The sequence below is a fragment of the Paenibacillus sp. Root444D2 genome (genome assembly GCF_001426375.1).
In the GTDB taxonomy this organism is placed as follows: Bacteria; Bacillota; Bacilli; order Paenibacillales; family NBRC-103111; genus Paenibacillus_E.
Genome location: NZ_LMEO01000014.1, coordinates 1 through 81,103 on the forward strand (window position 1 = coordinate 1; position 81,103 = coordinate 81,103).

Genomic DNA, 81,103 nt, shown 5'->3' on the forward strand with positions numbered 1-81,103 from the left:
CCTTATTTACAGCATGCGCGTATGGCGGAATTGGCAGACGCACTAGACTTAGGATCTAGCGGGTGACCGTGGGGGTTCAAGTCCCTCTACGCGCATCAATCATCCCCAAGTCGTACTATACGGCTTGGGGATCCCTATGCGGAAGTGGCTCAGCGGTAGAGCATCGCCTTGCCAAGGCGAGGGTCGCGGGTTCGATCCCCGTCTTCCGCTCCATTTATTAAGCGCCCTTAGCTCAGCTGGATAGAGTATTTGACTACGAATCAAAAGGTCGGGAGTTCGAATCTCTCAGGGCGCGCCATTTTTTTTAGAAATACATATTACTTTCGGGACGTAGCTCAGCTTGGTAGAGCACCTGCTTTGGGAGCAGGGGGTCGCATGTTCAAATCGTGTCGTCCCGATCATAGTAAAGCATAATCTAGTAGTGAATTCACTGCTAGATTATGCTTTTTTTTGTATTAAACGATAACGGTTAATTGCATTGTTGAAGGTTAGTGGCGTTAAGGAAGCGAAGCAGACATTAACCTCTTTCCCAGTTGTGCGTTAACTGAGAAAGAGGTTATTTTTACCTATAAAATAGAGGAAAATGTCATATCATGTCGAATGAAATATGAACAGATTATTGGTCTAAGGGGAGAGTTTGATGAAAGTAAGTCATTCAAAATGGATTGCGGCTTTGATCGTTACAATCATATTGTTGGTAACGTTACCTCATCTTGATAAAGCTACTGCCGCGGTTTTGCCTAGTGGCTCAGATGTTTCAGTTGCTTCTATTGAAGTCACCGTGAAAAATACTGAGTCACAACCAATTAGCTCAGCTAAGGTTGTTGTTATCTCAGAGATCTTACCGTTTCCATTACGAATTCAGTTAGACGGAGTCGGTCATGGTAAACTAGAAAATTTACCAGTTGCAAATTATAGCATCTATATCTCTGCTCCTGGATACTTCAATGATACGTATATCGGCGGTCAAGTGAGTGGTAACTATTCGCATAATGTGACGTTAGAACATAGAGGCGGTTATACCGCTTTTGAGAGTAAATTCAAGGAACGGTAACATGGAATACGTATGGAACGGTTCCAGCCAATAGCCAAATAAATATAAAATTTTTAGACAGCTATAATTCGGTAGTTGGTAACGTGTATTCAAATATTAGTACGACGCTTAATCAATTTACTTTGCCAACGGCAATACCCATTCCAGCGGGAGCGACAAGAATAGGCTTGGAGTTGAAGTCAGAATCATCTGTCTTGGCTCAAGTGACAAGTCCAATATGGAAATCGTCCATGTATTCGCCTGGTCAATTACTCTTCAAAGATACCAATCCAAACGGTGGAGTTATTGATGGAGTGCTGAATTGGACTGGTTCTACGAATGAATCTCAAGTTACAGGGTACCGTGTATACTATCGTACAAAGAATGCATTAAATGTTTACCATCATTTGGGCATTGTCGGAAAAAGGGCAGATAAAGCATATCAGTTTACTCTGCCGACGCTGCCATTAGATGTCGTAGAAATCGGGATAGTAGTAAATAACAGCAATGGAGAAGAACCTGGAAGTTGGCCCATTGTATTCATGTATGATAATCGTTTATCGGATCCCTTAACATCTGTCTCTACAACATCGAATTTACCTGTGCCAAGTAATTTCGAAGGGCAACTGTATTACCCGCAAGCGGGGAAAATAGCTGGTTGGCTAAGATGGGAAGTATCGTCAGATCGTAATATTCTCCTTCAACTAGCTGGTCAAACGATTTACTTTACCGATGCAAATGGAACGAAATTACAGTTGATCGGTTCTGCCTTGGAACCTCCTATCATAGATAACCATATGAATTACAACGGTTTAAATATTAACGAGCCTATCATAATCCCGAATGGCGCAACGCAGATTGCAATATACTCTGTGCTAGAAAGTGGCAAAGAGAATGACATACCTGCCTATTATCCGCTTCCCCCAACGATTCAATTCACAGATTGGGACGAGCACTCTCGTAGTATCCGTGGACATATCACATGGAATCAGGACAACAATGAGTCGAACATTAAGGCATACTATGCTTATTTTACAGGGTATAATGTGAGTCCTGTTGAAATAGGTCATGTAGCCAAAGGAGCACCATGGAGGCTTTCCATTCCGACGTCTATCATGATTCCTCAAGGAGCAAATTTTATTTCCATCTATACAATGGACTATAATAATCACTTGTCACTTTATGGCTCAGCGGTCTATATTCAAGACAATTATTCTTCTTACCAGGTACAATATGCGCTTAAGCAAAAATGCTTTACGGGAATTACAGCAATCGACATTAAGCAGATTCTATTAACTCTCAACAATCCGTCCAACCCTTTCTCCCAAATTAGTAAAGAGGACACACAGGTCTTGTTATCACTCATTAAGCCGATTATGACAGCTAACTAGAACTTTATGACTATTTAAGGTCAGTCTATTTCATTAGAAATAGGCTGGCCTTTTTCCTTTTGTTTCGGGATATACGCAAGTTATCTGACAGCAATCGAGATAATAATCCAAGAAATTAACAAAAAGTGAGTAATTATATCAACAAATGAGTAAAAAAATATTAAAATAATGGAAATTTTTATTTATAATAGAGGAGAATCTCCTTATTAAGAAGAACTAGTACTAATTAAATAGTTGGGGAAGTTTATTTGAGAAGAATAAGAGGTACATCTATGCAGAATTCATTGTTTTTTAAAAATGTGATAAATTCTGATTCCATCTTCGAATCGATCGGACAATTGAGTGATATCGCCAAGAAAACAATTGGCTGCGAACATATCTCTCTCTTTCTTATAGACGAGAAACATCAGAGCACCCCAGCATCTTATTCGGTTAATATTAGTACGGCAGTCATGGACCAGTTACAGCAAATAGTGCTGCAAACACAGTTTTTTTTCCGAAATCCCGATGGTATACGTTTATCTGTACATAATGCAGAAAGTCATTTGAAAAATTATCTTATCATGAGTAAATACGAGTGCATATACGGTTTTCATATAAAGCATGGTCCTTCTTACGGGGCTTTATTATTCTCATTTCCTACAGATATTCAACTTACGGAGGATCAATTGCATCTGTGCAACCTCATTAAACTGCATATGGAGCAATTGATTAAAAAGATTCAATTCCGGAGACAAGTACTGAAACAGAAAGCCTACGAGAATCTTTTTAATACGTTGAGGGTTAAAGATAGCTTCACGGTCGATCACTGTTACAATGTCGCTTTCTACTCTACTTTGCTTGGGGCGAAAGCGGGGGTAAGTGAGGCCGAACTGGAACGATTGAAGTTAGGGGCTCTTTTGCATGACATTGGTAAAATAGCAATTCCCGATCATATTCTGATGAAACCTGGGCGGTTATCAGATGAAGAATTTAACGTTATTCGCCAGCATCCTGTAATTGGCTATGAGCTGTTAAAGGATTTGCCGGATGTTGAGCATCTTCTGCCTATTGTAAAATGGCATCATGAACGCATGGATGGGAGAGGATATCCAGACAATCTGCAGGGTGAAGAGATTCCCTTGCTTGTCCGCATTGTAAGTATTGCAGATGCATTTGATGCGATGACTTCTACGAGAGTATACCGAGATTCGCTGCACGTGCATGAAGTCAGGGAACAACTTCTTATTCACGCAGGCAAGCAGTTTGATGAGGAATTGGTACGAATTTTCTTAAGTATCATCGATGAGCAGATGCAGATGAATGGATAATAACTTATCAACATGCAATTATTTTAGGAATGAAAGCTGGGATAGATTAATGAAATGTCGCATTCTTATCGTCGATGACGAACCCCATAATTTAAATATACTGCGTATATTTTTAAATTCGTTACACTATGAAATCATCACGGTTGAGGATGGCAAAGAGGCTTTCTCTATGGTCAAAGAGATAGCACCTGATCTTATTTTACTTGATGTGATGATGCCTGAAGTGACTGGATTTGAAATATGCAAACAATTAACAGCTGAAAGCGATTTTGATATTCCGATTATTTTCTTATCTGCAAATGCGCAGAAGGAAGACATTTTACAAGGACTACGCTTAGGAGCCATTGATTATTTGACCAAGCCATTCGATCTGGATGTGCTGGAACGAAAGGTTGAAATTGCCCTCCACCAAAAAGCGAAGGTTAAAAACTTGAAGAAAGACAATAAACAATTAGCTAAATTGGTGTATGTGGATGCGTTAACTGGTTTATATAATCGAGCATACTTGGATATTACCATTCGGATGATCAAAGAGGGAACCAAGAAGTTTCAAGCCGCTATGATGGTCGATATGGATTATTTTAAGGACATTAATGATAACTATGGTCATTTGGTTGGAGATCAAGTATTGAGAGAAGTAGCAACCATCATATCGTCGAAAATCTCTTGCGAGCATGATCTAGCCTTTCGGTATGGCGGGGACGAGTACTTGGTCTTACTCCAAAATGAGGCAAATTGTGTAGAGATTGCAGACAGCATTATTAAGGCTGTCGATGGTTTAAAGGTTAGCCTAGCACCGCATAAATCACAGGAATTTTCAGTGAGCATCGGGTTGACGAATAATTTCGACCCTACCTCGTTCGATCAAATCATTATGCAAGCTGATTCTGCACTTCTTGGGGCCAAGAATAATGGAAGACATCAAATAAAGATTCGATAATAAAAGGGGAATGGGTGGGGCATGGTCATGGAATTGAAAAGTTTTCAAAAGTTATTTCAAATGACGAAGGTCATTAATTCTCAGTTTGAAATGTCTGAAATCCTGCAGGTCTTCGTTGACGCGATAGCAGGAGAGATTACGCAAGCAGATCTTGTTGGTTTTTTCCTGAAACAGCCGGATGGTACTTTTCAAGGATATAAAGGCAATAAATTGCCTGTGGATATAACGGAGCTGCTAATTGATCCTAGAGAAGATGAGTTTGTTAGGGATATTTTACGCAACCAAGCTAGCGACTATATCTCGGATACGAGTATCGATCTGAGGTTGGATCAATCCAAGAGACAATTGTTAAAAATTAAATCAATCCTCGGGATTCCCGTCATTGTAGAAAATGACGTGTTTGGGCTTGTCTTCGTCCACGATTTCGGAAAACCGATGAATATTACCCAAGAGCAGATGGAAGTTACTGAAGCTTTTGTTAACATGGCCAGTGTGGCGATTCGTAATATCCGTATGTTCGAGCAAAGGCAGCTTCTGATGGAGAAGCAGCAGCTTCTTCTTGACGCGACGAAAGCTTTATCGGAGTCATTGTCGGTCAAAGATGTTTTGAACACTTTTTTCCATTACATGCGTAAAGCCAGTGGATCTAAGGATATCGGTATTCATCTATATAATGAAAAAGAGCATACGATTGAACCTTACCAATTGTCTTCTGAGAATGTAACGGTTGACGAATGGAAGGTTAAGCATAGAGAAGTCAAGTTAACCATTGAAAATGACCGCCTTTTGTATGAAGTCATTACTCAGAAGAAATCAGCGGCAATTGAGGATGTGTACGCGGATCCGCGGCCTAATCATAAAGCATTCGTCTCTTTTGATATTCGAAGCATTATGGTATTCCCGCTCGTGGCCAAAGGTTCCGTTTACGGTGTTGTTGCGATTCCCTCTATCGGAAAGCCAAGGAAGTATGAAGCGAGCATATTGGAATTCTGCCAATCGATTTCTGATGCTACAGCTACAGCACTTTCGAATGCTCAGCATACGGAGACATTGGATCATTCCGTCAATGAGCGTTCTATAGAACTGCAGCATGCAAACTTCAAGTTAGAGGGTCTAGTACGTGAACTAGAGCATCTGAATGAGTTGAAGAGCGATTTCATCGCGACACTTTCGCATGAGCTGCGTACGCCGATTACAGCGGTTAAAGGATCTGTAGACATTCTTAGCAAAGGGATTCTCGGGGGTCTCAACGATTCGCAGAAGGATTTACTAGATATAGCGTCCAAGTCGATCGAGCGTTTGCTGGATCAAGTGAATGAATTGCTGGATTTCGCTAAAATGGAAAACGGTAAATTTGAACTGGTGTATACCGAAGCTGATTTCAAAGAAATCATCAAGGAATCAGTTACTATCGTACAGTCACTGATCAATAAGAAGAAACTGATTCTGGTTGTTGAATCAGATGCAGAAACGGATACGATTGTAAGCGTCGATAAACAACGCATTCTACAGATTCTATTGAATTTACTCTCCAATGCGATTAAGTTTACGCCTCCTATGGGTGTGATTACCATAAAAACGATATTCGAAGAAACGGTACTTACGGTTGAAGTGCATGATAGTGGCATAGGCATCCCTTACGAGAAGCAAAAAAATATTTTCACGAAATTCTACCAAGCCAATAATCAAATTAATGGGACAGGCCTAGGTCTTGCGATTTCAAAACAGCTTATCGAACTGCATGGCGGTCGAATTTGGTTTGAAAGCACGGAAGGTCAAGGTTCGGTATTCAAATTTACTTTACCTAAAGGAAGGGAGTAACCAATATGCGGGCGATTGAAGTAGGATTGAGATTTTTAGTGCAGCAAGGTGTGCGATATGTGTTCGGTATTCCAGCAGGCTCAATCAATGCAATCTATGACGCCCTTTTGGACATTCCTGAGCTTAAGCCTATTGTAGCTAAGCATGAGAACAGCTCAGGTTACATGGCAGGTGCTTATACGAGAATTACTGGGCTCCCATCGATTTGCGTGGCATCTAGCGGACCGGGGGCGACGAACCTCGTGACGCCGGCTGCGAATGCTTGGAAGCAGAAGCTTCCTGTTATATTCATCACAGGCTCGGTGCCATCTGGTAAAATGGGCAAGGGCGGCGCGCAAGAGCTGTATGCAGAGCCGATCTTTGCATCGATTACGAAGATGAGCCGAACGGTTCTAGACCCTAATCAACTGCCAGAGATTCTGGCAGAGGCCTATCACACAGCGATTAGCGGCGTGCCAGGTCCTGTGCATTTGGCAATTCCCATTGATATTCAAATGACGGATATTGGCGATAGAGAGCTTCCGGTGTTACCTCCAGTTCAACAGCCAACGATGGATTTGGCGGCAGCTGAGGCGGCTGCTAAGCGGATCAAAGCAGCAGGTCTACGTGGAGCGATTCTGCTAGGTAATGGCGCTAAAGCATCCTCTGACAGTATCGTACAGCTGGCTGAAACACTTGAGTGGAGAGTGGCAACAACGCCACGCGGTAAAGGGGCCTTTCCCGAAAATCATCCGCTTTCCTTAGGGATATATGGCTTATCAGCGAATATCAAAGCGAGTGAGTACTTGAACGGTAACGATCATGAGGTGCTGCTGATCATCGGTTCAAGCTTAGGCGAGCTTGCCACAAGCAACTGGGAACCGCGATTGGTTGCGGGTAGAGAGCTCATTCACATCGATTACGATCAAGGTGAGTTAGGAAAGTGCTACGAAACCCAGTATCCTGTACATGGTGAAATCAAGCTTGTCATTGCGGAATTATTAGATCAACTTTCGGCCGATGGACAAGATAGATCATATGCAAATGAGGCATTTCAAGGGCTAGGGGAAGCAGCAGCAGCTTCCGAACAGGTCGAAGAGAAATGGAATACGTTGTCGGCGATCCGTCGTCTCAGTGCGACAGCACCGAGGAATGCTCGATTCTTCCTAGATATCGGTGAATTCATGACCTATTCGATCCAAAACTTATTGATTGAGAGCGGACAAGAATTCGATATTGATATCAATTTCGGAGGCATGGGCTCTGGAATCGGGGGTTCATTAGGAGCACAATTAGCAGAACCGACTCGACCAACAATTTGTATAACAGGCGATGGCTGTTTCTTCATGCATGGTCTCGAAGTGCTAACCGCTAAGGAATACAATCTTCCGATTCTTTTTGTTGTCATTAACAATGCCCGGCTTGGGATGGTTTATCATGGTCACATGTTGCAGTACAAAAGATGTCTGGAAGACTTCTCGCAAGAGAGAGTTAGTATTGCAGGTGTTGCCCAATCACTTGGCTTGCGTCATGCCGAGGTTAGATCTTTGGATCAACTGCAGGGAGAGCATGTTCAAGAGTGGCTTTCTCATGGAGGGCCTGTGGTTGTTGAAGTTATTGTTGATGGCAACGAAATTCCGCCAATGGGTGAACGAGTTAAGTTCTTGCAAGGGGCAACGTATTAATTGGCATACAATGATGTAAGAGTAAAAGTTTTTGGATGTTTGTATCCAAAAGCTTTTTTTTGCATCTAGTTCAGCGAAGAACTGTATTCTTGGCCAAGTAAATGATATGGTGGAGAAGAGTAAGAACAATAAGGAAGGGGCACTTCATTCATGTTGAAACGAACAATAGGTCGTTTGAATTACGAAAGCTCAGTCGTTATGTTTGGTGCAGCAAGTCTCGGGAATGTGACGCAAGAGGAAGCGGATGCATCCATCTCTTTTGCCTTGCAGCATGGGGTTAACCATTTTGATACCGCTGCCAGTTATGGGGATGCCGAAGTACGTATGGGTCCTATGATCAGTCAAATTCGCAAGGATATTTTCCTAGCTACGAAAACAGGGCAAAGAACGAAGAAGGAAGCGAAAGAAGAAATTTATCGCTCTCTGGAGCGGATGCGGGTGGATTCTGTAGACTTACTTCAACTGCATGCGGTAGGCTCTATGGAGGAGTTAGACCGGTGCACAGAAAAAGGCGGAGCTTTGGAAGCAGCCTTGGAAGCGCAAGCGGAAGGTATTGTTAAGGAGATTGGCATAACTGGACATGGGCATGATGCTCCGAGTGTACATTTGGAAGCGTTACATCGTTTTCCTTTCGCAACCGTGCTCCTGCCGCTCAATTATTATATGTATAGTTTGCCGGAGTATCGGGAAGCTTTCGATGCACTCATGGAAGAAGCCAACAAGCAAAATGCAGCTGTCAGGGTCATCAAAGCGATTGCTAAGGCTCCATGGGGAGAGGGGGAAAAGCGCCCTTATGCGACATGGTATGAACCTTTTGACCAGCAGCAGATGATAGATGCTTGTGTGCATTTTGTGTTATCTTTCCCTAGTGTTTGCGGATTCGCAAGCGCGGGAGACATTCATTTGTTTCCTAAAATCGTCGATGCCGTGGAGCGATATGGCTCCATGAACGATGAGGAAGCGGAGCGTATCCTGGGCAGTATCAGCGGATACACCAGTATTTTCGGAGCGCCGACCTCAATCGCTTAATATTTTAAATTAGGGGCCCTTCAGTTGTTTTTATATGCTGGGGGCTTTATTCGTCGTTTAAATTGGTAAGAGTTCCTTTCCCTCGTGCGTCGCTAACTGCAGGAATCCTGCGAATATATATAAGCGTACGTAAGGAGGAAGGTAAGATGTTTAAATCATTTTGGAAGAAAAAAAGGTTTTGGCAAATTTTTAGCGTTGTTGTACTGATGGGGTGTGTGATTGTATTCGTGGCTTGTTATTCCTACATTCGTGGACTCGATGTATCGAAGTTAAGCCAGCCGCTGCCAGAGTCAACACTTGTGCTGGATAAGAACGGTAAACCAGCTTCACAGTTATCTGCTTCAAAAATTGAGCCTGTCCAGTTCTCACAATTGCCGAAGGCACTGACAGATGCGGTTGTATCTGTAGAAGATAGAAGATTCTATGAGCATACGGGTATTGATATGAGATCCATCTTCCGTGCAGTCGCTCGCGATGTGCTGCGAGGCAGCTATTCGGAAGGAGCCAGTACGATCACACAACAGCTGGCTCGTAATCTGTTTCTCAATGCGGACAAAACACTTGGTCGAAAGCTGAGAGAAGCTGCTTATGCGATTAAAATAGATACAACTTACAGTAAAAATGAAATTCTAGAGATGTACTTAAACAGCATTTATTTCGGGGAAGGGAGCTGGGGGGTACAGGGAGCAGCTAGAACGTATTTCAACAAAAATGTGAAGGATTTAACCTTGCCTGAGGCAGCCGTTCTTGCCGCTCTCCCTAAGGCTCCTAGTCGGTACTCACCGTTTAATGATGAAGGTCAGGCACTAGAGCGAAGGAATACTGTGCTTGTATTGATGCGTGATGAAGGTAAAATCACCGCGCAAGACTATGAGAAAGCCAAATCTTCACCGTTAGGTGTCGTTAAGTCCGATAAAGGCAACGAGTTGAAGGGACGCTATCCGGCTTACGTTGACGCGGTCATTAATGAAGCTGTTCATGAGTATGGGTTTACAGAAGAACAGCTGTTGACGGGTGGCTTGCGAATCACGACGGAACTAGATCCCTCGGTGCAGAACGCAGTTGCGGATGTTTTTAAAGACGAGAGTCTATTTCCGGAAAGCAAGCCAGATCAGCTCATTCAAAGCGGCGCTGCAATTATAGATCAGCGAACCGGCGGGATTCGCGCCTTAGCTGGAGGACGAGGAGAAGGAGTCTTCCGTGGGTTTAGCCGTGCCACGCAGTTAAAGAGACAGCCAGGGTCATCTTTTAAGCCGATTGTTGTCTATGGACCCGCGTTGGAGAAAGGCTATATGCCATCTTCCCTCTTATTTGACGGTCCATTAAACATCGAAGGCTACCAGCCACAAGATTGGGATCACCAAACGAGAGGACAGGTGACGATGCAAGAGGCTGTTGTTTCTTCTTGGAACGTGCCAGCCGTGTGGCTGCTTCACGAGATAGGGATTGATCGTGGACTCCAATTTGCTAAGTCCCTGGGCATTACTTTACCAGCTCAGGATCGTCAGCTTGGCATCGCACTTGGCGGGCTCTCAGAAGGGGTGTCGCCGCTTCAGATGGCGCAAGCATTCAGCGCCTTCGCCGCCAAAGGTGTTCTGCATCAAGCGCATACGATCACGAAGATCGAGACGAGCAGCGGTCATTTGCTCGTTGGGGCAAGTCCGAAGGGGACTCCCGTGATGCAGGCGGAAACAGCGTATGCGATGACAACGATGCTGCAAGTGGCTGTTGCGCAGGGAACAGGCAAGAACGCAGCTATGAATCGCCCTGTTGCAGGTAAATCTGGCACAACGCAGCTGCCGCAGACGAAGGAATTCGAAGGCTTAGGCAGCGGAAGCGCTAAAGATGCGTGGTTCGTTGGTTACACACCGGAGCTAACGGCTGCGGTGTGGGTTGGTTATGATCGTACGGATAAAGCGCACTACTTAACGACATCCGGCGGAGCTGTTCCTGCTGTTTTATTTCGCGAGATGATGAGTAGGGCCTTGGCCCAAACACCTATTGTTCCTTTTGATATGCCGATTGTGGGGGCAGAGACTCAAACTGCTAAGGATTCGAACTCATCGTCCTCATCTGGAGACTCAGACCAGGACAATAAGGAAGATAAAAAAGAAAGTCAGCACGGACATGGCAAGGGGAAGAAAAAATAGATATACAGCAAAAAGCCGTCGACATTCCTTAATGGATATCGGCGGCTTTTATTGTGATGATGGGCCAGTTTTATGAGTTAGTCATCATTGTGGCTGCTGCGATTCTACTTTTCACTCTTTTTGTGATCATCGTTTTTTCCTGAATGTTCATTGTTACCGTGTACTTTGGATTTAGTGTTGTTATTTTCTTTGTCTTTATTCTTGTCTTTATTCTTGTCTTTATCCTCATCTTCGTCATCATCTTTTTGCGCGTTCTTAACTTCGTGGGAATCCTGCTTCTTTAGCGTATTGGGCGCTTGTTCTTGTTCCCATTTCGTTTTCATATGGATATTTAGTTTACTTGCATCCAAGTTATAGTGCTCAGCAAGCAGCTGTTTTAATGCCTGCTCAGCATTTGAAGATTTGAGGTCAACGGAAGCAAGCAGCATTTTGATCCATGCAGCGGCTTGGTCCCCTTTGAGATGAATCGTACCGCTATTTTCAGGCTTCATATTCAGATCGTACAAGATGCCATTCGCACCCTTGGTTTGTGTAATATGCAGTTTAAAATGCTTCCCATCCACCTTCAGGTCTATATCCTCCAAGTTAGGATAAACTTCATTGTTCTTCTTGGAAGGGGGTTGTGTGCTGGATAAAGGTTCAATTGGCACAGTTGCTGCAGGTTGCCCGCTTGTTGCTGACGGTGCTGGTGTCGATGTTGGCTCAGGGCTCGCTGGTGTCGCAGGAACGGCCTCAGTCACGGGTGCCCCGGCACCAGTTGAGGTCGCTTTCACATAGGCAGCCTGCTGCTTGCTATTGACGATTAATTCGATCTGATCCCCAGGCTTTAAATCAGCCAGTTGGGCTTTTTGATCATTTCGGTAAACCCATACGGATTTGGCTAATGGAATTATTTGATCACCGGTATTTGTGTTTATAGTGACAGCATCCGAAGCGATGGATTTAAATGTCCCCAGGACGGAAGTCGAAATCGTTGTGTTAGGTGAAGTTGCCGCATAGGCCGTCCACCCACAAAGCATCAAAACGACTAGGGTAATAGATAATATCGTGATTGTTAATCTTTTGCGCATAAGAAGCACCTCCACTAACAGCTTTCGATTCGAAAGGTTGTTTTGGGACGGTACCCCGCATCGCCGAAAAGCCAAAAACAGAGCTGACCGAGCCTAAACCATGCATAAGATGGACGCAATCAGGCAATGGTAAAATCAACTAAACGGCAGGGGAGGTTGTCAACATACTCAATAAATTGCTGCTTTGGTCAGGATTTGTGCTGCCCTGGTTATCTTTATTTTTGATGAAGAAGAAAAGTATTTATAGGTATATGCCTGTCTGTATTTTCTCGGTACTTTTGGTCACGATCGTGTATGAGATTGGCTATACATATAAGTTGTGGATATTAAAAGATGCCATCGTTCCATGGGGCTATGTGACAAATACAGCCTTTGCCTATGGGATTTTTCTTGTCGGAACTTTGTGGGTTTTTCACTTTACATTTGGGCGGTTTTGGTTATATGTCGTTGCTAATCTGTTGTTGGATGCCTTTTATGCCTTTGTGTTTCATCGGATTGAGGAAAAGCTAGGCATAGCGGATCTTGTCAGTGTGAAGCACTATCACATCTTACTCATCATGGTGGGGCTTTCATTAATCCTGTATCCGTATCAGCTGTGGCAAGAGAGGGGCTGGAAAAGTATGGATCACGGTGACCGCGATGATATCACGGTAAGGATCAGTACCCCGACTTGGTTAACGAAAAGAGAAAAAGCTAAATAAGTAAGCCGCCTCATCCTAGGATGGGCGGCTTCTTTTAATCGGTGTCATTTTGCAGACGCTGCATGAATTCCTCAGCAGCGCGGTACCCTTGCTGACGCAAATACCAGTTGTTGGCTGCGGCTTCAACGAGTCCGGCAACATCTCGTCCAGGCTGTAGTTGGATTTCGATATGTGGAATTTTAATATCCATATACTCGGTGAAACAGGGTTCAAGCTCCAAATCGTTGTTGAGCGCGTGCTCCTGCCACTTCGTAAGCTCAATATCGAGTACGATTCGTGTTTCGTCTTGGAAAGCTTTGCGGCCGTAAAGCCGCGAGACGTTAATCAGTCCGATGCTGCGAAGCGCCAAGAATTCCTTCGTCTTCCCATTATGGGTACCGAGCAGGGTCTCGGGGCTAATCTTCTTCAGTACGACAATATCATCGGCTACGAGGCGATGTCCTCTGCGAATTAAGGTGTGGGCGGTTTCACTCTTGCCAACCCCAGACTTACCGCGAAGCAGAATGCCAATCCCCGAGACATTGACGCAAACACCGTGAATGGCAATCTCCTGAGCGAGCGATTTGCTCAAATACAAATCAACTAAGTCCTGAAACTTACTCGTGGGGGAAGCCGTACGGAGGAGCGGGATTTTCTCTTCTTCGCAATATTTGGTTAAATATTTCAAGCCTTCTTGGTTTCTCGTCACGACAAAACAAGGCGGGTGATATTTGACAATATTACCGATATGAAGATTTCTTTCGTTCTCGCTGAGACTGTGCAAATAGGTAATTTCTTTCCTGCCTAACAGCTGAACGTGCGCTTGCGGGAAGTATTCAAAATAGCCGACAAATTCAAGTCCAGGGCGATGTGCCTTTGTTTTGGTAATCGGACGGTGCAGTTCCGAATGTCCGGCAAGTATTTCGAGCGAGAAACGCTCAACCAAATCTTTCACTGTGACGGGCTTCACAACAGTCCTCCTTAACGTTTTACTTTTACTACTCTAATTGATATTGACAATCTATCTCTAGTAGATTCGCTTGCGAGTGGCTACTATCCTGCTATGAAAGCGCTTGAATAGATAATAGTCAGCTTTTCGTTACAATTGAATGCTTTGTTGGTATGATAATAGGAGAAGCTTTTAGGAGGAGTAAAAAAATTGGACACTTATAAAAACTGTCAAAGCTGCGGGATGCCGCTCGCTCGTGATGAGCAAGGCGGAGGAACAGAGAAGTCTGGCAGGAAGAGCAAGGTATACTGCAGTCATTGCTACCAAAACGGTGAATTCACTTTGCCTGATTTAACCGTAGAGCAGATGAAGGATCGGGTGAAGCAGAAGCTGGTTGAGTTTGGTTTTCCGCGGTTTCTTACAGGCCTTTTTACTCGAAATATCCCTAAGCTAAAAAGATGGTCACCAAACAAGTAATTGAGTTTGACTGCCGTGACGACAAAAAAGGCTCTATGCAAAGGATTGCACAGAGCGAATGCCAACAGTGACTTTCGTATGTTATGTAAAAGAAAGCAGCTTATCTGTTGAAGCCGCATTTTTTAGCAAGTGTTGGCCATGTTGAGAGAAACATGCTTTCCCACCTGTCTTCAGGTAATACCATGATCCATTTTGCGATTTGGTCCAAGCCCATTTCACATAATGTGTGAACAACTTCTTCTTTTTCACAACCGGTTTTTAATGCTAACATCTCAAAACCACCTCAGTCGAATGTATTCAAACAATTATGTATATGCAGCCGTGTGCAAAAGTGTGACTGATTTTTTTGAATGTGAATGCTGGGATGCGGATTGGGTTGGCGAAGAAGCGGATAAATCGTCATTAGCGGTGTTAAGAAGAGAAGAGGCTGAGCAGTTGTTTGCTGCGCAGCCTCTTTGTTGTGCAGATGAGGGGTTTGGGTGAGTAATCCAGCCCCTTATTTGTGCTAGCGGGGCGGAGATTTTGTCCGGAAAATTCCGATGGTGAAAGGCAGAGCTTGTTAATCTGATACGATGTTTATCATCGTTAAGTATAGGGATTGCTCGGATTCATCACGTTAGAGATGAAAAACATGCTTACAGGAAGGGAATAGGGCGATTCCCACGAAAAAAGCGTCTGGAACGATGAATTTCATCGTTAGAGTGTTGAGATTGCTTGAATTCATCACGTTAGTGATGAAAAACATGTTTACAGCTATGGAATAGGGTGTTCATTTCAATTCATTGAGAATGTGAGGATCAAGAGTTTGCAGTACTTGATCAAGCTCTAAATCAGATACATCGTCATCTCTATATCTCGCTTGGTTATATGCTGATGTGATGGCATGAACGGCTTGGCTGGACAGCTGATATTGGTTTGATAGCTCCAATTCTGTTTCATTTGGGGTATGGGCTTTATTGTAAGTATAGCCTTCCTCAGCAGCTTGCTGGATCAAAACACGATAAAGGAAACGGATGCGCTCCCGATTGTTCGGCAAATGTGACCATTTTGGTTCATTTGCTTTCCCCTTCGACCAACTCTTCATCGTTTGCTGCCACCACATGCGCGGTAGTTCTTTCCAAGCTAGAAGATTCTCTTTTTCATCCGTGAAACCTTCAGTTCCTTCGCCTTTGTTGCTTCTAAATGAACGGTTCATCATGCGTCGGATAAGCGAGACCAGAGCAGGTGTCAGCTTGGCAATGATGATATAGATGGCGCAAAGGATAAGAGCGATAACTATGAGATAGCCGAAAATGACCTGGGCATAGTGAAGCAGCATGTCAAACCAGCTTGGTTCCCTAGTGGGAGCAGGAGGTGGAAGCGGCAATGGTTGTGCTGAAGGACTTGGCTCTAGCGGCTGATCAGGCGACGGATCGGACAGCAAAAGACGCAGCAGCCAAGCGATCGAAGCACGAAGAAGAGAGCCGATTCCTTGCTGCAATTGCTGAAAGTAGGCAACAGCTGCGATACAAGCAATTAATGTAATTAACCAAATGCGGCTTGAACGCTTCACTGACTCAGATAGTGACGATGCTGCAGCGCGTTCATTGCCTGCTAACGTGGCGCTAAGGAGCTGAGAGCGATTCGTAGCTAAGAAAAAAATGACCAGCGAACAGAACCCGAATCCATTCATCCAACCTATATACGGATGGAAAAGATCCAACCGTGCCATAATGGGGACTCCTACGAAATAAACCAATCCTGCGGTAACAAATATGCTCGCAGGGAAGAGCGAGAGCCATCCATCCTTGATGCAGCGAATTCCGCGATAAGCAAGTAATAACCCAATGGCTGCGCAGGTCCAGCTATGCCAGTTGTTGCCTTGCAGGAGGTAGGCTATCATTAAACCTGCTCCCGCACAGAGCATTAACTCGTAGAGAGTGCGAGTTAGCCATTTTATACGTCCAAAAAAGCAGCCAAACACATAACAGAGTAAGAATTGTAAGCAAGTTATCCAGAGTAAGGTCTCAGACACATAGACCTGGATAAGAACTATAATCGGAAAGAAAATAATGAGTTCGAGTAAACCATACAAGATAGCTAGATAGAATTCTCTCACAAGAAAATTAGTTCGTTGAGAAGGCGTTTGAATAGGCGTTAACATTGGAAACACCTACCTCCTCTCCATTCAGCTCAAGAAGGCCATGCTGCAACGGGATGATAAAAACAGAATGTCCTAACGATTCAAGTCGCACAATACTTTCTTCGATCCCCTTAGACACGAAGGAAGTCAGCAGGATGATGTCCATCGCGTTCCCTTCTTGCTCGATTCCATGATCCAGGAAGTCTTCGAAGGAGCGAGAGCAGGAGATGGCAAGCTTGGCCATCGTTTCAAAAAGGTGCTCCAAATGTGGCCAACCACCCTCGGGGGCAAGGTACACGGGAACTCCAGGTTGACCCTGGAGAGAGCCGTTGTAGCCAAAACCAACAGGAATACCTTGACTCACGGCATATTCAGCAAGTGTAGCTGCGTACGAGAGAGCTTTCTCAACAAGCTCGGGATCGGTCACAGCATCCCACATCGTTTCCGTTATTTGCGTATTTACGGCTAAGAGCAGTCTAGGGTCAGCGGTGAAATCTCGATTATATACTTGGAGTTTCTGGCTGCGTGCAGTCGCCTTCCAGTGGATGCTGTTCATCGTATCCCCAAAACGATATTCCCGTGCGCCGGAAACGAGGAACGGATCCGGCATGATCCAGCGTTTGACGGTGATATCGCCTTGCCATCGGCTGGAGAGGAGCGGGATGTCATCTCTGCTTACCAAGCGAGGGTAAACAAGGAGCTCCAACTGCATGCGGTGGATCGAAGAAGCTGCTTGCACACCAACCAAATCTCCCATCGAAGCGGCCACCGTTTCGAGCTTATACCAACCTCGCTTCGCACAGTGTACCCCGTGGCGTCGAACTATTTTTGTATAAGGCATAAGGCTGAACAGACTGCGATGATTCTGGAAAAGAGCTCCGCTGCTCACTGCGAGATTGCTCATCTTCGCGAAGTGAAGCCCCGCGTGAATTGTTGATTCCAAGCGAAGCCAAGGAATTGGAGCCAGCTTGCGATTGACGATCGTTTCGATCATGACAATGTCGTCCCCGGCATGGCAATGCGTCGTACTGAAGGCTCGCTCAATGCGAAGCCCGCGAAACCCCCAGCGGGCAAATAGCTGATGCTGAAGGAGGAACAGAGCGACAGTGATGATGAGAATCCAGCTAATGCTCATCGGCTACCCCAGCTTTACTTCCGTAGGAACGGGGGTAGCTGCAAGGATGCTGACCAGCAGCGCATGCACCTGCTGGTCTTGTTGGCGCGATCGCGTACGCAACAGGATGCGATGCGCCCAGACGGGCCCCACCAGCGCCTTGATGTCGTCCGGCAGCACGTAGTCGCGGCCGCGAAGCGCCGCGTACACCTGCGCCGACTTCATCAAGGCGCGAACGCCGCGCGGGCTGACGCCAAGCGCGGCATCCGCATGCACGCGCGTCGCTTCCGCGAGCTGCACGATGTACTGCAGCAGCTCGTCGCTGACGCGCACCTGCGTGAACAAGTGCTGAGCTTCGAGCAGCTCAGCACGGCCCACAACCGGCAGCAGCTGATCGAGTGGATCATGCTGCTGGTAGCGCTTCAAGATCTGGACCTGCTCGGCTGCGGACGGATAGCCCAGTGAGAGCTTCATCAGGAAGCGGTCGAGCTGAGCTTCCGGGAGGGGGAACGTCCCCTGATTCTCGACAGGGTTCTGCGTGGCAATGACGAGGAACGGGGCATCGAGCATGCGCGTTTCACCGTCGATGCTCACTTGGCGTTCCTCCATGCTTTCCAGCAAGCTGGACTGCGTGCGCGGGGTCGCGCGGTTAATCTCATCGGCAAGCACGATGTGAGCGAATAACGGACCTGGGCGGAATTCGAATTCGCCCAGCTTCTGGTTGAAGAAATTGATGCCGCTTACATCTGACGGCAGCAAGTCGGGCGTGAACTGGATGCGCTTCATTGTGCCATCGAGGGAACGGGCCAGAGCTTTAGCAAGCTGCGTTTTCCCTGTACCGGGAACATCCTCTAGCAGCACATGCCCGGAAGCAATGAGTGCAATGACCATAAGCTCGACGGTATCGTCCTTGCCAACAATGACTTTACCTACGTTTGCTTTAATAAGTGAAGCGATTCGTCCTATTTGTGCGAAATCCAATGGGTTTTCCTCCTTGTTTGTGTGAGCAGTTTTATTGTAATCCGTGTCTTGTAAGCAGTTTTACTACAATTCCTGTCCAATGAGGGAACGTCGATTCGTTATTTCTTTCGTTTAGCTGTTTTCAGGAGCTTAAGCGGAACCTCGTTCCGCTATTCCTTGAAAATTGCCAAGAATTGCTCAATTTTGACAAAATAACGCATCGTAGTTCCCTTTGGGGAACGGAAACGAGCATTTTGCAAGAAATAGCGTACTCAGGTTCCCTTCATCATCGCGATGACCCAGTCCAGCGACGGCCGAATGGAGCTTGATCGCAAAGTCCAAGTCCAGCGACGGCAGAGTGGAGTTTGTTTCCAAAGTCCAAGTCCAGCGACGGCCGAATGGAGCTTGATCGCAAAGGACCAATTCAGCTGTGGCTGAATTAATGTTTAATTCCTTAAGACTGCACCATGCTAAGCAGGAGATTGTCCCAGATTGATGTCCTTATTAGTGGGTTTTCTTTCTCTCACTTAATTTTAACAGACAAAAGGTGATTTTTGCCATTACTTCCTCATTAGAGCATCAACCAGTTGTGTATTCCATAGGCAGTTAGTACAATGATGTTTATTAAGAATACGCTTACGAGAAGTGTTTATGAAGTAAGCTTTTTATACGAAAAGCTTTAGGAGGAAGAGCATGTACAAGCTGCTACTAGTGGATGACGAAGAGGACGTTCGAGAAGGTGTCGTCCGTGAGATAAATTGGGAAGCTATTGGCTTTGAAGTGGTAGAGAAGGCGGAGAACGGCAGGGAAGCGCTGGAAATGGTTGAGCGGCTGCAGCCGGATGTGGTTGTGACGGATATTCAGATGCCGTTCATGAATGGGCTCCAACTAGCTGAAGCGGTCCGTGAGCGTTTTCCGACGATTAAGCTCATCATTCTTACGGGGCATGATGAGTTCGAATATGCCCAAAGGGCTATTAAGCTTCATATTGATGAATATGTGCTTAAGCCTTTTTCCGCGCAAGAGCTTATCAATGCTTTGCTGAAGGTGAAGGAGCAGATTCAGGAGGAAGTGTCCCATCGGGAAAATGTACAGCTGCTGAAGGAGCATTACCGCAAGAGCATGCCTGTGCTTAAGGAAAATTTCTTGGCGACCCTGATGAACCGGAAACTCCCGCGAGATGAAGTATACGAGAAGGCCGCGAACTACGGGATTGAGATTACTGGGAATAGCTATGTTGTAGCGGTGCTTAGCATCGATGGGGTGCTCATTCATGAAGAGGATTTGGAGAATCGCAGCGAGCTGGCGCAGTCCGTTTCTTTGAAATACTCCGAGGATCAGGCGCTGAAATATTTTGCCCTGCTGAATATTACGGAAGAGATCGCCGATAAACGGCGTCTTGGTCTTGTTTTCATGCATAACGATCAAGTGGTTGTGCTCGCCGCGAGGGAAAGTACAGATAGAGAAGCTGCGCTTCAAGAAACGATGAAGGTGCTGGAAGAAGTGCGCCAGAACGTTGAGAAATATTTGAAGTTTACACTTACCGTTGGGATTGGAACTGTTATGAAAGACGTAACCAAGATTAGCTATTCGTATGAAGACGCCGTGTTGGCGCTGGATTACCGGCTTATCTTAGGCAACAACCGCATGATCTACATCGATGATGTGGAGAAGCGGAACGTGGAGAAGATTCGTTTTGACGATGTGAAGGAGCATGCCTTGACGCGCTGCATTAAGGTCGGGACGAGTCAGGAGATTCGGGAGACGATGGATGAGCTTTTTCAAGGGATAGAAGGCGGTGTTTCCGTTAAGGACTACCAAATCTATTTACTCGAAATATTGACTTGTATTCTGAAAGCGGCTAAGGACTCGAATCTTAACGTCGATGAGGTATTTGGCGATCATTTTATTCCTTTTACAGAGATTAATAAATTCACATCCTTGGAAGAAGCCAAGCATTGGCTTGCCGAATTATGTGCCAGCATGATGAATCACATCGCGACGGATCGTCAATATACGTACAAAAACCTGGTCGAAATGGCCAAGGATTATACGAAGAGCCACTATCACGAAGGAGATATCACGATTAATAAGGTGTGCAGCCACCTGCATATTAGCGCGGGTTATTTCAGCAGTATTTTCAAAAAAGAGACGAAAATGACTTTCGTGAACTATTTGAACCATATTCGTATGGAAGCAGCCAAGGAGCTCTTGCGTTCTACAGATATGAAGGCATTAGAGGTCGCGGAGAAGGTTGGTTATGCCGATGCCAATTATTTCAGTTTTTCGTTCCGTAAAAATGTCGGTGTTTCCCCCAAAGAGTACCGAAATAACAGTTCCAAAGGGCTTTAGTGGTAAAGGAGCGGGTGGTAGAGCTTGAAACGTAAAGTAAGAACACTATTCGAGGCCTTATATAACGTACTACTGGACACGATGAGGGTGAAAAGCATTCAATTTACGATTACAATGTCGTTTATTTTGATTACGGTGATCGTCATGCTGATCGTTTCGCTGGTGCTTTATAATAAATTTTCTAGAACAGCGGAAGAGAGTGCTTTTCTGAATACGCAGCAGGTCATTGAACAGGTTCAATTTAACTTGGAACACTATATTAAAGGGATGGCAGACACCTTCGAGGTGGTCGATGCGAAAATTGCCAAGAGCCGCGGCATTCCTACGGATAAGCTGCTCGAGCAGTTGGAAACGATTGCGAGTACACGCGAGGATATCGTCTCTATTCACCTTTTTACAGCAGATGGTGGATTAGTAACCGGCATTCCCACGACCGAGATGCGCAAAAATACGCGGCTGCTTGAGCAGTCGTGGTTTAAGTCTGCGCTGGATAATCCGAACCATCTCACTTTTTCCCTACCGCATATTCAGAATTTGTTCAAGGATCCATACAAATGGGTCGTATCCATGAGCAAAGGTGTTTCCATTGAAAAGGATGGGAAATGGGTGGAGGCTGTGCTGCTTGTAGATGTTAATTTCAAGACGCTGGACGACGTGTTTCGTACGGTTTCTCTTGGTAAAAAGGGCTATGTTTACATCATTGATGACTCTGCCGGTAACATCGTCTATCACCCACAGCAGCAGCTTATTTATATTGGCTTGAAGTATGAAAATGTGGAGCAAGCGCTCAAATTTTCGTATGGAAAATACATGGATGTCAGCGATGGCGAGTCGCGGCTCAATGTGGTCAGGACGGTTAATAACATCGGTTGGAAAATTATTGGCGTCTCCTACATGGATGAAATGGTTACAACACGGAAGGAAATCAGTACGTTCATGATTTGGCTTCTCGTCATTGTCCTTGTTTTCATTTTGTTGATCTCATCCTTCATGTCTGCGCGTATTTCACAACCCATTAAGCGACTAAAGAAGTCGATGGAAATGGTTGAAAAGGGCCATTTTGACACCTATATTCATGTCCGGGGCGCTGATGAAGTGGAGCAGCTTTCGCGGAGATTCAATCTGATGGTCTCACGGGTTCGTGAGCTGATGGATCAAAGTATCCATGAGCAGGAGACGAAGAGGAAGAATGAGCTGGAGGTCCTGCAGTCTCAGATTAATCCGCATTTTTTGTACAATACACTCAATTCCGTTGTTCGCATGGTGGGTAATGGGAAGAAAGAAGACGTCGTCAAAACCATCACGTCCTTGTCTAAGTTTTTTCGGATATCGCTGAGCAAGGGCAAGAATATCATTACAATCGGGGAAGAGATCGAGCACATTCGGAATTATTTGATTATCCAGAAGATGCGGTATAAAGATAAGTTCGATTACGAGATTCAGGTGGATGAAGAGGTACTCACTTATAAGACACTGAAGCTGATTTTACAACCTTTTGTGGAAAACGCGCTTTATCATGGCATTGAATATATGGTAGACGAAGGCCTCATTCACATCTCGGTTGGCAAGGACAGTGAGAAGATTTTATTTGAGATTAGAGATAACGGTGTTGGTATGTCGGAAGAAACGCTCAAAAACATCATGACCGGTCATGTGAAAAGTGAAAAAGGGTCAGGGGTAGGGCTGCGAAATGTACATGAGCGGATCCAGTTATATTTCGGTTCGGAGTATGGGGTCAAGGTTGAAAGTGAGCTGGAAGAAGGGACGACAGTCAAGGTTTGGATTCCAGTAGTTTTGGAAGATGAATAGGAAGGAGAAGCCATGGATAAAACAATGAAAGTAAGACCCCTACTATTTGCCGTCCTGGTAGCCGTCATCTCCATGTCCTCCTGTTCCAAACAAACGGAGGAGACCACACCAACGGAGCAGAAAAAACATTTTGAGGTTGTACTCCGAAGTCAAAACGGTGACTACTGGAAGACGGTGAAGATCGGCGCCGAGGTGGCCGCGAAAGAATTTGATGTAGCGCTGGATTTCCGTGCTCCAGGCGACGAAGCGGATGTGAAGGGGCAAATCGCTCTAATGGAGCAATCAATAGGCAGCGGACCGGACGCCATTGTGCTCGCTCCCAACAGTTATAAGCAATTATCTGGGGTTGTAGATGATGCGTCAATGCGGGGAATTCCTGTTATCACGATCGATTCTGAAGTAGAGTCACGCAAAGCCAAGAGCTTCATCGGAGCTAATAATTATGAGGCTGGGCAATTGGCTGGCAAACAGCTCATCGAGTTGGCTGGGACAAGCGGTGATATTGCTATTGTTAGCTTTATGCAAGGAGAGCGCAATACAGAGCTTCGGGAACAGGGTCTTTTAGAAGAATTATCTAAATATCCGGATGTTAAGGTGATTGATAAGGTTTACAGTATGACGGACTATGAGCTTGCTGCGCAGCTAACCCGTAACATGATGGAGAAGTATCCCCAATTAGACGGAATTGTTGCTCTGAATGAAATCTCGTCCATTGGCGTTGCGCATGCGATTCAAAGTATGGACCTTCAGGATAAAGTGAAAATCATTACGTTTGATAGTACCTCCGAAGAGCTGGAGCTCCTTCAAGAAGGAGTCATCCAAGCGACCATTATTCAAAATCCATTCAGTATCGGATATTTAGGTGTGAAGAACGCGGTTGCAGCTTCGAATGGGAAGAAGGTTCCCAGCCGCGTGGATACAGGGATTAAAGCCATTGATCTAGGTAATATGTTTTGGTCAGACAATCAAAAGCTGTTATTCCCATTTATAAAGTGATGAGAATTTCGATAGAACATATGAGGATATTGCATTTGTTTTGCTGTTTTGATCCAGTATAGTAAGGAATGTAAATAATAAACAACACAACCTTTTAGGGAGGGTCTTATCTTGAAAAAATTGATTACTCTTGCAGTAGCAGGCGCATTGGTTGCAACCGTGGCAGGCTGTGGCAATAAAGCAGCAACACCTTCACCTGCTCCAGCAGCAACTACTGGTGCAGCAGCAACTCCAAAAGCAGCAGACACAGCTAAAAAACCAACAATTGGTGTAGCTATCTACAAATTTGACGATACATTCATGTCTGGTGTTCGTGCCGCGATCGCTGATGCTGCTAAGGATAAAGCAACAGTTGATATCGTTGACAGCCAGAACTCACAACCAACACAAAATGATAAAGTGGATCTTTTCATCACGAAAAAAGTAAACGCTCTAGCAATTAACGCAGTTGACCGTACAGCGGCAGGCGTTATCATCGATAAAGCAAAAGCTGCAAACGTTCCAGTTGTTTTCTTGAACCGTGAGCCGCTTGCTGACGACATGAAGAAATGGGATAAAGTTTACTATGTAGGCGCTAAAGCAGAGCAATCCGGTACAATGGAAGGCCAACTGCTGGTTGACTACTTCAAAGCTCACCCAGAAGCGGATAAAAACAAAGACGGTAAAATCCAATACGTTATGCTCAAAGGCGAGCCAGGACATCAAGATGCTGAGCTTCGCACGAAGTTCTCCATCCAAGCGATCACAGATGCTGGTCTAGGTGTAGAAAAAGTAGCGGAAGATACAGCTATGTGGGACCGCGTTAAAGGTCAAGAAAAAATGGCAGCATTCCTAGCTTCCAGCGAAAGCAAAATCGAAGCTGTTCTTGCGAACAACGATGATATGGCTCTTGGCGCTATCGAAGCTTTGAAAGCAAAAGGCTATTTCAAAGATAACAAATTCTTACCGGTTGTAGGCGTAGATGCTACAGCTCCTGCTCTTCAAGCGCTTAGCGACGGCACATTGCTCGGAACAGTTCTGAACGATGCGAAAAACCAAGGCGCAGCAACAACGAATGTAGCAGCAGCACTTGCTAACGGTAAAACACCAAGCAAAGAAACAACAGGCTACGATGTAACAGACGGTAAGTATGTATGGATTTCCTACAAAAAGATTACAAAAGCTAACATGAACGAAGCGAAGTAATCCGAATAGAAGCGGGCAAGAGCAGCGATGTATCATACGCGGGCGCTCTTGCCTTCCTTATTTGGGAACCCGTGCAAAGGTAAAGAGACAACGAAGAAAGGCTTCACTTTGTGGGGATTATCGTGAGCTGTAGGGGGAGTTACCATGACTGTACATGACTATTTATTGGAAATGAATCAAATCTCCAAAGAATTCCCCGGCGTCAAAGCGCTGGATAACGTTACCCTCAAAGTTCGCCCGGGAAGCGTGCATGCGCTGATGGGAGAGAACGGTGCGGGCAAATCGACGCTGATGAAATGCTTGTTCGGTATTTATAAGCCGGATGGCGGAGAAATCAAATTGAATGGCGAGGTCGTTTCCATTCAAAGTTCGAAAGATGCATTAGAAAACGGTATTTCCATGATCCATCAAGAGCTTCATCCCGTTCCTCATCGTAACGTAATGGAGAATATCTGGCTTGGCAGATTTCCGCTAAAAGGGATCGGACCTTTGAAATTAGTGGATCACAAGAAGATGCGTAAAGATACAGAGAGCTTATTCAAACAGCTCCAGATGGATATTAAACCGGATACACTGGTCGGAACGTTATCTGTTTCTAAAGTACAATCCATTGAAATTGCCAAGGCTGTGTCATTCAATTCGAAAGTCATTGTTATGGATGAGCCGACTTCTTCCCTAACGGGTAACGAAGTTGAGCAGCTGTTTCGCATCATTCGCGACCTGAGAAGTCGTGGCGTTTCGATCATCTATATTTCACATAAAATGGAAGAAATTCTTGAAATTTCAGATGAAGTGACGATTATGCGCGACGGTACCAAGATCGGTACGTGGGCATCGTCGGAGTTAACAACTGACATGATTATTTCGAAGATGGTCGGACGAGATCTGAAGGAGCGTTTCCCTGAGCGCAGCAATGTGCCGAACGGTGTATTAATGAAAGTCGAAGGACTGACATCTGTCATCCCAAGATCATTTAAGAATGTATCCTTTGATCTTCGTAAGGGAGAGATTCTTGGAGTCGGCGGTCTTGTTGGTGCTCAGCGGACGGAGTTAATTGAAGCTTTGTTCGGGATGAGAGGTGTTGCTTCCGGCAGCATTTCCATGCATGGCAAGCAAGTAAAGCTCAAGTCGCCGATCGATGCTATTAAGCAGAAAATCGCTTTGCTCACGGAAGAGCGTCGTGTAACGGGTATTTTCCCCGTATTATCTGTTCTTGAGAACACTGTGATTGCGAACTTGGGCAGATATATGAACCCACTGGGCTTCATTAACGAAGCTAAGCGTAAAGTAGAAGTTGAACGAAGTATCGAAATGCTTCGGGTGAAGACGCCGAATATGCACGCGCTGATCAAGAACCTGTCAGGCGGTAACCAACAAAAGGTGCTGCTTGCCAGATGGCTGCTCACAGAACCGGACGTACTTCTGCTTGATGAACCAACACGGGGAATTGACGTAGGTGCTAAATTCGAGATTTACTCCATCATCGCTGACCTTGCGAAGCAGGGGAAAAGTATTATCATGATCTCTTCTGAAATGCCCGAACTGTTAGGGATGTCAGACCGAATCATGGTCATGTGTGAAGGACGCCTTACAGGCATTGTGGAAGGAAATAAAGCAACTGAAGAAGAGATCATGCGCCTTGCTGCACAGCATATGGCATAATGGAGGGGGCCAAGAACCATGAGTACGAAGACAGAAACATTGAAATCCAGAGATATTAGTGGGTTCGTGACCAAATACGCAATTTACATCGTGCTAGTCGTGTTAGTTATCGGTATCGCGATATATGATCCACGCTTTTTATCCGTAAATATCCTTCGTGATATTTTACTGCAGTCATCCACGCGCGTTATTATCGCATTGGGTGCGGCATTCATCTTAATCACAGGGGGAACGGACCTTTCGACAGGACGTATCGTCGGTTTGACTGCCGTTATCTCCGCTTCCATGCTGCAAACGCAGGAGTATGGAAGAAGATTTTTCCCGAATTTGCCGGAGCTGCCATTGATCGTGCCGATCCTTCTTGCGATCGCAGCCGGTCTATTGGTAGGTCTAATCAATGGGATCATTGTTGCAAGATTCAAGGTTCCACCGTTCATCGCAACTTTGGGTACGATGGTAGCTGTATACGGAGCTAACTCCTTATACTTTGATATGAAACCGAATCAGTCACAGCCGATTGGCGGATTGAGACCAGATTTCAGTAAGCTGGGGACAGGCGCGATCGGAACCGGTTCGACTTATTCCATTCCTTACATTGTCATTATTGCCATTGTTGTAGCTATCATCGTTTGGATTGTGTTCAATAAAACGAAGCTGGGGAAATATATGTACGCAATCGGCGGCAACATTCACGCAGCGGTTGTTTCAGGTATTAACGTAAACCGTTACCTCATCTACATCTATTCGCTTGCTGGCGCTTTATATGGTCTAGCAGGGGTGCTGGAAGCAGCAAGAACAGGTGGCGCAACGAATAACTACGGGAATATGTACGAGCTTGATGCGATCGCAGCTTGCGTCGTCGGTGGCGTATCCACTTCCGGTGGTATCGGGACTGTACCTGGTGTTCTTGCAGGGGTTTTAATTTTCAGTGTTATCAACTATGGTTTGACGTTTATCGGAATTAGTCCTTACTGGCAGTTGATTATTAAAGGCGTAATTATCGTCGCGGCTGTTGCCTTCGATATGCGTAAATACATGAACTCCAAATAAAGACAGTAAACACCAAGACGCTTTATATCATTTGGTTATAGGTAATAATGTGAAACAGGCTGTCGCGATTTAACGACAGCCTGTTATCCTGTATTAAATGAAAGCGATTACTGACGTGGAGGGCATAGTCATGGCAAATCATAATTCGGCTAGCTGGAGAAAGCAAATAGTATCAGTTTCCTTGAGAAGCAAAATTGTAGGCACATTTATTATTGTATCTTTACTCGTTGCAGTAACCAGCGGCATGTCGTATACATACTTAAACAAAGTGGATAGCTCTTATTCCAAGCTCCTAAATGATAATGTCACAATTATTCGAAATGTGTCAGAGATCAAAGAGAAAACGCAAATACAGAACAGTATGCTGTTCGGATACGTTTTAGACCCTACGAAGGACAAAGAGAAGCTTTTGACAGAAATGAATGGAACCCTTTCTTCGATCATTACAAAGATGGGAGAGGTTTCAAAGAACGAGGATGAGCAAAGTGCTATCCAATCTATGGCAGATTCGAACATGACGTTTGCTCGCTTAGTGAAGAAAGTGGCGGAATACGCCGACAAAGGGAATGTGGCTCTAGCCAAAGCGGAAGCGATGCAGTGGGCTATTCCGACAACGGAAACATTGACGCAGGCTGCCGCGAAGATTGAAGAACTGGAAAGGAACGTTCAAGAGGAAGCTTCGGTCCGCAATCATGATGTGGTTGTTTCGACCGTTCAAACGTTGATCTGGGTCAGTATAGCAGCCTTTCTTTTCGCCTTGGCCATCGGCCTCTTGCTGTCTCGCACGATTGTAAATCCCATACGATCTATGGTACAGGCAGCCGAACGAATCGCAGCATGCGACTTAACGGTTGGTGACATTAACGTGAAGAATAGGGACGAATTACGACATTTGGCCACCGCTTTTAATCAAATGAAAGCCAATCTGCATAGCTTAATTAGTCAGGTAGGTAGCAGCGCCCAGCACGTAGCTGCTGCCTCGGAAGCGCTTAGCAGCAATTCTGAACAAGTTAGCGAATCTTCGGAGCGTATTACATACACAGTTCAAGAGATTTCGATGGGTACGGATGCGCAAGTGCGCAGTGTACACTTGGGAGTCTCCATCATGGAGGAAATGTCAGCAGCCGTTATTCAAATTGCAAGCGTCACGCAGTCGGCTAACCATCAGTCTTTCCTCGCGCAGCAAGAGGCAGGCGAGGGCAATGCGGCTGTCGAGACAGCGATAACACAGATGAATGCTATTTATCAGAAGATGATGGAACTTGCAGAATCGGTACAGAGTCTTGGTCAACGGTCTGAACAAATCGTCAATGCGAACGCGATGATTGCAGGTATTGCGCGGCAGACAAACATGCTTGCGCTCAATGCCTCCATTGAAGCGGCGCGTGCCGGAGCCGCTGGTAAAGGCTTTGCGGTCGTCGCCGACGAGGTCCGCAAGTTATCTATGCAGACTGGAGCAGCGGCGGAAGAAGTCGCCCATCTTGTTTCCAGTATTCAGGATGAAACAAGAAAGGTTGTCAGTTCCACCGAGGCAGGGAGCCGAGAGGTGCAGACGGGGCTTGAGGTAGTCGGCGTAGCGCGAGATACCTTCAAACGTATTCGCGATGCGATGGACGAAGTTGCGAAGCAGATCGAGGAAGTAGCGGGAAGTTCGGGCGCTATATCCGAGAAAACACGTGCAGCCGTGGATGTGATTCGCGCGATCGATGAAGTCGCCGGGCAGACCGCTGCGGGAGCAAGAAATGTATCTTCCAACATCGAGGGTCAGTACGCCAGCATGGAGGAGATTTTCTCCTCAGCGACAGTGCTGAACAGCATGGCTGCTGATTTGCAGACCTTAATCGGAAGATTCCGCGTGTGAGGAGTAAAGTTGACTCCGAATTTCGGAGAATTCCTCGGTTGGGTAGAATGAGCTGGCTAATTTGGCTGCTTTTGAGTGCTGAAGAGTGCTTTTGAGTGCTGAAGAGTGCTTTTGAGTGCTGAAGAGTGCTTTTGAGTGCTGAAGAGTGCATGAGATTGCTAAACAGCGGCTAAAGAGTGCTTAAGAGGAACGACAAGACGCTATTTCGGGAAAAATGTGCTGAAAGTCGAATCTAACGGAACGTGACGGCTCTATTTAGGAAAATAGAGCTAATTTGGACGCGAAGCAGCGAAATAGCGAATCCTCGTTCCTCTTGGGTCATGAAACGGGCGTTTTTTCGTCAAATAAGGCATCTACGTTCCCTTTGCGGAACATGCAATCGTAAATAGCTTTAAGCACAAAGAAGGACCTGAGGCAGCGCCGCAGGTCCTTTATTTTTATGGTGCCTAATCTCTCACTTCTACGATAAGTTCAATTTCCACCGGTGTGTGAAAAGGCAGATCACTCGTGCCAATCGCTGAGCGAGCATGTTTGCCCTTCTCACCGAACACAGCCACTAACAAGTCAGATGCGCCATTGATCACATAGGGTTGATCGCCAAAGCCTGGAGCGCTGTTGACGAAACCGAGCATTTTTACGATTTTGACAACGCGGTTCAAATCTCCAAGATAGCCCTTCATAACAGCTAAGCAATTGATAATGGTTTGGCGCGCTGCCTCTTGTCCTTGCTCGATCGTTACTTCACGGCCAAGTTTGCCTTCGTACATAAGTTCACCGTTAATACGGCAATCCTGACCGGATAAATAGATGAGATTCCCTGTTTGATTACAAGGAATATACGTGAAACGCGGCTCCGGGGAAGCGGGAAGCGTGATACCTAGCTCTTGTAGACGTTGTTCAATTTGGGACATCGTGTTGACCTCCAAGTTATATGATGATGAAATCGAATCGAGACTGCCGATTCATTCGTTATGCCTCTTTATTTAGAAACCATGGACGCCAGCTTTCGGTTATAACTCATTCAGCGACTAATACACGAAAATGAGCATCCGTAGTTACCAATGTTGTATTTTCTGCAACAATTCCCATTCCCAAAGGCTATTTGGCCTGTTGATGTTGTAGTTTGTGCAACATTTCGAGCCCATTAGTTGCGAAATGACCTGTATAGGGCTCAATTGTTGTACATAATGCAACATCGAAGGGAAAGAGGCGGGATCTGGGCAGCAATTGTTGCACTTTCTACAACATCATTCAACTGAGAATATGCATTCATTCTTCCATCATTCTTCCATCCATCCATACATACATTCATTCATTCATTCATTCTTCCATCATTCATTCATCCGGCAACCTCAAGTGAGCATTAATGATTACCGATGTTTTATTTTCTGCACCTCAAGTAATCATGTATGACGATGGATTTCGATTAATAGACCTCAATGTAGTATAAGATTAGATGAATGAATCGACGGTCTTTAAATGGCAGTAATGATGCCAGATTGATAAGCTTACTCCAACATACCTCGTGCAAGCACCGGAAGGCGCTCATATGTATCACCGCGCTGCATAATAACCTGATTATGCAGGTTGACTGTGCTGCAAATGTGATTAGGGATAATACGCAGCTTGTCGCCTATCTGTATGTTGGCTGCTTGGGCAAGTGGCCCAAGATCAAGCATGCCATGCTCTTCAGACAAGCGAACGAGAATGGCATCCTCAAGGTTCATGATGTGGCCGAAGCCCCGCAGCTGAAGCGGGTCTGTGTCCGGCTGCACATCGGTAGCGAATGTTTTGCTGCCGCCATCGATGATCGCGAGATCCGCCGCCGGGCGGCTAACGACCGTGACCAGCACGCTGCCTGCGCAGTCTTCGATGTCGCAGAGGCCTAATCGGGCTTGCATCCGATCATAGTACACGTAGGTGCCTGGGCGGACCTCCGTTACGCCTTCTACCGTAGCGGCCGAAGCGGCCGTCGGTGTGGATCCGACGCTAACGTCCGTGATAGCGATGCCTTGCGCTCTAAGACGCTCGGCCAACTTCACCATTAGTGTGCCTTCTTCTAGACCAGCTGCAGCCACGTCGAGGGTAGGCTTCCCTGCTAGCAGGGAGCCGCGAAACGTATAGATGCCGGTCAGCCGCAAATGCGGCATGAGGGCGATCTCCGCGGCGAGCGCGGAGGCCTGCTCGTAAAGTACGCCGGTTCTGCGAAAGCCGGTATCGATTTCCAACCGGACTTGCAGCGAGTGGCCAAGTCGGCTAGCGCACTGCTCTAATTGCTGAGCGCCTGCCAAGCTATCGACGCCGAAGATCAGCTCGATTTGCTCGCTCAAGCGAATCGCTCTTTCAATCTTGCTAGGAGTCACAAGCGGGTAAGCGATGAAAATATTGGTGACACCACCCGCCGCCATAACCTCTGCTTCGGACACTTTCGCTACCGTGATACCGACAGCGCCAGCCGCAATTTGTTGGAGTGCTACGGAAGGAAGTTTGTGTGTCTTCGCATGCGGACGCAGCTTCACCTGATGTTGGCTAATAACATCAGCCATTGCTTGAATGTTTCGTTCCATGCGTTCCGTGTCAATAAGCAGGCAAGGTGTTTCTAATGTTTCCAGTGTTTCCGATGTCTCCAGATTCTCCAACGTTTTCATCATCCTTCCACACTCTCTTTCACGGCATTTTTGCCTTCCTCTAAGTGACTATAAAGGGTATACTTTGAAATATTCAAATAAGTGCAAATCTTCTCGCCGCCTTTTTTAATCAGAAAAGCACCTTTGGCATCCAGGAGTTGAATCATGCGCATTTTGTCTTCCTTGGTCATAAACGCAACGGGTTTGCCTACTTGCTCTTGTGCTTCTTGAATTAGGGCATCAAGCAGATCGCTTACACTCGTAACGAATGATTCCTTTACTTCTGCTTGTTCCCCAGGACGTATAAGCGTCTGCAGCGTTTTCTCGGCGATCATCAGCTCTGTGATATCGTAGTTAATGCACAGCGAGCCAACGATAGTGCCTGCTTTATTTTTCATATACATCGAACTGGAGCGCAGAATGCGTCCATCTTTGGTTTGTGTTAAGTAGTTAAACTTGTTGCCGTTGACATGATTACCCCGCAGCAGCTCCAAACCGAGATTCGTTCCGGGATCTCCGACTTTACGTCCTGTGATGTGACCATTCGCAATCGCGACGATGGAGCTGTCGTAAGGACCTGTCAAGTCATGCAGCACGACTTCGCAGTTGTCACCGAATTGAGCGGCAAGTCCTGTCACAAGATCCGTCAAAAACCCAAATTCATCTTGAATTGATTCCACGCCTGTCATCTCCCTTTGTAAGGTTATCTGAGCAAAATGGTAACATAAACCGATTGAATGTCAAACGAAAAGTTTGTTTAGCTGAAAAAAAGTATGATTTTCTAGCGATGCTCATGTTAATATGTAAAACAAGACCGAAGGAGGGAACACCCATGAGACGCTGGTTTGCCAAATCCCTGAAACGTAAACTGTCTTTGCTTATTTTGTTCGCGGTTGTATTACCCCTGCTTTCAATGGGGATTGTTTCCTATAGCATCGCAACATCGGTGACGGAGGACAAAGCGAAGCAGGCGGGCATGAACACGCTGAAGCAAATGTCGGATAAGCTTGATATTGTTATTCAAGACGTTGAGAATATGTCGGTCTTTCTGATCGGGCAAAAGGATATTCAAACGTATCTCAATAACGAAGAAGGGGACGTCAACAGCTATTCTCTTATCGTGGGCACCTTATGGAATCTATCGTATTCCAAAAAATACATCTCCAACATTACGATTACACCGAAAAACGGCAACCCTGCACTTTCTACAACGACCATAACCAATTCAGGATTATTTCCTCTCTCACAGCAATATGAATCCGTTTACAAGCTAGCTTCCAAATGGTGGTCTCCGCTGTATGAAATTCAAACATCGGACGGACCGAAGAAGGTCATTTCACTCATCAGACCCATTCGTGATGTCAGTACTTTCAAGACTTTAGGTACGCTTACCGTATCGCTCGATCAGGCAGAAATCGAGCGTTATTTGACAGGTGCAGGATGGGAAAGCAGCGGGTTCGTTCTTTTGTTAGATCAGTATGATCAGATCATGTCGGGTGGCGATCCGAGTTGGTTAGCACGAACTGTCGGAGAAGTTTTTCCGAAAATGGGTGAGCTAACTGAGACAAGCGGTGTGCTTAACGTACAAAGAGACGAACAGCCGCACACGGTTCTGTTTAATCCGATTCCTCGGTTAGGATGGAAATTGGTTGGTTTCATCCCTACACAGATCTATCAAAAGCAAAATGGTTACGTGCTTACAGTGACAGCTGTTACGATTGTAATTGCACTGCTGCTCGCAATGGGAATGGTGCTCTACTTCTTGCAATGGGTAACGAAGCCTTTGATAAAGCTGACCAAATATCTGAAGGATCTGAATCCAGATGAGACGATTCCTACCTATGAGGTGAAAAGCGTCGATGAAGTCGGACTGCTTGTCCACAGTTATAATAAGCTGAGTGAACGGATAGGTAGACTGAAGGATCAAGTACAGCTGAACGAGGCGATGAAAAAGGAAGCGGATATTATGGCTCTGCAGGCGCAGATTAATCCGCACTTTCTGTATAATACACTTTCCTCCATACATTGGATTGCCTTAATGAATAAGGATCGACAAATTGCTGAAATGGTGGGTGCGCTCAGTGATTTCTTAAGATTTAGTTTGAATAAGGGCGAGGAGTTTTGCGCCGTTCAGCAAGAAATTTCTCATGCACAGAATTATGCCTATATACAAGCTATTCGGTTTCCTGGTCAGTTTGAGATTGAATTTTTTATCGATCCCGCGATGGTGCAAACCTCGATGTTGAAGTTGCTTCTACAGCCGTTGATTGAGAACAGTCTTATTCATGGTATCCAGAAGAAAAAAGCGAAGGGTCACATTTATGTGCACGGAGAACTGAAGGATAGTCAAATGAAATTCGTTGTTGAAGATACTGGAATAGGCATGGACGAGATGAAGCAACGCGCGATTCAAGATCAGCTCGCTTTGGCCAATCGACAACTGGGTATGCTAAGCGAAGTCGCGAAAGAATCGAAGATAGTTGTTACTAGCTACGGACTCATCAATGTTCACCGGAGATTATTACTGCATTATGGAGCGGAGTCTGGGCTTATTGTTGAGAGTACGCCTGGCGTTGGGACGAGCATTTCATTTTCAATTCCTCTTTGGATGGGAGAACTGGCGACATGAGAATCTTGATTGTAGACGATGAGGTTATTATACGAACAGGCCTTTGTACCGTAATTGATTGGAAAGAACTCGGTCTAGAACTGCTTCCGGCCGCCTCTTCCGCTGAAGAAGCCTTGGAGCGCATTCCTGAAGAGAAGCCGCATATTGTGCTGACCGATATTCGTATGTCAGGTATGGACGGTATCGAGCTTGCACGCGAGGTGAAAGCGATACTGCCGGATACGGAGATCGTTATCCTGACGGGTTACGATGACTTCAGTTATGCTCAGCAGGCACTGCGCGAAGGTGTGACCGATTACTTGCTGAAGACAAGTCGTCCGGAAGAGATTATTAAAGCTGCGCTGAAAGCGAAGCAGAACATTATGGATAAATGGGAGTCGATTAAACAGGATAATCTTCAACAGGCTGCACTGCGCAATCAGTTGTTGGAACGGGTGCTCAAAAGGGGCTTGAACGACGATAGGGAAGCCCAGGAACAGTTGCAAGTATGGTTTCGCAAGAATGGTGTAGATGTTCACCCAGAGTCAGGTGAGTCTGCAGCGATGCAAGTTCTCCTTATCTCTGTATCCGGATGGGGGGAGACGCCTATCTTGGAGCTTCTGCAAGGAGCCGCAGAGAATATCCTCCTCGAGCTGCTCCCGTGCGTTACGCTTATGAAAAAGGACCATTTGCTGCTTGTCGTGCGTCACGAAGTTGGGCTTACTGATCAAGCTGGGCTGACAAAGGCTCTTAAACGCGTTACCGAAACACTCAAATGCTCGGCTTTTGCAGCACTTGGAACTGTAACGCAGGATTACGAAGGCTTACGGGAATCTTATCGTACGGCGAAAGAAGTTTTTACTTACCAAGGGCTGCTAGGAGCACGAGGACTGTTTACGGTTGAAGATATCAGGGAGCGCAGCGGAGGTCGTACGGTTTGCACCGAGAAGGAAGAATCGGAGCTTACGGCGATCTTGATGAGCGGCAATGCCACAGAGCTGAGACACTGGGTGAACCAGAAGGTGCGGGCTCTAATGGAAGATGCCTCAGCGACGCCGCTGACGGTGCAGGGCTATTTGCAGTCAATGATCATAGCCGGTCATCGATGGCTTGAAAGGGCCAGTTCTTCCCAAGAGGGGACGGTTCCTCTTAGTACACTCCCTACCTATGAGGGGGAAGGGCGTCCAGAAGAAGAAGTCTTTAAGGTGCTTTCTGCCGTAATGACGCGTTTTCATCAAGGCTTGGATCAGAATCGCTACGCCTATATTCACAAGTCCATTGCCTATATCCGGGACAATCTGCATCAGCCGATTTCACTTCAACAGGTGGCTGGATTCGTCCATGTGAATCCCAATCATTTTAGCGAGGTATTCAAGCGGGAGACAGGCTGTACGTATATCGAATTCGTTACTCAGGAACGGATGAAACGCGCTGTGGATATCCTCCAGGGCACTCAGACCAAAGTCAGCGAAATTGCCAGAAGAGTTGGTTATGAAGATATCAAATACTTTACGCAGCAGTTCAAAAAGTATACAGGAAGAACGCCGTCTGAATTTCGACATGGGAATAAAGACTGAAGAATGTCCCCCTCTGCGCCGAAGTTTCTCCCGTACCCCCTCCTGAATATGTCCTCTATACTAAAGTTCATAGAGAGAGCTTGAGCTTATGTATCTAAGAAAACTTTAGGAGGTCTAAACAAATGAAAAAGTCATTGATCGTTACACTGGCTGCTACGATGTCATTAGCTTTATTAGCCGGTTGTGGTTCAAGTGAAACAAAAGAGGGTGCAGCAGGTACCACGTCTCCCAAATCGACGGATGCAGCCAAACCAGCTGAGAAAGTAAAATTATCGATTTGGCACAACTATACAGGCGAAGATCTTCGCGCCAAAACGATGCGTGAATATATGGAGAAGTTCAAGAAGGATCACCCGAATGTCGAATTAGATATACAGGGAATTCCGCCCGATGGTTACCGTCCGCGGTTGAAAACAGTTGCTGCCGCTAATGAAATGCCAGATCTTTTCGTGATGTGGCCAGGTGTCATGACCAAGGAATTCGTCAGTGGTGACTTGATTCAGCCGATTAATGAGCTGCTGGATAGCAAAGCGGAATGGAAGAACGGTTTTATGCCAGGGTCCTTTGATGACTTCACGATCTCAGGCAAAACCTACAGCGCACCGATGGCTCTATCTCCTACTTCGATCCTTTACTATAACAAAGAAATCTTTAACAAATATAATGTACAGCCGCCTAAGACATGGGACGATCTCATGAAGCTGGTGGATACGTTCAAAAAGAATAATGTTACGCCAATCGCACTCGGCAACAAAGCGGCATGGGTTGCGCAGTCCAGCATTCTCAGCTCACTTGCAGACCGTGTAACGGGTACGGAATGGTTCCTGAAAGCAGTGGATCAGAATGGTGCTAAATTTACGGATCCAGAATTCGTTCAAGCCTTGACGTATCTTCAACAGCTTGGTAAGGCTGGCGCTTTCCAAGAAGGCTTCAACAGCATTGATAATACACAAATGGAACAAATGTTTGCTCAAGGTAAAGCGGCCATGATGATCGATGGTGGTTGGGCATTGCCGAACTTAGCGTCGAATACGTCCAAAGAAGCATTAGCTAACATGGCTGTTACCGTTCTGCCAACCGTGCCTAACGGCAAAGGTGATCCTAACACCCTTTCAGGCGTAGTAGGAACAGGACTTGGGATGAGTAAGAAAGTTACCGGCGCTCAGAAAGCCGCAGCCTACGAACTGATCTATACCTTGTCTGGCCCAGAAGCACAGAAAGCCATCTTGGAAAGCAACCAGCTCGTTAGCTACAAAGTAGATTTGGATACAACCAAAGTATCTTCCTTGTTTGCAGAAGTGTACAAAATGATGAACACGGTCAAGAAAACGCCAGTTTACGATGGCAAGCTTAGCTCCGCTAGTGCCGATGTCGTGAACAATGGTCTTCAAGAGCTCCTTATGGGGGGCAAGCCTGAGGACATTGCCAAAAAAATTCAAGACGCGCAAGCGAAAGCCGTCGGGAAATAATGTATGGCCACAGGACTCCAGCCAAAGCCCGGCTGGAGCCTTTTTCAAAAAAGATAGCAAGGAGGGAAGTTATGACCGTATCCGCAAGAATCAGAGGATTCATTACCATAGGGCTGCTTCCGGCCTTAGTGCTCTATCTGTTTTTTGTCATTGTACCGATTTTCTGGTCGGCGTACTACGGATTTTTCGATTGGAAAGGTATCGGAGCAGCCAAATTTATCGGGTTTGACAACTACGCAGAAGTGATCCAAGATCCAATCTTCTGGAAAGCTTTTAAAAATAACATGCTTATCGTTGGAGCTTCCGTTTTCGGTCAGGTACCAATTGCTATGATACTAGCGCTTCTCCTCATGCGCAGTACGCTATTTCAACGTGTTATTCGAGCCTCCGTCTTTATGCCCATGGTGCTATCCTCGGTTGTTGTCGGGATCATCTGGGGATACATTTACCACCCGCAAATCGGTATTCTCAACTTCTTACTAGAGGGCATCGGGCTTGATAGCTGGAAGAAATCTTGGCTCTCCGATCCGAAAGTATCGATGTTCGCGCTCATGGTGCCGATCATCTGGAATTATATTGGTCCCTACATGATTATGTTCATTGCCGCACTACAGAATATTTCACCGGAGATTGAAGATGCCGCTCAGCTGGACGGCGTGGGTCCGGTGCGCAAATTGTTTGCAGTGACATTGCCTATGATTTGGGATACCGTCAAGGTGGCCGTTGTGCTTTGCATATCCGGAAGCTTGAAGGCGTTCGATCTTATTTATGTCATGACGGGCGGTGGACCGGCGCACTCCACGGAACTGCTTGCTTCTTATATGTACAACAGCACATTCAATGTGTATCGTTTCGGTTTTGGCAGCGCCATTTCCACGGCAATTATTATTCTTAGCTTGTTCTTAATCGTTGGCAGCCAATATCTCATGAAACGAGACTATCGTTAGGAAATAAATTCTCTCAGGAGGGACATCTATGGAGCAGGTAGTATCGATGCAGACGGGTTTTCCCGCTGGAGGTAAGAAGCGAAGAGGGTGGGCGCGCGGTGTCATCAACGTCTGTTTGACCCTGTATGCACTTGTCACGCTGTACCCGTTGATTTGGTTATTTATGAGTGCTTTAAAGTCCAATGAGGAATTTCATTCGCGGCCCTTTTTACTGCCGACTGTTTGGAAATGGGACAATATCGTCCGGGCATGGAAAGTATCTGGAATGGGCCTTTCACTCTGGAACTCTACCGTAGTGACGGTGGCCTCACTGGTACTGACCCTAGTCATTGGAGCGCTGGCAGCCTTTGTTTTATCGCGTTTTGAATTTAAATGGAAGCCATTTTTTATGGGCTTATTCCTACTTGGAATGCTTATTCCAATCCATAGTACACTCGTACCTCTATTTATTATTATGAAAAAAATCGGCCTGCTGAACTCGTACGGCGCACTCATTTTACCTTATGTGGCCTTTGAACTGCCATTAGCCATCTTCGTCATCGCGGCTTATTTAATTACGATTCCCAAAGAAATTGAAGAAGCGGCGTTAATCGATGGCACTGGCTATTGGGGCATTTTCTTTCGGATGATGCTTCCGCTTAGCTTGCCAGCGCTCTCTACGGTTGCGATCTTAGGATTTTTACGTTTTTGGAATGATTTCGCGTTCGCGCTAGTCTTTATCAGCAAGCCTGCGCTTAAGACAGTTCCGCTGAGTTTATCTGCTTTTGCTACAGGGTATATGACCGATTACGAATTGACGATGGCTGCACTTGCCATTGCCGTACTGCCAACCATTATCGTGTTCTTGCTGTTCCAGGAGCAGATCATGAAGGGAATGACGGCTGGTGCTGTCAAAGGATAACTAAAATCGCCATCCTTGGATTCCGAAAAAGAATCCTAAGGGTGGCGATTTTTATTTATGTACATGATCATCCCTCAAGCTCGTCCTCATAGTTTACTAACAAAATTATGCTACGATTTTGGAGGGGGGATAGCATGAATGACATTACTTTTGAAACATTACAGGATTTGATTGCCAATTTCTCTATCGTCACCGCTTATTTATTTTTGACCAGTCAAGTGATTTATAAGGATTGGAACTTAGGTACGCCTACTACTCTGTATACCAGACTTCATATAGGCGTTTTAACTGGCATTTTAGGTATTGTCCTTATGGAATTTACAGTTGAGCTGAACGGTACGATTTTGGATTTTAGACATCTGGCAGTTACGATAGCGGCACTATTCGGAGGAGTTTACTCTGCCATAGTTACGGGGATCATTATCTCCCTTATGCGTTTATTGGCATTTGGCGCACTAAGTCCTGCTACTATTTTCGCTGCTTCAAACACTCTTTTAATTTCGATTATGATTGGTTTGGTTTGTACAAGGAACCTATCCTATTGGAAGAAATGGACGTATGCTCTATTGGTTAACAATCTCTTTACGATCATCACTTTTCATATCAATATGGGGAATAAGGGTACGATTCCGTCCCTTATCTATTTGATAATGATGACTTTAGGCGGAACGTTAACAGCTTATTTGACACAATTTCTGATTAAAGCGAAAACCCATTTCCAAATGATTGAAAAGGCAGCTACGTTTGATTTTCTTACTGAGCTCAATAACCATCGTACATTTGATGAGGCATTCAATTCTTTATTGCTGGAAGCAAAGGATAAGGACGAAGCCTTGACCTTGATGATCATTGATATTGACCATTTTAAAAGAGTGAATGATACCTACGGTCATCCTAATGGGGATACGGTGTTAAAACAATTGGGGAAATTGTTAAAAGATGCCTCTCGCTCTTTCGATATCGTATCACGTATCGGTGGGGAAGAGTTCGCTATCTTGCTATACGATTGTCCACATAAACATGCCTTAATCATTGGGGAGCGAATTAGAATGGCTGTCAAAAACCAGGAATTTCTGCTGAATGAGGGGAAGGTCATACAGATTACGGTATCTGTAGGCGTTGCCACATACCCTGATACCAATGAGAATATCATAGAAGAAGCAGATAAGGCTCTGTATAAAGCCAAATCATCTGGTAGGAATTTGGTTTGTTCGAATCAATCTGCTTGAATGAATCATAGAAGATATTACCTGGAAATATTTTTCAGGTTATTCTCGCGGCACCCTTAAAGCTAAAAAAGATCCCCGCCCGCAAGATGACTTTCGTTGGGATATTAGATAATAGGTAAATAGATAAAAGGAAATAGGTAAAAGAAAATAGATAAAAGAAAATAGGTAAATAAGGAAATAGGGGAAGTAGGTAAACTGAGGTAAACAGGTAGGGTAATAGGAAGGCAAGTTGTACATCGTACAACAATTTCCTTGATTTTTTCCCTGACAAGCAGAAGATGTTGCATATCGTGCAACAATTTAGCCTTTTTATCGCTGAAAAGCTACTATTCGGCTAAAATTGTTGTATTATTTGCAACATTCACGGGGAAAACACAGATTAACTTGCGTAATGTTGCATGAAATACAACATTACGCAAACGATTAAGCAAATGATCCTACAAATCACTCATGACTTGCCCTTGCGCGTCATCTCCGCAAGCCCAACCCACTGCTCCTCGGTCACCTCGAGCAGATCGTTGAACTGCCCGGCGCCCTGCAGCCATTCGCCGCCGTCGATCGTGACCACTTCGCCGTTAATGTAGGCGGCGTAGTCCGAAATCAGATAAGCCGCGAGGCTCGCGAGCTCATCCTTCTCACCGACCCGCCGCAGCGGCACGCGGTTCAAGAGCTTCTCCGACAGCTCAGGCGTCGGAGCCAGCCGGCTCCACGCGCCGTCGGTCGGGAATAGCCCCGGCGCGATGGCGACTTGCCGGATGCCGTGCCGCGCCCACTCGACGGCAAGCGAGCGCGTCAGCGCAAGCACGCCGGCCTTGGCCGCAGCCGACGGTACAACGAAGGCCGAGCCAGTGGAGGCGTAAGAGGTGACGATGTTCAGCATCGTACCGCCGACGCCTTGCTCGATCCATCTTTTGCCCACTTCTAACGTGGTGTAGAACGTCCCGTGAAGGACGATATTCAGCACCGCATCCACGGCGCGAGGGGATAAATGTTCTGTCGGGCTGGCGAAGTTGCCGGCTGCATTATTAATCAATACATCGATACGGCCATAGTGCTGTTCCACAGCGGCCACCATCTCGGCAACTTGAAGCGGGTCACGAACGTCACAGCTTTTGTAGAATACTTCTTTGCCATCACTGCCCATTTCGGCAGCTGCTTTAGCAAGTACCTCCTCGCGTCGGCTGGTAATCGCGAGTTTAGCGCCTAACGTCAGAAATTTCTCGCCCATTGCTCGCCCCAGACCGGTACCGCCGCCTGTAATAAGAATAACTTTATCCTTCAGCAAGGTTGAATCGAACATATCCATCGCGCCCTCCATCATCAGTTTACGCTGCTAATAATTAATGCTGTGAATGCTGCTCTATTGCTGCTGCTCTAGGAACGCAGCTTCGAATTGCTCGATCCGGCTTGCTAAATCTTCTGGAAGCGGGGTGCCTTTTTGTGTATGAACATCGACATAGACGCCAGTGCTGGTAGCGAAGCTCACAAGCTGCTTATTCTCCCGCTTAACAATGGCATACTGAGTTTCAATCGATGAAGTGCCGATCCGGCTCACTTTCATATAAATATCGAGGTTATCGTTAAAATGAGCTTGAGACTTATATTCGACGCTTTGGCTGACGAGAAAGAAGGTTTTATCAGCCAGATTACCATCCGCATTTGCAAAAAATAAACCCAAACCATTCATATACTCACAGCGGGCTTGCTCCATATAAATGACAGAAGAAAGGTGACTCAGGTGTCCGTTCGCATCGGTTTCACAGAAACGAACTTTCGTTGGTGTATAAAAGCGGAAGCCCTCTAATTCGAAATTGTTCATTGCGATCTAGTCTCCTGTAAAGTAGGTTTGATACTGCTCGCGAAGCTCGCGTTTCATAAATTTACCGACCGACGATTTAGGTATTTCGTGGAGGAACACAACATCGTCCGGAATCCACCACTTCGTGAATTTGTTTGCCAAAAAGGTGAGTAAATCTTCTTTGTTGTCATCCGTTTGTAATGCGGCGTCTTTCAGGACGACGAAGGCGAGAGGCCGTTCACCCCATTTGGGGTGCGGCACGCCGATGACACAAGCCTCGAACACATTCGGATGCGCCATTAATGCGTTTTCTAAGTCGAGAGATGAGATCCATTCCCCGCCGCTTTTGACCAGATCTTTGGCCCTATCCACCAGCTTCACAAATCCCTCAGGATCAATAACCGCGATATCTCCGCTGTAAAACCAACCGTCCTGGAACGATTCCTGCGTTCGGGCATCTTTGTAGTATTCCGTAGCTACCCATGGCCCGCGCAGTAGGATTTCACCCATTTCCTTACCATCCCAAGCTACCTCACCACGAGGTCCGACGATTTTCATATCAAGTCCAGGCACTAGCAGGCCCTGAGTAGCCCTCGCATCGTACTGTTCATCGTATGAGGCCTCTTCCTGATAGCTTTTGAGGCGGGCGACGGTAACGAGAGGACACGTTTCTGTCATCCCATAGGCATGATAGAATGGAACCTTGAGCCGCTGCTCGTAGCTTTCAATCAGACTGCGCGGGGCAGCAGATCCACCACAGATAACTGCGCGAAGGGATGATAAGTCTACTTGCAGTAATTCCTGCACCTTAAGTGCGGCTGTCCATACTGTTGGAACACCAGCAGCAATCGTTACTTTCTCCTCAGCGATCAAACGAAGCAGGATGTCCGGTGTCGGCGAAGGTCCCGGAAGCACTTGCTTGCTGCCGAACCAGACAGATGCGAATGGAAGTCCCCAAGCATTAACGTGAAACATCGGCACAATAGGCAGAACCGTGTCGCGTTCAGAGAGTCCTAGTGTATCCGCCAAGCCAATGGAGAGGGAATGCAGGTAGATCCCGCGATGGGAATACACCACACCCTTGGGATTACCCGTTGTCGCAGATGTATAACAGATGCCTGCGGGAGCGCTTTCATTTATATCGGCAGCGTATATATACTGAGGGTCGCCGCCCTCTATCATGTTCTCATATAAATAGACGGGATGTAAAGAAGTAGGCGGCAATTCCTTTTTGTCCGTCATCAAAATATAGCCTTCTATCGTCGTAAGTTGATCCTGAATCTTCTCGATGATAGGGAGTAAGGTCTCATCAACGAAGAGGAAACGATCTTCCGCATGATTAAGAATATACGCAATATGCTCAGCGGGGAGTCGGATGTTGACGGTGTGCAGCACAGCCTCCATGCAGGGGATGGCGAAATAAGCCTCTAGATGCCAGTGATGATTCCAAGCAAAAGTAGCAACCCGATCTCCAGGCTTTACACCAAGTGCTTGCAAGGAGCTGGATAACTGCTTCGCTCTTCTCCCAAAATCAGCGTACGTATACCGATGGATACCGGTGCTTGTACGTGAAACAACCTCTTTTTTGGGGAACAGGGTTTGTGAACGTTCAAAGAGAGAGCGCAGCGTTAATGGGAAATTTCCCATGTGGAAACACCTCCGGAGATTGTCTGATTCTATTGTAATATATAAGCCGGAAGGACAGGATATGTCCCCAAAAACAAGTGATTGTAAATAAAAAACCGACTCCGCCGCATGTGGACCATGCAGATGGAATCGGTTTAACGCTATCAGCTCTTACGTATTCAAAATAAACTTTTCAATAACATGTCTGACGCCATCGTCGTTATTGCTCTTCGTCACGTAGTTCGCCAGCTCCTTGAGCTGCGGCAGCGCGTTGTCCATGGCAACGCCAAGTCCAGCGACTTCCAGCATTTCACGGTCATTCCAAGCATCGCCCAGGGCAATAACGTCATCTAAGGAGCAGCCGATATGCTCAGCAAGGAAAGTGATCGCATGCCCTTTGGTACCTTCCTTGTGCATGAATTCCAAGTAGTGCGGTTTGGACTTCGTAATGTGCAGCTTGTCCCCGAGCAGAGGCAGCAGCTCTTCGCGCAGTTGGTCGCAAACTTCCGGCGTATCGATGATAAGCATCTTAGGTTGCGGGATATCAATCCATTGGCGCAGATCACCAATGATATAAGGCGTTTTGGAGAGACGCACGTAGGCTTTAATTTTATCGTTATCTTCACCTGCATAAAGCTCATCCCCATGGTAAAGCTGTAAATGAAGGTTGCGTTTTTCACAAAAATCGAGCAGGAGGCGGGCGCTTTCAACTGGAACTGTACGCTCGTAGAGGATTTCCTCATCAAATAGATTTTTGATTAAAGCGCCTTGATAAGTGATAATCGGAACATTAAGTCCGATCTGGTTGGCTATCTTGGCTGCGGATGGGAAGCTTCTTCCCGTTGCAATCGTTACGGTTACTCCTTTGGCAACAGCTTGGTGCATAGCATCAATAGTCTCTTGTGAGATGGTTAGATCATCACGCAGCAGCGTATCATCTAAGTCAGCGGCAACTAGTTTGTAAGTCATGTAGTTCTCTCCGATCCGATAAGTAGTCTATATGAAAAATTCTGCTATAAGCATACCCGAATTACTTTGGAATTGCTACAATAAAGCCTATAGTTGATAGGTTAAAAAGGAGGCACGTAACCGATGGCATCCCCTTATACGGACAAACTAGAGACTTGGCTTAGAGAGCACCGCAACAAGGCAAATGCGCCAAGTATGGAAGCCTACATGAAAAACCAATTCCCATTTCTCGGGATCCGAAATCCAGAACGAGTAGCATTGACCAAGCAATTCACCAAGGAACATGGCTTCCCCAAAGGTGAGGAGGGGGTCAGAGTTGCCAAAGAGCTCTGGGAGTTGCCGGAGCGCGAGTTTGCCTACACGGCATTATTGGTCCTAACTGGGCTGCGAAAAACCGCAGAACGGGAGCATATCGATGTCTTGGAGCATTTCGTCGTGACCAAATCGTGGTGGGACACCGTGGATATGATCGCTGATCACTTAATCGGCTTTCATTTGCAGAGGTTTCCTGAGTTGATTCCATCCTATGTGGATAAGTGGCTGGCTTCGGATCATATGTGGCTGCAAAGAACGGCGATATTGTTCCAACTAAAATATAAACAACGGACGGATGTACCGCTTCTGTTTAGCTGTATCAGGCGCATGGCCGATTCGAAGGAATTCTTCATCCGCAAAGCAATAGGCTGGGCGCTTCGTGAGTATTCGAAGACAGACCCTGCGGCGGTGCAGTCTTTCGTTGCAAGTACAGAGCTTTCGCCGCTAAGCGTGCGGGAAGCGTTGAAAGTGATTCATCGTAAGGAAAAATGAAATAGGAGATCCACAGAGGGGAATGAATAAATCCTTGTGTGGATCTTTTTTAATTCCAGAAATTCATGCAATGTCATCATACCTGACGCATATATTAATAAAATGAAATATTTGTCATGTATATTGACATAATCATAACATTCGAGTAAAGTTATTAAAATTCTTTAAAAGCGCGTTACGAGAATGAAAGAAAAAGGAGAGATGGAAGATGAATAACATGCGGGCTAACGATCTATTAGCGAGATTACCCAAGGTTGATCTTCACTTGCACTTGGATGGCAGTGTGAAGCCAGAGACGATTCTGGATCTCGCTCGTAGGCAAGGTATTGAACTCCCTGTTTATGATAAAGATGGACTCATTCCGCATATGCGAGTAGGTGAGGAGTGTGGAAGTCTCATTGAATATTTAAGCAAATTTGATTTTACTACACGGTTTTTACAATCAGCTGAAGCCTTGGAGCGGGTTGCCTATGAGGTTGTCGAACAGTCCGCTGAGCATAATTGCAGATATGTAGAAGTTCGTTTCGCACCGCAGCTGCACCGGAACACCGGTTTGACGGTTGAGGAAACGATTCATCATGTGGTAGAGGGAATGAAGCGGGGACAGCGTGATTTTGCTGTGAGAGTCGGCGTTATTGCGATTTGCATGAGAAATCACTCTTGCGAAAGCAACCTAGAAGTGATCGAAGCGGCTGCTAAGTATGTAGGGAAAGGCTTAGTCGCTGTCGACTTAGCTGGTGATGAGGCGTCGTATCCGCCGGAATATTTCCGGGAGGTGTTTGCGGAGTCTGGAAGACTTGGTATTCCAGTCACAATCCATGCTGGAGAAGCAGCGGGAGCGAAGAACGTGTTTGAAGCCGTTATGAATCTCGGCGCTGTTCGAATTGGGCATGGTGTTCGATTGAAGGAGAACAGGTCCATATTGGAAATGGTCAAGGATCGCCGTATCCCGCTCGAAATGTGCCCGATTAGCAACATCCAAACGAAGGCAGTTTCCGGTTGGGAAACATATCCGATTCGCGAATATTTGGAACAAGGGCTGGTCGTAACGATTAATACAGATAATCCCAGCGTATCCGGAACCAATATTACGAATGAATACCGGGTGCTCAAAGAGCGATTTGGCTTTACGACACCGGAGCTGGTTAAACTGATCATGAATGGCGTAGATGCAGCGTTTATGGAAGAGCATGATAAGGTGTCGTTAAGACGAGAGATGGAAGATGAAATGAGTAGTTTGGGCGTGCTCAACTAGTAGCTTAATGAGAGAGGAATTCGTTGCGATCAGGCAGCGGATTCTTTTTTTATGAGACTTGACAATATAGGATAGGGGGGTATACTATAAAATCTAATAGCGGTATTCAAAAAGGCGACATGGCCGTTGTGGATGAACTGCCCAAACAATGAATACCCTAATGAGATCATTTAACATAATAGAAGGAGTGTTGGAATGTCTACTATTATTTTGAAAGTTGATGGAATGTCCTGCAATCTCTGTGTGAATTCGGTTGAGAAAGCGGTGAAGGAGCTGGGTGCAGAAGGCAAAGTGAATCTGGCTAACAAAGAAGTCGAAGTACAGTTTGATGAAAGTAAGCTTAGCGTGGAAGCGATCAAAGATGCGATCGAAGAGCAAGGCTACGATGTGGTGCAATGATGAAGAAAATAGGCGTAATTCTCCTCACAGCGGCTATATTATTGAGTGCTTGTGGTAAAGCAACAAACACTGAACACTCAGCTCATTCAGAAAATAAAGAACAGGAACATGCTGGCCATGGCAGCGGTGAATCGGCGGATAAAGACGGTACTCAGGCCGTATTTAAGCTTTCGTCTGACCCCGTACAAGCCAAACAAGAAACTGAGATGACGATACAGATCCTTGATAAAGATGGGAAATCTGTAGATGAGTTTGACCTAAACCATGAGAAAAAGATGCATCTTATTCTGGTTAGCCAAGATCTTTCCTATTACAAACACATTCACCCGACCTATCAAGGTAAGGGACTATTCACGATTCGTACAGCGCTTCCTGCAGGCGGCAACTATAAGTTGTTCGCTGACTTTAAACCTAGCGGGCAAGCGCAAATAGTCAAAAGTCACGTTATCCAAGCAGGTGGAGAAGCTGCGCCAGCCATAGCCTTGCAGCCAGACAGTAAGCTTACCGCAACGGTGAATGGTATGGAGATATCGCTGGCGGCTGATCATCTCATGGCGGGAATGGACCTGAATTTGACCTATACCTTTAAGGATGCAGCTACGAAAGCGGCAATAACCAATTTACAGCCCTATTTAGGTGCAGTAGGACATGTGGTTATTCTTGATGAGAAAGCAGACCAATATCTGCATGTTCATCCTGTAGATGAGAAATCATCAGGGCCAGAAGCCAAATTCAAGACATCATTTCCGAAGAGTGGAATTTATAAAATATGGGGCGAATTTCAACGAGATGGTCAAGTGATAACAGTTCCGTTTGTCGTAAAGGTGCCGTAAATGGAAACGTATATTATTACAGGCGGTTCAAAAGGACTCGGTGCTGCGATCATTCAGCAGCTTCTACAGCAGGGAGCTGCGATTCACTGCATTTCTCGCAGCTACAGCGAAGCTTTGCGCCAAGAGGCGCTGCGCGCGGAAGGTACACTTACCTTCCACGCTTACGACTTGGCGGACACGCAAGGCCTGGATTCGCTCATGGAGCGAATCCTCTGCACGGTGGATGAAGCGGATTCCATCACGCTCATCAATAATGCTGGCATGCTCGAGCCGATGACGTCGATCGGCCGAGCAGACCATGACGACCTGCAGCGCAGCCTGCAGGTCAATCTCATCGCGCCCGCGCTGCTGACGAACAGCTTCATTCGGCTCACGCAGGCGTGGCCGATCATGAAGCGGGTCGTCGGCATCTCCTCGGGCGCGGGGAAGAAGCCCTACCCCGGCTGGGGTGCCTACTGCACCGCCAAAGCCGGGCTCGATATGCTGACGCGCTGCGTAGGCGTCGAGCAGATGAACCAACCGCACCCGGTGGAGATTTACTCCATCGCGCCGGGTGTGGTTGACACGGATATGCAGCGGGAGATTCGCGCTGCTGAAGAAGTGGACTTCCCGCAGGTGAGCAGGTTCGTCCAGCTCAAAGAGCAGGGCGAGCTGCAATCGCCCGAAGCTACAGCGAGGCAGCTGCTCGAGCTGCTGCAGACAAAAGCTTTCGCGCAAGGCGAGATCGCCGATCTGCGCACCAAAAAGCCCGAATCGATATAATCCGATTCGGGCTTTTTGCCATACCTTATTGAATGCTCCCTGACACAGCAGTACCTGATGACAGCTCTGAAGTACAGAACTTACAGCGTGTAGCTTGTACGGGAATTTCGGACAAGCAGTGCGGACAAGATTTGGATGTTACTGTTTTTTCTTTCGGCTCTTCTTTTTTACGGAACTTGCTAAGCTGTTTAATAACAAGGAAAATGACAAAAGCAACAATTAAAAAGTCTAGGAAAGTTGAAATAAATTGTCCGTAATTAAAGGTAGGCGCACTGGCTGCAACCGCATCTTTAAGGGTGTTGTAATGAACGCCATTTAATGAAATAAATAGATCATTGAACTTCACTTTACCAATCAGTAGCCCAACAAGCGGCATGATCAAATCATTCACGATGGACGTAATGACTTTCCCGAAAGCGCCCCCGATAATAACCCCAACTGCTAAATCTACCATATTCCCTTTGAACGCAAAATCTTTAAACTCCTTAAGCATCGTTTCGCTTACCCCCATGAGACAATAATTGTTAGTATTGTAGCATATTTGAATGCACGCAAACAATTGGAGGGTGTTTGTAGGATGGTTGTTCGTTCCTACTTTTGTGCCAATCCTGACGGAAATTTCTTGGCTTTAGGTTCAGTGTCTTCGTTCCTGCTGCTTCCGGTATTGACTCGGTGTCATCCCTTTAATGCGCAGAAACGTACGTGAAAACGTGGGATATGAGGAAAATCCGGACTCATACGCTACGTGAGAGATGGGCAGATTGGAAGAAATCAGCAGGCTGCAGGCATGGCGAATCCGAAGCTCATGCAGGAAATCAACAAAGTGGATGCCGAACGATTCCCCGAAATGCGTACTCAATTGGGTCGGATGAATGTGAAACTGTTCGGATAATGACGTTAAGGATAATGGGTCCAAATAATGATCGTAAACATATTGCACGACGGACCAAATGTCCTTTGAGGATACGGTACACTGCCTCTCCGTCCGTGCTGTTTCGTGGTTGTCGCTGTTTCGGACAAACAACGACAACGCTTCCAGCAGCAGAGATCTGAGCATGATCGGCCTCCAGGCCAATGATGAATCGTGTTCATTGTATATGCGTTCCCACAGTCGGAGGCCTTCCTCGTAAGCTTTGCCCTGTAATTGAATGTGAGCCGGCTGGGTGTTGTCACGGCCGAGTAAAAACTCATGCAGGCCCCAAGCGGATTCAGGTCCTGAAGTGAGCAGCTTCATATCAAAATTGCAAATATACATCAGCAGTGTCTCGTCTGCATCGGCTTGGTACTCATGAATCTGATAAGGAAGCAGGAGTACAATCGTGCCGGGCAGCATGTCATGCTCGGTCCCGTTAATCCGTTCTTTACCTTTTCCCTCCAGCACGAATGAGAATTCGATAAAATCATGACGATGGGAAGGGACCGAGGTATACTTCTTTTTCTTCATATGAAAAGGAAAGTCCGAGTCGATATTCGGGTATTCGAAAAGGTATTGAGGGTACATGATACGCTGTTTCGCCTCCTGATCTTTGTAGCACCATTATAACTGCTTCGTTTTCGTAAAGAAATGATAGGAATATTAAAAATTTGAAATATGAGCTGCTGCTTTGCGAGCTACAATACAGTCATTACCTAACTACATGATGCGCAGTGGCGCAAGGGAGATGGAAAATATATGACTAAGACAATCGAAAACCGCAACGCGTTTCACGGCATCTTTACAGCACTGCTGACTCCGATGCACGAGAATGGTGCTATCGACTTTGATTCTCTAGCCCGTCTGGTTGAGCATCAAATCAGGCAAGGAATTCACGGGTTTTACGTAGGCGGAAGCACCGGTGAAGGGTTTATTTTGACAACTGAAGAGCGCAAGCTGGTGTTGGAGACGGTCGTCCGGATTACAAACGGGCGCGTAACCATTATTGCGCATGTTGGATGCATCAGTACGATGGAATCGATCAATCTGGCTAAGCATGCCGAACTTCAAGGCGTCGATGCCGTATCCGCGGTCGTTCCGTTTTATTATAAAGTGTCAATGAAAGAAATACGTGAGCATTACGAATCGATCATGGCGGCTGTGTCACTGCCAATGATCGTCTATCATTTCCCTGGTGCAACGGGAGTTAGCCTGTCCATGGACTTCTACGAGCAGATGAGCCGTCATCCGCAATGTATAGGCGTCAAATTTACTTCACTTAATCTGTTTGAAATGCAGCAAATTCGCGCAAGATGCGGACAAGAATTCCTTATCTATAACGGACATGACGAAGTTTATACTGGCGGCGCATATGCAGGTGCAAATGGCGCCATTGGCAGCACGTTCAATATGATGCCCGGATTGTTCGCTCAGATGTATGAGCTTATCTCGACGGAGGAGAACCCGCCTATGGCGTCGTTGCAGTCTATGCAAGCGGAAGCCAACAAGGTAATAGCGCACATGATTCAGTTCGATGTTCTCGCCTATGAGAAATACATGCTGTATCTTCAAGGCGTCTTGGCAACGCCAGTCGTCCGTCAGCCATTGAAGCAATTCACTGCCGAAGAGCGGGAGCAGATCGAGACGTTCTATGCGCAGAGTGATGTACTGCGCCGTTACCGATTCGTTGCGAACACCGAACGTTAGGAGAGATCGCTTTGATTTTTGATACGATGAACCAGTGGGAGCAAAACCAATGCCAATACGGGGATGCTGTGCGCCGCGCGCTCTCATTCGTCGCCAAAGTGAATGTCGCTGACATGCCGTCTTCGCTCGAGATTGAAGGAAAGCTGATGTACGTGCTGAAGCAGAGTCCGACGACTGGAGCATTTGAGGAACGGCTTGCTGAAATCCATGCGCAGCACGCAGACATCCATCTCGTAGTGGAAGGAGAGGAGTGGCAGGGTTTCGCCACGGCCTCTGGCAACAACAGCGCGGTGGAAGATCGGCTGGAGGAGAGCGATTACGCGCTCTTTGAGCATGTTGAGAACGAGAAGCGCATTTTGCTCCGGGCAGGAGATTTCAGCATATATTGGCCTGGGGAAGTTCACCGCCCTAACTGCCATTCTGGGGACGGCGTTCACTTAGTGAAGCTTGTTGTCAAAATCCATCGTGAATTGTTTTGAGGAAAGTGTAAAGAGACATCTCGGATCATGGATGGCGTTGAAGCGCTGCTGTCGGTTCGGGATGTTTTTCTCAATAATGCTGCCCAAAGAAATTAAATATGTATTGTAAAATGCTAATATACGCATGTTTAAACGGTGCTGCATTGTTCTTTATAATCAAAGTAACAAATTACTTTATTGTTTTATTGTGATTGTTAACCACAAAAGACACAGGGGTGACAATATGAAGAATTTAGTGAAAAAGGGAGTCGTCGTTTTATTAATTACGGGTGTTGCAGCGGGATGCACGTCGAATCCCAAGCCGCAAGCCGGCGGAGAAGCAGCAGGAGGCGGTAACGCCAAGCCAGTGACGCTAACCATGTGGGCAGGCACGGGGTTTAAGGATATTGAAGGCTACGATAGCAAGAATTATGGAGATTGGGAGAAGCAGAAGGCAGGAGAATTCCAAAAGCTGCACCCGAATGTAACGGTGAAAGTCGAATCCGTGCCGTTCTCAGACATCGAGCAGAAGGTTAACGTAGCTGTCGCGGGCAATAATCCTCCAGATGTTTTGTACGATAACATACCGATTCGGATCAGCAAGCATGCGCGAAACGGTGTGTTAGAAGAGCTTGATGATGTCGTGAAAGAGGATAAGGCAGACTGGAAAGAAGCGTTTCTCAACATGGGTACGATCAATGGGAAGTTGCTTGCGCTACCTTTAGGGAGTGTTCCGCAGGTTGTCTTCTTGAATAAAACCATTTTCGAGAAAAAAGGGGTATCTGTGCCGCAGGATCGCTCTTGGACTTGGAATGAAATGAAGGACGCCTTAAAGAAGGTGGCCGATAAAAATACGTATGGCATCGCTTATTTTGCCAAAAGCGAGCAAGCGGACCAACTGATGGTCAGCAATTTGCTTTCTGCCGGCGCCCAGTGGGCGAACAAGGATTTCACGCAGTACACCGTTAACAGTCCCGAAGGTGTCGAAGCACTAACCTTCATGCTGAGCCTTCAAGACGAAGGGCTGGTTGCCCCAGGTACCGCCACCATGGATGTAAATGCGAATTTTGAGCTATTCAAGCAAGGCAAGCTGGCCGTTTTGAATCACACATCACCAGTATACGGTGATCTGGAAGTTGGGAAGAAGAATGGCGCGGTCGATCCGTCCGTGGAGCCGTTCGGAATCATCCCCGTCGTGAAAGAAGGGGTGACGCCTCGGATCACAGTTACTGGCGAAAACGGGTACGCGATTTTTAAACAGAACGATTCGGAAAAGAAAAAAATGGCTATCGAGTTCGTGAAGTTTTTGACCAAGCCGGAAAATATTAAAGCGATTAACAAGGCGACTTATGGGATAGCAGCGCGCAAGTCAGGCACTTACGAGATTCAGAATAAAGATGCCTCCCAGTTGTTCGAGCAGCTTAACAAATTGGAAATCGTCGATTTAGGTAAGAACAGAGCGTACTTCTCTACGCTAAGACAAAAGTTTTATCCGGAAATGCAAGCCGCTTTTCTGAAAGCAAAGAGTCCGAAACAGGCACTTGACGATTTCGTGAAAAATGCAAACGAACTGGCAGCCAAGAAGTGAGAAAAATGTTTATCGAAGTATATTCAGAAGAATACGGTCTGTGAAGTCACTTCGTCCTAGTCTGTCTCACAGTACTGGGACGAAAGTGTTTTAACTGCCTACGATATGATGAAGATAGTTGAGGTGATTTGCAGATGAAGCTTCGTGAATTGATGTGGAGTTATTTTTTTATCGGGCCTAACCTGGTATTTTTAACTGTTTTTATGATTCTTCCGTTATTTTATACGTTTTACTTAAGCTTTTTTGAAGCTGACATTTATTCCTCCACTTTCGTTGGATTGGAAAATTACCGTAGTTTATTCGGGGAAGAGTTGTTTCGCAAAGCGTTTGTCAACACGTTTTATTTCGTTCTGATCATCGTTCCCTGCGTCGTCGTCATTTCGTTAGTCTTCGCCGCATTGATGCAGGGATTCCATAAGCTTGGCAAAAGCTTTTTTCGACTCGTGTTTTATTTGCCGGTGGTCAGCACGCCGGTCGTACTTTCCTTGGTCTGGGGCTGGATGTATAATCCTAGCTTTGGCATTATCAAGTATTTTTCAGAGAAGCTCGGTTTCGGTGCGGTTGATGTGTTTTCAGGGCAGTTGAGCGCGATTCTAGCGCTATCCGGGGTTGTTCTCACTTGGATGGTCGGTCAGCCTATTATCTTGTATTTGTCGGCGATGGATGGCGTATCGAAAGAGTTGTATGAAGCTGCTGAAATCGATGGTGCTGGTCCGCTGCGATCGTTCTTTAGTATCACGCTTCCGATGATTTCCCATACAACGGTATTAATTGTGATCACCTCGACCATTAGCGTGTTCCAAATATTCGTCGTCATCCATTTGCTTACTGGCGGCGGTCCGTATCATGGAACGGAATCACTCGTGTACACCATTTACCGGACAGCTTTCGTATCTCTGGAATTTGGTAAAGCATCGGCTCAAAGCGTCGTCCTGTTTTTTATTATTTTAGTAATCTCGCTGCTGCAATTCCGACTCATGAAATCCAAATCGGACTAAAATAACAGCGTAGATTAGGGTAGAGGAGAATTGAAGCAGATGAAATTACAGATTGTTTCCAGGTATGCGTTGCTTTTGTTGGCTTCAATCGTTTTTGTTTTCCCGTTATATTGGATGATTACAGGCTCCTTTAAAACTCAGGTATCGATCTGGGCTACTCCCCCGGAATGGATCCCATCCCAGTTCAGACTTCTTAACTATGAGCATATTTTCTCCACGACGCCAGCGACGCTGTGGTTGTTCAATAGTGTGTTTACAAGCTTGGTAACTGTCGTTTTTGTCGTTGTTTTCTCAGCAATGGCGGGATACGCGTATGCCAAAAAGAAATTTCCCGGTGATAAATTATTTTTCCTCGTCGTCATTGGGACGATGATGATGCCGACTCAGGTTACACTTGTTCCTTTGTACATTATTTGCAGAGAGCTCGGTTTGATTGACAGCTACTTGGGGGTCATCCTGCCTGCGATCGCCTTTCCGTTCGGGGTGTTCATTGTACGGCAGTTTGCCAAATCGAAATTGTTGAATCAGCGAGAATAGACGGCGCCGGCGAAATTCGCTTGTTTGCAACGATCTTACTGCCGCTCCTCCTGCCAGCGCTTGGGGCGCTATCGATTTTCGCCTTTATGCACACGTGGAACGATTATTTATGGCAGCTTATTATTTTGCAATCCAAGGAGAAGCTGACGCTCCCTCTCGGCATCTCGACGATTACGTATTCCGAGAACAACGTGAATTACGGCTATGCCATGGCGGGGGCGTCGTTGGCGGCCATTCCGATGATCGTTTTTTTCCTAATGCTGCAGCGAAGCTTTATTAAAGGAATCACGTTAGGATCCGTAAAAGGATAGGCAGACGGCCATTACTTGAGAAAGAAGACCTGTGGCTTGCCATCTTGGTCTTCTTCTTGTGCTTCGATGTAACAACGCATCGATCTCGGGTTATAATTGTGTAATGGGGGTTGATTGTGTGAAAATCATTGTCGTTGAAGACGAGGTAGACATCTTAAGGGGAATTCAGGAGGTCATTGACCACAGCCAGCTGCCCTTTGAACAAGTTTTCGCGGTTCACACGGCCGAGGAGGCTTTGGAGCTAATCGAACAATACAGACCGGAAATCATTTTAACAGATATTCTGCTGCCGGAGATGACTGGTTTAGATATGTTGGAGTCCGTGAAAGCGTTGGCATACGGGCCAAAAGTCATTGTGATCAGCAGCTACAATAATTTTATATATGCCCAGCGCAGTATTCAATTGGGAGCGATCGACTATATTCTAAAGCCGATCCATAAAGAGGAGCTTGCCGAAAAAATCGGTGTCGTATATGACATGGTTCAACGCGAACTTATCAGTCAGGACCAGATTAAGAATCAAATCGCTTATGCCCGTCTAGGCACAGAAGCGCTGCAGGAAAAGTTTGTGCAGGGGCTGTGTATGCAAAAGACGGCACTGCAGGAGCATATTCATCACCGGCTTCAGGTATGGGGTATGCAGTGGCTGGAGACGGATTCGTACGTATTGATTTCGTTAAGCATAAATAGGGAAGATGTACGAGGCAAGCAGGATAAGGATATGAATCTGGACTTGTTTGCCATCGGTAATATTGCGGATGAAATTTTGAAGAGCTACCAGCCTTCCGTGATCATTCGCAGCATTCATCATGACTGGGTCATCCTTACCGCGTGGGAGCAGGAACTGTCGATTGCGCAAGATATCCACGAAAGGGTGTTGAAATATCAGAAAATCATTCCCGCTATTGGAATCAGCGAACGGCAGCACTCCTTTCAAGCCATATCGGAAGCGTACGAACAGTCGCGCAAGGCGTTAAAGGTCGCATTAATGAACAGCAATCAACGAATCGCCAGTTACGCTGATATTATTGATCGGATTGACCATGAGGACATTGGGCTCGTCAGACAATGGGTTGCTGAGGCGGTGCTGGGAGGGGATGCGGAAGTCGTAAGCTTGTGGCTGGAGGAAATGATCCATCGCTTCATCCTAGACAGAGATGTAAGTAAGACTGGTGATTTGTCGATCAAATGCTTCGAATGGATCTTGGAGGTTCATTCCTGTCTAGCTGAAAAGGTGGATATGGAAATCAGTCATTTTCCGCTGGAACTGTGGGAAAAGGCGGAGCGCTGCCCAACCGTGGACGATTTGAAGCGGCTGCTGCGGGATCATCTGAGCGAGCTGATGAAGCTTGTCGCCGATCAACAGCATCCCAGCTTGCCTAACTTTATGATCGATAAAGCGAAGCGGATCATCGACGGGAAGTACGGGGAAGCGATCACTCTGCAGAGCGTAGCCGACGAGCTGAGCATTCACCCGGTGTCGCTGAGTAAGCTGTTCAAGAAAGAGACAGGACAAAATTTTTTGGATTATTTAACAGAAATCCGCATCGAGCAAGCGAAGCGTATGCTGCGCGACACGAACTTGAAAATCTATGAAATTGCCGAGAAAATTGGTTATCAGGAAATCCAATATTTCGGTAAGCTGTTCAAGAAAAGAACGAACATGACCCCAAAGGAGTTCAGATACGGGAGATGAAAACGTTAAGAATCAGCAACCTTACCTTGTTCGTTAAAATGTTCATCCTCCTGTTTCTATCCGTTTCATTGCCGGTTACGATTCTTGGAGTGTGGTACTTTAACAAATCCAGTGAGCAAATCGAGCATGTCACATCCGCCTTGCTGATGGAAAATTTGCAGCAAAACCGTCTGCGTATCGAGCAGTTTTTCAGGCAAACGGAACTTCATTCGGAGTCGATCATCGCTTCCCAGAAGCTGGAGGTGCTTGATAATGAGCTGGAGGATCGGCTTTTTCTAAGCAGATCACTTTCGTTAATGAACGAATTAAAGGGAAGCTACGAGCTAACTATTTACCCTGCTGATGAAATGAGGTATAGAACTTATTCTTTATTGATTCAATCCGGAGTGAAGTCGCCTAACTCAGAGTGGATTGAAAAGGCGATCCAACTTAAGGGGAAGGGCTATTGGTATTTCGATAACAATTCGTTTATTTTTGCAAGAATGATCCGAGCGATGTCTGATCTGCGGCCTTTGGCAGTTATTCAATTGAGCTTTCCAGCAACTCTTGTCAACCAGCAGATCCTGTCGCCAGCGGAGTACCCGAACTTTCAGCATTATATCGTCGACGACGAGCTTGAAACCGTTCTGCTTGCCGGCAAGGATAGGACACTGTATCCGAAAGAGGATTTTTTCCTTTCGGAAATTCCGCTCGCCGATCTTCCATGGAAGCTGGTCGCTGGCATTCCCGAGAAAGATTTAATCGGTCCAGTTGAAACGATCAAACGCTTCTCTCTGGTGCTAGTGCTGGCGAGCATAGGATTAATTTCGATGCTGCTTGCGCTGATAACGAACAGCTTTATTTCCCCGATCAAATATATCGTAGGCCAAATGAAAAAAGTCCAATTGGGGCAGCTTGTACCGAGCGGGAGGTACGGAGAACGAAGCGATGAAATCGGCCAGCTGGCCAGAGGGTATAATTCCTTGATTTTCGGCTTACAGGAACTGCTCGCGACGACCAAGCAGATGGAGTCTGAGAAGTCTAAAACGGAAATGCAAATGTTGATTCATCAGATCAATCCGCATTTTCTGTACAATACGTTGGACGCAATTAAATGGCGAGCAGATCACGTAAAGGAAGAAACGATTGCGGAGATGGTCACATCGCTAAGTAATTTAATCAGATACAGCATCAATAACGGGGAAGAGTTCACCACCGTCGAGCGGGAAATTGAGCATGTCAAAAGCTATCTTAGCATCGAGTCGCTGCGAAATCATGAGACTTTCCAGGTCGTAATCAACGTTCAGCCGCGTGCCTTGAATGTGCCGATTTTAAAATTAATCATCCAGCCGCTTGTAGAAAATTCGGTGCGGCACGGATTGAGCAAGCTATCGTCCGGACAGGGCAAAATTCTCGTTCGTGTGTTTATCGAGGGGGAAGAACTGGTGTGTACGGTAGAGGATAACGGTCCAGGCGTCTCCGAAGAAGTGCAAGTCCGAATGATAAAGCCGAATCTGCCGTCGGGGTAGGACTATATAATGTCAATCGCAGGCTGAATATCCGATTCGGCTCCCACTATGGGGTGTCCCTGACCAACAGGGAAAATGGCGGATGCAAGGTGACGATTCGCCATCCTTTGATGTAAACGGGCTTAGAAAAAATCAGGAGGTGAATGGGATTGTACAAACTGCTTATTGTTGAAGATGAAGAGATTTTTAGGAGAGTGCTGCCAACCATTATTGATTGGAATTCCATTGGTTTTGAAGTAGCAGGGGTATGCGAAAATGGATACAAGGCTCTGGAGTTCTTAGACAAAACAGAAGTAGATGCTATTCTGACGGATATACGTATGCCCGTATTTAATGGTCTTGAATTGGCTATTGAAGTAAAAAGCAGGTTCCCAAACACGAAGGTTACCTTATTCAGTGCTTTCAATGAATTTGACTATGCAAGGAAAGGCATCGAGTGTGGGGTGTATGGATATATTTTAAAATCCGATGGGGAAGATGAAATTGTTAATCATTTTACAAAGCTAAAAGGAGTTTTACAAAAAGAAAATCAAATCCGTATGGATAGTGATGATGTTTGGAGGCAGCGGGAAACCCTCTTTAAAGAAATGATGGAAAATCATTCGGATATGGATGAGAAAGCGGTTGCAATGGTTCAGAGAGTTGGTATTTTTGTTAAGAATAAAGATTACCGCATGACTTTGTTTCGAATGGATGAATACAAACATATGACCTTCTATTCCGGGGCGGACAGAGCGCGTAGTATCCAGGAGTTTATCCGCGGGTATTTATATGAAAATATTGAAATTCAAAATAAAGGGATGGTTATCTCGTTAAATGAGATGTTCTGTGTTGTATGGACGCTTCCTGAAAAAGATTTTGTGCAAACTGTAACTGAAGTCTATGAGAATTTGAAGGAAGAGCTAGGCATTTATAAAAAAAATGAAGAAGAATGCCTTGAGATTTCTTGTGTTATTGGAAGTATGGCAGCTAATTTAGATGAACTTTGTAATTCGTATACAGCCATAAGAGATTCATTCCTGCACAAAGCTTATATGGGCAACTGTATGATTCACTATAGTGAACTAGATCATAACAGTAAGCGGATATTTACCTTCACGGAAGAAGAAAGGCAGATGAAAGAAATCATGACGCTTGTTACTGGCAAAGCGCATGTAAAATTAATGGAGTATCTGGATACACTCAAAAATCAATTTATTGATTCCAAATTTACGGATATGGATATGATTTCAGGTTTTGCTGTTAAGATAGTTTTAACTATAGTGGGCGAATTGGGAGAAATGGGGAAAAAAACAGATGCGTTTTTAGAAAAATCTAACTATATGATAAAGGAACTAGGATATTGTGAGACGATTGTAATGATTTTCAAGAAGTTGGAAGCGTTTACTATAGAGGTCTTTGATTTACTTAATGATGAGAACAATATGAAAAACAGAAGGATTGTTGATGAAGCCCTGGCGTATTTAAGGAAAAATTATTCGGGTCAACTAAGCCTTGAGGAATTAGCGAGGTATGTAAATGTTCATCCAGTACATCTTTCCAGACTTTTCAGTAAGGATACAGGAAAAACATTTAAACATATCCTCACTGAAGTGCGAATTGAAGAAGCAAAAAGGCTTCTAAAGGATATAAACTATAGAGTCTATGAAATATCTAGTATGGTTGGTTATGAGAAACCCCGTTATTTTAGTGAACTTTTCAGAAACGTCACAGGACTTACGCCATTGGAATACAGAGAAAAATACAAAGGGTGACCTGAATTTATGAGGAGTTTGCATGATTAAATTTAACTTTAAAAAGTCTCTGGAAAAGAAAATTATTTTATTTGGCATTGTTTTTTCAGTGATATCTATAACATTAACTACCTTAACCTGTTATTTGGTCACGAATAAACTTATTTTGTTTCAGTTTGAACGTGTAAATGATATAGCTACAGGTGCAGCGGTAGAGAAGGCCAATACTTATTTGGGCGAAATCGCCAATATGGTTAGTTTATCTATGAAAAATGAGTATTTTGATAGGATTATCAGTTCAGATGAATCTGACCCTTATGTACTCATAAAAGCACAAAAGGACTATGAGGATTTTCTGAAAAATCTGATTCTAAGTAATGATAAAGTGGATTCCGTACTTGTTGTTGATAATAATAGAAATATTTTCATCGGGGCTAGTAATTCTGTAGGAAAATCCTATGACAAATACGGAACTGCAGAATTTTATAACCAATTAAAGAAACCTTATCTGCAAAACGCTGAAAGTCAGTTTTTCCTTGATCGATACAGAGAAGGGTTATATGAAAGGTTAGCTATTATAAGTCCTATAACTGAGCCTTATACCAATGAAATAAAGGCATATATGGTTGTGGTGTTGAGTTCAAAATTCATTGAGGAAATGCAGTTTGCAGGGAATGGCATTTTTATTACGGATCATGCAGGGAATACTGCTGAAGTTTCCTACAATCAAGATGCAGGTGAATTGGCTGAACAAAAATTCTCATTTAAAAATTCTTTAAACTATGAAGGGTGGACGATAACCAATACGTTCACTTTTGACAAGCTTCAAAAATCCATTAATCAGAACCTTAATACCAACATTCTGATCGGAATATTATGCCTGATTTTATCCATTATTGTGCTAGCTATTACAGGCAAAAAAATTGTTAAGCCTATTAAAAATATGGAAGTACAGATAAGTTCACTCAATCACAGCTACATTGAAAATAAGCCAATAGCATTGTCTAAGCGGAGATTTAGCTTCAAATTGACTTTGCTAATTTTGTATTCCTCCATAGTCACTGTTCCAGCTGTATTCATAACAGGCAGCTCTTATATATCCGCCAAGCACACGGTAGAAAGCAAAGTAGGGTCTGTCTTTGAATATAGTGCTCAAATTCTCTATCAACAGATGGCGTTTGTTTACAATAATTATCGAAGGATGACTATTGAGACTTCCTCTTTCAATGAGAAGGTTCAAAAGCTTCTGGATGTTAGCAAAACTTCTAATAACGTGGATAAAGAGATTCGGGATGAGATGAATAATATCATTCTTTCCAGAAATTTATTTGATAAAGGAATATCGAATATAACCATTTATGACGCAGATCAGCGTCTGGTCTATTCCTCTACCTACGGAAGGCCATTCATGATGCGTCCAGATGCCAAATCTGATTTAGATTATGTCAAAGATCATTTTAGCACTTTATTATGGCGAAGCTATACGGATTCACCTTTTAATAAGAAAGGTATACGGATAGGCATGCAAATAAGAGGTGTTGCAGATGGCATTGAGGCTGGAAAACTATTAGGGTTTATTTTAGTTGATTTCAATGGGGAAGATATAGAGAAGATGCTAAATGTGTTTTCTAAGATCAGCTATTTGGATTTATATCTTGTGGACCATTCAGGCAAAGATATTTTCAGCGATATCGGTCGAAGTCAAAAGAAAAGCTTGTTAGAGGTATTACCGTACAATAAACCTTCCTTAGAACAGAATGAAAGGGTGTCCTTCCGGGAAGGTGGAAATAATTATCTGATGATTTCTAAGTACTTTACTGAAAATGGGTGGAGTTTAGTTTTCCTTTTAAAGGACTTTAATGAGAATGAATACATCCTTTTTTACAGCATAGTGGTTCTCTTAGGGCTTATCCTACTAAGCTTTGGGTTCTCCTATGGATTTTCTTCTATGCTTTCATTGAACATATCATCATTGGTTAAAACAGTAAGAAACGTGAAGAGAGGGAACCTGGAGACCCGTTTTAAGAGCACCACGGAGGATGAAATCTATGAATTAGGTAATAGCTTCAATGAGATGCTTGAGCGTATCAATCTACTCATTGAAGAAAAATATATATCCGAGGTTAAGATAAAAGATGCTGAACTTAAGGCCAAGGAATATGAATTGAATCTTCTACAGTCACAAATCAACCCTCATTTTCTTTACAACACCTTAAAAACAGCTCAATATATGGCTTTTGCTAAGGATCCTCGAACAGAGAAGATGATCAAACTGCTTATCGCATTGTTTAAAACCAGCATCACCCGGGGAGAAAAAGTGGTAAAGGTTAGTGAGGAAATCGCTCATGTGAAAACCTACGCAGATATACAGCAAATGAGGTTTGGGGACAAAATCAAGGTAATCTTCGATGTAAGTGACGATATGTTAGAAACTCCGGTTTTGAAGCTGACCCTGCAGCCGATCGTGGAAAATGCCATTTATCATGGCCTGGAGGTAACGGATCATGGAGGCACCATCGTCATAGAGGTTCGAAAGATGGAGGAGAAGTTGAGTATAACAATCAGCGACAATGGTGTAGGAATGACAGAGGATAAATTGAATGAAATCAAGGCGAGGCTTGAGGGGAAAACAAAAGGAGAAAGTATTGGAATCATCAATGTTCATGAACGAATCAAATTATATTTTGGAGATGATTATGGTATTGAAGTAGATAGTACTGCTGGAAAAGGTACCAAGGTCATCATCCATTTTCCTCTGTTAGAGCAGCAGGGTTACTTTTTTTGAGTAGCCCGGCTGCTTTTTTTAAAACAAAGCTTGAATCAGGTTAAGAAAACGTAACAAATGTTAAGTTAGAGTCATACTCATTGCTTTTGAAAACGCTTTATAATTAACACTAGTAGTACTACTGATGGATATCCAATACGAAAATTATAAGGAGAAGAAACATGGATGCTGAAGTAATAAAAACCTCCGAACTGTTTATTAAGAATAATTCAAAGCCAGGTTTTAATAAAAAACTGAAACATATTTTAAAATATAAATATATGTATCTCATGCTTATCCCTGTGCTCATATGGTATGCGATCTTCTGTTACGTCCCGATGTATGGAATCACCATGGCTTTTCAGGACTATACGATGAGCAAAGGATTTTTTCACAGCCCGTTTGTCGGATTGAAACATTTTAAAGAATTATTTGGTGAGGAAGATTTCTGGCGGGCATTTTGGAATACCGTTATCATTGCGATTTACCGACTTGTCACACAATTTCCAGTTCCGATCATTATCGCATTGCTTCTAAACGAAGTAAGGCATCTCAAAGTCCGCAAAACGATTCAAACGATTATCTATTTACCGCATTTTATTTCGTGGGTTATCGTTGCATCCATATTTATCACATTTTTTAGTCCGGAGTCAGGGTTTCTCGCAGCAATGTCTAATGGCCATGCTGCTGATCTGCTGACAAAACCGGAAATGTTTAGGCCGGTGCTGATTTTAACGGATCTCTGGAAAGAGTCGGGATTTGCCACTGTCATCTATATTGCGGCCATGGCAAGCATCAATTCAGAACATTATGAAGCAGCTGTCATAGATGGAGCCGGAAGATGGGCACTTGTTAGGCATGTTACAATACCTGGCATTCGTAACGTAATATTTATCATGTTTATCTTAATTATCGGCAGGGTTTTGACGTGGGGATTTGACCAAGTATATAACTTCTACAATCCAATGGTCTATTCAACAGGCGACATTCTAGATACCTACATTTACAGAACCTCTATGGGAGGTAACAAATTCAGTTACGCAGCAGCGGCCGGGTTGCTAAAGTCTGTTATATGCGCAGTTTTACTAATAGTTTCAAACAGGATTGTAAAGGCATTTGGTCAAGAGAGTGTCTACTAACATAGGGAGGAGGTTAAATAGTGTTTATACAAAAAAGGTTTTCATTGGCTGATACGATCATATATTTAATCCTCGGATTATCAGCTATTCTCATAGTGCTGCCTTTGTGGAGACTCTTGGTAATATCTTTTTCCACACAAGAAGTATATATGACAGACCCCTATCACCTGATTCCAAAGAGTTTCAGTATTACAGAGTATAAGAGAGCTCTAAGCAGCATTGGAGGAATCGTAAAAGCCTTATTAAGATCCGTGGAAATAACGGCACTTGGAACATCAATAAGCATGATCCTCACCAGTTTTGGTGCTTATGCACTATCCAAAAGGGATCTTCCAGGCAGGGCAATCATATTTCGCTTAATTGTATTTACCATGTTTTTTGGCGGCGGATTGGTTCCATTTTATGTACTGGTCAAAAATCTGCATCTCATAGATACGATATGGGCGTTGGTTTTACCTACTGCTATCTCTTCTTATAATCTGATTATTATGAAAAATTATTTTGCCAGTCTTCCGCCAAGTCTAGAAGAAGCAGCGAAAATTGATGGTTATAATGATATCCAAATCCTGTTTAAAATTATTATTCCTATATCTAAGCCTGTTTTTGCTGCTGTCAGCTTATTTTACGGAGTAGCATTATGGAATGACTACTTCTTAGCGATATTATTCATAAATTCAAATGATATGTTTCCGCTTCAGGTGTTATTGCGACAGATGATTATTCAGGACTTGGTTACTGCGGAGGTAGGGGTCACGACCACGGGATCGAATATTGAGCAGTTTAAAATGGCTTGCATTTTCATTGGAATGATTCCGGTGCTTATCATTTATCCAATCATACAGAAATACTTTACCAAAGGAATCATGATGGGTGCAGTAAAGGAATAATGGAAATCCTCCACGTGGTGGATTATATATGGCATTAACAATCAATAAGTTAAAAGGGAGAGGTAAAAGATGAAAAAACGTAGTTTGATCATTCCTTTGTCTATGTCAGTGCTGCTGGCAGGTACAGTATTAAGCGGATGTTCACAAAATGGACAGCCAAATGCAACAGAAAGCCCGAAAAATTCGAGTGGACCAGCTGCAACCACCGCGCAAAAACAGAGTGAACCAGTTCCAATCCGCTGGGTGCGTGCAGCAAATGAGCAGGACCCCACAAAGGATCGTATCCTTCTGGAATTGCAGAAAAGATTGAATATTAAGCTTGAAATTGTAAGTATTCCCAATGATCAATTTGCAAACAAACTTAACCTCATGATGGCTTCTGGCGAACAATTTGACCTGGCTACGGTCGACCCCGGTAAGACATTAATCGAATGGGCCAAGAATGACTTGATTTTGCCTTATGATAATTATTTGAAAAGCGGCAAGTATCCGAACATTAATGCAATCGTGAATTCCGAAGTTTACAAAGGCTTCAAAATAGATGGAAAATCTTATTTCAAGCCGCTGGGACTTGCTCCCATGCAGTGGGGTTTTATTATCCGTCAAGATTGGTTGGATAATTTAGGCTTAAAAATGCCGACTACAATCGATGAATTTTATAACGTCGCAAAAGCCTTCAAGGAAAAAGATCCTGATAAGAATGGCAAAGCTGACACCTATGGCGTTTATACGAGGGCAGGCGGGTATGCGGATCCTTCCATTACTATGCTTAGCCAGTATATAGAAAGAGCATATGCCATAGCAGGCAGGACAGACAATTGGGTAAAACTTCCAGATGGAAACGTTACACGATTTGAAGCTTCTCAAGCTGGAAAAGATTCGGCTGCTTTCTTTAGAAAGTTAGTAAAAGAAGATCTTATTAACAAGGATTGGCTTAGCTTAAAACCGGATGGTGCCCAAGGCCCTGAGTCGGATGATTTTGGGGCAGGAAAATACGGTATAGCCGCTACCACTAAGCCTGACACATTTGTAGATAAGCTTAAGCAACTTAATCCTAATGCTAAGGTTGCCTATCTTCCACCGCTTAATGGTGTGAATGGCGTACCTGCTAACTTAGGTCATTCTGGCGGTTACTGGAGAGGGAACGTTATACCGAAGACTGCTAAAAACCCTGAGAAGGTTTTAGAACTAATCGAATATACCCTGACTAAGGAAGGCAGAGAACTAACCGAGTTCGGAATTAAGGGAATTCACTTCACAGATGTTAAAGAAGAAAACGGCCGCATCGTTTATACACAAAATAAAGCTGAAGCTGATAAAGATTGGGACACTAAAAAGAATGGTTATCTGTATCCACTGGCATGGGGTGCGATGAATTATTTTGAATATGCTTACATCCCAATCAAGGAAAAGAATTATAACTATGACGAGGCATTTAAGAACATACAGCCAATGATTACTTCAGAAATGGCAACAGGCGCATTCCCAGATTATTTTGCTACCAACGCTAAGTATACAATGGCTCCACCGTTAATGAATGTTTTTGATGAGAAAGTTCTTGGAGACCAAGGAAAACTAAGATCAGCGTTCGGAGAAGGTTGGTTGAAGGCAGTCATGGGCGACGACTTTGAAGGTGCTTGGGCTGAACTTCAGAAAAAGTGGCTGGCAGCAGGCGGTCAAGATGTTATCACCGCTGGACAGGAATACTATAAGAAAAACAAGTAACTTAAATTTTAACAGAAGAAGCCAGATGCAGGTCTGGCTTCTTCTAATTGAGCTTCCTATATGTTGAAGGAGATATTATAAATGATTTTTAAAAATGCAGAGTTATTTAATATAGAAGAAGTTCATGAACTAAAAGAAGAGGGTGTTTATGCATTATCCCGTATTCCGGAAAGAGTTAGGGCCGAGCTTAACGACAAAGCTAAGAGGGCTGCTTATTTCGGTTGTGGTACAGAAATAAGATTCAATATTGAAGATGAATTTGTAAAACTTGTATTAAAGAGGGCACCGAAGGAAGGGGCAGTACTTGATACAGGAATTGTAGAAATATATTTTGGAAGTTTCCAAGCTTCTTGGGAATATAGCCCCAGAATATTAACAACTGAAGCAATTACGGAGATTATTATCAAAAAGCCTAAACATATAAAAATTTTAGAAAGGCTTACCGAGGAACGTGGACTTCCCTTTGATCCAAACCTAGTAAGAGTGATTTTGCCTTATGATTGGAAAAACTACCTCATAGATATTGAAGGGAATTGTGCGCCTCCAAGGGCTGAGCAGGTTCCAAATCAAAGATATTTGGCTTATGGTTCTTCTATTACTCACGGAAGTTCAACTGTTGGACCTAATGCATCTTATGCCATGAGAACTGCAGAACTTTTAGAAGCTGATTTAATCAATTTAGGATTTGCCGGAGGCGCTTATATGGAAGCAGCAATGGCAGATTATATTGCAGCAAGAAGTGATTGGGATTTTGCAACTTTAGAGATGGGGATAAATGTAATTGAACAATGGAGTGTCGAGCAGTTTGCAGATATAATTGACTATTTTATTTCCAAAATAGCTTTAGCAAATAAGGACAAATGGATATTCTGCATGGATTTATTTACCTGTTATCTTGATTTTGAAAATAGCGATAAAATCATAAAGTTTAGAGAAATTGTTAAAGAAAAAGTTGCGAAACAAAAGCTGCCGAAACTTGTTCATCTATCTGGTACCGACTTGCTTAAATCTGTAACAGGACTGACAATCGACCTGACACATCCCTCAGCCTTAGGTATGGAGGAAATAGCTAGGAAGCTGAGCTATGAAATAAGTAGATACAGCAGGAATTTTAACCACTCAATAAAATCAGGATCGAAGAGAGCTTATGAGAATGATTAAAAAAATAATCTTGTTCTTATTTATATCCGTATTTGCTCTTGTTCAAATTCCGACATCTTTGGCTGGGGGAAGCCAAGTAGCAAAAGCTTCCACTGAAGATGGACCTTATTTTCAAAACATGGATTTGTACGTAGCGGGGACAGAAGGATACAACACGTTTCGCATTCCCTCTCTCTTAACTGCCAAAAGTGGGACGCTGCTGGCGTTTGCTGAAGGACGCAAAAACAGCGCTGCCGACAATGGCAATATCGACCTGGTACTGAAACGGAGCTTCGATCAGGGGCGAACATGGCAACCGCTTCAGATCGTTTGCGATGCGGGGGGCGATACGTGTGGCAACCCGACGCCTGTGCAGGATGAATCTACAGGTCGAATATGGCTGTTCGTGACCCAAAATTACAGTGCGGATACATACGCTACAATTGTGGGTGGAACGAGCCGTGGCGTGCGCACAATATGGAGCACTTATAGTGACGATGAAGGAGCTACATGGTCGCAACTGGTCAATCGCTTCAGCGAAGTGCAGGCTCCGAACACCCGATGGGACGGAACTGGTCCGGGGATCGGCATCCAGCTTCGGCAAGGTACGGCCAAGGGAAGGCTCGTGATCCCGGCCATTGATCGAAACATTCAAAGTGACGATCATGGCGTGACTTGGTACGAGAGTGGAAAGCTGCCGCCCGGCTTGGGCGAACCGGCCGTTGTGGAATTGACGGACGGAACCCTGATGCGCAACGACCGGCTGTCTAGCAACCAGGAGATAAGAAGGAGGGGAATATCGACCAGCCCAGATCAAGGGGCTACATGGTCCCCGATTTCTTACGATAATACACTGATCGATCCGATTTGTGAGGCGAGCATCATCAGGTATATGCCTTCTGACAATTTGACGAGTAACCGCATGCTGCTGTTCTCCAACCCAGCTGACACAGTGAGCCGGGACAAGATGACTGTTCGTATCAGCAATGACGATGGGCAATCGTGGGCAACGTCCAAGACGGTTTACAAAGGACCTTCCGCTTATTCCTCATTGGCGATTTTGTCTGATGGGAAAGTCTCCCTGCTCTTCGAGGGAGGCGAGTATACGCCTTATGACAAGATCATGTTTGCGGTATTCAATCTCGAGTGGTTTCAAGCCGCTGAACCGGATATGGACAATATACTGTTTTCCGACGGCAGCTTGACTCCCATGTTCCGAGGGGATATCTCGGACTACCTTCTTGCCTTATATAACGGAACCGAACAATTAACGATTACACCTGTAGCGTCGAACAAAACCATCGCAATAACGGTGAACGGTGAGCCGGCGGCGGCAGGAATACCGAAAACGATCCTTTTGGGCGACTTACAGGCCATTTCGATCGAGGCGAAGCTTGGTCAAAGAGTTCGGCAGTACACGCTTCACCTCGATCGAACCAAAGCGTCACCGGTACTGCTCATGCATTGGGATTTCGATCAAACAGATGCATTCGGCATCTCGGATTTGACCGGCAAGGGACATATCGGAGTGATGCATAACAGTGCTGAGCTTCGTCCGGGCTTGGCCGGAAATGCTTTGTATTTGAACGGTAACCGGGCAAATGTAGAAATCACGAACGAGGAAGATATGCATCCCGGTACGGATGACTTCACGTTGTCGGTATGGGTCAACCCCGAGGCGTTGTTTCAGCCCATGCATGTTTTGTATTGGTACGGCAAAGCAGGCAGTAAAGTTCCGCAATGGTGGTTAGCCGTGCATAATACCGGAGCGGTCCGCATGAACATGGCCGGTCTGCCATCCGGGAAGGAAGTAGGCCTTGCTACACAAGCGGGACTCGTCAAGACGGGGGTTTGGACGTATCTTACAGCTGTTCGGGACGGTTCAGTAAACAAAATTTACGTCAATGGCGAATTGGCCGCCACTTCCGCCAAGTTTGATATTCCAACGATGAATGTGACGAACCCCAGTGCGCCGCCACTGGTTGGTTATGATAAAGGGACGGTTGCCAACCGCGACTGGAAAGGGTACATGGATGAGTTACAGATTTACAAGTATGCCATGAATGAAGCGGATGTCCGGAAGCATTATTGGCGTATTGACAAGTCAAAACCTGTGACTCAGGCTGCTGTAGAACCAAGCGTACCGAACGGCGCGAACGGTTGGTATACCTCTGATGTGACGGTGACGCTTTCCGTTTATGATGATTTTTCCGGAGTTGCTCGAACAGAATACCGGTTGAACAGCGGGGAGTGGAAAGCTTATGAAGGAGCGTTTGCCGTCTCCACAGAAGGAATGAATATGCTGGAGTACCGAAGCGTGGATCGGGCGGGCAATTTAGAAGATTCCAAGAGCATGGCTCTCCGTATTGACAAGACGGCTCCAAGTCTAATCATTGTGCCGGATAAAACTGAGTTATGGCCGCCTAACGGTAAGTTGGTTCCGATTAAGGTGGACATCCAAGCGGTAGACAATACATCTAGAATAGCTAATATCAAGCTTGTTTCTATCACCAGTAACGAAACTGATGGCAAGAAAGGTAAGGTGGATCAAGAAGCCGATATCCAAGGTGCGGAATATGGAACCGACGATCGGACTTTTTTACTGCGAGCCGAACGTAATGGTGACGGTTCAGGACGTATCTATACGATTGGATATACGGTTACGGACCTAGCTGGCCATGTCATGAGCAAGATAGCCGCTGTATCGGTGAAACATGACCAATCCCAACATAACCAGAATTCTCAGAATGATAATGATGGGGCTGATTCGAATTGACTTGGGCGTTTATGCAATAGAGAGAGGATGGAGAAACTGTGATAAAAAAATTTGCAGTAAGTCGCGATGACGAATGGTATGAAGCATGGCCAGATGTGGCTCTGACGGTTGGCGGAAAGCTTGTTTGCGTATTCTCGCAATGCACCCACCATGGGAATCGGTCAGCTACTCGCCTGATGATCACGGAGAGTACTGATCGAGGAAGAACTTGGGGGAACAAGAGGCCATTCACTGAACTGACAAACGGCCGACCGTATTGGAATTGTGCCCGTATATCCCGGCTCCGTGATGGACGGCTCATCATTGTTGCGGACCAAATAACGAAGGAACGGGAAGGCGGTGGCCGTAATTACTTATGGATCGGTGACGCCGAAGGAACGAATTGGACGGGACCGATCGAGACTCCACTGGAGGGGATCGTTCCCGACAAGCTTTGTGAGCTCCCGTCAGGCCGATGGCTGCTGTCGGCCCACTCAGCCAGTGGGCAGTGGCTCCGATATTCCGATAATCAAGGGAAGGAATGGTCGGAACCGGTGCTAGTTGCAGCACAGGAAGGCCTGAAGCTGTGTGAAGTAAGTATCCTTCCACTAGAAGACGGCACACTTATGGCCTTTTTGCGAGAAAACTCCGGTGAAGGCTGGGATTGTTATAAAGCCATATCCTACGATCAGGGCGAGAGCTGGAGCGGGCTTTATCGGATGCCGTTACCGGGCTGCCATCGGCCTGTATCCGGTCTGCTGCAGAGCGGGCGCGTCCTAATCACATACCGGTTCATGCAGGGCGGGAAGGGGTGGCTCGGCACATGGACGCAAAACTTCTTTGCTGCTTTGACGGATCAGGAATCTGCCAAGGCGCAGGAACGGCGCGATCAGTGGACACGGATATTGCCAGTCGATTTCGACCGCAGTCCGGTGGCCGATCTCGGTTACTCCGGATGGGTACAGTTTGAGGACGGGGAAATCTATGTTGTCCAGTACATTGTGGATGACGCGCCTAAAGGGCAAATTCGGGGATACAGCCTCCGAGAGGATGACTTTTTAATCGCAGCGGAATAAATGGAAAGGCCAAACACCCAAAGAATGAGTGTGGATGAGGCGGTATCGGTACCCATTATCCATACTCGATTCTTTGTTGGATTTTATACAAAATAACCGGATTCTATGGTATGAATTGTAATCGCTTACATTAGATTACAGGATGAAGATAAGGGCAACAAAAACTTTATTCTTGATAAGATTACCTCCGATGTTTCGATAATCAAGGGAAAGATTGGTGCGGAGCCGGTGCTAGTTGCGGCGGATCCTAGTCTCAAACTTTGTAAAGTCAGTATTCTTCCATTAAATGAGGAACTCTTGTGGCATTTATGCGAGAAAAAATCTATGTCGTGCAGTACATTGTGGATGACGCCCCAGAGGGGCAAATCCGGGGATACAGCCTACAAGAGGACGATTTTTTACTTGATCAAAATCAACATAGATTCGTTGTTTCTCTTACTAAGTTGGGAACGAGTATGGAAGAGCTACGAACCATTTCGCCATGGGCGTAGCCTTCATCATCACTCGTTTTTTCATTATTTAATTCATAGAGTACAACAGCTAAACCTCCTGTGATGCTAACCTATCTGCCCCCCCCCCCCCATTTGAAACTCAACTTTAGCTTCATTAAGTACCTCACGGAGCGTTTCAATCAATGCGAAGTGATCTTCAGACGTCCCAACTGAAATCCGCACATGATTAGGGAGGTTCCAAGCTCCGCCATAACGAATAATAATTCCTTTATTCATCAGCTTTTCATAGATGCTTTTAGCGTCCGGGCCAAGCTCAACCAAAAGGAAATTACTCATGCTGCGTGTGAAATTCAATCCCATTTCCTGCAAACTTTCATATAACTCCTCTCTCCCGCGAGCGTTCATCTCACGTGTCGCATTAAGATGCTGATCATCCTTAATCGCCGCAGTAGCGCCAACTTGTGCTAATGCATTCACATTGAATGGTTCTTTGACCTGGCGAATACTATGCAAAATACTTGGGGACGCGATACCATACCCAACACGTATACCAGCTAATCCGTATATTTTGGAAAAGGTTTGTGTGACGACGATGGGGTAGCCCAAACGTACAAGCTCCAACCCATCACTATAATCATCCGCTGTTACAAAGTGACTATAAGCCCCGTCGAAAATAACAAGAACATAAGAAGGGAGCTCATCCATAAGCCGATGTAAATCTTGTTTCTTCATATAAGTGCCTGTTGGATTATTAGGTGAGCAAATATAAAGCAGTTTGGTTTGTTCCGTTACAGCAGCGAGTATATCGTCAACATCATAACGGTAATCTTCGCGAAGCGGTACTTGCACGACACGAGCACCCATTAAATTAGCCCCGAATTCATATTCGCTAAAAGTTGGAGATGGAACAATAATCTCATCCCCTGGTTCCAGGAAAGTTTCCGAAATAAGCGTAATAAGTTCATCAGCCCCATTGGTTATAAGGATTTCATCAGAAGAAAACTGTAATCTCTCCGCTATTGCCCCCCTAAGATCAACCGTGTCGGCGTCTGGGTAGCGGTGGATATCAGTCAGATAAGATTGAATGGCTGTTAGTGCCAATGGTGAAGGACCTAAAGGATTTTCGTTAGAAGCAAGCTTGGTGACCTTTTCGATACCTAATTCTCGTTGAACTTCCCAAATGGGTTTCCCGGGAGAGTAAGGCTTCATGCGTGAAAGGATACTGCGAGGGCGAATGTGTTTAATTGTCCGACTCATAATAATCACTCCTAATTCATTTTAGTAAGTCTATTTTAATGCGTTACTATAATAATACATTAACTCGTTAATGCAGTAAAGTATAAATAATCCCCGTATCCCATTTTTTGGAGAACATAGTATAATAAACGAATAAGAAAAAATTTATACTAGGGGAAGGGACTGCAGCATGATGGGGAAAAATAGATTTGGTATCCGTTCCAAGATTATGATTGGGTATATGTTCATCATTGTCTGTTTAACCATTTCATTTGTATTAGTCAATTACCAAGTGACCTCCATGCAGGAAGATAGAAATTATATCATCGAGCATGATTTTGCCGTCCATAATGAAACGAATCGTATCGAAAAATATGTGATGGATATGGAAAGCGGGCAGCGGGGCTATTTACTTACGGGTGTGCTCAGCTATTTAGAACCTTACAACATAGGAGAGTCGAAATGGCGGGAATCCTACAGTCGTCTTAGTCAGCTAAGTCGGGATAACGTCATACAGGAGCAAAATCTTTCTTCCATTAAGGCGTCAATCGAACGATGGCTGCAGCAGAGTGGAGGAAAGTCCCTATCTTCAATGAGAAATAACATTAATAACGAAACGTATTTTGATTATAATTTTTTACTTGGGAAGCAAGTTATTGATGATATACGCTCACAACTGGATCGTTTTCGAAGCGTTGAAATGGGACTTACCAAGGAAAGATCGGCGCATTTAGATGCACAGAATCAGATGCTTACTAATTCTTTATTCGTCATGCTAACGCTTGTTGTTATATTTTCAATATCGGCTGCACTATTAATTTCCCGATCTATCGTAGGCACGATTAAGCAAGTAACAAGAAGTATTATGAATTTAAGTTCATCGAAAAGAGATCGTTCTAAACGTATACAAGTTACCATGAATGATGAGGTGAAAGATCTTGCGGAAGCAACGAATCTTCTGCTTGAGAATCAAGAAGAGATGGAATGGCAGCAGCGAAAATTAACGGAAGTCGTTCATATGCTGCAAGGTATTTCGGACCTGGAAACACTCGGGAAATCCTTTATTAGTAAAGCGGCTGAGCTGTTTGATGCTTCTTTCGGTCTTTTTTATCTTCGTTCTTCCTATGAAGGCAAGGATTCTATGATTAAGTTGGCTTCTTATGCCGTCATGGGGGGAAGTGATGACATTGGGGTCCATCGCTTCCAATTGGGTGAAGGACTAGTCGGTCAATGTGCGGTAGAGAAGCGAATGTTTCACTTAACCAAAGTACCAGCTAGTTACATTACCCTATCGTCGGGACTCGGAGCGGCGCAGGCGCAAAGTGTTCTGATCGTACCCATTATACATAACAATGAAGTTATTGCTGTCATGGAGCTGGCCTCCTTTGATAAATTTACTCCGCTGCAGCTTGAGCTGCTTGAAGATATTCTCGAAGTATTAGGTACAATTGTACATAGTGTGCAAACGCGTGTTGAAGTTGAGAGGCTTCTAAAAGAATATCAGATCATGACGGAAGAACTTCAAACGCAGCAAGAAGAACTGCACATGACGAATGAACAGTTGGAGGAACAAAATCGTTATACGGAAGAAAGGTCACGAGAATTAGAGAATATTAAAGCATCATTTGAAGAACATGCGATTCAGCTGCAGCAAAGTTCTCGATATAAATCGGAATTTTTGGCGAATATGTCACACGAACTCCGTACCCCATTAAACAGTGTGCTTATCCTTTCTCAAATGCTGCAAGAAAATAAACAGGGTTCATTGACCAAAGAAGAGCAGGAGTACGCCCGTGTTATTCATTCTTCAGGGAATGATCTTCTGCATCTGATTAACGATATTCTTGATTTATCCAAAGTCGAAGCTGGCAAATTAGATATTCATGTCGGTGAAATGAATGTATCTGAGCTTCCAGATATATTGCGAAGTCAATTTGCCAAGGTAGCCGAACAGCAAAATCTCACTTTCAGCATCGTGCGCGATTCACAGGTTCCAGACATTTTTTATACGGATGAACAACGATTAAGCCAAATTATTAAAAATTTACTCTCTAATGCCTTTAAATTTACACATAAGGGCTCCGTTCAGGTGAATTTGAGTATGTGCAGCGAAGAGCAGATTAAAGAGTTTCTGCCATTGGCTAAACATAGACAAGTTCTAGTCATATCCGTAAAAGATACTGGGATTGGGATATCTCCTGAGAAGCAGCAATTGATCTTTGAGCCGTTTCGCCAGGCGGATGGAACAACGAATCGTAAATATGGAGGGACAGGCCTTGGGTTATCGATAAGCCGTGAATTAGCCCGACTTCTCGGTGGCAGGGTTATCATGCAAAGTGAAGAAGGAGTAGGCAGTACCTTCACGCTTTATGTTCCATCATTGGAGCAGGTCTATAACGAAACTGAAGCCATGCAGAAGGAAGCAGCAGCTGCGTCTTCCCCGATGATAAGTGACTTTCTGCTTAGGGATGCCTATAAGAAAGCCGCTGACCCAGCAGAGAAGAACAATTTCAGCGGAAGAAAAGTACTTGTCGTCGACGATGACGTTCGGAATGTGTTCGCTCTAAGCAATGCATTTGAGAAAGAAGGAATACTGGTTAGCGTTGCCCATAATGGACAAGAATGTTTGGAGATTATGAAGAAAGATCAAGATATCGACCTCATCCTAATGGATATCATGATGCCTGTTATGGATGGTTACGAAGCCATGCGAATGATTAGGAAAGATACCCGATTTGAGAAAGTGCCGATTATTGCCTTGACAGCCAAAGCTATGAAACAGGACAGGGACATTTGCTTGCAAGCAGGAGCCTCGGATTATATTAGCAAACCGCTTAATTTAAGCCAATTGCTATCCCTGATGCGTGTATGGCTCACCAAATAGAAAGACCTTTGACCCTATCCATTTATGGATGCGGTCAAAGGTCTTTTTATTTTATGAGGTTAATAATTAATGATAGCTTACTTCTTCAAATCCAAACGCACATCGCGACCATCGTCCTGCACAGATAGTTCTTTACCAGCGGCTTTCAGGGAATTAGCGTAACTCACCCAAGCGTCCAGCATGATGGAGCCATCTTTCCAATCCTTCACTTCACCGAATACCGTAAAGCCATCGCCGCTGCCAGTAGCCATGAAATCATTGGTTGTTACTTTGAACGTTCGGTCTGTATTAAATTTGCCATCGACATAGATAGGAGTACCATCTACCAGAGTGATTTTGGAATATTTCTCACCGAGTGGCTTCGTGCTGTCCCACTCTACTTTCAAGCCCGAGAATTGAATAGCTGGAAGATTGGTATACTTGTCCGTAACTTCGAGTGCTTTTTTGATTTGTGCAGCAGTCATTGTACCCGTAACGTTGTAATTGCCGAAAGGGAACACTTCAAACATTTTGCTGTATGTCAGCTCACCTTTATCTACATCAGCGCGAATACCGCCGATATTAGTGAAGGCGATGTCTGATTTCTCAGAAGCGCGCATGGCATCAGTAATACTATTCCCTAATTGGGAAGCGCCATCCCGATCAACTCCGCCATTGACAGCAAAGCGGAAAGATTTACGAGTTAGCGGTTCTGCAGCAACGACTTCAACCTCTCCGGATTTCGCTGAAATTTTGGCTTTATAATCTTCAACCGTTTGGTGAATCTTCGCGTCAGCTGTTGTCAGGTTCGTATATGTTTCAAGCAAGCTTGCATTTGAGGATACGACTTGTTTTGTGGTTTTGTCTACAAACAGTTGAATGTGCCCAACCGCATAAAGCCAGCTTTGAGCCTCAACAACAGGAATGCCATTCACGGTACCGGCAACACGCATATGGGAGTGACCACCAACAATTGCATCAAGGGTACCATTCCCGGTGCCTTTTGCAAGATCAGCAAGCTCGCTAATGATTTCAGCAGACTTTTGGTTTTGCTCACCAGGTAGGTGGGAGGTAACCATAATGATGTCGACACCTTTTGCACGAAGCTCAGTGGACAATTCTTTAGCCAGAGGAACCGGATTTACAAAGGAGAGGCCCTCAATGTTTGTTGATTTCGTTGTTGTTGTCGTTTGTGGCGTTGCGAAGCCGATGATACCGATTTTCAGGCCATCTTTCTCAACAATCACATAGGGCTGTGTCCAGTCAACGCGTTTACCTGTTTTATCATCGATAATATTAGCCCCGAGAATAGGGAATTTTGCTTTCTTAATGTTGTCGATTAGAACGTCACGACCGAAGTCGAACTCATGGTTTCCAATAGCCGCGGCATCATATTGCACTTGCGCCATCGTATCCATCACGGATTGACCATTTGTCGTATTGGAAATTAACGTACCTTGCCATGCGTCACCGCCGTCAACAACGACCGTTCCTTTTGGATTTACAGCACGGAAATCGGTCACGATACCGCCGAGTGTTTCGATACCGCCTTGACCTTGATTGCGCTTTTTATCGAAGCCGACTTCGATTTTACCGTGAATATCGTTTGTTGTTAAAATATCAACCACTTTAAATAAAATGGGCTTAAGTGCCTTAGCTACTTCATCACGTGTTACTTCTGCAGTAGGGTTGAAGTTACCGTCAAGGGTAGGTGTGAAAATTCCGCTGATGACGGCATAAGCGACATAAGGACGGGATTCTTTAGCGATGGAGGAGGAATCTTTGAAGTAGTTCAACACATTCTCGTTCACTTTTGGTAGTTGGCCGCCAGTTACGACTTTAACGATCAACTCAGCAAGCTCTTGACGAGTAACGGCAGCATTTGGGTGAAAAGTACCGTCAGCAAAGCCACTAATTAGTTTAGCTGCAACAGCATTCGCAACCGCTTGTTTTTGCCAATTTGCAAGGTCCGTGAACGTGACAGAACCAAGATCTGCACTTTTCAATTTGGCAGCACGGTTAATCATTGTTACCACTTCAGCGCGCGTAGCGGCATTTGCACCACGGTAGTCTGTATCCCCGTAGCCTTCAATAGCGCCGTTATCAATCGCAAGACGCATATCTGATTTCATTGAAACGGAAGAAGAGGGTGCTGCTGTTTCGGCAAATGCTAGACTGCTAGCGAAAGAGCTAGTAAGAACAGTAACAAGAGCGAGCGCTGTAAGGCGGGTGGTCAATGTTTTTTTCATGTGTTAACAATTCCTCCTTCAAATTAATAGAACTTCGGTTAATAAGCCCATCTATTAGTATAAGGGGAAATGGTAGATTTTGAGAAGTAAAGAAATTATTATTAGATGAAACAACAAAAAAAGCCCTTAACCTTCCAAAGGTTACGTGGCTTGTCGCTCTGTATAAACTTCAAAATGATAGATTGTATTGCGTGTCAGTACCCGGAAATCCATTCCGTCTCGATCTATGGCTTGAACTCTAGTTGTTTTGAAAGGTATGTACCTATTAACGCCTGATAGGATCATTGGGCACCCAACCTCAGTAGGATTCATTTCACGGAATGTTTGCCCTTGAATTTCATCAAAATCGAATCGTTCCGATCGATGCTTGGGTGTAATCCCATCCACTTCATAGATTTGAAGAAGCTTTAGTAATCTCATATTTGCACCCTCCTACCTCATCTTCTTAACTCTAGTATACACTGACTTAATATCTAAGGCGAAATCTATGAACCTAACATAAACCTAATAAAGTTCTGACACTTTCCTAGATTCCAATATATACAATTGATTCATTGATATCGGGGGTGTTGATGGGATGATGCACGCAAAAATCCTTGTTGGGGAAAAAGAAGTTCTTATGTTTTTTGAATCCATGTATCAGGATCATTTACAGATAGCGGCTCAAACCATAATGAAGCATTTATCCAATGCTCAGGTGAGAAAAGTATTTGATGATATTGGTTTGGTGAATATTACGAATAAGGAAGTAACGCTCTTCTCGCTGGATGGCGAGATGGAAACGCTTAGTATCTATTAAAAACGGTCTAGTCCAATCATGCTCTTTTCGTTACAATAGAAGGAGATGAATGGAGGAGGTTATGTACAGATGGCAGTTTTGAAAATGGAGCATGTCGGTGTAATGGTAGCGAACTTGGAAGCATCGATTCGTTTCTATGAAGATATGATTGGACTTAAGCACAAAGGAACATTGTTACATACGAATGGTGTGATTAAACTCGGTTTTCTTGGTTTTGAAGCATTAAATGAAACTGAAGTTGAATTAATAGAGGGTTATAACGCAGGTTTACCGCAAGAGGGCAAAGTTCACCATTTGGCCTTTACTGTGGATGATATTGAAGCTGAATTTACAAGAATCAAAGGATTGGGAGTTGATCAGTTGGATGCTGAAATTACGACCCTTCCGAATGGCTCCAGATACTTCTTCTTTAATGGTTTAGACGGAGAGCGTATCGAATTCTTTCAATCTACACGCTGATTCGTTAATAATCTGCTAGATAATGCAACCCTTTTACTAGAGTTGTAGTCTCCCCTCTGAATTTTCCTTCAATAGATAGAATGGAATACTAATGAACTTCAAAGGATGCAGAGGGCTGCATCCTTTTTTATTTAGACTTTTCTGTAGGAACAATTCAAAACAATTGCAATTGTGGAACATTTCTAAAGGGGTTGTAATTGGTTTCTCTGCGTGTTACATTATTCCTCGTTGCTTTGAAGCGGCAAATCACCATGAGTCATTAAATGGAACTTGCACTCAAACAACAATCTATGTTATTATAGCTTTCCTACAGAGAACGACAGAGATTGACAAGAAAAAAAGTGCTTGCAATTGATGGACGAGCTGTGGTATATTACTTCTCGCTGCTTCGGTAACACGGCAGTGAGCGAAAGAAATTGATCTTTGAAAACTGAACACGAGTGAGTAAGCACGAACGAGAAATCGTTCAAAAATGAGATTGCAAAATCTCGCTAGCAACGCAAATGAGCAATTAAGCTTTCAGATATACGGATATAATATAGGGATCTTTGATCGTAGATCAAAGTCTCTCTGCTTTGTCCACTATTATGGAGAGTTTGATCCTGGCTCAGGACGAACGCTGGCGGCGTGCCTAATACATGCAAGTCGAGCGGATTTATCCTTCGGGATAAGTTAGCG

The 81,103-nt window shown here is 44.9% G+C and carries 67 protein-coding genes, 4 tRNA genes and 1 rRNA gene; 54 read left to right on the top strand and 18 right to left on the bottom strand.

What is annotated here, in order from left to right; translation table 11 throughout:
* The first annotated feature begins 15 nt into the window (after positions 1–15).
* The 12 genes from ASD40_RS10855 to ASD40_RS10910 all read left to right on the top strand — a co-directional run bounded on the left by ASD40_RS10855 (position 16) and on the right by ASD40_RS10910 (position 11,338).
* Positions 16–95 (top strand) — tRNA-Leu (locus ASD40_RS10855).
* A gap of 43 nt (positions 96–138) precedes the next feature.
* Positions 139–213, top strand: a tRNA-Gly gene (locus ASD40_RS10860).
* Between the two features lie 8 nt (positions 214–221).
* Positions 222–298: transfer RNA gene (locus tag ASD40_RS10865), tRNA-Arg, on the top strand.
* Positions 299–324: 26 nt separating this feature from the next.
* Positions 325–398 (top strand) — tRNA-Pro (locus ASD40_RS10870).
* Positions 399–640: 242 nt separating this feature from the next.
* On the top strand, positions 641–1,054 hold the full coding sequence (locus ASD40_RS10875; protein WP_057303314.1) for a carboxypeptidase-like regulatory domain-containing protein: 414 nt from the start codon (positions 641–643) through the stop codon (positions 1,052–1,054).
* 83 nt (positions 1,055–1,137) lie between these two features.
* Positions 1,138–2,424, top strand: a complete 1,287-nt coding sequence (locus tag ASD40_RS10880; protein WP_156389967.1) for a hypothetical protein — start codon at positions 1,138–1,140, stop codon at positions 2,422–2,424.
* Between the two features lie 272 nt (positions 2,425–2,696).
* Entirely contained in the window at positions 2,697–3,734 is a 1,038-nt protein-coding gene (locus tag ASD40_RS10885) for an HD-GYP domain-containing protein (RefSeq protein ID WP_057303316.1), read from the top strand.
* A gap of 49 nt (positions 3,735–3,783) precedes the next feature.
* Entirely contained in the window at positions 3,784–4,674 is an 891-nt protein-coding gene (locus ASD40_RS10890) for a GGDEF domain-containing response regulator (RefSeq protein WP_162251225.1), read from the top strand.
* Between the two features lie 27 nt (positions 4,675–4,701).
* Positions 4,702–6,495, top strand: a complete 1,794-nt coding sequence (locus ASD40_RS10895) for a GAF domain-containing sensor histidine kinase (RefSeq protein WP_063860313.1) — start codon at positions 4,702–4,704, stop codon at positions 6,493–6,495.
* Positions 6,496–6,500: 5 nt separating this feature from the next.
* Entirely contained in the window at positions 6,501–8,159 is a 1,659-nt protein-coding gene (locus tag ASD40_RS10900) for a thiamine pyrophosphate-binding protein (RefSeq protein WP_057303319.1), read from the top strand.
* Positions 8,160–8,309: 150 nt separating this feature from the next.
* Entirely contained in the window at positions 8,310–9,188 is an 879-nt protein-coding gene (locus tag ASD40_RS10905; RefSeq protein ID WP_057303320.1) for an aldo/keto reductase, read from the top strand.
* Between the two features lie 146 nt (positions 9,189–9,334).
* Entirely contained in the window at positions 9,335–11,338 is a 2,004-nt protein-coding gene (locus ASD40_RS10910) for a transglycosylase domain-containing protein (protein ID WP_057303321.1), read from the top strand.
* 104 nt (positions 11,339–11,442) lie between these two features.
* On the opposite strand, the gene ASD40_RS10915 is transcribed toward ASD40_RS10910, so the two are convergent.
* A complete protein-coding gene (locus ASD40_RS10915) occupies positions 11,443–12,408 on the bottom strand; it encodes a hypothetical protein (RefSeq protein WP_057303322.1) in 966 nt (321 codons plus the stop codon).
* Between the two features lie 221 nt (positions 12,409–12,629).
* Between ASD40_RS10915 and ASD40_RS10920 the strand changes: the two genes are divergently transcribed.
* Positions 12,630–13,109 carry a hypothetical protein gene (locus ASD40_RS10920; protein ID WP_156389968.1) on the top strand — a complete coding sequence of 160 codons (480 nt, stop codon included), beginning with the start codon at positions 12,630–12,632 and terminating at the stop codon, positions 13,107–13,109.
* Positions 13,110–13,143: 34 nt separating this feature from the next.
* On the opposite strand, the gene hprK is transcribed toward ASD40_RS10920, so the two are convergent.
* The gene (gene hprK / locus ASD40_RS10925) at positions 13,144–14,058 is read right to left on the bottom strand and encodes an HPr(Ser) kinase/phosphatase (RefSeq protein WP_057303324.1); all 915 of its coding nucleotides are present in this window, start codon (positions 14,056–14,058) and stop codon (positions 13,144–13,146) included.
* 189 nt (positions 14,059–14,247) lie between these two features.
* On the opposite strand from hprK, the gene ASD40_RS10930 reads away from it, so the two are divergent.
* Positions 14,248–14,514: a zinc ribbon domain-containing protein gene (locus ASD40_RS10930; protein WP_063860312.1), complete on the top strand. Its 267-nt coding sequence runs from the start codon at positions 14,248–14,250 to the stop codon at positions 14,512–14,514.
* A 100-nt stretch (positions 14,515–14,614) separates the two neighbouring features.
* Here the strand turns inward: ASD40_RS10930 and ASD40_RS37150 are convergent, their stop codons facing one another.
* Positions 14,615–14,785: a hypothetical protein gene (locus tag ASD40_RS37150; protein ID WP_156389969.1), complete on the bottom strand. Its 171-nt coding sequence runs from the start codon at positions 14,783–14,785 to the stop codon at positions 14,615–14,617.
* A gap of 62 nt (positions 14,786–14,847) precedes the next feature.
* Here ASD40_RS37150 and ASD40_RS37155 point away from each other — a divergent pair, with 62 nt between their 5' ends.
* Positions 14,848–14,997 carry a hypothetical protein gene (locus ASD40_RS37155; protein WP_156389970.1) on the top strand — a complete coding sequence of 50 codons (150 nt, stop codon included), beginning with the start codon at positions 14,848–14,850 and terminating at the stop codon, positions 14,995–14,997.
* A 286-nt stretch (positions 14,998–15,283) separates the two neighbouring features.
* Here ASD40_RS37155 and ASD40_RS10935 read toward each other — a convergent pair whose 3' ends face one another.
* From ASD40_RS10935 to ASD40_RS10945, 3 genes are all read right to left on the bottom strand, one after another.
* Positions 15,284–16,396: a DUF4129 domain-containing protein gene (locus ASD40_RS10935; RefSeq protein WP_057303325.1), complete on the bottom strand. Its 1,113-nt coding sequence runs from the start codon at positions 16,394–16,396 to the stop codon at positions 15,284–15,286.
* A gap of 223 nt (positions 16,397–16,619) precedes the next feature.
* Positions 16,620–17,771, bottom strand: a complete 1,152-nt coding sequence (locus ASD40_RS10940; RefSeq protein ID WP_057303326.1) for a DUF58 domain-containing protein — start codon at positions 17,769–17,771, stop codon at positions 16,620–16,622.
* Between the two features lie 3 nt (positions 17,772–17,774).
* Positions 17,775–18,731, bottom strand: coding sequence for an AAA family ATPase (locus tag ASD40_RS10945; protein WP_057303327.1), 957 nt, complete (start codon positions 18,729–18,731; stop codon positions 17,775–17,777).
* A 672-nt stretch (positions 18,732–19,403) separates the two neighbouring features.
* On the opposite strand from ASD40_RS10945, the gene ASD40_RS10950 reads away from it, so the two are divergent.
* The 7 genes from ASD40_RS10950 (at position 19,404) to ASD40_RS10980 (ending at position 29,625) form a co-directional block, all read left to right on the top strand.
* Positions 19,404–21,062 carry a response regulator gene (locus tag ASD40_RS10950; RefSeq protein WP_057303328.1) on the top strand — a complete coding sequence of 553 codons (1,659 nt, stop codon included), beginning with the start codon at positions 19,404–19,406 and terminating at the stop codon, positions 21,060–21,062.
* An 81-nt stretch (positions 21,063–21,143) separates the two neighbouring features.
* Positions 21,144–22,871, top strand: a complete 1,728-nt coding sequence (locus ASD40_RS10955) for a cache domain-containing sensor histidine kinase (protein ID WP_156389971.1) — start codon at positions 21,144–21,146, stop codon at positions 22,869–22,871.
* A gap of 12 nt (positions 22,872–22,883) precedes the next feature.
* A complete protein-coding gene (locus tag ASD40_RS10960) occupies positions 22,884–23,867 on the top strand; it encodes a substrate-binding domain-containing protein (protein WP_057303330.1) in 984 nt (327 codons plus the stop codon).
* 111 nt (positions 23,868–23,978) lie between these two features.
* Complete coding sequence (locus ASD40_RS10965) at positions 23,979–25,052, top strand: galactose ABC transporter substrate-binding protein (protein WP_442952645.1); 1,074 nt, start codon at positions 23,979–23,981, stop codon at positions 25,050–25,052.
* 144 nt (positions 25,053–25,196) lie between these two features.
* Positions 25,197–26,714 (top strand): sugar ABC transporter ATP-binding protein, encoded by a 1,518-nt coding sequence (locus ASD40_RS10970; RefSeq protein ID WP_057303332.1) that lies wholly within the window; start codon positions 25,197–25,199, stop codon positions 26,712–26,714.
* 18 nt (positions 26,715–26,732) lie between these two features.
* On the top strand, positions 26,733–27,764 hold the full coding sequence (mglC, locus tag ASD40_RS10975) for a galactose/methyl galactoside ABC transporter permease MglC (protein WP_057303333.1): 1,032 nt from the start codon (positions 26,733–26,735) through the stop codon (positions 27,762–27,764).
* Between the two features lie 130 nt (positions 27,765–27,894).
* The gene (locus ASD40_RS10980; protein ID WP_057303334.1) at positions 27,895–29,625 is read left to right on the top strand and encodes a methyl-accepting chemotaxis protein; all 1,731 of its coding nucleotides are present in this window, start codon (positions 27,895–27,897) and stop codon (positions 29,623–29,625) included.
* Positions 29,626–30,071: 446 nt separating this feature from the next.
* Here ASD40_RS10980 and ASD40_RS10985 read toward each other — a convergent pair whose 3' ends face one another.
* The 3 genes from ASD40_RS10985 to ASD40_RS10995 form a co-directional block, all read right to left on the bottom strand.
* Positions 30,072–30,536 carry a RidA family protein gene (locus ASD40_RS10985; protein ID WP_057303335.1) on the bottom strand — a complete coding sequence of 155 codons (465 nt, stop codon included), beginning with the start codon at positions 30,534–30,536 and terminating at the stop codon, positions 30,072–30,074.
* Between the two features lie 597 nt (positions 30,537–31,133).
* The gene (locus ASD40_RS10990) at positions 31,134–32,276 is read right to left on the bottom strand and encodes an alanine racemase (RefSeq protein WP_082562170.1); all 1,143 of its coding nucleotides are present in this window, start codon (positions 32,274–32,276) and stop codon (positions 31,134–31,136) included.
* Positions 32,273–32,932 carry a helix-turn-helix transcriptional regulator gene (locus tag ASD40_RS10995; RefSeq protein WP_057303336.1) on the bottom strand — a complete coding sequence of 220 codons (660 nt, stop codon included), beginning with the start codon at positions 32,930–32,932 and terminating at the stop codon, positions 32,273–32,275. The genes ASD40_RS10990 and ASD40_RS10995 overlap by 4 nt, the downstream gene beginning before the upstream one ends.
* A gap of 152 nt (positions 32,933–33,084) precedes the next feature.
* Between ASD40_RS10995 and ASD40_RS11000 the strand changes: the two genes are divergently transcribed.
* The 6 genes from ASD40_RS11000 to ASD40_RS11025 all read left to right on the top strand — a co-directional run bounded on the left by ASD40_RS11000 (position 33,085) and on the right by ASD40_RS11025 (position 40,983).
* Positions 33,085–34,881: a cache domain-containing sensor histidine kinase gene (locus tag ASD40_RS11000; RefSeq protein ID WP_057303337.1), complete on the top strand. Its 1,797-nt coding sequence runs from the start codon at positions 33,085–33,087 to the stop codon at positions 34,879–34,881.
* Positions 34,878–36,437 carry a response regulator gene (locus ASD40_RS11005; RefSeq protein WP_057303338.1) on the top strand — a complete coding sequence of 520 codons (1,560 nt, stop codon included), beginning with the start codon at positions 34,878–34,880 and terminating at the stop codon, positions 36,435–36,437. Before ASD40_RS11000 ends, ASD40_RS11005 begins: the two co-directional genes overlap by 4 nt.
* Before the next feature lie 122 nt (positions 36,438–36,559).
* Positions 36,560–37,906 carry an extracellular solute-binding protein gene (locus tag ASD40_RS11010; RefSeq protein ID WP_057303339.1) on the top strand — a complete coding sequence of 449 codons (1,347 nt, stop codon included), beginning with the start codon at positions 36,560–36,562 and terminating at the stop codon, positions 37,904–37,906.
* A 71-nt stretch (positions 37,907–37,977) separates the two neighbouring features.
* Positions 37,978–38,853, top strand: coding sequence for a carbohydrate ABC transporter permease (locus ASD40_RS11015; RefSeq protein ID WP_057303340.1), 876 nt, complete (start codon positions 37,978–37,980; stop codon positions 38,851–38,853).
* Positions 38,854–38,881: 28 nt separating this feature from the next.
* On the top strand, positions 38,882–39,754 hold the full coding sequence (locus tag ASD40_RS11020) for a carbohydrate ABC transporter permease (protein WP_082562171.1): 873 nt from the start codon (positions 38,882–38,884) through the stop codon (positions 39,752–39,754).
* 134 nt (positions 39,755–39,888) lie between these two features.
* Positions 39,889–40,983, top strand: a complete 1,095-nt coding sequence (locus ASD40_RS11025) for a GGDEF domain-containing protein (RefSeq protein ID WP_057303341.1) — start codon at positions 39,889–39,891, stop codon at positions 40,981–40,983.
* A 448-nt stretch (positions 40,984–41,431) separates the two neighbouring features.
* On the opposite strand, the gene ASD40_RS11030 is transcribed toward ASD40_RS11025, so the two are convergent.
* From ASD40_RS11030 to ASD40_RS11045, 4 genes are all read right to left on the bottom strand, one after another.
* Positions 41,432–42,283, bottom strand: a complete 852-nt coding sequence (locus ASD40_RS11030; RefSeq protein ID WP_057303378.1) for an SDR family oxidoreductase — start codon at positions 42,281–42,283, stop codon at positions 41,432–41,434.
* A gap of 60 nt (positions 42,284–42,343) precedes the next feature.
* Positions 42,344–42,802: an acyl-CoA thioesterase gene (locus tag ASD40_RS11035; RefSeq protein WP_057303342.1), complete on the bottom strand. Its 459-nt coding sequence runs from the start codon at positions 42,800–42,802 to the stop codon at positions 42,344–42,346.
* A 6-nt stretch (positions 42,803–42,808) separates the two neighbouring features.
* The gene (locus tag ASD40_RS11040) at positions 42,809–44,428 is read right to left on the bottom strand and encodes a long-chain fatty acid--CoA ligase (protein ID WP_057303343.1); all 1,620 of its coding nucleotides are present in this window, start codon (positions 44,426–44,428) and stop codon (positions 42,809–42,811) included.
* 150 nt (positions 44,429–44,578) lie between these two features.
* Positions 44,579–45,376, bottom strand: coding sequence for a Cof-type HAD-IIB family hydrolase (locus ASD40_RS11045; protein ID WP_057303344.1), 798 nt, complete (start codon positions 45,374–45,376; stop codon positions 44,579–44,581).
* Between the two features lie 123 nt (positions 45,377–45,499).
* Between ASD40_RS11045 and ASD40_RS11050 the strand changes: the two genes are divergently transcribed.
* The 5 genes from ASD40_RS11050 (at position 45,500) to ASD40_RS11070 (ending at position 49,432) form a co-directional block, all read left to right on the top strand.
* Positions 45,500–46,183, top strand: a complete 684-nt coding sequence (locus tag ASD40_RS11050) for a DNA alkylation repair protein (protein WP_057303345.1) — start codon at positions 45,500–45,502, stop codon at positions 46,181–46,183.
* 208 nt (positions 46,184–46,391) lie between these two features.
* Positions 46,392–47,438, top strand: a complete 1,047-nt coding sequence (add, locus tag ASD40_RS11055; RefSeq protein WP_057303346.1) for an adenosine deaminase — start codon at positions 46,392–46,394, stop codon at positions 47,436–47,438.
* A 195-nt stretch (positions 47,439–47,633) separates the two neighbouring features.
* A complete protein-coding gene (locus ASD40_RS11060) occupies positions 47,634–47,837 on the top strand; it encodes a copper ion binding protein (RefSeq protein WP_057303347.1) in 204 nt (67 codons plus the stop codon).
* Positions 47,834–48,670, top strand: coding sequence for a hypothetical protein (locus ASD40_RS11065; protein WP_235549221.1), 837 nt, complete (start codon positions 47,834–47,836; stop codon positions 48,668–48,670). The genes ASD40_RS11060 and ASD40_RS11065 overlap by 4 nt, the downstream gene beginning before the upstream one ends.
* Complete coding sequence (locus ASD40_RS11070; RefSeq protein ID WP_057303349.1) at positions 48,671–49,432, top strand: (S)-benzoin forming benzil reductase; 762 nt, start codon at positions 48,671–48,673, stop codon at positions 49,430–49,432.
* 25 nt (positions 49,433–49,457) lie between these two features.
* Here the strand turns inward: ASD40_RS11070 and mscL are convergent, their stop codons facing one another.
* Together mscL and ASD40_RS11080 are read right to left on the bottom strand one after the other, a co-directional pair.
* Complete coding sequence (gene mscL / locus ASD40_RS11075) at positions 49,458–49,925, bottom strand: large conductance mechanosensitive channel protein MscL (RefSeq protein ID WP_057303350.1); 468 nt, start codon at positions 49,923–49,925, stop codon at positions 49,458–49,460.
* A gap of 141 nt (positions 49,926–50,066) precedes the next feature.
* The gene (locus ASD40_RS11080; protein ID WP_057303351.1) at positions 50,067–50,933 is read right to left on the bottom strand and encodes an AraC family transcriptional regulator; all 867 of its coding nucleotides are present in this window, start codon (positions 50,931–50,933) and stop codon (positions 50,067–50,069) included.
* A gap of 171 nt (positions 50,934–51,104) precedes the next feature.
* On the opposite strand from ASD40_RS11080, the gene ASD40_RS11085 reads away from it, so the two are divergent.
* The 17 genes from ASD40_RS11085 (at position 51,105) to ASD40_RS11165 (ending at position 72,858) form a co-directional block, all read left to right on the top strand.
* Positions 51,105–52,052, top strand: coding sequence for an N-acetylneuraminate lyase (locus ASD40_RS11085; RefSeq protein WP_057303352.1), 948 nt, complete (start codon positions 51,105–51,107; stop codon positions 52,050–52,052).
* 11 nt (positions 52,053–52,063) lie between these two features.
* Positions 52,064–52,531 (top strand): YhcH/YjgK/YiaL family protein, encoded by a 468-nt coding sequence (locus ASD40_RS11090; protein WP_057303353.1) that lies wholly within the window; start codon positions 52,064–52,066, stop codon positions 52,529–52,531.
* A gap of 223 nt (positions 52,532–52,754) precedes the next feature.
* Complete coding sequence (locus tag ASD40_RS11095; protein WP_057303354.1) at positions 52,755–54,098, top strand: ABC transporter substrate-binding protein; 1,344 nt, start codon at positions 52,755–52,757, stop codon at positions 54,096–54,098.
* Positions 54,099–54,232: 134 nt separating this feature from the next.
* Positions 54,233–55,096 carry a carbohydrate ABC transporter permease gene (locus tag ASD40_RS11100; protein WP_057303355.1) on the top strand — a complete coding sequence of 288 codons (864 nt, stop codon included), beginning with the start codon at positions 54,233–54,235 and terminating at the stop codon, positions 55,094–55,096.
* A gap of 39 nt (positions 55,097–55,135) precedes the next feature.
* Positions 55,136–55,633, top strand: a complete 498-nt coding sequence (locus tag ASD40_RS38540) for a carbohydrate ABC transporter permease (protein ID WP_057303356.1) — start codon at positions 55,136–55,138, stop codon at positions 55,631–55,633.
* 20 nt (positions 55,634–55,653) lie between these two features.
* The gene (locus ASD40_RS38545) at positions 55,654–55,944 is read left to right on the top strand and encodes a carbohydrate ABC transporter permease (RefSeq protein WP_057303357.1); all 291 of its coding nucleotides are present in this window, start codon (positions 55,654–55,656) and stop codon (positions 55,942–55,944) included.
* Between the two features lie 118 nt (positions 55,945–56,062).
* On the top strand, positions 56,063–57,640 hold the full coding sequence (locus tag ASD40_RS11115) for a response regulator (protein ID WP_057303358.1): 1,578 nt from the start codon (positions 56,063–56,065) through the stop codon (positions 57,638–57,640).
* Positions 57,637–59,148: a sensor histidine kinase gene (locus ASD40_RS11120; RefSeq protein ID WP_057303359.1), complete on the top strand. Its 1,512-nt coding sequence runs from the start codon at positions 57,637–57,639 to the stop codon at positions 59,146–59,148. Before ASD40_RS11115 ends, ASD40_RS11120 begins: the two co-directional genes overlap by 4 nt.
* A gap of 149 nt (positions 59,149–59,297) precedes the next feature.
* On the top strand, positions 59,298–60,902 hold the full coding sequence (locus tag ASD40_RS11125) for a response regulator transcription factor (protein WP_057303360.1): 1,605 nt from the start codon (positions 59,298–59,300) through the stop codon (positions 60,900–60,902).
* A gap of 22 nt (positions 60,903–60,924) precedes the next feature.
* Positions 60,925–63,666, top strand: coding sequence for a sensor histidine kinase (locus tag ASD40_RS11130; protein WP_057303361.1), 2,742 nt, complete (start codon positions 60,925–60,927; stop codon positions 63,664–63,666).
* Between the two features lie 161 nt (positions 63,667–63,827).
* Positions 63,828–64,784: an ABC transporter permease gene (locus ASD40_RS11135; RefSeq protein ID WP_057303362.1), complete on the top strand. Its 957-nt coding sequence runs from the start codon at positions 63,828–63,830 to the stop codon at positions 64,782–64,784.
* Between the two features lie 20 nt (positions 64,785–64,804).
* Positions 64,805–65,671 (top strand): carbohydrate ABC transporter permease, encoded by an 867-nt coding sequence (locus ASD40_RS11140; RefSeq protein WP_057303363.1) that lies wholly within the window; start codon positions 64,805–64,807, stop codon positions 65,669–65,671.
* Between the two features lie 69 nt (positions 65,672–65,740).
* Positions 65,741–67,396 carry an extracellular solute-binding protein gene (locus tag ASD40_RS11145; RefSeq protein WP_057303364.1) on the top strand — a complete coding sequence of 552 codons (1,656 nt, stop codon included), beginning with the start codon at positions 65,741–65,743 and terminating at the stop codon, positions 67,394–67,396.
* An 81-nt stretch (positions 67,397–67,477) separates the two neighbouring features.
* On the top strand, positions 67,478–68,557 hold the full coding sequence (locus tag ASD40_RS11150; RefSeq protein ID WP_057303365.1) for an SGNH/GDSL hydrolase family protein: 1,080 nt from the start codon (positions 67,478–67,480) through the stop codon (positions 68,555–68,557).
* Complete coding sequence (locus ASD40_RS11155) at positions 68,550–71,312, top strand: exo-alpha-sialidase (RefSeq protein WP_057303366.1); 2,763 nt, start codon at positions 68,550–68,552, stop codon at positions 71,310–71,312. Before ASD40_RS11150 ends, ASD40_RS11155 begins: the two co-directional genes overlap by 8 nt.
* 38 nt (positions 71,313–71,350) lie before the next feature.
* Positions 71,351–72,367 carry a sialidase family protein gene (locus tag ASD40_RS11160; protein ID WP_057303367.1) on the top strand — a complete coding sequence of 339 codons (1,017 nt, stop codon included), beginning with the start codon at positions 71,351–71,353 and terminating at the stop codon, positions 72,365–72,367.
* A 299-nt stretch (positions 72,368–72,666) separates the two neighbouring features.
* Positions 72,667–72,858 carry a hypothetical protein gene (locus ASD40_RS11165; protein WP_057303368.1) on the top strand — a complete coding sequence of 64 codons (192 nt, stop codon included), beginning with the start codon at positions 72,667–72,669 and terminating at the stop codon, positions 72,856–72,858.
* A 66-nt stretch (positions 72,859–72,924) separates the two neighbouring features.
* Here the strand turns inward: ASD40_RS11165 and hisC are convergent, their stop codons facing one another.
* Positions 72,925–74,076, bottom strand: a complete 1,152-nt coding sequence (gene hisC / locus ASD40_RS11170) for a histidinol-phosphate transaminase (protein ID WP_057303369.1) — start codon at positions 74,074–74,076, stop codon at positions 72,925–72,927.
* Positions 74,077–74,245: 169 nt separating this feature from the next.
* Between hisC and ASD40_RS11175 the strand changes: the two genes are divergently transcribed.
* Complete coding sequence (locus ASD40_RS11175; RefSeq protein ID WP_057303370.1) at positions 74,246–76,939, top strand: response regulator; 2,694 nt, start codon at positions 74,246–74,248, stop codon at positions 76,937–76,939.
* 77 nt (positions 76,940–77,016) lie between these two features.
* Here ASD40_RS11175 and ASD40_RS11180 read toward each other — a convergent pair whose 3' ends face one another.
* Positions 77,017–79,167, bottom strand: a complete 2,151-nt coding sequence (locus tag ASD40_RS11180; RefSeq protein WP_057303371.1) for a 5'-nucleotidase C-terminal domain-containing protein — start codon at positions 79,165–79,167, stop codon at positions 77,017–77,019.
* A 141-nt stretch (positions 79,168–79,308) separates the two neighbouring features.
* Positions 79,309–79,587 (bottom strand): hypothetical protein, encoded by a 279-nt coding sequence (locus ASD40_RS11185; protein ID WP_057303372.1) that lies wholly within the window; start codon positions 79,585–79,587, stop codon positions 79,309–79,311.
* Positions 79,588–79,744: 157 nt separating this feature from the next.
* Between ASD40_RS11185 and ASD40_RS11190 the strand changes: the two genes are divergently transcribed.
* The 3 genes from ASD40_RS11190 to ASD40_RS11200 all read left to right on the top strand — a co-directional run.
* Positions 79,745–79,966: a hypothetical protein gene (locus ASD40_RS11190; RefSeq protein WP_057303373.1), complete on the top strand. Its 222-nt coding sequence runs from the start codon at positions 79,745–79,747 to the stop codon at positions 79,964–79,966.
* Between the two features lie 69 nt (positions 79,967–80,035).
* Positions 80,036–80,425 carry a VOC family protein gene (locus ASD40_RS11195; RefSeq protein WP_057303374.1) on the top strand — a complete coding sequence of 130 codons (390 nt, stop codon included), beginning with the start codon at positions 80,036–80,038 and terminating at the stop codon, positions 80,423–80,425.
* A 584-nt stretch (positions 80,426–81,009) separates the two neighbouring features.
* Positions 81,010–81,103 (top strand): 16S ribosomal RNA (locus tag ASD40_RS11200); the annotation flags it as partial.

What these genes read in the sequence shown, in the direction of transcription:
- ASD40_RS10875 (WP_057303314.1), top strand. Translation starts at nt 641, where the DNA reads ATGAAAGTAAGTCATTCAAAATGGATTGCGGCTTTGATCGTTACAATC.
- ASD40_RS10885 (WP_057303316.1), top strand. Translation starts at nt 2,697, where the DNA reads ATGCAGAATTCATTGTTTTTTAAAAATGTGATAAATTCTGATTCCATC.
- ASD40_RS10890 (WP_162251225.1), top strand. Translation starts at nt 3,784, where the DNA reads ATGAAATGTCGCATTCTTATCGTCGATGACGAACCCCATAATTTAAAT.
- ASD40_RS10895 (WP_063860313.1), top strand. Translation starts at nt 4,702, where the DNA reads ATGGAATTGAAAAGTTTTCAAAAGTTATTTCAAATGACGAAGGTCATT.
- ASD40_RS10900 (WP_057303319.1), top strand. Translation starts at nt 6,501, where the DNA reads ATGCGGGCGATTGAAGTAGGATTGAGATTTTTAGTGCAGCAAGGTGTG.
- ASD40_RS10905 (WP_057303320.1), top strand. Translation starts at nt 8,310, where the DNA reads ATGTTGAAACGAACAATAGGTCGTTTGAATTACGAAAGCTCAGTCGTT.
- ASD40_RS10910 (WP_057303321.1), top strand. Translation starts at nt 9,335, where the DNA reads ATGTTTAAATCATTTTGGAAGAAAAAAAGGTTTTGGCAAATTTTTAGC.
- ASD40_RS10915 (WP_057303322.1), bottom strand. Translation starts at nt 12,408, where the DNA reads ATGCGCAAAAGATTAACAATCACGATATTATCTATTACCCTAGTCGTT.
- ASD40_RS37150 (WP_156389969.1), bottom strand. Translation starts at nt 14,785, where the DNA reads ATGTTAGCATTAAAAACCGGTTGTGAAAAAGAAGAAGTTGTTCACACA.
- ASD40_RS10935 (WP_057303325.1), bottom strand. Translation starts at nt 16,396, where the DNA reads ATGATAGCCTACCTCCTGCAAGGCAACAACTGGCATAGCTGGACCTGC.
- ASD40_RS10940 (WP_057303326.1), bottom strand. Translation starts at nt 17,771, where the DNA reads ATGAGCATTAGCTGGATTCTCATCATCACTGTCGCTCTGTTCCTCCTT.
- ASD40_RS10950 (WP_057303328.1), top strand. Translation starts at nt 19,404, where the DNA reads ATGTACAAGCTGCTACTAGTGGATGACGAAGAGGACGTTCGAGAAGGT.
- ASD40_RS10955 (WP_156389971.1), top strand. Translation starts at nt 21,144, where the DNA reads ATGAGGGTGAAAAGCATTCAATTTACGATTACAATGTCGTTTATTTTG.
- ASD40_RS10960 (WP_057303330.1), top strand. Translation starts at nt 22,884, where the DNA reads ATGGATAAAACAATGAAAGTAAGACCCCTACTATTTGCCGTCCTGGTA.
- ASD40_RS10970 (WP_057303332.1), top strand. Translation starts at nt 25,197, where the DNA reads ATGACTGTACATGACTATTTATTGGAAATGAATCAAATCTCCAAAGAA.
- mglC (WP_057303333.1), top strand. Translation starts at nt 26,733, where the DNA reads ATGAGTACGAAGACAGAAACATTGAAATCCAGAGATATTAGTGGGTTC.
- ASD40_RS10980 (WP_057303334.1), top strand. Translation starts at nt 27,895, where the DNA reads ATGGCAAATCATAATTCGGCTAGCTGGAGAAAGCAAATAGTATCAGTT.
- ASD40_RS10985 (WP_057303335.1), bottom strand. Translation starts at nt 30,536, where the DNA reads ATGTCCCAAATTGAACAACGTCTACAAGAGCTAGGTATCACGCTTCCC.
- ASD40_RS10990 (WP_082562170.1), bottom strand. Translation starts at nt 32,276, where the DNA reads ATGATGAAAACGTTGGAGAATCTGGAGACATCGGAAACACTGGAAACA.
- ASD40_RS11000 (WP_057303337.1), top strand. Translation starts at nt 33,085, where the DNA reads ATGAGACGCTGGTTTGCCAAATCCCTGAAACGTAAACTGTCTTTGCTT.
- ASD40_RS11005 (WP_057303338.1), top strand. Translation starts at nt 34,878, where the DNA reads ATGAGAATCTTGATTGTAGACGATGAGGTTATTATACGAACAGGCCTT.
- ASD40_RS11010 (WP_057303339.1), top strand. Translation starts at nt 36,560, where the DNA reads ATGAAAAAGTCATTGATCGTTACACTGGCTGCTACGATGTCATTAGCT.
- ASD40_RS11015 (WP_057303340.1), top strand. Translation starts at nt 37,978, where the DNA reads ATGACCGTATCCGCAAGAATCAGAGGATTCATTACCATAGGGCTGCTT.
- ASD40_RS11020 (WP_082562171.1), top strand. Translation starts at nt 38,882, where the DNA reads ATGGAGCAGGTAGTATCGATGCAGACGGGTTTTCCCGCTGGAGGTAAG.
- ASD40_RS11025 (WP_057303341.1), top strand. Translation starts at nt 39,889, where the DNA reads ATGAATGACATTACTTTTGAAACATTACAGGATTTGATTGCCAATTTC.
- ASD40_RS11030 (WP_057303378.1), bottom strand. Translation starts at nt 42,283, where the DNA reads ATGTTCGATTCAACCTTGCTGAAGGATAAAGTTATTCTTATTACAGGC.
- ASD40_RS11035 (WP_057303342.1), bottom strand. Translation starts at nt 42,802, where the DNA reads ATGAACAATTTCGAATTAGAGGGCTTCCGCTTTTATACACCAACGAAA.
- ASD40_RS11040 (WP_057303343.1), bottom strand. Translation starts at nt 44,428, where the DNA reads ATGGGAAATTTCCCATTAACGCTGCGCTCTCTCTTTGAACGTTCACAA.
- ASD40_RS11045 (WP_057303344.1), bottom strand. Translation starts at nt 45,376, where the DNA reads ATGACTTACAAACTAGTTGCCGCTGACTTAGATGATACGCTGCTGCGT.
- ASD40_RS11050 (WP_057303345.1), top strand. Translation starts at nt 45,500, where the DNA reads ATGGCATCCCCTTATACGGACAAACTAGAGACTTGGCTTAGAGAGCAC.
- add (WP_057303346.1), top strand. Translation starts at nt 46,392, where the DNA reads ATGAATAACATGCGGGCTAACGATCTATTAGCGAGATTACCCAAGGTT.
- ASD40_RS11060 (WP_057303347.1), top strand. Translation starts at nt 47,634, where the DNA reads ATGTCTACTATTATTTTGAAAGTTGATGGAATGTCCTGCAATCTCTGT.
- ASD40_RS11065 (WP_235549221.1), top strand. Translation starts at nt 47,834, where the DNA reads ATGATGAAGAAAATAGGCGTAATTCTCCTCACAGCGGCTATATTATTG.
- ASD40_RS11070 (WP_057303349.1), top strand. Translation starts at nt 48,671, where the DNA reads ATGGAAACGTATATTATTACAGGCGGTTCAAAAGGACTCGGTGCTGCG.
- mscL (WP_057303350.1), bottom strand. Translation starts at nt 49,925, where the DNA reads ATGCTTAAGGAGTTTAAAGATTTTGCGTTCAAAGGGAATATGGTAGAT.
- ASD40_RS11080 (WP_057303351.1), bottom strand. Translation starts at nt 50,933, where the DNA reads ATGTACCCTCAATACCTTTTCGAATACCCGAATATCGACTCGGACTTT.
- ASD40_RS11085 (WP_057303352.1), top strand. Translation starts at nt 51,105, where the DNA reads ATGACTAAGACAATCGAAAACCGCAACGCGTTTCACGGCATCTTTACA.
- ASD40_RS11095 (WP_057303354.1), top strand. Translation starts at nt 52,755, where the DNA reads ATGAAGAATTTAGTGAAAAAGGGAGTCGTCGTTTTATTAATTACGGGT.
- ASD40_RS11100 (WP_057303355.1), top strand. Translation starts at nt 54,233, where the DNA reads ATGAAGCTTCGTGAATTGATGTGGAGTTATTTTTTTATCGGGCCTAAC.
- ASD40_RS38540 (WP_057303356.1), top strand. Translation starts at nt 55,136, where the DNA reads ATGAAATTACAGATTGTTTCCAGGTATGCGTTGCTTTTGTTGGCTTCA.
- ASD40_RS11120 (WP_057303359.1), top strand. Translation starts at nt 57,637, where the DNA reads ATGAAAACGTTAAGAATCAGCAACCTTACCTTGTTCGTTAAAATGTTC.
- ASD40_RS11130 (WP_057303361.1), top strand. Translation starts at nt 60,925, where the DNA reads ATGATTAAATTTAACTTTAAAAAGTCTCTGGAAAAGAAAATTATTTTA.
- ASD40_RS11135 (WP_057303362.1), top strand. Translation starts at nt 63,828, where the DNA reads ATGGATGCTGAAGTAATAAAAACCTCCGAACTGTTTATTAAGAATAAT.
- ASD40_RS11145 (WP_057303364.1), top strand. Translation starts at nt 65,741, where the DNA reads ATGAAAAAACGTAGTTTGATCATTCCTTTGTCTATGTCAGTGCTGCTG.
- ASD40_RS11150 (WP_057303365.1), top strand. Translation starts at nt 67,478, where the DNA reads ATGATTTTTAAAAATGCAGAGTTATTTAATATAGAAGAAGTTCATGAA.
- ASD40_RS11155 (WP_057303366.1), top strand. Translation starts at nt 68,550, where the DNA reads ATGATTAAAAAAATAATCTTGTTCTTATTTATATCCGTATTTGCTCTT.
- hisC (WP_057303369.1), bottom strand. Translation starts at nt 74,076, where the DNA reads ATGAGTCGGACAATTAAACACATTCGCCCTCGCAGTATCCTTTCACGC.
- ASD40_RS11175 (WP_057303370.1), top strand. Translation starts at nt 74,246, where the DNA reads ATGATGGGGAAAAATAGATTTGGTATCCGTTCCAAGATTATGATTGGG.
- ASD40_RS11180 (WP_057303371.1), bottom strand. Translation starts at nt 79,167, where the DNA reads ATGAAAAAAACATTGACCACCCGCCTTACAGCGCTCGCTCTTGTTACT.
- ASD40_RS11185 (WP_057303372.1), bottom strand. Translation starts at nt 79,587, where the DNA reads ATGAGATTACTAAAGCTTCTTCAAATCTATGAAGTGGATGGGATTACA.
- ASD40_RS11190 (WP_057303373.1), top strand. Translation starts at nt 79,745, where the DNA reads ATGATGCACGCAAAAATCCTTGTTGGGGAAAAAGAAGTTCTTATGTTT.
- ASD40_RS11195 (WP_057303374.1), top strand. Translation starts at nt 80,036, where the DNA reads ATGGCAGTTTTGAAAATGGAGCATGTCGGTGTAATGGTAGCGAACTTG.